Here is an 81880-nt window from a genome sequence, read left to right as displayed (position 1 = left end):
CGATCGCGATGGAAGAAGGCCTGCGCTTCGCCATCCGCGAAGGCGGCCGCACCGTGGGTTCGGGCGTCGTGGCAAAGATCCTCGACATCTAAGCCGGACGCAAAGGAATCATCATGGCTACCAAGCAAAAAATCCGCATCCGCCTGAAGGCGTTCGACTACAAGCTGATCGACCAGTCGGCAGCTGAAATCGTTGATACCGCCAAGCGCACCGGCGCGATCGTCAAGGGCCCCGTGCCCCTGCCGACCCGCATGAAGCGTTTCGACATCCTGCGTTCGCCGCACGTCAACAAGACGTCGCGCGACCAGCTCGAGATCCGCACGCACCAGCGCCTGATGGACATCGTCGACCCGACCGACAAGACCGTGGACGCGCTGATGAAGCTCGACCTGCCGGCCGGCGTGGACGTCGAAATCAAGCTGCAATAAGCATTGCGGCCTCGCGCCGCATCTTGTGACAAAGCCCGCTGCAGAAATGCAGGCGGGCTTTGTTTTTTGTCGCACGGATGTGGCATCCTCGCCGAGGCGGCCGCCTTCATCGGTCGAGGCATTGGTCGGCTGAAACGGGGCAGCGCAGCATGAGACACGGCAACTCTTTTGTATCGGGCGTGATGGCGTGTATCGCAGCGGCAGCCTTGCTGGTTGGCTGCGGCGGTGGTGGAGGCGGAGGCGGAGGCGGAGGCGGCGGCGGCGGCGGTGGCCTTCCTTTCTTGCCTGTAACTCCTCCGTCGGGGAGTTCGGTGACGCTGAGCGGCACGGCCACCTATGAATCGGTGCCGAATCCGAACGGCACCCTGGTTTATGCCAGCTCCGCATCGAAGCCTGTGCGCGGCGCCGTGGTGGAAGTGATCGATGGGTCGACTTCCGCGCAACTGGCGACGGCGACCACCGACGACAACGGCGCCTATTCGGTGTCCGTTCCCGCCAACACGGCGATTGCGGTGCGCGTCAAGGCTCAGTTGGCGCGCAGCGGCCAGGGCGCGAGCTGGGATGTGACGGTGCGTGACAACACCCGTTCCAGCGCGCTTTATGCCATGCAAAGCGCTGCGTTCTCGTCGGGCGCGGTTGCGCTGGTGCGCGATCTCCATGCGCCTTCGGGTTGGGGCGGCTCGAGCTACACCGAGGATCGGGTGGCGGCGCCTTTCGCCATTCTGGATACGGTCTATACCGCCATCCAGAAGGTGGTGTCGGTGGCGCCGGCCACGGCGTTTCCGGCATTGCGCGTATTCTGGAGCCCCAACAATGCGCCGTCCGTCGGCAGCATTGCGGCTGGGCAGATCGGCACCACGTTCTTCGTCAGCAGAAGCAGCGGCCGTGAAATCTATGTGCTGGGCAAGGAAGACGTGGACACCGACGAATACGACGCCTCGGTTGTTGCGCACGAATGGGGCCACTACTACCAGTCCGCCTTCAGCCGCGACGATTCGACGGGCGGTGAGCACAGGCAGAGCCAGCTTGTCGATCGCCGGCTTGCCTTCTCCGAAGGCTGGGGCAACGCCTGGTCGGGCATCGCGCTCGGGCGTCGGAACTATGTCGATTCGGGTGGCGCGCAGCAGTCGTCCGCGCAGTTCAGCATCAATATCGATCTTTCCGTGGGCCCGGCAACCACGCCCGGCTGGTACCGCGAGGCTTCGATCCAGTCGATCTTCTGGAATCTCAACCAGCAAATCGGTTTCAAGCCCATACATGACGCTCTGACCAGTCCTCAGTTCAGGGGCGGCGCTGCGGTCACGTCGATTCATCCGTTCTCAGCCGCTTTCAATGCCGCCGCGCCGGGCAGCGCTCCTGCTCTGGCGACCTTGCTCGCCGGGCAAACCATCAATGCAACGGACAACGATCCGTTCGGCGGAGCAGAAGCGAACGACGGCGGAATTCCGATCACGATTCCGATGTACAGGCCCGCGACGGTGGGCGGTGGGCCGATCCAGGCTTGCGTCTCCAATTCCGCCGGTGCTGACAACAAGCACGGCAGCTTTTCTTACCTTCGCTTCACCGCGCCCGCCAGCCGCAGTTACCAGATCGTCGTAGACGGCGGACCGGCAGGAGCAAGCCCAGACTTCGATATCTATAGAGGCGGATTGATTGCCCGAACAGGCAACGCGGTCGGCCTGTCGGCCGGCGAGCACGTTCTTGCGATGACAGACCTCAACAACTCCGGGGCGCAGACATGCTTCAACGTCTCCATCCAGTAGAAGGAAAGGCCGCCATGAACATCCGCTCGAATTCGCTGATGGCCGTTGCCTGCCTCGCGCTGGCGACGTTGTCGGCACCGGCTGCGGCAGACGGCGAGCCCGCTTCGCGCAATGCCAGGCAACCGGCATCGCAGCGCCATGCCGCCGCGCCTGCACCCATGACGACGGCTCCGCAGAAGCCCGGTGGCGCCGGCGTCAAGCTTCAATACCGCCTGGACGCCACACCGCAGTTGGGTCGGGCCACACCCATCGTGCTGCAATTCGAAGGCGTATCCGAGGCCGACGGCGCCACGGTCCGCCTGAGTGCCGACAGCGGGCTGACCCTCCAGGGCAGCAATACGCTGACGCTGCCCGCGGGCAAGCGAACCACGGCCACGGTTGTCGTGGTGAGCGAGACCGAGGGCCTGGCTTACCTCAATGTGTTCATCAACCAGGGGGGCGCCTCGAGTGCGATTTCGATCCCCGTCCAGACCGGCACGGCCGCGCCGGCCCTGAAATCCACCGGCGAAATGAAATCCACGCCGGGCGGCGACAGCATCATCACGATGCCCGTCAAATAGGCGAAAAGCGGGCAAAAAGGGGCGGAAACAGCCCTCGGAGCCCGCCCGCAATGCTGCTTGCACAGCGCCCGCATAGCGGGCTATAATCGCTGGCTCTGCCCTAGTTGCGTCTATATGGCGCTGCGAGTGCGGAGATTTATCAACCTTCTTTCGCGAGCCGGGAAGCCTTCGGGCGATCGGCTAAACGCTGTTGCCAATTGAAGTGACAGCGGCGAAAGAGGATCCATTTTTGGAGAAAACAAATGAGTCTGAGCAACTCCCTCGGGTTGCTGGGCCGCAAGGTGGGGATGATGCGTCTCTTCACCGATGACGGGGACGCAGTTCCTGTCACGGTGGTGGATGTGTCCAACAACCGTGTGACCCAGATCAAGTCGCAAGAGACCGACGGCTACGTCGCGCTGCAAGTGACGTTCGGTTCGCGCAAGGCATCGCGCGTGACCAAGCCCCAAGCCGGCCACCTCGCCAAGGCGGGTGTCGAAGCTGGTGAAATCATCCGCGAATTCCGCGTGACCGCCGATACCGCAGGTCAGCACAAGGCTGGCGGCGTCATCGCCGCGAGCAGCGTGTTCTCGGTGGGCCAGAAGGTCGACGTGCAAGGCACCTCGATCGGCAAGGGCTTCGCCGGCACCATCAAGCGCCACAACATGAGCTCGCAACGCGCGTCGCACGGTAACAGCCGTTCGCACAACGTTCCCGGCTCGATCGGCATGGCACAAGACCCCGGTCGCGTGTTCCCCGGCAAGCGCATGACGGGCCACCTCGGCGACGTCACCAAGACCACGCAGAACCTCGATGTGTATCGCATCGACGAAGCGCGTCAACTGTTGCTCATCAAGGGCGCGATCCCGGGCGCAAAGGGTGGCTTCGTCACCGTGCGTCCCGCCATCAAGGCCAAGCCGCAAGCGGCTGAAGGAGCGAAGTAATGCAACTCGAACTCCTGAATGAACAAGGCCAGGCCGCGTCGAAGTACGACGCCCCCGAGACCGTGTTCGGCCGTGACTACAACGAAGACCTGGTTCACCAGATCGTCGTTGCATTCCAGGCCAACGCCCGCCAAGGCACGCGCGCCCAGAAGGACCGCGAGCAGGTCAAGCACTCGACCAAGAAGCCTTTCAAGCAAAAGGGAACGGGCCGCGCCCGTGCCGGTATGACGTCCTCGCCGCTGTGGCGCGGGGGTGGCCGGATTTTCCCGAACATGCCTGACGAAAACTTCTCGCAGAAGATCAACAAGAAGATGTACCGCGCCGGCATGGCCGCCATCTTCTCGCAGCTCGCTCGCGAAGGCCGTCTGGCCGTGGTGGATTCGCTGACCGTGGATTCGCCCAAGACGAAGCCGCTGGCAGCCCGTTTCAAGGCAATGAATCTCGAGTCCGTGCTCGTGATCGCCGAAGAAGTCGACGAAAACCTGTACCTTGCCTCGCGCAATCTGGTCAACATCCTCGTGGTCGAACCCCGTTACGCCGATCCGGTGTCGCTGGTTCACTACAAGAAGGTGCTGGTCACCAAGGGTGCCGTCGACAAGCTCAAGGAGATGTTCGCATGAGCCGCGTGAACCCTACCGCCGCTGAACGTACGTTCGAAGAAGGCCGCCTGATGGCGGTGCTGGTCGCCCCGATCGTGTCCGAAAAGGCCACGATGGTCGGCGAGAAGTCGAACGCTGTCACTTTCAAGGTGCTGCAAGATGCCACCAAGCCCGAGATCAAGGCCGCTGTCGAACTGATGTTCAAGGTCGAAGTCCAGGGCGTGTCGGTGCTCAACACCAAGGGCAAGACCAAGCGCTTTGGCAAGTCCATCGGCCGCCGCGACAACGTTCGCAAGGCCTATGTGACCCTGAAGCCCGGTCAAGAGCTCAACCTCGTCGGGGAAGGCGCTTAATCATGGCCGTCATCAAGATGAAACCCACTTCGCCGGGCCAACGCGGCGCGGTGAAGATTTCGCGGGACCACCTGTTCAAGGGTGCTCCTCATGCGCCTTTGCTGGAACCCCAGTTCCAGAAGGCCGGCCGCAACAACAACGGCCACATCACGATCCGTCATCGTGGCGGCGGTGCCAAGCACCACTACCGCGTTGTCGACTTCGTGCGCAACAAGGACGGCATCCCGGCCAAGGTCGAACGCATCGAATACGACCCGAACCGCACCGCCCACATTGCCCTGGTCTGCTACGCCGACGGCGAGCGCCGCTACATCATCGCCCCGCGCGGTCTTGAAGCCGGTGCAACGCTGCTGAGCGGTTCGGAAGCCCCGATCCGCGCTGGCAACACGCTGCCGATCCGCAACATTCCGGTCGGCTCGACGATCCACTGCATCGAACTGCAACCCGGCAAGGGCGCGCAGATCGCGCGTTCGGCCGGCACGTCGGCCACGCTGCTGGCTCGCGAAGGCGTCTACGCCCAGGTCCGCATGCGTTCGGGTGAGGTGCGCCGCATCCACATCGAATGCCGCGCAACCATCGGTGAAGTCGCGAACGAAGAACACAGCCTGCGCCAACTCGGCAAGGCCGGTGTGAAGCGTCACATGGGTATTCGCCCGACCGTTCGCGGTGTGGTGATGAACCCGGTCGACCACCCGCACGGTGGTGGCGAAGGCAAGACCGGCGAAGGCCGCCATCCTGTCGACCCGTGGGGCAACCTGACCAAGGGCTACCGTACCCGTAACAACAAGCGCACGCAGGTCTTCATCGTGTCGCGCCGCAAGAAGTAAGGGATAGCAAATGACTCGCTCTCTCAAAAAGGGTCCGTTTGTTGACCATCACCTCGTGGCCAAGGCCGACAAGGCTGTGACGACGAAGGACAAGAAGCCGATCAAGACCTGGTCGCGCCGCTCGATGGTTCTGCCCGAGTTCATCGGTCTGACCATTGCCGTGCACAACGGCAAGCAGCACGTGCCTGTCTACATTACCGACCAGATGGTCGGCCACAAGCTCGGCGAATTTGCGCTCACGCGCACGTTCAAGGGGCACCCCGCGGACAAGAAAGTCCAGAAGAAGTAAGGAACGACCATGTCTGAAACACGTGCAGTCCTCCGCGGTGTCCGCCTCTCGGTCGACAAGGGCCGTCTGGTCGCTGACCTGATCCGCGGCAAGAAGGTTGATCAAGCGCTCAACGTTCTGCAATTCACGCAGAAAAAGGCCGCTGTGATCATCAAGAAGGTGCTCGAGTCGGCAATTGCCAACGCCGAGCACAACGATGGCGCCGATATCGACGAACTGAAGGTCAAGACCATCTACGTCGAACAGGGCGCAACGCTCAAGCGCTTCACGGCGCGAGCCAAGGGTCGCGGTAACCGCATCAGCAAGCCCACGTGCCATGTGTACGTGACGGTTGGCAACTAAGAACGCCTGGAAGAAATATGGGACAGAAAATCCATCCGACCGGCTTCCGCCTTGCGGTTACCCGTAACTGGTCCAGCCGCTGGTACGCAAGCGACCGCGATTTCGCGGGCATGCTGGCCGAAGACATCAAGGTCCGCGAATACCTGAAGAAGAAGCTGAAGAACGCTTCGGTTTCGCGCGTCATGATCGAGCGTCCCGCCAAGAACGCACGCATCACGATCTACTCGGCTCGTCCGGGCGTCGTGATCGGCAAGAAGGGCGAAGACATCGAGAACCTCAAGCGCGAACTGGGCAAGCAGCTCGGCGTGCCGGTGGCAGTGAACATCGAAGAAGTGCGCAAGCCTGAAATCGATGCCCAGCTGATCGCCGACAGCATCACGCAGCAGCTCGAAAAGCGGATCATGTTCCGCCGCGCCATGAAGCGCGCCATGCAAAACGCCATGCGTCTGGGTGCCCAAGGCATCAAGATCATGTCGGCTGGCCGCCTGAACGGTATCGAAATCGCTCGTACCGAGTGGTATCGCGAAGGTCGCGTGCCCCTCCACACGCTGCGCGCCGACATCGACTACGGCACCTCGGAAGCCAAGACCACCTACGGCGTCATCGGCGTCAAGGTCTGGGTCTACAAGGGCGACACGCTGGGTCGTAACGACCTGCCGGCCGTCGAAACGCCGCGTCCCGACGAAGAGCGTCGTCCGCGTGGTCCGCGCCGTGATGGCCGCCCAGGTGGCGACCGTCCGGGTTCGGACCGTCGTGGTCCCGGCCCGCGCGCCGGTGCCCGTGGCCCGATCGGTGGCAACACCGCCCCGGCCGATGGCAGCGACAAGCCCGCAGAAGCTACTGGTGCCGCTCCCGCAGCACCGGGTGCAGACTCGAAACCCGCCGTTAAGCGCGTCCGCAAAGCCGCGCCAGCTGCAGCAGCTGACGGTGCCAAGACCGAATAATCGGTCTTAGAACTACGGAGTATTAAAAATGCTGCAACCTGCACGCAGAAAGTTCCGCAAGGAACAAAAGGGCCGCAACACCGGCATCGCAACCCGGGGTAGCTCGGTTGCCTTCGGTGACTTCGGTCTCAAATGCACCGATCGCGGCCGCCTCACGGCGCGCCAGATCGAAGCCGCTCGCCGCGCGATTTCGCGTCACGTGAAGCGCGGTGGCCGTATCTGGATCCGCGTGTTCCCGGACAAGCCAATCTCTACCAAGCCCGCCGAAGTGCGGATGGGTAACGGTAAGGGCAACCCCGAGTACTACGTCGCTGAAATCCAGCCTGGCAAGATCGTGTTCGAGATCGTCGGCGTGCCCGAAGAACTCGCCCGCGAAGCGTTCCGCCTGGCCGCCGCCAAGCTTCCGCTGCGTACGACGTTCGTCGCTCGCCAGCTCGGCGCCTGAGAGGAGAACATCCATGGCAACACGTAAGAAAAAAGAAACCGTGGCTCCGGCCAAGGTAACCAAGGCTGCAACCCTGCGCACGAAGGACGTCGCAGGCCTGCAAGCCGAAGTCAAGGACCTGCAAAAGGCCCATTTCGGTCTGCGCATGCAGAAAGCCACGCAACAGCTGTCGAACACCTCGACGCTGCGCGTGACGCGCCGCGACATCGCGCGCGCCAAGACCATTCTTGCTCAGAAGCAGCAAGAAACCCAAGCCGCCAAGTAAGGAGTGAACATGACGGAAGCTAAAAAATCCCTCAAGCGCACCTTGATCGGCAAGGTGGTCAGCGACAAGCGTGCCAAGACCGTGACCGTGCTGGTCGAGCGCCGTGTGAAGCACGAGCTCTACGGCAAGATCGTGGCCAAGACGAGCAAGTACCACGCCCATGACGAAAAGGGCGAGTACAAGCTGGGCGACACCATCGAGATCACGGAAAGCCGTCCGATTTCGAAGACCAAGAACTGGGTCGTGACCCGTCTGGTCGAGAAGGCCGTGCTGGTCTGATCACTGGTCGATCGACCTTGGGAGGCCTCTCGAAGGCAACCCATCCGGAAACGGCCCACAATGTGGGCCGTTTTTCTTTTTCAGGAGCACTTACATGATCAAAGTCGGCGACACCCTTCCTTCGGCAACCCTGCAGGAATATTCCGAGGTCGAAGGCGAAGGTTGCAGCATCGGCCCGAACCCGGTGGACGTGAGCAAGGCCACGGCCGGCAAGACCATTGCGCTGTTCGCGCTGCCGGGCGCCTTCACGCCCACCTGCTCGGCCAAGCACGTGCCCGGCTATGTGCAGCACTTCGACGACTTCAAGGCTGCCGGCGTGGACGAGATCTGGTGCGTGAGCGTGAACGACGCCTTCGTGATGGGCGCCTGGGCGCGCGACCAGAAGACCGGCACCAAGGTGCGCATGCTGGCCGACGGCAGCGCCGATTTCGCCAAGGCCACGGGCCTCACGCTCGACCTGACCGGCCGCGGCATGGGCCTGCGCAGCAACCGCTATTCGATGCTCGTGAAAGACGGCAAGGTGGCAACGCTCAACGTCGAGGCACCGGGCAAGTTCGAAGTCAGCAACGCCGAAACGCTGCTGGCGCAAGCCCGCGGTTAAGGGCCGGCTAAAGATCCGCCTTGAGGTAGTGCGCGCCCGCAATCGGGTTGTGATAGTAGGGCGGCACTTCCTCGAAGCCCAGGTCTTCATAGAGAGCGCGCGCCGATTCCATGTCGTCCAGCGTGTCGAGTAGCACGCAGGCATAGCCCGCGCCGCGCGCGGCATCGAGAATGGCTTCGGCGAGTTGCCGGCCGACGCCCAGCCCGCGAAAGCCGGGCCGTACGAACAGGCGCTTCATCTCCGCGGCATTGGCGTAGTCGGTGTTGTCGAGTGGGCGCAGGGCGCAGCAGCCCGCCACATGCGCCAGCGTTCCATCGGAACGCAAGAGAGTCGGCGCCTGTTGTCCGGCGGCCTCCTTGATATGGGCCGGATTGACCAGGGCGAGCAGCAGTGCGCCGCGCGGTTCCGCGTAGTCGCCCGGAAGCGTGGCAACTTCGTCTTCGAAGTTCTGGAAGCACAGGTCGATGTTCAGCGAGGCGGCATAGTCGCGAAAAATCGCGCCTGCCGCATCGAGTTCATGGGCTTCATCCGGCGTCAGAAGCACGACGGCCGGCGTGTCGGCCAGCGGCAAGGGGCGTGAAACGGAAAAGCTCATACGCGCAACGATGCAATCCAGTACGCCGCGCCCGCGCACACCGCGAACAGGACCAGCGCGAGCCCCCGCGAGGCGGCGTCGTCGCGGCTCGGGGCGACCTGGCTGCGGGCCGAGGCGATCAGCTTGTCGCCCGAAACCATGGGCCGCACCAGGCGATGCCGCTTGACCAGCACATAGAAGAGCACCGCCAGCACGTGCAGGCTCACCAGGGCGATGACGATCGTTTTCCCTTGCGCCTTGTGCCAGCCCGTGGCCAGGCTCACCACCTCGCCGGAAACGAAACGCGTGAGCGGCCCCGCAGCGGAAATTTCGTCGTCCGCCACCAAGCCCGTTGCAACCTGCACTGCCAGTACCGTGAGCACGGCGAATACCGACAGGGCGCCCAGCGGCGTGTGGCCGATCACATGATCGGGATGGGCCCGCCCGCGCAGATACGCAACGACGGAGCCCGGGCCATAGAAGAACGAGGCAAAGCGCGACCAGCGTCCGCCCACGAAGCCCCACAGCAGGCGGAACAGCAGCAGGGCGAGCACCGTGTAGCCCAGACGGAAGTGCCACTCCATGATGCCGGCGAGGCCGGTGGCGATCAGGCCCACGACGGTGGCGCTCAATGCCCAGTGGAAAACGCGCGTCGGCAGATCCCAGATGCGCGCTCGGACAGGGGCGTCGGACGCTGCGGCCTGCAAGGCGGCCACGGAGGTGTCGGTCATCGAAGAGGCAAAGTGCGCAAAAAATTGCGGAAGGCGCAGATTAGCAAAGTCCGGGCTGCCGCATGCATCGGGTTGTTGCTATGCCGGCTGCCATGCTGCCCCTACACTCGGCGCGGCGCCGCTTTCGACGGTGCCGAACCAACAATAAGGACCCCCGATGATTCGACTTGCTTCGTTCGCCCTGGCCGCTGCCTGCGCTGCGGTTTCCCTGCCGGCTGCGGCCCAGTTTGCCAAGCCCGATGACGCCATCAAGTATCGCCAGAGCGCGCTGTTCGTGATGGGCCAGCATTTCAGCCGCATCGGCGCCATGGCCAACGGACGCGTTCCCTACGACGCCGCAGTTGCTGCCGCCAATGCCGACATCGTGGCCGAAATGGCCAAACTGCCCTGGGCCGGTTTCGGCGCCGGCGCCGAGGGCGGCAAGAGCAAGCCCGAGGTCTGGAAAGAAACCGCCAAGTTCAAGGAGCACCAGGACAAGATGGTGGCCGAGACCGGAAAGCTGGCGGTTGCCGCCAAGGCGGGCAGCATCGATGCGCTCAAGGCCCAGTTCGGCACCACAGCCGGAAGCTGCAAGGCTTGCCACGACAGCTTCCGCAACCAGTAAATCGTCGCGGAAAAGCAAAAGGCGCTCCATCGAGCGTCTTTTCTTCCTTCGGGATACCAGCCCCCGGGGGCGCGCCAGGGTTCAAGCCTCGGCGAGCAGTTTCTCGATCAGCTTGTGAAGTTCTGCGAAATCGGGTTCGCCCACATAGCGCTTCACAATCTCGCCCTTCTTGTTGACCAGGTAGGTGGTGGGCGTGAGCTTCACGTCGCCCCAGGCCTGCGCCACGCTGCCGGTGTTGTCGATGGCCACCTTGAACGGCAGTTTGCGCGTTTCGGCAAAGTTGACGACGTAGCTCGGCGGGTCGTAGCTCATGGCCACCGCCAGCGTGTCGTAGCCCTTCGACTTGTACTTGTCGTAGGTCGCGATGACCTTCGGCATTTCGGCCACGCAGGTCACGCAGCTCGTGGCCCAGAAGTTGACCAGGGTGACCTTGCCTTTCAGGTCGTCGGTGCTCTTCTTGCTGCCGTCGAGCAGCACGAAGGTCGATGCCGGTGCCGCCGTGGCGCCGGAGCCGAAGTACACGCCCACGCCGGCGGCCAGAACAAGGGCGGCTGCGGCGACGGCGATGTATTTTTTCATGGCAACTGAAAGAGAGGGGCGGCGCGATTTTAGTTCCGCCAGCCAGATCGCGCTGGGCATGCCCTCGAGCGGCTCGATAATCCCTTTCTGATGCTGTCGTCCGTTTCCCGCTCCAGGCCTGCGCTGTTCGCAGCCACCGCCGCCGTTGCGCTTGCCGCCTGCAGCCCGACCTTCAACTGGCGCGAGGCACCGATTGCCGATGCCGGCCTGATCGCCTTGCTTCCCTGCAAGCCCGATCGTGCCAACCGCGCTCTGCCGCTCGGAGCCGAGTCCGTGCAAGTCGACATGGCCGGCTGCGAGGCCGGCGGCGCAACCTTCGCCATCGCCCATGCGTCCGCCGCCAGCCCCGAACAGGCCGAGACCTGGCTCAACGCGTGGCGTGCTGCCACGCGCAGCCAACTGGGCAATGCGCAAATGACGGAAGCCCCTGCAACGCTGAAACGTGCCACCGCGGCGCCCGCGCCGGTGCGGCTCGATGCGCAGCCACCGCAACAGGGCGCCGCGCCCGTCCAGGTCCTCTGGTTTGCCCAGTCGCAAAAAGACGGACGTGTCTCGCTCTACCAGGCCACGGTGCTCGGCCGGCCCTCGGCCCCCGAGGCGGCGAAAACCTTCTTCGACGGCCTGCGTCTTCCGTGAACGCCGCGAATCCCATGAGCGGCGGCTTGCTCGCCGGGCGGCGGCGGATTGCCACCGTTTTCCTGGCCTTTGCCGTCGCCTACTTTTTCTCGACGCTGGTGCGAGCCATCACGGCCACGCTCTCGCCAACGCTCACGGCCGAGTTCGAACTCGAGTCGCGCGACCTCGGCTTGCTGGCCGGCGGCTACTTCCTGGGTTTCGCGTTCACGCAGTTGCCCATGGGCACCTGGCTCGACCGCCACGGGCCGAAGCGCGTGATCGTCTGCTTTCTGTCCGTCGCAGTCATCGGCTGCCTGCTGTTTTCCGTGGCAACGAATTTCCCGGTGTTGCTGGCCGCGCGCGTGTTGACCGGTGTCGGCGTGAGCGCCTGCCTGATGGCGCCGCTCACCGGCTACCGGCGCTGGTTGACGCCGCCGATGCAGCTGCGCAGCAACTCGTGGATGCTGATGGTGGGCTCCTTCGGCCTCGTCGGCGCCACCCTGCCGGTGCAGTGGCTGATGCCGCTCCTGGGCTGGCGGCCGCTGTTCTGGCTGTTGGCCGCGGGGGTGCTGGTGTCGATGGCGCTGATCGCCTGGGCGGCGCCTGCGTGGCGTGACGGCAGCGCGGCGGATACCAGGGAAGAGATGCACAGAGAGCGCGATCGGGAAGGGCGTGATCAAGATGAGCGCGGCTACGCTGCCGTATGGCGCGACCCCTTCTTTCGCAAGCTTGCGCCCGTCGGATTCTTCAACTACGGCGGCTTCGTCGCCATGCAGACGCTCTGGGTCGTGCCGTGGCTCACGCGCGTGGCGGGCTACACGCCGCAGGAAGCAGCCGGCGCCTTGTTCTGGATCAGCATCGCGCTGCTTGCGACCTACTGGCTCTGGGGCGTGACCAATCCGAAGCTCGCGCATCGCGGCATTCGAGCGACCCTGCTTCTGAGCTGGGGCATGCCTCTGGCGATGCTCGTGCTTGCTCTTATTTTGATAGCTGGCCCCGCGGCGGGAACCGTCGCCTGGATTTGTTTTCTGTGTGCTTCCACGGTGGTCACACTGGCCCAGCCCGCCGTGGCCCTGGCCTTGCCGCCCGCCCTCGCGGGTCGCGCGCTGTCGGCTTACAACCTCGTGGTTTTTGCAGGTGTATTCGTCGTGCAGTGGGGCATCGGCTTGCTGATCGACCTGTTCGCCCGCGCCGGGCTCGACACCGTGGCGTCGTTCCGCGCGGCATTGGCCGTTTTCCTGGCCTGCTGCGTTATGTCGTATACCTACTTCCTTTGGGCGCCCCCGCATAATCGGCGCGTAGTCCCCCGACCCGCATGAACAGCATTCTCATCATCGCCCATTCACCGTTCGCGCAGGCGCTGCGGCGATGCGCGCTGCATGTGTTCCCCGATTGCGAGCAGGCCGTGGTCGCACTCGACGTGCTGCCCAACGTGTCGCCCGAAGAAACGCTGGCCGCCGCCCGCATCACGCTTGCGCAGCAGCTCAATGCGCCGCGCTCGCAGGTGCTGGTGCTGGCCGACGTGTTCGGCGCAACCCCCTGCAACGTGGCCCAGAAGCTGGTGGACGGCGTCCGCTCGCGGCTGGTGGCGGGCGTCAACCTGCCGATGCTGCTGCGGGCGGTGACCTACCGCCACGAGCCGCTCGAAACGCTGGTGCAGCGCGCCATCGCGGGCGGCACGGCCGGTGTCATGCAGGTGGCTGTGGCCGCACCCCAGAATCAGGCGAAGAGAAAGCACAGTGATCAAGAAATCCGTGACCATCAGCAATAAGCTGGGCTTGCATGCGCGCGCATCGGCCAAGCTCACCAAACTCGCAGGCAGCTTTCCTTGCGAGGTGTGGCTCTCGCGCGGCGACCGCCGCATCAATGCCAAGAGCATCATGGGCGTCATGATGCTTGCCGCCGGGCTCGGCTCCACCGTCGAGCTCGAAACCAACGGCCAGCAGGAGGAAGAGGCGATGGACGCCATCGTCCAGTTGATGAACGACAAGTTCGGCGAAGGCGAATGAATGTGGCCCCCACGCTCCGCACTGCGTGTCGTCGCTGCCCCCCCGGGGGGCTCGGCCGCCTTGGGGCTGCCCGGCGGCGGCCGGTAACCTTCGGCCAGCTCCCATGACCTTCGCAGTCCACGGCCTTCCCGTCGCCCGTGGCATTGCCATTGGCCGCGCGGTGCTGGTGGTGTCAAGCCGCATCGACGTGGCCCACTACTTCATCAAGCCCGAAGAGATCGAGACCGAGATCGATCGTGTTCGCACGGCGCGCAATGCCGTGGCCGATGAACTCGCCAAGCTGCAGACCAGCGTCGCGCAGATGGGCCCCAACGATGCGCCGCACGAGCTCGCTGCACTGCTCGAAGTGCACCAGATGCTGCTGCAGGACGAGGCGCTCACCGGCGGCGTGAAGCACTGGATCACCGATCGGCTCTACAACGCCGAGTGGGCGCTGACCACGCAACTCGAAATCATCGCGCGCCAGTTCGACGAGATGGAGGACGAGTACCTGCGCGAGCGCAAGGCCGACCTCGAGCAGGTGGTCGAGCGGTTGCTGCATCGCATGAAGGGCACGGCCGCGGTGCTTGCGCCGAGCCCGCCGCGCCGCAAGCGCCATGCCACCGAGGACGATGACGACCTCACCGCGGGCGACGCCATCGACGCGCCGCTGGTGCTGATTGCGCACGACCTTTCACCGGCCGACATGCTCCAGTTCAAGAAGAGCGTGTTCGCCGGCTTCGTGACCGATGTGGGCGGGCGCACCTCGCACACCGCCATCGTCGCGCGCAGCATGGACATTCCGGCCGTGGTGGGCGCGCGCACGGCGAGCCAGCTGGTGCGCCAGGACGACTGGGTGATCATCGACGGCGATGCCGGCGTGGTCATCGTCGACCCTTCGCCCATCATCCTGGCCGAGTACGGCTTCAAGCAGCGCCAGGGCGACCTCGAGCGCGGCCGGCTTGCGCGCCTGCGTCACAAGCCCGCGGTCACGCTCGACGGCCAGCGCGTCGAACTGCTCGCCAACATCGAGATGCCCGAAGACACCGTCGGTGCCGTCAAGGCCGGCGCCGTGGGTGTGGGCCTGTTCCGCAGCGAATTCCTCTTCATGGGCCGCGAATCGTCCGCGCGCCAGACGCGCCTGCCCGACGAAGAAGAGCAGTACCAGGCCTACAAGCGCGCGGTCGAGGGCATGCAGGGCATGCCGGTCACCATTCGCACCATCGATGTGGGCGCAGACAAGCCCATCGACGGCAAGGCGGCCAGCAAGCAGGAGCACCTGAACCCCGCGCTCGGCCTGCGTGCCATTCGATGGAGCCTGGCCGATCCGGCGATGTTCCTCACGCAATTGCGCGCCATTCTGCGAGCGGCGGCACACGGCGAAATCCACCTGCTGATTCCCATGCTCGCGCACGCCAGCGAGATTCGCCAGACGCTCTCGCTGATCGACTTTGCACGCACGGAACTCGACAACCGCGGCGCCGTGTACGGCCCGGTGAAGCTGGGCGCGATGATCGAAATTCCAGCCGCCGCGCTCACGCTCAAGACCTTCCTGAAGTACTTCGACTTCCTGTCGATCGGCACCAACGACCTGATCCAGTACACGCTGGCCATCGACCGCGCCGACGAGGCCGTGGCCCATCTTTACGACCCCGCCCACCCCGCGGTGTTGAAGCTCGTGGCCGACACGATTGCCGAATGCCGCCGCCAGGGCAAGGGCGTGGCCGTGTGCGGCGAAATGGCCGGCGACGTGGCCTTCACGCGGCTGCTGCTCGGCCTTGGGTTGCGCAGCTTCTCGATGCATCCCTCGCGCATCCTCGCCGTCAAGCAGGAAGTGCTGCGCGCCGACACCGGCAAGCTCGAAGCCTGGGCGAAGAGCGTGCTCGAGTCGGACGACCCGGCCGCCGCCCTGGCCGGCTAAAAGAGCTCGCGGTTCTTTTCCAGAAACACCGAGGAACCGGCTTTGCCGGGCCTCTGGTGTTGCCCCCGGTAGGGGGAGGGAGGAGCGACACGAAGTGCGCGGAGCCTGGGGGCGAGCGAAACATAACGAAACACGCCGAAACCAGGGCGAAAGGACTTGTCGCGCCGCGGCAAGCACCATCAGGTCTCCTCTTCCACAACTGAAAGGCCTGAACATGAACTCTCTCTCCCTGACCCAAATCGTCGCCGTCGGCTCCTTCGCCCTGCTCGCCGCAGCCGGCGCCAAGGCTGAAACCTACGAAGGCGTCCAGCCGCTCTCCTCGGCAAAAAGCCGTGCCGAAGTCAACGCCGAAGCCGTGCGCACGGCTTCCGCACCGGACCAGAACGTCGTGCGCGGCTCGCGCGGCGCCGAGACCATGGCCGTGTCGAGAGACCGCGCCGGCGTCGTCTTCGAAGCCATGCGCACCGCCGCCGCACCCGATCAGAACGTGACCTCGGGCTCCCGCGTGAACAGCAAGGTTATCTCGACCCTGCAGAACCCTGTCGATGCACGTGCCTCAGCGGCCGGCAACAGCAACAAGCTTTAAGACTCTCGCCCGCAGGGCATCCCTGGGGCCGTAAGGAACATCATGAAACACTGGATCAAACGCACTCTCTTCGGTTTCGCCGGCCTTGCGGTGGTGGCGGGCAGCATTGCCGGCTGCGGCGGCCATCGGCACGGCTGGGGCGGCGGTGACAGCGCCGAGTTCCGCACCAAGATGGTCGAGCGTGTCGGCAGCAAGCTGGAACTCGACGCTTCGCAAAAGCAGAAGCTCACCGTGCTGGCGGAGAAACTGCAGGCACAGCGCGAAGCCATGCGCGGCGCAGGCGGCGCGGGCGATCCACGTTCGCAGTTCAAGGCGCTGTTCGCGGGCAACAAGCTCGACCAGGCCGGCGCCACGCGGCTCGTCGACGAGAAGACCACCGCCGTGCGCAACGGCAGCCCGGAAATCATCGCAGCCGCCGCCGATTTCTTCGACAGCCTGAACGTCGCGCAGCAGCAGAAGGTGCGCGACTTCATGGATCGCGGCGGCCGGCGCTGGGGCCATCGTGGCTGAACTCGACTCGCCTCCAGGCTTCGCGCACTTCGTGTCGCTTCGTCGGCCCTCTTTGAGAGGGCAGCACCTGTGGGCCGGCGAAGCCGGTTCCACGGAGTCTCGCGACCAGGCCGTCGCCGGCGGTGTGCGCTTGCTGCTGCGCGCGGAAGGCGTCGTGGTGCTTGCCGCGGCGCTGGCGGCCTATGCGCAGTTCGGCGCGGGTTGGGGCGTGTTCGCACTGTGGCTGCTCGCGCCCGATCTCGCGCTGCTCGGCTACCTCGCGGGCGCGCGCGTGGGCGCGGCGCTCTACAACGCGGCGCATTCGTACGCCGGTGCCGTTGCACTGCTTGTGCTCGGCGTGCTCGCTGCGATGCCATGGGCGGTGGCTGGCGGCTTGATCTGGTGCGCGCACATCGGTCTCGATCGGGCGCTCGGCTACGGGCTCAAGTACGGCACGGGCTTCGGCGCCACGCACCTGGGCCGCATCGGCCGGGCCGATCCGTGGTGAGGGACGCACGATGGCGCGCACCACCGCGGCAGGCAATGAAAACCACGATGGCGGTGCAATGCCGGCAGGCCTGATCGTCAGCCAACTGTTCGCCAGGAGGCACAATCCCGCCATGCCGCGCATCCTGCTGATCGACGACGACGAACACCTCGCCGCGCCGCTGACCACCTATTTCGCCCGCTTCGGCTGCACGCTCGAGAGCGCTGTGCGCCCGAGCGAAGGGCTCGCCATGCTGCGCGCCGGCCAGTACGACGCGGCCATTCTCGACGTGATGCTGCCCGAGATGGACGGCTTTGCGCTGTGCCGCGAGATCCGCAAGGAGAGCGATATTCCCATCGTGATGCTTACCGCGCGCGGCGAGGTGATGGACCGCGTGGTCGGCTTGGAGCTCGGCGCCGACGACTACGTGCCCAAGCCCTTCGAGCCGCGCGAACTGGTGGCGCGCGTGCAGACCATCCTGCGGCGCCAGCGCAGCACGCCGGTTGCCGCGAACGGCAACGGTACGCAGCTGCGCGTGTTCGACGGCCTGTCGATCGACCTCGACCGGCGCCAGGTGCTGCGCCACGGCGAGCGCGTGGAGCTCACCGGCACCGAATTCGAATTGCTCGCGCTGCTCGCGGCCGAGCCCGGCAAGGTCTTCAGCCGCGACGACATCCTGAACCGCCTGCGCGGCCACGAAGCCGAGCTCTACACCCGCGCAGTCGACATCGTGGTGAGCCGCTTGCGCAAGAAGCTCGAGCCGCTGGACTGCATCAAGACGCTGCGCAACGCCGGTTACGCGCTGGCCGTTGCGCGCAGCGAGCCCGCATGAAATTTCGCCGGGGGGGCTACCGCAAGGCGTGGCGCGAAATGGCCTGCCGCCGCGCGGAACTGCGCAGGCAGTGGCATGAACAGTGGCACGAGAAGGTGCAGGGCAAGCGCCGCTGGCGCCGCTCGCTGCGCATCCGGCTGGTGATGATGTTCGTGTTGCTGGCGGTGGTCATGGCCGTGGTGTTCATGGGCGGCATGAAGAAGTCTTTTTCCACCGGCTGGGCCGAGGCCGCGAAGCCGATGCTGGTGGACTACGCCGACCGGCTCGTCGCCGAGATCGGCACGCCGCCCGACATTGCACGCGCGCAGGCGCTGGTGGCCCGGCTGCCCATCACCATCCGTATCGTGGGCCCCCAAGTCAACTGGGACTCCAACCCCGGTGGCATCAACGGCCGCGGCGGTTGGATGCACGACCGCGACGAGGAGCCGTGGAACGACAAGTGGTTCATTCGCCCCACGGCCGACGGCCACCGCGTGATCTTCGGCTGGGCGCCCAAGCTCTGGAAGCTCGCGCCGCGTGCCGCGGGTTGGGCCACGCTCGGCGCGCTTCTGCTGCTCGTGGTGCTGGGATATGCCTATGTGAGCCGCCTGCTGCGGCCGCTGATCGACATCCGCGAAGGCGCGCAGCGCTTCGGCCGCGGCGAGTTCACGCAGCCCATTCCCGTTCGCCGCAACGACGACCTCGGCGATCTTGCGGAGCGGATCAACACCATGGCCGACGACATCCAGGCCATGCTCGATGCCAAGCGCGGCCTCTTGCTCGCGCTGAGCCACGAGCTGCGCTCGCCGCTCACGCGTGCCCGGCTCAACGCCGAGCTGCTGCCCGCCACGCCCGAGGGCGCAACCGAACGCGAGGCGCTGCTGCGCGACCTGAACGAGATGCGCGACCTGATCAGCGACCTGCTCGAAAGCGAGCGCCTCGCAAGCCCGCATGTGGCACTGCAGCGCGAGCCGGTCGACCTGGCCGTGCTGGTGCGCGATATCGTGGCCGAAATGCAAGGCGCGCAGAACGTGCACCTCGATCTGGCGGAGGGTCTGCCGCCGCATGCGATCGACCGCATGCGCTTTCGCCTGCTGGTGCGCAACCTGCTGGACAACGCCTTGCGCTACAGCACCGGGGCGCCCCGGCCGCCGTCTGTGTCGCTGCGGGCCGTGGTGGACGGCAAGGTCCAGGGCATCGAGTTCGAGGTGCGGGACTACGGGCCCGGCGTCGACGAGGCGCAGGTCGACCGGCTGACCGAACCCTTCTACCGCACCGACGGCGCGCGGGCGCGCGCCACGGGCGGCGTCGGCCTCGGCATGTACCTGTGCCGGCTGATTGCCGAGGCGCACGGCGGCACGTTGACGGTGCGCAACGCGAATCCCGGCCTGCAGATCGTCGTCCGGATCTAGGCTCGCTCGCGGTACTTTTCGCTGTCGCCTGCGCTACCAGCAGGTGCGAGGTGCGGAGCTACGATTCGCCTCCGTGCCAGCGCCCGTCAATCAAGGAGACACCATGAGCAGTTCACTCGCCAACCACCAGGTCCGCCTCGCCAAACGCCCCGAAGGCACGGCCACCCGCGAGAACTGGAAGTTCACCACCGAACCCGTCGGCGAGCCGGCCGAGGGCGGCGTGCTGGTCAAGACGCTGTCGCTTTCGCTCGACCCCGCCATGCGCGGCTGGCTCAACGATGCCAAGAGCTACATTGCGCCCGTGGCCATCGACGAGGTGATGCGCGCCGGCGGCGTCGGCCGCGTCATTGCCTCGAAGAACCCGCAGTTCGCGGTGGGCGACGCGGTCTACGGCACGCTCGGCGTGCAGGAATACATCCTGATTCCGCAGGACCAGATCAAGCGCAACGGCCTCGTGAAGATCGATCTGAATGTCGGCACCATCGGCCAGTGGCTCAACGTGCTCGGCATGCCCGGCATGACCGGTTATTTCGGCCTGATGGACGTGGGCCAGCCCCAGCCCGGCGAAACCGTGGTCGTCTCCGGCGCGGCCGGCGCCGTGGGGCAGACGGTGGGCCAGTTGGCCAAGCTCAAGGGTTGCCGGGTCGTCGGCATTGCCGGCGGCGCTGCCAAGTGCGACTGGGTGGTGAAGGAGCTGGGCTTCGACGCCTGCATCGACTACAAGGCCGGTGCCGGAGCCGTGCGCGACGGGCTCAAGGCGCATTGCCCGAAGGGCGTGGACATCTACTTCGACAACGTCGGCGGCGAAATTCTCGACGCGGTGCTGGCGCGGCTCGCGCGCAAGGCCCGCGTGATCATCTGCGGCGCCATCAGCCAGTACAACAACGCCAACAGCATGCCGGGCGCCGGCCCCAGGAACTACCTGAGCCTGCTGGTGAACCGGGCGCGCATGGAAGGCATCGTGGTGTTCGACTACGCAGACCGGTACCACATCGCCATTGCCGAGATGGCTGGCTACCTGAAGGACGGGCGCATGAAGAGCAAGGAGGACGTCGTGAAGGGCCTCGACACCTTCCCCGAGTCTCTCAACAAGCTGTTCGCCGGGGAGAACTTCGGCAAGCTGATCCTGCAGGTGGTCGAAGACTGACGCCGGCTCAGGGCTCGCTCGGGCGCATCGGGATGTCGCCCATTGCGTCGTCCTCGCGCAGGCCGCGGGCGGCCTTCAGGGTTTCGATCGACAGGCCGTCGCCGTGGCCTGCGAAGCCCTTGGCGACGCCCTCCAGCACCGTCGACAGGTCCGCTTCGCCGTCGGCGCGGGCGTCCAGGCTGATGTTCAGCACCCGCGCGGCCATCTGCCGGTAAGTGATGGCGCCGGCGCCCTCGAGCGCGGCCACCAGGTCGAGGTACAGCGCCAGGTTCAGGTCGAACACCAGCTTGGGCGTGATCTCGAAGTCCTCGCTTTTGTTCTTGTTATCCATGGGTTGGCTCCTTTTTTCCGAAGCCTCCACTCTAGCCAGAAAAAAAGCGCCGGTGTCGTCGGACACGGACGCGATTCAGCGGGCGCGTGTGCCCATGACGGCGGCCGAGATGATCAGCCCCGCGGCGAGCGCGATGCTCCAGGTGAGCGGACGGCCGGTCACGGCCAGCAGCAGTGCGGTGGAACCCAGCGGCGTGATGTAGCTCAGGATGCCGATCTGCCGCGCATCTCCGCGCTTGAGCGCCATGTCCCAGACGAAGAAGGCCGCGCCGAGAGGCCCCAGGCCGCACAGCGCGACCAGCAGCCAATCTTTCGCGGACAGTAACGCCGAGGGCTCGATCAGCGCATGGCAGGCCAGCGACAACACGCCCGAAACCAGGCCGAACAAGCCGATGGCCGAGGTCGGAAACGCCGCCACGCGCTTCGTCCAGAGCGAATAGCTCGCCCAGATGAACGCCGAGCCCAGCGCCGGCAGGAAGCCCCAGTACCCGGCCGAGGTGCCCAGTGTGGGAGCGGCGCCTTCACGGGCGCCGAGAATCGCGATGGCGGCACCTGCGAAGCCCAGCAATGCGGCAACCAGATGCAGCGGCCGCAATGACACGCCCGGCAGCAGCGCCGGCGCCAGCACCACCATGAAGAGCGGCCACAGGTAATTGACCAGGTTGGCCTCGATCGGCGGGGCATGCCGCAGCGCGATGAACAGCAGGAAGTGAAAGCCGAACAGGCCGTAGATGCCCAGCGCCAGCGTGCGCGGCGGTACTTTCCATGCACCACGGTCGCGCAGCACGAGCGGCCAGCTCGGAATGCTGCCGATGATCAGAGCAAGGCCTGTCAACAGGAAGGGCGGCAGGTGCGAAAGCGCCGTGCCCAGCGAGGCGAGCGTGGCCCATAGCGCGATGGCGGCCAGGGCGAGAAGCGTGGGAGACATCGCTGCGAGCTTAAGCGGCGCAGTCGTCGCGCAGCGCCGGTGAATCGTCGCGCGGCGACGATCTTCGGTGCGGCTTAGCGTCCGCCGAGCCTGCGCAACGCCGCGGTGAGCGCGGAGGGCGAGCGGTAGCCTGTGCGGCGCGCCGTTTCCGCCACGCCCACGCCCGCCAGGCGCAGTTCGCGCGCATGCGCGAGCCGCAGCGCGCGCAGCCAGTGCATTGCGCTCACGCCCTGCTCGTCGCGGCAGCGCTGCGCGAACTGGCTCGGGCTCAGGCAGGCCACGCCTGCGAGATCGGCAACGCTCAGCGGCTCGTGCCAGCGTGCCCTGGCCCACGCAGCGAGTGAAGTCCACTCGATGCGGCGGCTTCGCGTGGGGGCCGGTGCGGCCGCGCCCCAGGCTTCGAGCAGCAGGGCAGGGCCATGTTGCAGGGCCAGGGCGGAGGCTTGCGGATGCTGCGCGCAGTGCGCGAGGTACTGCGCCAGCGCCTGCAGTCGTGCAACGTCCGCGGGCGGTCGCCCGGCGCAGCGCGCCCACAGGGGGTGGGCGGTGTCGAGCACGAGGCACCGGCTGCCGCTGCGCGATTCGAAATCGTGCCGGTCGCCGGGCACCACCACCTGCGCCTCGCCGGCGCCGACGCGCGCGCCGCGGCCTTCCACTTCGAGCTCGAGCACGCCGGCCAGACCGATCAGTACCTGGAAATGGTCATGTGCATGGCTGCCGCGCGAAGCACCGTAGTCGCGCAGCGAAAGGCTGTGCGGCTCTGCGCGGAGGGGTGTTGCCGAGATTCGCATGGACACGGATGGATTCTCCTCCCGGGCCCTGCGGCTGTCATCCCAGCCGCAGCAGCAGCGCGGAGGCCGCGCACACCAGCAGGAACGGGATGCTGATGCGGTGGAACTCGCGCAGGCCGTGCGGCAATTTGGCGAGCCGCAATGCGATCAGGTTGGCCAGCGAGCCCAGCACGCAGCCGAAGCCTCCCACGCTCACGCCGGCGGCCAGCGCGGGCAGATCGCGTACGTGGCCGTCGAGCAGGATCGCGGCCGGCACGTTGCTGATGAACTGCGAGGCGACGATGGCGGCAAGGTAGGCTTGCCATCCCTCGGTAATCGGCCAATGGTTCAGCAGCGCCACGACGGCCGGCAGTTCGGCCAGTTGCCGCAGGTCCACGAACATCAGCGCAATGATCGCGAGCAGAGCCCAGTCGATGTCGCGCAGCACGCGCGGATACGACACCAGGAACACGGCGAACACCACGCCCAGGCCCGCGAGCAGCCAGCGCCGGTCGAGCGCGACAACGAAGCCGACGAACAGAACCCCCGCCAATGCCAGCAGCCGGGGCTGCACTGGCGTGGCCTCGGCCTCGGGCTTCAGAGCGATAGGCGTGCGCGGCACCAGCAGCCACACCGCCGCGAAAAGCCAGAACAGCATCACCGCCACCGTCGGCAGCATCATTCCCATGAAAGCGCCGAAGCCCTCGCCCGAGCGGTGCCACAGGTACAGGTTCTGCGGATTGCCGATGGGCGTGAGGGCAGAGCCTGCATTGACCGCCAGCGCCTCGAGCACCACGAGCCGCGCGAGCGGCAGGTGCGCCTGGTTGGCGAGCACGCGCGTCAGCGGCACCAGCAGGAACAGGCTCACGTCATTGGTCACCAGGGCCGAAAGAAACGCCGCACTGGCGGTCAGCAGCAGCGCCAGGCTGCGCTGGTTGTGCGTGCGTGCGAGCAGGCGCTGCGCGGCGGCCTGCAGCATGCCGCTTTTTTCCACGCCCTGCGTGATGGCCAGCAGCCCCGCGAGCGCGCCCACGGTCTCCCAATCGACCAGTCGCAGCCAGTCCATCGGCGCGCGCGGACGCAGGAAAGCGAACAAGACCGCAACGGCGACCAGCACCCACAGCAGGCCGTTGCCGCCGCCCTGTTCGCTTGGCGGCGTTGCCTTGGCTTCAGCGGCCGACGAGGTCACGCAACTCGCGCTTGAGCACCTTGCCGATCGCGCTGCGCGGGAGCTCGTCGATGAAATGCAGGCGCGCCAAGCGCTGCGTCTTGCCGAGCTGGTCGTTGGTCCATTGCAGCAGCGCGTCTTCGGCAGTGCCGTCGCCCTCGCGGCGCACCACGAAGGCCACCGGCGTCTCGCCCCATTGCTCGGAGGGCACGCCCACCACGGCCACGTCGGCCACCGCTGCGTGGCCGCGCACCACGGTTTCGAGATCGCTCGGGTAAATGTTGAAGCCGCCGCTGATGATCATGTCCTTCTTGCGGTCGAACAGCGTCAGGAAGCCGTCGGCATCGAAGCGCCCGACGTCGCCGGTGCGGATGAAGCGCTTGCCGGCGGCGTCGAACCATTCGGCCTCGCGTGTCTTGGCGGGCTGGCGGTGGTAGCCGGTCATCATGCCGGCCGAATGCCCCACCACCTCGCCGGCCAGCGCGATGTTGCCGCGCGGAATCTCGTTGCCCTCTTCGTCGATGAGCCGGATGTCGCTGCCCTCGGCCGGGCGGCCTACCGTGTGCAGCTTGTCGGGGTGCAGGTGGGCTTCCAGGATGCACGTGCCGCCGCCCTCGGTCATGCCGTAGAACTCGATCAGCCCGCCCGGCCAGCGCTTGAGCACGTCGGCCTTGAGTGCGGCGGTGAAGGGTGCGCTGGTGCTGAACTTGAAGCGGAACGACGAAAGATCGTGCGCATCGAAGCGCTGATGCGCCATCAGGCGCTGGTACTGCACCGGCACCAGCATGGTGTGCGTTACGCGGCGCTCCTCGGCCAGTTGCAGGTAGCCGAGCGCATCGAACTTCGGCATCAGCACCACGCAGCCGCCGAAGGCGATGGTGGGGAAGAACACCACCAGCGTGGTGTTCGAATAAAGCGGCGTCGACAGCAGCGTGACCGTGTCGGCGCCGTACTCGTACTTGGCGCCGCGCTGCACATGGGCCCAGCGCATGCCGTGGCCCTGCACGATGCCCTTGGGTTCGCCGGTGGTGCCCGAGGAATAGATGATGTTGAAGGGCGACGAGGGCTGTACATCAACCGCTTCGGGCTGCGCGCCGGCGGGTGCCAGCCATTCGTCGAGGCTGCGGCCTGCGCTGGAGCCGTCCAGTGCGATGCACGGGATGGTGCCTTGGCCGGCGGGGCCGATGACCTCCGCCGCGGCCGCGTCGGTGAAAAGAATGCGCGCCTCGGCGTCGTCGATCATCCGCGCCAGGCTGGCGGGCGTGGAGCCGGGCGCAAGCGGCGCGACAGCGACGCCCGCGCGCAATGCGCCGAAAAACACCGCCGCATAGTTCACCGAAGAAGCCGCGCAGACCGCGATGGCGTCGCCGGCCCTGAGGCCGTCGCGCCGCATGCTGGCGGCAACGCGGTCCATCAGGGCATCGAGCTCGCCGTAGTTCAGGCTTTGCTCGCCGTCGGTCAGCGCGATGCGCCGGGGTGCTTGCGTTGCGTGCTCGCGAACCAGTTGGGCGATAGTGCCGAACTCCTGCATCGTGTTCATGTCTGGCTGTGCCTGTCTACGTCGCCGACGGCTTGCCGTACGGCGTGAATGATGTATTCGATTTCCTCGTCACTGAGCATCGGGTAGAGCGGCAGTGCCAGCGAACAGCGGGCCAGGCGCTCGCTGTGCGGCAGCGCGCTCGCGCCTCGCCAGTGCCGCAGTGCCTCGTGCAAGTGCAGCGGCTGCTCATAGTAAACGCGCGTGGCGATTCCCCTTGTCGCCAGGTGGACCGCCAGCGCCTTGCGTTCTTGCGGGCCGCCCAGCACGACGACGAAATAATTCCAGGCGTGCCCCGCTGCATCGCGCGGCAGCTGCATGGCGCATCCGGCCCATGCCTCCAGATAGCGCGCGGCAATTGCGCGGCGCCGGGCGATGGCGGCCGGGAAATCGTCCAGTGCCACCTGAAGGAGGCACGCCTGCAATTCGTCCATGCGGCTGTTCTGGCCCAGACAAATGTGCACGCCGTCCTGGTACCCGTGGTTGCGGAGCAGTCGCGCCTTCTCGGCATGGCGCGGGTCCTTGAAGGCCAAGGCCCCCGCGTCGCCGGCGGCGCCCAGCGTCTTGGTCGGGTAGAAGCTCATCGCCGTTGCGTCGCCCCAGCTGCCGGAGGGTTGCGCACGTCCGTCGGCGTCGCAAGCGCTGGCGCCCAGGCACTGGGCCACGTCTTCGATCAGGTGCAACTGCTCGTCGCGGCAATAGGCGGCCAACTCGGGCAGGCCCGTGGGATCGCCGAAGAGCCCGACCGCGAGAATGGCGCGGGTGCGCGGCGTCCGTGCGTTCCGGAAATGCGCGAGCGGCGCCAGAAAATCATCGGCGGCACTGTCGACGAACACCGGCCGCGCACCAGCAGCGATGACCGCCTCGGCACAGGCGGCGAAGGTATAGGAAGGAAGCAGAACTTCGTCTTCCGGGCGCCCGCCGGCCGCACTGCCGACACCCAGGCTCTTGAGGGCCAGCAGCAGGGCGTCGGAACCCGATTTCACCGCCACCACCTCGCGCTGTTGCAGCAGGTCCGACAACCGGGCCTCGAGTGCACGGGCCTGGGGGCCGAGTACGTAGACACCGCTGCGCAACACCGTGGCGCATGCCTGGGCCAGGCGTTCGGCCATGGGCTCGACACATGCCGCCGACCGGAACAACGGGATCTTCATGCGTGCAGCACCTGGGAGGCGCGCGTGACCGCGGCAAGGCCGTCGGCGCCGGAGGCAATGCGCGTGCGGTTGCCTTGTACGGCGCGTCGGAAATCCTGGTACTGGCGTGCCAGCGCATCGCCGCCGCCGCCCGCCACTGCGCGGTGGGGCTTGCGCAAGTCAAGTACGTGCTGCCGCCCGCTGTTGCACACCTGCAGCCGCGCGGCGGGAGGCATGCTGCCGTAGCCACTCTCCAGTTCCGCGACAAGGCCACCCAGGCGCACCCGGACGCGGGCACTGCGAGCGTCGATCTGCCGGCTGATCACTTGCAACGGTGCGTCCACCGGAATGGCGCAGAGCCACGCGAGCAGATCGAGATCGTGCACCATCAGATCCAGCACGCTGTCCAGGGCGCTCGATTCGCGGCAGGAAAAGCGACGGAATCGCAGGAAAGGGTGGGCACTGTGTTGATGGCGCCGCGCCGCGTGGCGTATCCATGCCAGTTCAGCCGCGTTGAATGCCGGATTGAAGCGTTCGATGTGTCCTGTGCTCAGGATGACGCCACATTCCTGGGCCGTCCGAAGCATCAGCGCGCCATCTTGCCGGTCGATGCAGAGCGGTTTCTCAACCAATACATGGCAACCGCGCCGCATGAGCGCCATCGCCAATTCGGCGTGCGTTCCGTCGCTGGTAGCCACCGTGGCCGACTCGATGTCCGGCGGCAGCTCGCCGATGCCGGACAACAGCGGCAGCGCGGCGAGGTCGGCCACGGGCCTGGCCGCGGGAGAGCTGTCCACCACGGCGCAGAGGCGAAAGCCCGGCAGGCTGCCGAGCTTGCGCGCGTGGGTGCTGCCGAAACGTCCCAGGCCCACGACGGCATGAGCCAGGGCGGCGGAGGGGAGGGCGGCCTCTGCTTCGACCTCATCGCCGCAGTAGGCCGCCAGGCCGTTGTCGGTTGCAGAGGTTGTGAAGCTCATTGGCGACGCGTCCGGTGCCGCAAGTGCGCAGATGTCTCTCGATGGATCATCCGTTGCCTTGCAATTCATAGCCGAGCTGGACCAGAAGGCTGCCCGCGACGCCTTCGAAGCGCTGCACTTCTTCGCCGCTCATCGTTTCACGCCAGGAACCGATGCGCCCGGTGCCGGGTCGCTCCATCGTCCTGTGTTGCTGGTGCAGGCGCTGCGCATGGGTGACGATGAAGCTGCCATCGAGCGAGACGCGCGCCCGATGCTCTTCCAGCCGCTTGGGGGCGCGCTCGTGGTGGTTCAGCAACTGATCCGACCATGGGAGTTCCAGGAACTCGCACAGGCGCCGCAGCATCGGTTCGGGCCGCGTCACCAGATCTTCGTAGAAGACCTCGGTGTAGTGGGCGCAAGCGGCGCCGGCGTTGCGGGCTGCTTCAACGCGGGTAGCCCAGGCACGCGCCAGCACTTCGGGTTCGTGGCCCGGGGAGAACCACTGCTGGCGCCACGACGCCGCCACATCGCGGCCGTCGCGGACGAGGTGGACAAACCGGGCTTCCGGCAACAGTGCGGCGATGGCCCCCATGTGAAGCGAATAGTCCGGCGTCTTGTCGCCCCAGCGCGACTTGTCGAAGCGCTGTGCGTAAAGCCGATAAAAGGCCCGCAGTCCGTCGGCCAGGGTGAAGGGTTCGAGTGCCTGCACGGCTTCGGCGAGTGCCTCGCGCGCAAGGCCGAAGTCCTGCCAGTTGGGTGCGCCCGGCGGGTAGGCGGTGATCGTTTCGAGAAAGCGGGTACGAAGATCGCCGTGCGATTCGGTCAATGCCGAAACCGCGGCGACGAAGGTGGTTTCGGGCGGGATCGCGAGGTCCGGGTGAGCATCGAGCATCAGCCGCAGCAAGGTCGTGCCCGAGCGCGGTGCGCCCACGATGACCGGCATCGGCTGATGTCGGCTCATGTCGTTGCGTTCCCGATCAGGTCAAGCAGCTTGCTCACGGCGGGTTGCAGGCCTGTTCGCATGGGATCGATTGCCAGCCTGGGAGCCTCCGGAGGCTCGTAAGGCGCGCTGACACCGGTGAACTGGGCAAGCTCGCCCCGCCGCGCTTTGCGATAAAGGCCTTTGGCATCCACCGTCTCGCACACCTCGAGCGGGGTGCTGACATAGACCTCCAGGAACCGCTGGGTGCCGATGATGAGGCTCGCGTGCGCCCGGTCCACCCGCAGGGGCGAGATCAGTGCCGCAACGACGATCAGGCCGGCATCGTTCATCAGCCGGGCGACCTCGGCGGTCCGGCGGATGTTCTCGCTGCGGTCGTCCGGACTGAAACCCAGGTCGCGGTTCAGCCCGCTGCGCAACGCGTCGCCGTCGAGCACGACGCAGCGCCGGTTGCTGTCGTTCAGCGCCTGCGCGAGCGTCCGGGCCAGGGTGGTCTTGCCTGCTCCGCTCAGGCCGGTGAGCCACAAGGTAGGAGGCGAATCAGTGGGCATCGATGCTTCAGCGAACCTGGCCGCGCAGACGGTCGGCCACCACCTGCAGGTGGGCCCCCCGGATGACATGCTTGTAGACGCCGGCCGCGACGCGCTCTTCACCGGCGATTTCGAAGAAAGGCTTGGCGACAGGGGCTTCGGCCTGCTCGTAGCGCGTGGGCCGGGCGGCAAAGAGGCATTCCCTGCCATAGGCTTGCGCGCCGAATTCCGCGATGAAGCCATCGAGCTCCCGCTGCAGCTGTCCGCCGAAGCGCTGGGCGTAGCCGTGCATGTCGGCCAGCTTGGCCTGCAGGTCCTGGGTACCGAGTTCGACCACGAGGTGGTCTTCGGCCGCAAGGCGCGCCGTTGGACTGGGATGGCCGACGGTCGGGTAGCCGAAGCTCACAACCGGATGGCCGCGCGCCGTTGCGTGGGCGGCGACCTGGTTGGCCAGCAGACGGCACAGATCGTGAGAAGGGTTGTAGTCCTCCGCTTCGTCTGCGACGATGCAATCGATTCCTTGTGCAATCACGTGCGCTGTCAGTCGGTCGAGCCATTGCGCGAACATGTGCGCGTTGCCGTCCAGCAGGGCCTGATAGATCTCGGCATCGGCCACGGGCTCCACGACATGGGGAGCCCAGTTCGCGCCCGCCTGCGCAAGGTTGTCGATCGTGGGCGCGAGCCGCGGCGCGTCGTTCGATCCTGCGCCGTTGGTGAGCACCACCACATCGGGCCGTTCATTCCGAAGCCACTTCCACAGCAGCAGCTCGTGGCCCGGATGAGCGGCGATCAGCAGGTGCTTCATGTGCGGTGAATTCGGGCCTGGATGAAGGTGGAGATTTGCCGCAGCGGCGCGGTGATGCGCCAGGAGCGGCTAGCATAAACCTCGCGCAGCCGCGCGTCCATGCCGGCGGCGGCGTCGACCGCCTGCCGCTCGGCGTCCGCGAGGCGCGAAGCGGCTTCGTCCATCCGCGCGCTGAGCGCGGCGTGCGCCGCCGCTGCAGTCGCCAGTGCGAGTTCGGTATCCCGCTGCTGCGCGGCCAGCGCGGCTTCGGCCGACTGCAATCGCTCGGCCAGCGCCGCGGCATGCTCCGAATGCCGCAGCGCCTCGGCGCGCGAGCCCTCGAGCTGAGCCTGATGCGCGCGCTGCTGATCGTTGAAGGCCTGCTGCAGTCCCGTGACGTGCTGATTGAGCGACGCAAGGCCGAGATGCGCGGTGGTGGAGCTTCCGCGCCGGATCCAGTCGTCCATGTAGTGCGCGATCTCGCGCGCACGCTGTTCGGCGGGCACCAAGATGATCGCCTGGGCGTCCCTCATGCGCCGCGCGCAGTCCTCGAGCGCGGACAGCGTCGTATCCAGGCCGCCGTTCGCGCGCATCCAGGCTGCGGCTTCATGCGCATCCCCTGCATCGAACTTGTCGAGCTCGGCCATCACGTTCTGCCGAGTGATCGGCCGCGTCATCAGTGCCCGGCCGAAGTTCCAGCGGCGTGCATGGGCCACCGTGGCGGCCGTGACCATTTCACCCATGCCCGAGCTGGGATCGAGCACCACCACGGCGTTGCCGGTGACCAGCGCCTCGGTGGCACAGCGTCCCTTGCCGAACACGACGTCGTAGCGGCCCAGCGCGGCAGCCGGGTCGGGCATGTGGTTGCCGGTGCCGCTGCCGATCACGTCGAGGGTGAGAGCGCGCTCCGCGCACGCGGCGCGAATCTCCTCGAGCTGCGCGTCGTGCAATGCATAGTTGCTGAAGACCAGTGCCGAGCGGGGCGCGGCCGAGAGAGGTGCGCGCGGCACGAAGCGTGAAAGATCGACTCCGTTCTGGATCAGCTCGATGTGCTCGCGCTCGATGCCGAACTCGTGCACCAGCCGCTCTGCGCAGTTCTCGTCGACAGCGAGATGGCGCACCACCTGCGAGAACTGCGGCGGACGGCCATGCTCCGCACTGCGGTCGTGGCAGATCGTGAGAACGGGCACGTCATGAAAATGAAGCAGGGCGCGCACCGTCTCGTGGTGGGTGTTGCCGATGATCACATCGGGCCGGGCGGCCATGTCGCCCACATCGGTGATGCACGCGATCGAGGCATGGCGCAATTCGTCGGCCATGTCGCCGAAGGCTGTCGCAAAGATGGTGACGGCGTGGCCGCGCCGCCGCAGCCACAGCGCAAGATCGCGGGTGAACATCTCCGCGCCCGTGCGGTGCACGAGGTAGCACATCGCGAGCAGGATGCGCAACGGGGGCCCGGTCATGGGGGCGTCTGCCTCCACTGCGGGCGCGGACGTGTTCAATCGTTGGCTGGCGTGCCCGCCAGAACGTGTCCGGCCTGCTGATCCGCGTGGTAGCTCGAACGCACCATCGCGCCCACCGCCGCATGGCTGAAGCCCATCTTGTAGGCTTCTTCCTCGAACATCTTGAAGGTGTCGGGGTGCACGTAGCGGCGCACCGGCAGGTGCGAGCCCGACGGCGACAGGTACTGGCCGATGGTCAGCATGTCGATGCCATGGGCGCGCATGTCGCGCATCACCTGCAGGATCTCTTCGTCGGTTTCGCCCAGGCCCACCATGATGCCGCTCTTGGTCGGCACGTTGGGGTGCAGCGCCTTGAACTTCTTGAGCAGGTTCAGGCTGAACTGGTAGTCGCTGCCGGGGCGCGCTTCTTTATAAAGGCGCGGCGCGGTCTCGAGGTTGTGGTTCATCACGTCCGGCGGCGCGGCCTTGAGGATTTCCAAGGCGCGGTCGTCGCGGCCGCGGAAGTCGGGCACGAGAATCTCGATCTGCGTCATCGGCGAGAGTTCGCGGATGTGGGTGATGCAATCGACGAAATGCTGGCTGCCGCCGTCGCGCAGGTCGTCGCGGTCGACGCTGGTGATCACCACGTACTTCAGGCGCAGCTTGGCGATGGTCTTGGCCAAGTTGAGCGGTTCGTCCTTGTCGAGCGGATCGGGGCGGCCGTGGCCCACGTCGCAGAACGGACAGCGGCGCGTGCACTTGTCGCCCATGATCATGAAAGTGGCCGTGCCGTTGCCGAAGCATTCGCCGATGTTCGGGCACGAAGCCTCTTCGCAGACCGTGTGCAGATTGCTCTCGCGCAGGATCTGCTTGATTTCGTAGAAGCGGGTGGTGGGGCTCCCGGCCTTCACGCGGATCCACTCGGGTTTCTTGAGCACCTCGCCCTGCACCACCTTGACCGGGATGCGCGAGAGCTTGGCCGCAGCCTTCTGCTTGGCCAGCGGGTTGTAGTTTTCGGCGCTCTGGGCGTCGCGGACGACTTCGGTAGTGCTCATTGGATTGCTAGGGCGCCAGATAGGTGGTGAGCTTCTGGCTCAGGACCCGGGCAGCTTCTTCCCATGTGGTTTGAACCCCGATTGTAGAAAGATCGACCGTTTGCAGCCCCGCGTAGCCGCAAGGGTTGATTCGCGAGAAGGGTTCGAGGTCCATTTCGACGTTGAGCGCCACGCCGTGGTAGGTGGCATGGCGGCTCACCTTGATGCCCAGTGCGGCGATCTTGCCCAGGCCCCGAAACGGGTCGCCGGCGGGCAGCGGACCGGTCAGCGCTGCATGGGAGAACGGGTCGTCCAGCCGCACGTAGATGCCCGGCGCGCCCGCCACGCGGTGTCCGGTCACGCCGAAGTGCGCTAGCGTGCGCAGCACCGATTCCTCGATGCGGTAGACGTATTCCTTCACGAAGTAGCCGGCGCGGCGCAGGTCGATGAGCGGATAACCCACCACCTGGCCCGGGCCGTGGAAAGTGACCTGCCCGCCGCGATCGGTCTGCACCACGGGGATGCTGCCGGGGTTCAGGATATGGTCCTGCTTGCCGGCAATGCCTTGCGTGAACACGGGCGCGTGCTCGCACATCCATAGCGCGTCGGGCGTTTCAGGCTGGCGCTCCAGCGTGAACTGCTTCATTGCCGCGAAGGTCTCGGCATAGTCGACGCGGCCCAGCCATCGCGGCGCGATGGCGGTGCCTATCGGGTGCTCTGCGACCGTCATCGAAGCCTTTGATAGTTAAAGGACGACCTTGACCGACGGATGCGCCGACAGCGCGCGATAGAGATCGTCGAGTTGCTCGCGGCTGGTGGCGGTCACGGTGATCGTCACGCCCAGGTAGTTGCCCGCCTTGCTGTCGCGCAACTCGACCGTGGTGGCATCGAAGGCCGGGTCGAAGCGTTCGGCAATCTGGGTGATGGCGTGCACGAACCCGTCGGTCTTGGCGCCCATGACCTTGATCGGGAACTGCGAGGGGTACTCGATCAGCGATTCCTTGCGCGGATCGGGAATCGGGGTGCTGGTGTCGGTAATGTCGGTGGTGCTGCTGCTCATGCGGTGGTCACTCCTTGCTTCTGTGGCTGCTGGGCATTGCGCTGCTTGGCCTCTTGGTAAGCCGCGTACAAGGCTTGATAGATGGGGCCTGGGCGGCCATTTCCAATCGCCTGGCCATCGAGCGTCACCACCGGCAGCACTTCCTTGCTGGCCGAGGAGAGCAGCAGCTCGTCGGCGCCGAACACTTCGTCGCGCGAGATGCGGCGCAGGGCGAACGGAATGCCGGATTCGGCGCACAGGCGTTCGAGCAGGCCGTAGCGGATGCCGGTCAGCACCAGGTTGTCCTTGGGCGGGCCGATGAGTTGGCCGTCCTTGGCGATCCACACGTTGCTGGAGGAGGCTTCGCTCAGCCATTCGCCCCTGAACATGACGGTTTCGGCCGCGCCGGCCTCGACGCTGATCTGCCGCGCCAGCACCGCGCCCAGCAGGCTGGTGCTCTTGATGTGCGCCTTCTCCCAGCGGAAGTCGGCCGCGGTCACGCAGGCCACGCCCTTGGCGCGCACGGCGTCGGCCACCGGCGGCAGCGGATTCACCATCACGAACACCGTCGGGCGCACGCCTTTGGTCATGGCATGATCGCGCGGCGCAACGCCACGGGTAATCTGAAAGTACACGGCTTGGGGTGCATCGCCGCCCGGTTCGATCAGCCGCATCACGATGTCGCGCCACTGGGCGAGCGTGAGCGGGTTGGCAATCTGCAACTCGGCCAGCGAACGATCGAGCCGTGCCATGTGCTCTTCGAAGCAGAAAGGCTGGCCGCCGTAGACGGGGACGACTTCGTAGATGCCGTCGCCGAAAATGAAGCCACGGTCGAGCACGCTGATCTTCGCGTCGCGCAGGGCGGTGTACTCGCCGTCGAGGTAGCAGAGCGTAGTGGGGAGTGCGGCAGTAAGAGGGTGCATGCGGGAATTATGGTTGTGTGCGCCAGGTCGGGTTCCGGTCAGCCAACGAAGCCGTGTTTTGCAAACGCGACAGTTCAGGTGGCCGGGCAGGCTGGGTTTCTACTTATAATCAATGGCTTTGTTAAATTCACGGCTGACAACGCGAGCGGCATTCCAATGACAACCAGCGCTCCTGTCTCCGAGATCGATGCTGAAGTCTCCGACTTCAAGCCGCTGACTGCCGAGGAGGCTCAGAGGCTTCGCGAGAAAAATCCCGAAATGTCGCCCTGGTGGGTGATTGGGGCCCAGGTGGCCATGGGATTGCTTGTGGCCGGAGTGGCATGGATGTGGACGCAGCGGCCAGGTGCCGCGGTGTCGGCGTTTTACGGAGCCATGGCGGTAGCGATCCCGGCGGCATTGTTCGTGCGGGGTGTGCGGCGGGCACGGGGTGCCTTGTCGCAATCTGCTGTCATGCTGCGGTTTTTTGTGTGGGAGTTGATCAAGATCGGGTTGACCGTTGCCTTGCTGGCGGCGGCACCGTGGCTGATCGAGGGCATCAGTTGGCTGGCCTTGCTGGCCGGCGTGGTGGTCGCCATGAAGATGTACTGGGTGGCCCTGCTGGTGCGGCCCGGATTGTTGAACCGGATTTGACTGTTTAAAAAAGAGACGCTGAAAGATGGCCGCCGAAGGACACGCCCCGACCGCGAGTGAATACATCGTTCACCACCTCCAGCACTGGCAAGTTGACTGGAGCCTCAATCCCGTGGTCCAGAAGGCCATCGTCGACTTCAATGTCATCAACCTCGACTCCGTGCTCTACGCGCTGGTCGTGGGTGCACTGGGCTGTTTCGTGCTGTGGCTCGCCGCGCGCAAGGCGACGCCCGGCGTGCCGGGCCGTTTCCAGGCTGCCGTCGAAATGCTGGTCGAAATGGTCGACAACCAGGCCAAATCGAACATCCACAACGCGAAGAGCCGCAAGTTCATTGCGCCTCTGGCGCTCACCGTGTTCGTCTGGATCTTCCTGCTGAACGCCATGGACATGCTGCCGGTCGACCTGCTGCCGTCGATCTGGGCCAAGGTCTTCGAGGCGGGCGGACACGATCCGCACCACGCCTACATGCGCGTCGTTCCCACGGCGGACCTGTCCACCACGCTCGGTCTGTCGACCTCGGTGCTGCTGCTGTGCCTGTTCTACAGCATCAAGATCAAGGGCCTGGGCGGCTGGGGCCACGAACTCATCACAGCGCCGTTCGGCGCGCACCCCGTACTCTGGCCGATCAACCTGCTGATGCAGGTCATCGAATACCTGGCCAAGACTGTTTCGCATGGCATGCGGTTGTTCGGCAACATGTATGCGGGCGAACTCGTTTTCATGCTGATCGCGCTCATGGGTGGTGCGATGGCGGCCTCGTTCTCGGGAGTGCTGCTGCCTATCGGGCACATCATTGCCGGTACCGTCTGGGCGATCTTCCACATCCTGGTGATCACGCTTCAGGCATTCATTTTCATGATGCTGACCCTGATCTATCTCGGCCAGGCTCATGAAGCGCATTGAGTTTTCTTTTTTCTTTTCGTTTGCTTTCAATCTGTATTAAGGAGTCATCATGGAAAACGTTCTCGGTCTCGTCGCTCTGGCTTGTGGTTTGATCGTCGGTCTCGGCGCGATCGGTGCTTCCATCGGTATTGCACTGATGGGTGGCAAGTTCCTCGAGTCGTCGGCTCGTCAACCTGAACTCATGAACGAACTGCAAACCAAGATGTTCATCTTGGCCGGTCTGATCGACGCTGCGTTCCTGATCGGCGTGGCTATTGCCCTGCTGTTCGCTTTCGCCAACCCGTTCATCGCCGCTCTGCCGAAGTAATTTCCGTTCAACGCCACTCCAGAAAGGTGTTGCCGTGAGTATCAACGCGACCCTGTTCGTTCAGGCCATCGTCTTCCTGCTGCTTGTGCTGTTCACGATGAAATTCGTGTGGCCGCCGATCGCGAAGGCATTGGACGAACGAGCACAAAAGATCGCTGCGGGCCTGGCGGCCGCCGAGAAGGCCAAGGCCGAACTGGCTTCCGCCAACCAACGCGTCGAGCAGGAACTGGTGGCATCTCGTAACGAGACCACCAGCCGCCTGGCCGATGCCGAGCGCCGTGCCCAGCAGATCATCGAAGAGGCCAAAAGCCGCGCAACCGAGGAGGCCAACAAGATCGTGGCCGCCGCGCGCGAAGAGGCCAACCAGCAATCCGTGCGTGCGCGTGAAGCGCTGCGCGAGCAGGTGGCCGCATTGGCCGTCAAGGGTGCCGAGCAGATTCTCCGCAAGGAAGTCAATGCCGGCGTTCATGCCGACTTGCTCAGCCGCCTGAAGACCGAGCTCTGAGGACGACATGGCCGAACTTGCGACCATTGCCCGTCCCTACGCCGAAGCGCTGTTCAAGGCGTGCCCCGGCGACCTCGAAGGCACGGCCGGCTGGCTCGACCAGCTGGCGTCCGTCGCCGGCAGCCCGCAGCTCCTGGAGTTCGCGGCCAACCCGAAGGTGCCGCCCGAGCAGGTGTTCGAGCTGATCGCCGGGCTTTCGAAGCAGCCGTTGCCCGATGCGGGCAAGAACTTTCTGCGCGCTGTCATCGACAACGGCCGGCTGGTTGCATTGCCCGAAGTGGCAATCCAGTTCCGCGCCTTGTGCAATGCGCGCAGCGGGGCTGCCGATGCCGTGATCTACAGCGCGTTTCCGATTGACGACGCGGCGCTGAAGGACGTGGGCGCGGCGCTGGAGCGGCGCTTTGCGCGCAAGCTCACGACGCGGGTCGAACTCGACCCCTCGCTGATCGGCGGCATCCGCGCCGTGGTCGGCGACGAAGTGCTCGACACCTCGGTCAAGGCTCGCCTCGAACAAATGAAAGCGGCGCTGACCGCCTGACGGCGGCCGGCAGCCAGTTGGCCCCATTTACAGAAAGAAGGAAAGAGTCATGCAACTCAATCCCGCAGAAATTTCCGAACTGATCAAGAGCCGCATCGAGGGTCTCGGCGTCAGTGCCAACATCCGCAACGAAGGCACCGTGGTTTCGGTGACCGACGGCATCGTGCGCGTGCACGGCCTGTCCGATGCGATGCAAGGCGAAATGCTGGAATTCCCGCCGAGCGCCGACGGCACGCCGTCGTTCGGCCTGGCGCTGAACCTCGAGCGCGACTCGGTCGGCGCCGTGATTCTGGGCGAATACGAGCACATCTCCGAAGGCGACACGGTCAAGTGCACCGGCCGTATTCTGGAAGTGCCGGTCGGTCCCGAGCTCATCGGCCGCGTGGTGAACGCACTGGGCCAGCCGATCGACGGCAAGGGTCCGATCAACGCCAAGATGACCGACGTGATCGAAAAGGTCGCCCCGGGCGTGATCGCCCGTAAATCGGTCGACCAGCCGCTGCAAACCGGCCTGAAGTCCATCGACTCGATGGTGCCGATCGGCCGTGGCCAGCGCGAGCTGATCATCGGCGACCGCCAGACCGGCAAGACGGCCGTGGCCATCGACGCGATCATTGCCCAGAAGGGCCAGGGCGTGACCTGCATCTACGTCGCGATCGGCCAGAAGGCTTCGTCGATCAAGAACGTGGTGCGCGCGCTCGAGCAAGTGGGCGCCATGGACTACACCATCGTGGTGGCCGCATCGGCCTCCGAATCGGCTGCCATGCAGTACGTGTCGGCCTACTCGGGCTGCACGATGGGCGAGTACTTCCGCGATCGCGGCCAGGACGCGCTGATCGTGTACGACGACCTCTCCAAGCAGGCCGTTGCGTACCGCCAGGTGTCGCTGCTGCTGCGCCGCCCGCCAGGCCGCGAAGCCTATCCCGGCGACGTGTTCTATCTCCACAGCCGTCTGCTCGAGCGCGCCGCGCGCGTCAACGCCGACTACGTGGAAGCCTTCACCAAGGGTGAAGTCAAGGGCAAGACCGGCTCGCTGACCGCGCTGCCGATCATCGAAACGCAAGCCGGCGACGTGTCCGCTTTCGTGCCGACCAACGTGATCTCGATCACCGACGGCCAGATCTTCCTGGAAACCAACCTGTTCAACGCAGGTATCCGCCCCGCCATCAACGCCGGTATCTCGGTGTCGCGCGTGGGTTCGGCGGCCCAGACCAAGATCATCAAGGGCCTGTCGGGCGGTATCCGTACCGACCTCGCGCAGTACCGTGAGCTGGCTGCGTTTGCGCAGTTCGCCTCCGACCTGGACGAAGCCACCCGCAAGCAGCTCGACCGCGGTGCCCGCGTGACCGAACTGCTGAAGCAGGCCCAGTACAGCCCGCTGCCGATCTCGCTGATGGGCGCCACGCTGTTCGCCGTGAACAAGGGTTTCATGGACGACCTGGACATCAAGAAGGTTCTGCCCTTCGAGCATGGCCTGCACCAGTTCCTGAAGACCAGCCATGGTCCCCTGCTCGACAAGATCGAGCAAGCCAAGGCGCTCGACAAGGACGCCGAGGCCGAACTGACGGGCGCGATCACCGCGTTCAAGAAGTCGTTCGCCTGATCGACCTGACAAGGAATCCCCATGGCAGCTGGTAAGGAAATCCGCGGCAAGATCAAATCGGTGGAGAACACCAAGAAGATCACCAAGGCCATGGAAATGGTCTCGGTCTCCAAGATGCGCAAGGCGCAGGAGCGCATGCGCGCCGCTCGCCCCTACAGCGAGAAGATTCGCAACATCGCGGCCAACCTGGGCCGGGCGAACCCGGAGTACGTTCACACCTTCATGAAGACGAACGAGGCCAAGGCCATCGGCTTCATCATCGTGACGAGCGACAAGGGTTTGTGCGGCGGCTTGAACACCAACCTGCTGCGCGCCGTGACGACCAAGCTGCGCGAAGCGCAGGCGGCCGGCACGGCCATCGAGTCGGTGGCAATCGGCAGCAAGGGCCTCGGCTTCCTGAACCGCATCGGTGCCCGCGTGGTCGCGCACGTTACCCACCTGGGTGACACGCCCCACCTGGACAAGCTCATCGGCCCGGTCAAGACGCTGCTCGACGCCTATGCCGAAGGCAAGCTGTCCGCGGTGTACCTGTGCTACACGAAGTTCATCAACACCATCAAGCAGGAGCCGCTGGTCGAACAGCTGCTTCCGCTGGCGGCGGAATCGCTGCAGGTCGAAGAGGGACAGCATTCGTGGGACTACATCTACGAGCCCGATCCTGAAAGCGTGATCGATGAGCTGCTGGTGCGCTATGTGGAGTCGCTGGTCTATCAGGCCGTGGCCGAGAACATGGCGTCCGAGCACTCGGCCCGCATGGTTGCAATGAAGGCGGCAACCGACAACGCCGGCAACGTGATCAGCGAACTCAAGCTCGTCTACAACAAGACTCGCCAGGCAGGCATCACCAAAGAACTTTCGGAAATCGTGTCCGGCGCCGCAGCGGCCGCCGGTGTTTGATCGAGGCGATGTATCGGGCCACATCGCCGTTCGGGGCACGCAACGCGGCCCGATAACCGAAGGCCTTTTTTAGGGGATTCTGAATAATGAAAAAACTTCTCGTTCTGGTGGCCATGGCCGCTGCTCTGACTGCCTGTTCCAAGAAGGAAGAGGCGCCTGTCGCACCGGCACCTGCCGCTGCTCCGGCGCCCGCTCCCGCGGCGCCTGCTGCTCCCGCCGCTGCCGCTCCGACGGCATCGGCCGCGGACCTGCCGAAAGAGTGCAACGACTACCTGGCCAAGGTTCAGGCCTGCGCGGCTTCGCAAAGCGGCGCCGCCGCCGATGCGATGAAGTCGGGCCTCGATCAGACCAGGGCCGCCTGGGCGTCGATGGGCACCGACAAGGCTGCGCTGGGCCAGGCCTGCAAGGCCGCTTCGGACGCCTTCGCTGCACAAGCGACGGCCATGAAGTGCTGATCGGAAGAAGTATCTGAGTTCAAGGGTGCCGGCCTGTCCGGCATTCTTGCAAAAGCGGCCCGCGATGGCACAAGGACGCTTCTGCAAGAACCTGTCGCAACATTATTGAGATCCAGAAGGAAACGCCATGGCTGAAGGAAAAATTGTCCAATGTATCGGCGCCGTGGTCGACGTGGAGTTCCCGCGTGACCAGATGCCCAAGGTCTATGACGCCTTGAAATTCGAAGGCGGCGGACTGACCCTCGAAGTCCAGCAGCAGCTCGGCGACGGCGTGGTGCGCACCATTGCGCTCGGTTCGTCCGACGGCCTGCGCCGCGGCCTCATCGTCACCAACACCGGCGCACCCATCACGGTGCCGGTCGGCAAGGCCACGCTCGGCCGCATCATGGACGTGCTTGGCCGTCCGATCGACGAGCGCGGCGAAGTGAGCCAGGACCTCACCGCTTCGATCCACCGCAAGGCCCCCGCGTACGACGAACTGTCGCCTTCGCAAGACCTGCTGGAAACCGGCATCAAGGTGATCGACCTGGTGTGCCCGTTCGCCAAGGGCGGCAAGGTGGGCCTGTTCGGCGGTGCCGGCGTGGGCAAGACCGTGAACATGATGGAACTCATCAACAACATCGCCAAGGCTCACTCGGGTCTGTCGGTGTTCGCCGGTGTGGGTGAACGTACCCGCGAAGGCAACGACTTCTATCACGAGATGGCCGACTCCGGCGTCGTGAACCTCGAGAAGCTCGAAGACTCGAAGGTGGCCATGGTCTACGGCCAGATGAACGAACCCCCGGGCAACCGTCTGCGCGTGGCGCTGACCGGCCTGACCATCGCCGAGTCGTTCCGCGACGAAGGCCGCGACGTGCTGTTCTTCGTGGACAACATCTACCGCTACACGCTGGCCGGTACCGAAGTGTCGGCTCTGCTGGGCCGCATGCCTTCCGCCGTGGGCTACCAGCCGACGCTGGCCGAGGAAATGGGCCGCCTGCAAGAGCGGATCACGTCGACCAAGGTCGGCTCGATCACCTCGATCCAGGCCGTTTACGTGCCAGCCGACGACTTGACCGACCCGTCGCCCGCCACCACCTTCGCCCACCTGGACTCGACCGTGGTGCTGTCGCGCGACATCGCTTCGCTCGGTATCTACCCCGCCGTGGACCCGCTCGATTCGACCTCGCGCCAGCTCGACCCGAACGTGGTCGGCGAAGAGCACTACAACGTGGCCCGCGCCGTGCAAGGCACGCTGCAGCGCTACAAGGAACTGCGCGACATCATCGCGATTCTGGGCATGGACGAACTGGCTCCCGACGACAAGCTCGCCGTGGCCCGCGCCCGCAAGATCCAGCGCTTCCTGTCGCAGCCGTTCCACGTGGCCGAAGTGTTCACGGGCTCGCCGGGCAAGTACGTGCCGCTGTCGGAAACCATCCGCGGCTTCAAGATGATCGTGAACGGCGAATGCGACCACCTGCCGGAACAGTCGTTCTACATGGTGGGTACCATCGACGAGGCTTTCGAGAAAGCCAAGAAGGTCGCGTAAAGCGGCGCAGGAACGCACATGGCAAACACCATTCACGTCGACGTAGTCTCCGCGGAAGAGTCGATCTTCTCGGGCGAGGCCACGTTCGTCGCGCTGCCCGGTGAAGCCGGCGAGCTCGGCATCTATCCGCGCCACACGCCGCTGATCACGCGCATCCGCCCGGGTGCGGTGCGCATCGAAACGGCCGACGGCGGCGAAGAGTTCGTCTTCGTGGCGGGCGGCATTCTCGAAGTGCAGCCCGACACCGTCACCGTGCTGTCCGACACCGCCATTCGCGGCAAGGACCTCGACGACGAAAAGGCCAACCAGGCCAAGGCTGCCGCCGAAGAAGCGCTCAAGAACGCCAAGAGCGACATCGACATTGCCATGGCGCAATCGGAGTTGGCCGTCATGGCCGCCCAGATCGCGGCACTGCGCAAGTACCGCCAGAAGAAGTAATTCGACAGGAAGAAGCGGCGGCCCGCCTTGGGGGCTCGCGCCAGAAGAAGCCGCCTCCGGGCGGCTTTTTTGCGTCCGGAGGAGCAGCTTTGCATTTATCTTTGATCTGAAATTGGTCGAAGTTCAGCCTTGTATGGCTGAAGAGCTGCCTCTAGTATTCGCCTTCACTCGCTCGGCGGCATCCGCCCCGGGCCACAGCAAAAAAGACGGAGACAACAACGCGTGACACGCTGGAGCGGCATCACTGCGGACGAAATGCGCTTGCTGGAGACCACGTTCTGGTCGGCCGGCGGCTCGCGCCATGCCATGGCCGAACAGCTCGGCTTTTCCAAGAGCAAGGCGAATTCGCTGATTGCGGGCCTTGTCGAACAAGGCCTGCTGGCCGAAGCCGGTCTCCAGCGTTCCTCGGGCGGCCGCCGCGCCGAAAACCTGCAGCTGCATGCCGGCCTTGGCGTGCTGGTCGGCATCGACATCGGTGCCACCAGCCTCGACGTTGCAGTGCTGCGCCCCGACCTCACCGTGCTTGCCCAGCACGACGAACCCGCCGACGTGCGCGAAGGCCCGGCTGTCGTGCTGGCGCGGGTGCGTGTGCTGATGCGCGAATTGCTCGCGCGTTGCAACAGCGGCGCAAAGAACGTGCTTGGCATCGGCATCGGCGTGCCCGGCCCCGTCAACTTCGAGATCGGCCAGCTCGTGAACCCGCCGCTGATGCCCGCGTGGGACAGCTTCTCGATCCGCGACTACCTGCGCGAGGACTACGCGGCGCCCGTCTTCGTCGACAACGACGTGAACCTGATGGCGCTCGGCGAGCTCTGGCGGCTGAAGCGCTCGCTCAACAATTTTCTCGTGATCAAGATCGGAACCGGCATCGGCTGCGGCATCGTCTGCCACGGCGAGGTCTATCGCGGCGCCGCCGGTTCGGCCGGCGACGTGGGCCACATCTGCGTCGACCAGGAAGGCCCGCGCTGCCATTGCGGCAATGTGGGCTGCGTCGAAGCCATGGCGGCGGGGCCGGCCATCACACGCATGGCCGTGCAGGCGGCCGAAGCCGGCGAGAGCGCCATGCTCGCCGAATGCCTGCGAGTGCACGGGCGCATCGACGCCGTCGACGTGGGCCAGGCGAGCCGCGCCGGTGACACGGCGGCCAACGGCATCATCCAGCGCGCCGGCAACCTCATCGGCCAGATGCTGGCGTCGGTCGTGAATTTCTTCAATCCGTCGCACGTGTTCATCGGCGGCGGCATCACGCGCATCGGGCCACTGTTCCTGGCGGCCGTGCGGCAAAGCGTTTACCAGCGTTCGCTCGCGCTCTCCACGCGGCACCTGGAAATCCAGTACACGCCGCTGGGTGTGCAGGGCGGCCTGGTCGGCGCCGGCGTGCTCGCGATGCACGAGACCCTGAAAGTCCGCGGAGTGGCGCCATGAGTGAAGAAAACATCAAGGGCAGCGTCGCGGTCGAGTTCGACGGCGTGGTGAAGGCCTTCGGCCCGGTGCAAGTGCTGCACGGCGTGAGCTTTTCGCTCGCACCCGGACGCGTCTATGGATTGCTCGGCGAGAACGGCGCGGGCAAGTCCACGTTGATGAAAATTCTTGCGGGGTATGAGCAGCTGAGCGGCGGCACGTTGCGCGTCAACGGCGAGCCCCGGCACTTCGCGAGCTCGCGCGATGCGGAAGCGTTGGGCATCGTGCTGATCCACCAGGAATTCAACCTCGCTGAAGACCTGAGCGTGGCGCAGAACATCTTCCTCGGCCACGAGAAGAAGAAGGGCTGGCTGCTCGACGATGCGTCGATGGAGCGCGACGCCGCCGCCGCACTGGCCGCGGTGGGCCTGCAGGTCGATCCGCGCACCAAGGTGCGCCGGCTCATCGTCGCGGAGAAGCAGCTGGTAGAGATTGCCAAGGCCATTGCGCGCCGCGCGCGGCTGCTCATCATGGACGAGCCCACCGCCACGCTCACGCCCGGCGAAACCGAGCGGCTCTTCAAGCTCATCGCGCAGCTGCGTGCTGATGGCGTGACCATCGTCTACATCTCGCACAAGCTCGATGAAGTGGAGCAGGTGACCGACGAGGTGATCGTGATGCGTGACGGCCGTTTTGTCGCCCGCGCGCCCACGCCCGAGGTCTCGCGCCAGCAGATGGCCAACCTGATGGTGGGCCGCGAGTTGGCCGACCTGTACCCGCCGCGCGACGTGGTGGTGGCCGCCGATGCGCCCGCCATGCGCGTGCGCAGCTTCAGCGTGCCCGGCTGGGCGCACGATGTCGACTTCGAGGTGCGCCCCGGCGAGATCCTCGGCTTTGCGGGTCTGGTGGGCGCGGGCCGCACCGAACTTTTCGAAGGCCTGCTGGGCCTCAGGCCCGCGAGCGGCCAGGTCGAGATGCTCGGAAAGCCGGTGCCCGACCGGAAGGGCTGGCGCAATCCGCGCGACGCCGCAAAACACGGGCTCACCTACCTGAGCGAGGACCGCAAAGGCAAGGGCCTGCACGTGGACTTCGGGCTGCGCCAGAACCTCACGCTGATGGCACTCGAGCGCTATGCGAAGCCCTGGCTCCAGCCCGACGCCGAACGCGGCGCGCTGGCCGAGGCCGTGAAGGACTACGGCATTCGCACCGGCACGCTCGACGCCCGGGCCTCGTCGCTCTCGGGCGGCAACCAGCAGAAGCTCGCGCTCGCCAAGGTGCTGCAGCCAAGGCCGAAGGTGGTGGTGCTCGATGAGCCCACCCGCGGTGTCGACATCGGCGCCAAGCGCGACATCTATTTCCTGATCCAGCGACTCGCCCGCGAAGGGCTCGCGGTGATCGTCGTTTCGTCGGAGCTGATGGAACTCATCGGCCTGTGCCACCGCGTGGCGGTAATGCGCGCGGGTCGACTCGTCGCCACGCTCAACGCCGACCACTTGACTGAAGAGGAGCTCATCGCTCATGCCACCGGAACAGCGGACACCCATGCCGCAGCCTGAAGCCGCGCAACACCGCAGCGAGAGCAAGCCGCGCTGGACCGAGCGCCTGCACGGCCTCGGGCCGGTCATCGGCCTCGTGCTGCTGTGCATCGGCGGCACGCTGCTGAACAGCGACTTCGCCACCGTCGACAACGCCATGAACGTGCTCACGCGCACGGCTTTCATCGGCATCATCGCGGTGGGCATGTGCTTCGTGATCATCTCGGGCGGCATCGACCTGTCGGTCGGCTCGATGGCGGCGCTCATCGCGGGCAGCGTGATCATGTTCATCAACTGGGCCGGCCCTGCGTCAGGCTCCCCGCTGATGGCGGTGGTGATGGGCGCGGTGCTTGCCGTGGTGCTGGGCGCGCTGTTCGGCCTGGCGCACGGCCTGCTCATCACCAAGGGCCGCATCGAACCCTTCATCGTGACGCTGGGCACGCTCGGCATCTTCCGCGCCTACCTTACCTACTTTGCCGATGGCGGCGCGCTCACGCTCGACAACGACCTGTCGGACCTCTATGCGCCGGTGTACTACGCAAGCCTGGCGGGCATTCCGGTGCCGGTGTGGGTGTTCGTGGTCGTCGCGATCATCGGCGGCGTCATATTGAACCGCACGGCCTACGGGCGCTACGTGCAGGCCATTGGCTCCAACGAACAGGTGGCACGCTATGCGGCGGTGGACGTCGACCGCGTGAAGATCCTCACCTACGTGCTGCTAGGCGTATGCGTGGGCATTGCCACGCTGCTGTACGTGCCGCGCCTCGGCTCGGCATCACCGACCACCGGCCTCTTGTGGGAGCTCGAAGCGATTGCCGCGGTGATCGTCGGCGGCACCGCGCTCAAGGGCGGCGCGGGCAGCATCACGGGCACCGTGGTGGGGGCCATCCTGCTTTCGGTCATCAGCAACATCCTGAACCTCACCAGCATCATCAGCGTGTACCTCAACGCCGCGGTGCAGGGCTTCGTGATCATCATCGTTGCGTTCCTCCAAAGAGGGCGCCGCTAGTTTGTTCCCGTTCCGCTTCATCACTAACCACAAGGAGACATCCAGCATGACAAGCTTCACACGTCGCATCGCACTCACGGCCGTGGCGGCCGCGGCGCTCGCGAGCCTGCCCGCATTCGCTGCCGAGAAAGTGAACCTCGGCGTTTCGATTCCCGCGGCCACGCACAGCTTCATGGGCGGCATCAACTACTGGGCCAACCAGGCGAAGAAGGATCTGGAGAAGGAACACAAGGACCTGAAGATCACGATCAAGACCGCGGCCAATGCACCCGAGCAGGCAAACCAGCTCCAAGACCTCTCGACGGTCACCAAGATCAACGCGCTCGTGGTGTTCCCGTTCGAATCGGCGGCGCTCACCAAGCCGGTGGCGCAGGTCAAGGCCAAGGGCGCCTACGTGACCGTGGTCGACCGCGGCCTGACCGACACCAGCGCGCAAGATGCGTATGTGGCCGGCGACAACACCGCCTTCGGCCGCATTCCGGCCGAGTACATTGCGAAGCAGCTCGGCGGCAAGGGCAACGTGGTCGCCTTGCGCGGCATTGCCACCACGCTCGACAACGAGCGCATGGACGCCTTCAACGCGGTGCTCAAGAACCACCCCGACATCAAGCTGCTCGACGCCAAGTACGCCAACTGGAACCGCGACGACGCCTTCAAGGTCACGCAGGACTACCTCACGCGCTTCAAGCAGATCGACGCCATCTGGGCGGCCGACGACGACATGGCCGTGGGCGTGCTCAAGGCCATCGAACAGGCCAAGCGCGACGACATCAAGATCGTCTTCGGCGGCGCGGGCGCCAAGGGCATGGTCAAGACCATCATGGACGGCAAGGACAAGCGCATCGGCGCCGACGTGAGCTACTCGCCCAAGTTCATCTACGACGCGATCAAGCTCACGGCCGAAGCGCGCCTGAAGGGCGAGAAGCTGCCCGCGACGACGATCATTCCTTCGGTGCTGATCACCAAGGAAAACGCCAAGGACTTCTACCACCCGAACTCGCCGTTCTGAGCGTGCAGGTCTTGCTCCCTCTCCCCTTGGGGAGAGGGAACAGTTACCAGGAATTCCTACCGATGACGGATCAACCTTCTCGCAAGCTCCGCTGCGCCATGGTGGGCGGCGGGCGCGACGCCTTCATCGGCGCCGTGCACCGCAAGGCCATGGCGCTAGACGGGCAGATCGAACTCGTGGCCGGCGCGCTGTCGTCGAGCCCCGAAAAAGCGCGCGCCTCGGGCCGCGACCTCGGGCTGGCGGACGAGCGCAACCACGGCGACTGGCAGTCGCTGCTGGCCGACGAGCTGAAGCGCCCGCCGGAAGAACGCATCGACTTCGTCTCGATCGTCACACCCAACCATGTGCACTTCCCGGTTGCACAGGCCTTTGCCGAAGCGGGCTTTCACGTGGTGTGCGACAAGCCGCTGGTGCACACACGCGCGCAGGCCGATGCGCTGGTGGCCACCGTGGCCAGGCAGGGCACGGTGTTCGGCGTGACCTACAACTACACCGGCTACCCGATGGTGCGGCAGGCGCGCGAGATGGTCCGCTCGGGCCAGCTCGGCGAGCTGCGCAAGGTGGTCGTCGAATACAACCAGGGCTGGCTCGCGAGCCAGCTCGAAGACACCGGCAACAAACAGGCCGACTGGCGCACCGACCCAGCGCGCAGCGGCGCAGCCGGTGCCATCGGCGACATCGGCTCGCATGCCGAGAACCTCGTCGCGAGCGTGACCGGGCTGGAGATCGAGAGCCTCTGCGCGGACCTGAGCGCGCTGGTGCCCGGCCGCATGCTCGACGACGATGGCAGCCTGCTGCTGCGCTTCAAGGGTGTTGCGCGCGGTGTGCTGATCGCATCGCAAATCAACACCGGCCTGGAGAACGATCTGCGCCTGCGAGTCTCCGGTGCGTTGGGCACGCTCGAATGGCGCCAGGAGCGGCCGAGTGAGCTGCTGCACCTGCCGCACGACGGACCCAAGCGCATCCTCACGCGCGGCTCGCCGTGGCTTTGCGAATCGGCGCAACGCGCGAGCCGCCTGCCCGCGGGACATCCCGAGGGCTTCATCGAGGCCTTTGCCAACATCTACGGCGGCGTCGCGGCGGACATCCGCGCACGGAATGCGGGCCAGCAGGCCGACGCCATTGCGGCCGACTATCCGCGCGTGGAAGACGGCGCGCGCGGCGTTCGCTTCATCGAGCGCACGGTGGCTTCGGCAAAAAGCGAATTAAAGTGGACGCCCTGGTAGTGCCGCACGCTCGCACCCGCGAGCACACGGCGCGCCGCAACGGGCGCTCATGACAAGCTCTTCTTTTCGGGATCTGCCGCTTTCGAAACCTCCGCAGCCCTGGCTTCGCGCCCTGGGCCGGCGCTGCCTCGCGCTCTGGCCGCTGAAGCTCGTCGGCAACACGGTGGCCACCGCCGGGTTCTTCCCGCTGTACTTCTGGATCATGAAGAACGCCGGCCAGCCCTGGACGCTGCCGCTCACGGCATTCGACCGGCTGATCGCCTTCTGGCCGGCGCTGCTGCCGGTCTATCTTTCGCTCTGGCTCTACATCGCGCTGCCGGTGTTCCTTGCCAAGGACAAGCGGGAGCTCTCGAGCTTTGCGCTGGGCTGCGCCTTCATGACGTGCATCGCGCTCGTGGTGTTCTGGTTCATGCCCACGGCCATACCCAACTTCACCATCGACACCAGCCCGGGCACTTCGCTTCACTTGCTGAAAACGATCGATGCGGCCGGCAACGCGTTTCCATCGCTGCACGTGTCATTCTCGGTGTTTGCCTGCGTGGTGCTCGCGAGGCAATTGCGCGACGTGGCTGCGCCCATGTGGCTTCGCGCACTCAACATCGCATGGGCAGTCGGCATCGTCTATTCGACGATGGCGGTCCGCCAGCATGTGCTGATCGACGTGCTCGGCGGGCTGGCGCTGGGCATCGGGTTCGGGCTGGCTTCGCGGCCACGCCACGCCGCTGCGGCAGCGGCTGTGCAGGCGGAGCCGGCGTAGGCCGATTGCGCTATTCCGCACGCCCGGCGCGTGCGGTACAACCCGGGCATCGTTCCTTTATCGTCCTTTGATCCGACGCGGAGCCCGCCATGAAGATTCGCCTGCCTGCCATTGCCGTCTTCATGCTGGCCTGCGCGGCCGCCATGCCCGCCATGGCCATCGACTACCCCGCGCGCAAGCCCGGCCTCTGGGAAATCCAGACCGGCGACGGCACCGCCACCAAGGGGGCGAGCCAGACCATTCAGCAGTGCATCGACGCGGCCAGCGACAAGGCCTTGCGCGACATGGGCCAGGGCATGGGCAAGGACACGTGCTCGAAGCAGGAACTCCGCAACGAGGGAGGCAAGCTGGTCGTCGATTCGGTCTGCAAGATCGGCCCGACCACCGCCACCTCGCACGCGGTGATGAGCGGCGACTTCAGTTCGGCCTACCGCATGGAAAGCAAGTCGACCTACAGTCCGCCGCTGATGGGCCGCGCCGAAGGCTCGGCCGTCATCGAAGCCAGATGGGTCGGCCCCTGCAAGGCCGGCCAGAAACCGGGCGACATGATCATGTCCAACGGCATGAAGATGAACGTGCTCGAGATGATGGGCGGGCACAAGGGCAAGAAGTAGGCGCCGGCCCACAGCGCTTCGCGGCCCGCGTTCGGCAACGCGCAAGGCCGCCACCGCCTACGATGCGGCCATGGCCGCGAAGGAAGAAGATCTCGTCGTTGCTCGCCCCGAGGGGCTGTATTGCCCGCCGGGCGATTTCTACATCGACCCCTGGCGGCCGGTGGCGCGCGCCGTCATCACGCACGCCCACTCGGACCACGCGCGCACGGGCCATGCGCACTACCTCGCCCATACCGACAGCGCCGGCACGCTGCGCGCCCGCCTCGGCAGCGACATCGCGCTGCAGACGCTCGGCTACGGCGAAACCATCGAGCACCATGGCGTTCGCGTTTCGCTGCATCCGGCCGGCCACGTGCTGGGCTCGGCCCAGGTTCGCCTCGAACACGGCGGGCGCGTGTGGGTGGCCTCGGGCGACTACAAGACCGAGCCCGACGGCACCTGCACGCCCTTCGAGCCGGTGCCGTGCGACACCTTCATCACCGAATCGACTTTCGGCCTGCCGATCTACCGCTGGCCCTCGCAGGCCGCGCTGTTCGCCGAGATTGACGCGTGGTGGCGCGCCAACGCGGAGGCCGGCCGCGCATCTGTGCTGTTCTGCTATGCCTTCGGCAAGGCGCAGCGCATCCTGCACGGTGTGGATGCCTCCATCGGGCCGATCGTGGTGCACGGCGCGGTCGAGCCGCTCAACGCCGTGTATCGCGCGGCGGGTGTGGCCTTGCCCGAGACATTGCGCGTGACCGACCCGGGCGTGGACGCCGCGCTTTTGAAGCGCGCTCTGGTGCTGGCGCCGCCTTCGGCCCAGGGCACGCCGTGGATGCGCCGCTTCGGTAACTACGCCGACGCCTTCGCAAGCGGCTGGATGCAACTGCGCGGCACGCGCCGGCGGCGCGGTGTGGACCGCGGCTTCGTCATGTCCGACCACGCGGATTGGCCGGGCCTGCAGCAGGCCATCGCGGGCACGGGCGCGAGCCGGGTGTTCGTCACCCATGGCAGCGTGGCGGTCATGGTGCGTTGGCTCACCGAGAACGGGCTGGAGGCGCAGGGCTTCAAGACCGAGTACGGCGATGAGGACGACCAGGAAACTCCCTCCCCTTCCGGGGGAGGGCCGGGGAGGGGGCAAGCGGCGCCCGATGGGGACGCTGGCAGCCCCCATCCCGGCCTTCCCCCAGAGGGGGAAGGAGCAAAGGCATGAAGGACTTCGCCGCGCTCTACCGCGAGCTCGACGCCAGCACTTCGAGCCTCGCCAAGCAGGCCGCGCTGCAGCGCTACCTGCGCGAAGCCGACCCCGCCGATGCGGCATGGGCCGTGTACTTCCTGGCCGGCGGCAAGCCGCGCCAGCTCGTGCCCACCAAGCTGCTGCGCCTGCTCGCGCAAGAGACAGCGGGCCTTCCCGAATGGCTGTTCGACGAAAGCTACGAGGCGGTCGGCGATCTCGCGGAAACCATCGCGCTGCTGTTGCCGCCGCCCACCGAGGCGCACGACCTCGGGTTGGCCCGCTGGGTCGAGGAGCATCTGCTTCCGCTGCGCGAGGCCGGCAAGTCGGCGCCCGACGAAATCCCCGAGCGGCTGCGCGCGCAATGGCGCCAGCTTGCGGCCGAAGAGCGGCTGGTGTACTTCAAGCTCATCACCGGCGCGTTTCGCGTGGGCGTGTCGAAGCTGCAGGTCACGCAGGCGCTCGCAGGCGTGGGCGGCATCGACCCCAAGCGCGTGGCGCAGCGGCTCATGGGCTACACCCACATCGGCGGCCGCCCGCGGGCGGATGACTACCGCGCGTTGATCGCGCCGGAGTCGGGCGCGGAACAAGTCCAGAAGACCAGCGGGCAGCCGTACCCGTTCTTTCTTGCGCATGCGTTCAACCTGCCGCTCGAACAGTTCGATGCCACGCTGGGGCCGCCGGCCGACTGGATCGTCGAATGGAAGTGGGACGGCATCCGCGCGCAACTGGTCAAGCGCGCGGGCATGGTCTGGCTGTGGTCGCGCGGCGAAGAGCTGGTGACCGAGCGCTTTCCCGAACTCGCGGTGTTGGGTGAGGCGCTGCCCGACGGCACGGTGCTCGATGGTGAGATCGCCGTCTGGCGCGAAGACAAGGTGCAGCCCTTCGCAGAACTGCAGAAGCGCATCGGCCGCAAGACCTTGGGCGCGAAACTGCTGCGCGAAATACCGGTGGTGCTGCTGGCCTACGACATTCTCGAATGGGAAGGGCGCGACCTGCGTGCGCTGCCGCAGTCGGAGCGCCGGTTGATGCTTGACGAGCTCGTCACGCGCATGCAGCACCCGTCGCTGCTGCCGAGCCCGATGCTCACGGGCATCGAATGGAGCGACCTGGCGCGCCAGCGCGAAGCGGCGCGCAGCATGGGCGTGGAAGGCATGATGCTCAAGCGCCGCGACGCGCAATACGGCGTGGGCCGTACCAAGGACGTGGGCGTGTGGTGGAAGTGGAAGATCGACCCGCTCAGCATCGATGCCGTGCTCATCTACGCGCAGCGCGGCCATGGCCGGCGCGCCAGCCTCTACAGCGACTACACCTTCGCCGTGTGGGACGGCCCGCCCGGGCAGGAAGACCGCAAGCTCGTACCCTTTGCCAAGGCCTATTCGGGCCTGACCGATGCAGAGATGGCACGCGTGGATGCCATCATCCGCAAGACCACGGTCGAGAGCTTCGGCCCGGTGCGCAGCGTGGAGCCGACGCTGGTGTTCGAGCTCGGCTTCGAGGGCATCGCGCGCAGCACGCGCCACAAGAGCGGCATTGCGGTGCGCTTCCCGCGCATGCTGCGATGGCGCGAAGACAAGCCGGTGGCGGAGGCCGATACCTTGCAAACGCTCGCCGCGCTGCTGCCGTCATGACCGAACCGGTGGACCCCGAATTTCTCCCTCCCCTCCCGGGGGAGGGTAGGGGTGGGGGCAAGCGGCGTATCAAGGATCAGCCGTCTCTCGAAGGCCGCGTGCCCCCATCCCAGCCTTCCCCCGGGAGGGGAAGGAGCAAGACAGCAGTCAAGGCGGCGCTCGATGCGTGGTTCGAGGCCCGCGGCTGGAAGCCCTTCAAGTTCCAGCGCGATGTGTGGAAAGCCATCGCGCAAGGAAAGTCCGGCATGCTGCACGCCACCACCGGCGCGGGCAAGACCTATGCGGTGTGGCTCGGCGCGCTGCAGGCGTTTTCTTCTGCGGCACCGCCGCCTTCGCGCACCGGAAAAACCACGGCACCGCCGCTCACCGTGTTGTGGATCACGCCCATGCGCGCGCTCGCGGCCGACACGCTGCGCGCGCTGAAGCAGCCGCTCGAAGCGCTCGGTGCCGAGGTGCATCCGTGGAGCACCGGCGCGCGCAGCGGCGACACCTCGTCGGCCGAGCGCGCCGCGCAGAACGAGCGCCTGCCCACCGTGCTCGTCACTACGCCGGAGAGCCTTTCACTGCTGCTCGCGCGTGCCGATGCCAGCGAGGTACTGGGTCGCGTGAAGATGGTCGTGGTCGACGAATGGCACGAACTGCTCGGCAACAAGCGCGGCGTGCAGGTCCAGCTGGCGCTTGCGCGGCTCAGGCGCTGGAACGCGGGGCTCGCGGTGTGGGGCATGTCGGCCACGCTGGGCAACCTGCAGGAAGCCATGCACGCGCTGCTCGGTGACGAAGAGGGCGTGCTGGTGCAGGGTGCCGTACCGAAGAAGCTGGTGGTCGATTCGCTGCTGCCCGGCCGCGCCGAGCGCTTTCCGTGGGGCGGCCACCTGGGCCTCACCATGCTGCCGCAGGTGCTCGACGAGATTGCCGCCAGCAGCACCACGCTGGTGTTCACCAACACGCGCTCGCAATCGGAGATCTGGTACCAGGCCATGCTCGAGGCACGGCCCGAATGGGCCGGCACCATCGCGTTGCACCATGGCTCGCTCGACCGGGCGGTGCGCGAGTGGGTGGAGCTTGGACTGAAGAGCGGTGAGCTCAAGGCGGTGGTCTGCACATCGAGTCTTGATCTCGGTGTCGACTTCTTGCCGGTCGAACGCGTGCTGCAGATCGGTTCGCCCAAGGGCGTGGCGCGGCTGCTGCAGCGCGCGGGGCGCTCGGGCCATGCGCCGGGCCGGCCGTCGCGCATCACGCTCGTGCCCACGCACAGCATCGAGATGGTCGAAGGCGCCGCGGCGCGCGCAGCCATCGCGGCCGGCCACATCGAGGCGCGCCACACGCCGGTGCAGCCGCTCGACGTGCTGGTGCAGCACCTCGTCACGGTGGCGCTCGGCGGCGGCTTCGTGCCTGACGACCTGTATGCGGAAGTGCGCAGCACTGCGGCCTATGCGAACCTGTCGCGGGAGAACTGGGAGTGGTGCCTGGCCTTCGTGTCGCAAGGCGGCCCCTCGCTGGCGGCCTACCCCGACTACCGCCGCGCCGTGCCCGATGCGCAAGGCATCTGGCGCGTGCCGGACGCGCGGCTCGCGCGGCGGCACCGCATGAACATCGGCACCATCGTGAGCGACGCGAGCATGGCGGTGCAGTACATGGGCGGCGCAAGAATCGGCAGTGTCGAAGAAGGCTTTGTTGCGCGCATGAAGCCCGGTGATTGCTTCTTGTTCGGCGGCCGGCTGCTCGAGCTCGTGCGCATCCATGACATGACGGCCTGGGTGCGGCGCGCCACCGGCAAGCGCGCTGCGGTGCCGCGCTGGAACGGCGGGCGCATGCCGCTCTCGACCACGCTGGCCGATGCCGTGGTGCAGCAGCTCGCGCTGGCCGGCGAGGGGCGCTATGACTCACCCGAGCTGCAGTGCGTGCGGCCGCTGCTCGAAATCCAGCAGCAATGGTCGGCCCTGCCCACGCCGCAAACCCTGCTCGCCGAAACGCTCACCACGCGCGAAGGCTCGCACCTGTTTCTCTACCCCTTCGCGGGGCGGCACGTGCACCTGGGGCTTGCGAGCCTGTTGGCCTGGCGCGTGGCGCAGCATGATGCGCGCACCTTCTCCATTGCAGTGAACGACTACGGCTTCGAACTGCTGAGCGCCGTGCCGGTCGACTGGCCCGCGCTGCTGCCGCAGGTGCTGCGCCTGCCGCAAGGCGACGATGCGCATGCCGAACTGCTGCACGAGGTACTGGCTTCGCTCAATGCGGGTGAACTGGCGCAGCGCCGTTTTCGCGAAATTGCGCGTGTCTCGGGCCTGATCTTCCAGGGCTACCCCGGCGAGAAGCGCAGCAGCAAGCAACTGCAGGCATCGTCCTCGCTGTTCTGGGAGGTGTTCCGCAAGTACGACCCTTCCAACAGGCTGCTGCTGCAGGCCGAGCAGGAACTGCTCGCGCAGGAACTCGAAATAGGCCGGCTGCGCGCCAGCCTCGCGCGGATGGCGACTCAGCAGCTGGTGCTGAAGCCGCTCGAACGGCCGACGCCGTTTTCGTTTCCGCTCATGGTCGAGCTGTTCCGCGAGAAGCTGTCGAACGAGAACGTGGCCGATCGCATTGCGCGCATGGTCGAGCAGCTCGAAAAAGCCGCGGGCGGCGTGGTCACCGCCGGCGGGGTCGAGCGCGTGAAGAGCACGCTGGCGTTCGGCCAGGAAGGGCCGGGCAAGCCACCCGCGCCGCAGCGCCAGCGCAGGCCGCCCTCACGCCGTTCGCGGCCTTTGCCGCCGCTGTGAGCCGTCCGGCTCAGCCCGCGCCGTGCGCCTTGACCCAGCGCACGATGTCCGCCGCGCCCATGGCGCCGGCCTGCCGCGCCACTTCGCGGCCACCGCGAAACAGCGCCAGCGTCGGAATGCTGCGGATGTTGAAGCGCGCGCCCAGATTGGGCACGGCTTCGGTGTCGACCTTGGCCAGCCGCACCCGCGGCTCCAGCTGCGCAGCGGCCTGTTCGTAGCCGGGCGCCATCTGGCGGCACGGACCGCACCACGGCGCCCAGAAGTCCACCAGCACCGGAATTTCGTTGCGTGCAATGTGGCGGTCGAAGGTCTTTTCGTCCGGCAGTGCGGTCGAATGGCCGGCGAACAGCGGGCGGTGGCAACTGCCGCAATCGGGCGCGCTGCCCAGCTGTGCCGCGCGCACGCGGTTGGTCGTGTGGCAGTGCGGACAGACGATGTGCAGCGAAGGCGATTCGGTCATGCCGAAAAACTGGGGTCCGCGGGGTGAATTGCAAGACGGTCGCCCGCGTGCACGGCTTTTGCGACACTTGTTACCCGTGACTTCCCCGCATCTTTCCGCATCGGCCCTGCCGGTCCAATGGGCCGGCGAGTTGCTGCATTTGCTGCCCGAGCGCGCCATCTGGTGGCCCGGCGGCCGCGTGCTCTTCATCGCCGACCTGCATATCGGCAAGGCCGCGACCTACCGCGCGCTGGGGCAACCGGTGCCGGGCGGCACCACGCAGCAGAACCTGGCCCGGCTCGATGCGCTGATTGCGGCCCATGCGCCGCAGCGTGTCGTGTTTCTCGGCGATTTCCTGCATGCCGCGCAGGCACGCACGCCCCAGGTGCTGGCCGCGCTCGCCGCGTGGCGCGCCACGCACCGGGACATTGGCATGACGCTGGTGCGGGGCAACCACGACAGCCGCGCGGGCGATCCGCCAGCGGTGCTCGGCATCGATGTGGTCGACGAGCCTTACCTGCTCGGCCCTTTCGCCTGCTGCCACCATCCGCAAGCGCACGCCACGCATTTCGTGCTGGCCGGGCACCTGCACCCGGTGTGCAGGCTCCATGGGCCGGGGCGGGACAGCGTGCGGCTGCCGTGTTTCGTGAGCGATGACCAACAGGCTGTGCTGCCGGCCTTCGGCGAGTTCACCGGTGGGTGGTTGATGGAGCGGGCGCCGGGACGGCGTTTCTTTGCGGTGGGCGGCGAGGCGGTGTGGGCGCGGCCGACACCGGATTGATGACTCGCTCCTTCCCCCTCTGGGGGAAGGTTGGGATGGGGGCAGGCAGAGCGTGCCCAATGCCAACGCCGCTTGCCCCCACCCCGGCCCTCCCCCGGAAGGGAGGGAGAAAACAAAGTCAAAGAACGACGGGCGCGTCGGGCAACTCGTTGGTGTCGGGCTCGTTCTCGGCCAGCGGAAAGTGCGCAACCAGCAAGGCCGACATTTCTTCCAGCGCCTGCGTGAGCCCGTCCTCGAAACGGCCCTCGCGGAACGCCGCGCCCATACGCTGCGCCATTGCGGCCCATTCGGCATCGTCGACGCGCGCATCGATGCCGCGGTCGGCCACGATTTCGATCGCATGCTCGGCCAGCAAGAGGTAGACGAGCACGCCGTTGTTGTTCTCGGTGTCCCACACGCGCAGCTTGCCGAACAGCGTGACGGCACGCTCGCGCGCCGAAGCATCCCGCCGCAGGTAAGACCAGGGCAGGCCCGCCTCGACGCAGAGGCGGATTTCGCCGCTGTGGCGCCGCTCGCTGGCGGCAACCCGCGCGGCGAGGCGCTCCATGGCGGCATCGGGCAGCACGCGGCGCACATCGGCCTCGTCCATCCACCGGTGGCGCCAGATGCGGCCGAGCCTGGAGAAAAGCGTCGCCATGCCTACCAATCCCCCGAGGCGCCGCCGCCCCCGAAATCGCCGCCGCCACCGGAACTGAAGCCTCCGCCGCCGCTGCTGTCGCCGCTGCTCCAGCCACCGCCGCCGCCACCACCACCACCCCAGCCTCCGAAACCGCCGCCGCCGCCGCCGCGGCGCCCCGGCGCCGACGCAGCCACGGCCGAGAACAGCGACACCATCAGTGCTGCCATGCCCGCCAGCACCGCGATGACGATGCTGGTCGTGATGAAGAATGCAATCACGCCGATGCCGCCGCCCATGACCACCGAGCCGAGCTTCTTGCCGACGATCGAGCGCACGATGGGCGCCCCGATGAAGACGCCGATGAACAGGAAGATTGCAAGGTTTTCCCAGTCGATGCCTTCGCTGGAATCCTTCTCGCTGCCGCTGGAAGGCGCGGGCAGCGCCTCGCCGTCGACCAGCCCGATGAGCCGCGCCACCGCTGCATTCAGCCCGCCCGCGAAGTCGTTGTTGCGAAAACGCGGCTTCATCTCTTCGTCGATGATGCGGATGGCGGCCAGGTCGGGTACCGCGCCTTCGAGCGTCTTGGCCACTTCGATGCGCATCTTGCGGTCGTTCTTGGCCACGATCACCAGGATGCCGTCGCCGACGTCCTTGCGTCCGATCTTCCAGGCGTTGCCCACGCGGTTGGCGTAGCTTGCAATGTCTTCGGGCTGGGTGGTGGGCACCATCAGCACCACCATCTGCGAGCCCTTGCGCTGCTCGAAGGCGGCCAGCTTGGCCTCGAGATCGGCGCGCTCCGGTTCGGCCAGCGTTTGCGTCTGGTCGATCACCCGCGCCGTGAGCGCGGGCACCGGCAGCAGGTCTTGCGCCCATGCGCTGGCCGCAAGCCCGGTCCACCCGGCTGCCGCCAGCAGGACGGCGGCCAGCGCACGGCGTATCAGGGCAAGGGCCATCGATCGAACGTCTTACTTCTTGGGCGTAGAAAAGTCGACGGTGGGCGGCGTCGAGATCTGTGCTTCGTTCTGCACCGAGAAGTTCGGCTTCGGCTCGTAGCTGAAGATCTTGGCCGTGATGTTCGTCGGGAAGCTGCGCGCCAGCACGTTGTACTCCTGCACCGTCTGGATGTAGCGGTTGCGCGCCACGGTGATGCGGTTCTCGGTGCCTTCGAGCGTCACGCGCAGGTCGCGGAAGGCCTGGTTGGCCTTCAGCTCCGGGTAGCGCTCCGACACCACCATCAGCCGCGACAGCGCCGACGAGAGCTCGCCCTGAGCCTGCTGGAACTTGTTGAAGGCTTCGGGGTTGTTCAGCGTCTCGGGCGTCACCTGGATCGACGTGGCCTTGGCGCGCGCCTCGATCACCTTGGTGAGCGTGTCCTGCTCGAAGCTGGCTTCGCCCTTCACGGTGGCCACGATGTTCGGCACGAGGTCGGCACGCCGCTGGTACTGGTTGAGCACCTCGCTCCAGGCCGATTTGCTCGTCTCGTCGAGAGACTGGAACTCGTTGTAGCCGCATCCGCTCAGGGACAGGACCGCAGCAAGAATCAAGAGCCAGCGTTTCATCATCATTTGCATTACCTCCGCAGAAGAGCCGGAAGTTAGCATAGATGGCTCCATGGCCCTCGATCCCCTTCAAGCCCTGCAGGCTGCCAACCGCGCGGTGCCGCCTGCAACCGCCCTTGCCACCGCAACGGCCGGAACGCTGCTGATTGCCGGCGCGACCGGCGCCCTGGGCCAGGAGCTGCTGCGCCGGCTCGCGGGCGGCCACCGCTTTGCCCATGTGCGGGTGCTGTCGCGCGAACCCATGCGCGACGGCATGCGCGGCGTCGAGACCTGCCTCTGCCCCGACCTGCCGATCGCGCAATGGGGGCTCACCTCGGCCGATACTGCGGTCATCGCCTTCGATCCGCCCCGGCTGTACCACGGCCGCGAGCGCGCGCTGTGGGTGCCGCAACCCTCCGACTTGCCCGAACTCTCGCGCTGGTTGCGCGCTTGCGGCGTGCAGACGCTCGCCATCGTGCAGCCGCACGACCAGGGCCGCCTGCCCGAGGCGCTCAAGCGCGGGCTGGCGAGCCTCGACGAGCAGGCGGTGGTCGCCAGCGGCTTCGAGCGCGTGATCCTCCTGCGTTCGGCGCGCAAGCCGCTGAATGCGAAATTGGCCAACCCCGCCGAAAGGCTTGCCGCATGGATGCTGTCGGTCATGCGCTTCATGGTGCCGACGAGCGAGCAGCCGGTGCGCCCCTCCAAGGTAGCCGAGCTGGTCGATGTGGCCCTGCGCATCGCACCCGCGGGCGTGCACGTGGCCGCGCCGGAACTGGTGTGGCAGGCGGCCCAGGGCGAGATGCAGCCGGTGGTGCGGCGCTGGCTGGGTCTTGAGGGTGCGGGCTAGCTCGCCGCTGTGCCGCGCCACTGGCGCAGCAGTTCGGCCGAGTCGACCACCAGCCCCAGGTGCAGCGACACCATGCTGAGCGCGGCGTTTTCCAGATGCGCATCGGTGCCGCGCACCAGGTCGCGCAGCACGATCACGCGGTAGTTGTGGTTGTTGGCATCGAAGGCTGTATTGAGCACGCAGCAATCGGTAAACCCGCCGTTGAGCACCACCGTTTCGATGCGCTGGTTGCGCAGCAGAAAGTCGAGGTCGGTCGGGTAGAAGGCCGACAAGCGGCGCTTGCTCTCCACGCGCATGTCGCCGGGCTCGACACGCGTCACCCACTCGGTCCAGCGCGAGCCTTCGATGGCGTGCGCGTCGGCATTCGGTATGGCGCCCACATGCAGCGGAAAGGTGCGGCGCCACGCAGCCGGAATGCCGTGGATGTCGTCCTCGCCGCCCGGCCGCAGCACCGATTTGACGTGCACGATGCGCACGCCCAGCGGGCGCGCTTCATCGTGAAAGCTGTCGATGGGGGCTACCACGTCGCGCGCACGCGGCGCGGGGCAGGGGCAGTCGGGGCTGTCGTCGAGGTGGCCGCGGTGCATGTCGATGGAGACCACCGCGGTGGTGGCCGGATCGAGGTAGTCCGCAAACTGCGCTGCGCCGAGTTCGCGCTCTTCGCCATAGACCCAGGCCTTCATCGCCGCTCCTCCCGAACATAGGGTTGGCCCAGAGCACCAGGCTCGTCGTCTCCGCCGCGCCGGGCCACTGCGACCCAGATCATCACGCCGAGCGTGACCGCATAGGGCGTCATCATCACGAAGTACTGCGGCAACTGCACGCCGGCCGCCGCAAGCTGCGGAATGAGCGCCTCGATGCAGCCGAACAGCAGCGCACCCACCAGCGCCTTCCACGGCGACCAGCGCGCGAAGATCACCAGCCCCACGGCGATCCAGCCGCGCCCGCCGGTCATGCCCGCGATCCAGAGCTTGGTGCTGACCACGGAGATGTACGCGCCGGCCAACCCCACCAGCGCCGAGCCTGCGAGCACTGCGGCAAGCCGCCACAGGGTGACGCGGATGCCGGCGGCATCGGCCGCCTGCGGGTTCTCGCCCACCGCGCGCAAGCGCAGCCCGGCCGAGGTGCGCGAGAGAAACCAGGCCACGGCAAGAAAAACAGGCAGCGTGAGCCACACCATCGCGTTCTGCTCGAACAACCGGCCCACGCCGGGCAGCAGCGACAGGGGCCACAACGCCATGGCACCGATGCCTTCGGTGGCATGGTTGGTCCATTCGGCCAGCGAGCCGACGAGCGCGGTGAGGCCCTGGCAGAAGAACACCAGCGCGAGCCCCGCAATCACCTGGTTCACGCGCAGCCAGATCACCATCACCGCGAACAGCAGCGAGACCGCGCTGGCCGCGAGCATCGCAAGCACCAGCGACACGCCCGGCTGCCCCATGGCGATTTGTGCGCCGATGCCCGCGAGCGCGCCCACGAGCATCAGGCCCTCGGCGCCCAGCGACAGCACGCCGGCGCGCTCGCTGATGATCAGCCCCAGCGCCGCAAGCGCGTAAGGCACCGCGAAATCGGGCGTGCTCGCGAGCCAGTTGAGAACGATGCTGCCGCTCATCGCGCGGCCTCCGCGATATCGGTTCCGATGCGCCGCAACCGGTGGCGAATGAAAAAATCGCTCGATGCCACGCTCACCACGATGATGGCCTGGATCAGCTGCACCATCGAGAACGGCACCTGGTAGAACACCTGCAGGCTGCGGCCGGTGACGAACAGCGCCGCCACCAGCAGCGCGACCACGGTGGCCGCGAGCGGGTTGTTGCGCGCGAGAAAGGCGATGAGGATGCCGGAGAAGCCATAGCCCTGGTAGAAGGCCTGCGTGAGTCGCCCTTCCTGCCCCGAGGCCACCGCAAAGCCCGCGAGCCCGGCCATCGCGCCCGACAGCAGCACGGCGCCATAGATGGTGCGGCGCACCGGCACGCCATTGGCATGCGCCACGCGCGGATTGGCATCGACGAAGCGCAGGTACAGCCCGGCCCGGCTCACGCCCACCAGCCACCATGCCAAGAGCGCCACCACCGCCGCGAGCAAGATGGCGCTGCTCACGCCGGCGCCAAGTTCGGGCAGCCGTTCGAAGGCGCGGAACTGCGGCGAATAGGGAAAGTTGTCCTTCGGGTCTTTCCAGCTGCCGTAGACCAGGTGCAGCAGGAAGTTGGCCGCCATGTAGTTGAGCATCAGCGTGGAAATGATTTCGTTCACGCCGAGCCTGATCTTCAGCCATGCGGGGCCGAGCACCCAGAGCAGTCCGCAGCCGATGGCGGCCGCGAACATCAATGGCAGGCGCAGCGGCTCGGGCCCGATCTGCCACATCGAAATGGCGGTCGCGCCGATGGCGCCCCAGATCATCTGGCCCTCGAGTCCCAGGTTCCAGAAGCGTGCCCGAAACGCCAGCGAGCCCGCCAGGCCCACAAGGATCATCGGCGCGGCCTGGAACAGCACGGCGCGAAAGTTCTGGCCGTCGAAAAAGGTCTGCATCACGAACTCGTTGGCGAGCTCGTCCGCGGGAACGCCGGCCGCCACCAGAATCGCGGCGGAAATTGCCAGGCCGAGCAGCAGCGCCGCCGCAAGGATCAGCGCCTGCCGCCGCCATGCCATGTGCTGGCGGATCTCGAGCGCATAGCGCCGCAGCGCCAGCGGCTGGCGCCGCGCCCGGTGAGCAGCATCCGCATCGGTCTGCGCCGGCTGGGCGATGGCTGCGAGCGTTGCGTCAACCATGGTCCACCATCGCCTGTCCAATCGCCTGCCGGTCGGCGGGCTGTGCGAACTCGCCGGCAATGCGCCCGCGCGTCATCACGCCCACGCGGTCGGCCAGCTGCAGCACCTCGTCGAGGTCTTCGCTGATCAGCAGCACAGCGGCGCCGCCGTCGCGCGCGGCGCGCAGGCGCGCATGCACCTCGGCGCTCGCGCGCACGTCGAGCCCGCGGCTCGGGCTGTGCGCGAGCACCAGCGAGGGCGACTTGCCGAACTCGCGCGCGAGCACCAGCTTCTGTGCGTTGCCGCCGGAGAGCAGCGCGGCCTTCTGCGCCACCGAGCGCACCCCCAGCACATCGAAGGCGCGAACCGCCTCCTGCGTATCGGCCTGGATGCGGCCACGCCGCAGATGCCACGCCGGGCCGTAGCGGCCGGTGTGCACGCGGCCGATGGCGTAGTTCTCGGCCACCGAAAGGCCGCCGGCCAGCGCGAGCCCGTAGCGGTCGGCCGGAATCGCGGCAATGCCCATGGCGCGGCGCGCTGGTGCGGCCGTGGTCTTGAGGTCGCCGTGGCCGCTGAGGTGGATCTCTCCTTCGAGCGGTCCGCCGGCATCGGGCAGGCCCATGATCGCGCCGGCCAGTTCGCCCTGTCCATTGCCGCCGACGCCAGCCAGTCCGTAGATTTCTCCCGCATGCAGCTCGAGGTCGACGCCGTCGAGCACGCGGCGTCCTTGCGGCGATGCCGCGGAGCGCAGGCCGCGTACCGTGAGCCGCACCGGGCCGCGCGGCGAGTTCGCCGCCTGAAAGCCCTGTGTCGCAATCGATTCGCCCACTGTGAGCTTCACGAGTTCGGCCACCGGCGTGGCGCCCGGCTCCAGCGTGGCCACCGTGCGGCCCCCGCGCATCACCGTCACGCGATCGGCATAGGTCTTCACGTCGGCCATCTTGTGCGTGACCAGCACCACGGCGGAGCCGGCACGCGCGAGCGCCCGCACCGTCTGCAGCAGGCGCGCGGCTTCCTGGTCGGTCAGCACCGCGGTGGGCTCGTCGAGAATCAGGATGCGCGCGCCGGCGAGCAGAACCTTGAGAATTTCGACGCGCTGCTGCTCGGCGATCGAGAGCGTGTCGATGCGCTTGGCGGGATCGATGTCGAAGCCCAGCTCCGATGCCTTGTTGCGGATGTCGCGCGAGATCTCGCGCAGGCGTTCCCCGTGGCTTTGAAACCCCGCCGGCGGCGGCGCGGTAAGCAGGATGTTCTCTGCCACCGTGAACGGCCGCACCAGCTTGAAATGCTGGTGAACCATGCCGATGCGGTGCCTTGCCGCGTCGGCCGGGCCGGCAAAGCGCACCACGTTGTCGTCGACCAGCAGCTGGCCGGCTTCGGGCGCATAGAGCCCGGCCGCGATGTTCATCAGCGACGACTTGCCCGCGCCGTTCTCGCCCAGCAGCGCATGCACCTCGCCCCAGCGCGCGGCAAAGCTTGCGTCGGTTAGCGCCGCAAAGCCGTCGAAGGTCTTGCGGATGCCGGTGAGTTCGAGCGCGTTGGGCATGCTGGATTGCCTGCTTCTTTTTTACTTCTGCGTGACCACGCCCTTGACGAACCAGTCCATCTTCCAGAGGTCGGCGTCCGACAGCACCGCGCCCTTGGCCACGCGCTCCTTGCCGTCGCGGTCGGCGAGCGGGCCAGCGTAGACGTGCTTGCCTTTCATGATGGCGTCGCGCTCGGCGGTGATCGCCGCGGCCTTGTCCTTGGGCACCGCGGGGCCGAAGCCCGCAATGTCGGTGCCGCCGTCCTTCATCTCGATGAAGGCACCGTATTGGCCGGGCTTCCAGTTGCCGGCCATGATCTTCTTGAGCTCGGGCGTCAGGAAGCGGTCCCACACCCACACTGACGAGCACAGCGTGGCCTTGGGTGCGAACTGGCGCAGGTCGCGGTGGTGGCCGGTGCCGTACACGCCGCGCTCCTGCGCCACGATCTGCGGCGTGGGCGAGTCGACGTGCTGGCCGATCACGTCGGCGCCCTGGTCGATCAGCGCGGCCGCGGCGGCGCGTTCCTTTACCGGGTCGTTCCAGGCGCCGGTGTAGATGACGTTGACGGTGGCATTGGGGTTCATCTTCTGCGCACCGAGCGCGAAGGCGTTGATGGTCCAGTTCACCACGCCGAAGGGGTTGGCTGCAACGAAGCCGAGCTTGCCGGTCTTGGAGGCCGCGCCCGCGGCCATGCCGCAGAGATACTGGCTTTCGTAGGTGCGGCCGTAGAAGGACTCGAGGTTGCTGCCGTTGGTGGTGCCCGAGCCGTTCAGGAACGCTACGCCGGGGTACTTGGCGGCCAGGTCCTTGAAGCTGTCCGAATAGCCGAAGGCGGTGCCGATCACGATGTTGGCGCCGCGCTGGATGAACTTCTCGGCCGCCGGCTTGATGGCCGATGCGTCTTCGGGCACGTTCTCGACGAACTGGATCTTCTGGCCGATTTCCTTCTCGATCTTCACGCGTGCTTCGTCGAAGGCCTGCGTCCAGCCGCCATCGTTCTTCGGGCCGAAGTAGAGCATCGCGATCTTCGGCTTGTCCTTGAGCGTGAAGCCGTCGGCTGCCATGGCGGGCAGCGTGAAGAACGCGCCGCCGGTCGCGAGCGTCAGGGCAAGGCCGAGGAAGCCGGTAGAGGGTGTGCGCAGCATGGAGCAACCTTTCGTGGGAAGCATGGGGAGTGACAGAAGGAAAAGAGGAGGGGTGCCGCGCGCGTCACATCATGAAGTTGATGCGAAACACATTGCCCTCGGGATCGAGCAGTACCGACTGGTACCAGTTGTAGTAAGTGACGTAGGGCGGCTTCACCAGCGTGGCGCCGGCCTCGAGCGCGACGGGCACCATGCGGTCGACGTCGTCCTTGCTGTCGACGTCGATGTTCAGCAGGAACTTCACGCCGCGCGTGTCGGAGAACTCGGCCAGGTGCAGCAGCTCATAGGCATCGAGCGCGTTGAAGCCGAGGCTCGACTTGCCGGTATCGAGTCCGCGGAAGATCGGCGAGCGGATCGCCTCGATCTCGGCGAAGCCGAACACGCGCTGGTAGAAGCCGCTGAGCGCGACCACGTCTTTTGCGAAGACGTTGACGTAGGAGAGATGGGGCATGTCAGTTGCTCATTGCTCTTTGTTCTTGGCGCTGTTGTTCTTGTTCAGGGCTTGTGCAAAGGCCACCGGGTACTCCCCTCCGCGAATGTCCCCCGCCTTCGGCTCCTCCTTTATTTCGCTGCGGGGAGCACCCGGTGCCCTGTGCACACCGGGCGCTGCGCTTGTGCTGGCTGATCAACCACCGCTCTGAATCACGCTCACGTCGATGGGGTGCCTTGCGCAGCGAAATAAAGGAGGAGGCCGCAGGCCGGGGGACATTCGCGGAGCAAGGTACCCCGTCGGCGGGTGCGCGCCCAGAACACGGAACCCAGCAAATCGAAGAGCAGGTTTTCATCGTGCGCCTAAGCCACAGCCTTGGTACCACCAAAGGTCGTCTGCTTCACGAACTTGGAGGTCAGGTGGTCGCCCGATGAAATGGGCGCGTACTTCGGCTGCTCGCCCGGCGCCAGGCAACTTGGCAGGCACTCGACCATCGCGTCGTAGTTGGGCTGGTGAAAGAACACCAGCGACTGGCGGCGGTTGGTGCTGGCCACTTCGAACGGCGGATTGACCACGCGGTGCAGCGTGGACACCCACTGGTCGTTGGTCCACTGCATCATCAGGTCGGCAATGTTGACCACCAGGCCGCCTTCCACCTGCGGCACGTCGACCCACTGGCCCGCCTTGTTGAAGACCTGCAAGCCCTTGTCGTCGGGCAGCACGATGGTGAGGCTGCCGTAGTCGCTGTGCGCGCCTGCGCGCAGTTGGCCGGGCAGCGGCGCTTCTTTCTGCGGCGGATAGCTCAGCACGCGAAACATGCTGATGTGCCTGTCGATCTTGTCGTCGAAGAATGGCTCGGGCAGCGCAAGGCCGAGCGCGAAGATGCGCATCAGCGAACGCGAGAGATCGCTCATGGCATCGAAGTAGCCTTCATAGGCTTCGCGAAACCCGTCGATGGGTGGCCAGCTGTTGGGTTCGAAGTGCGGGCCTGCGGCGGGGCCGCGGTGGTAGTCGTCGTCGGGCACGTTCGAGGGGCCGATCGAGAACGACTCCTTCAGGTCGCCGGGCGCGGCCTCTTCCAGGCTGTAGGAAAGCCCTTCTTCGCCGACCGCGCTGTAGCCGCGTACGGCGTCTTCGCGCGGCCGGTCGACCTTGCGCTTTTCGGCCAGCGGCATGTCGAAGAACTGGCGCGACAGCGATGACACGCGCGCAATCAGCTCGGCCGGAATGCCGTGGTTGGTGATGACGAGAAAGCCGATGCTGCGGCAGGCCTCGTCGACTTTCTTGGCGACCTCCGCCTTGCCTTCGGCCGTGCCGCCGAAGTAGGGCGCGAGATCGATGATGGGTACGGACAGCAGGGTTGTCATGTGTCGGTCCTCGTGCTTGGCATGCCTTTCGCCATGCAACGTCTGTGCCAGTTGGACCAAATGGACAAAACGCATTTGTCGCGTCAGCATGGTGCGCGCCACGCGTGCCGGAAGGCCTGCCCGGCGCAACGCGATGCACCGCGGCCTTACAGTGGTGCGCGTTGAAAAAAGAGTTCGTAATCGAGAAGCGAGGGAAGATGCCGAAGACCAAGGCGCTGGCCGCAGCCAGCAGCACAAAGAAGACCCCGGCCAAGAGCGCTGTGAAAGGCCTGGTGCGCAAGTCCGCGAAGCCCGCGGTGCGCAGCGCCTCGGCGGTGAGCCGCAGGCTGCGCCAGATCGAGGACAAGCGCAGCGCCATCCTCGGCGCTGCGCTGGGCCTGTTCTCGCGCTTCGGATTGCATGGCACCTCGATCGACCAGGTGGCGGCGCGCGCCGATGTGTCCAAGAGCAACCTGCTCTATTACTTCGCGAACAAGGAGGAGCTGTATGTGAACGTGCTGCGCGACCTGCTCGCGCTGTGGCTCGAGCCGCTGCGCGGCTTCAGCGCCGAGCAAGACCCGCGAACGGCCATCGGCGACTACATTCGCCGCAAGCTCGTGATCTCGCGCGACCGGCCGGATGCATCGCGCCTTTTCTGCCTCGAAATGATCCAGGGCGCGCCTCTGCTGCGCGACGAGCTGGACCGGGAACTGCGCACGCTGGTGGAGCGCAAGTCGGAGGTCATCCGTTCATGGGTCGCGTCCGGCAAGCTCGCGCCGGTCGATCCGCACCACCTGATCTTCGCGCTGTGGGCGGTCACGCAGCACTACGCGGATTTCGGCGTGCAGGTGCAGGCGCTGACGGGGCATACGCTGGAAGATGCGGCCTTCTTCGAGCAGACGGTGGAGAACGTGCAGCGGATCGTGCTGCAGGGGATTGCACCGCGTTAGGGAGTTGCTCCCTCTCCCGGAGGGAGAGGGGAGAAGAGGGTTCAGTGCGGCGGCGCCGCGATCTCGTGATAGCGGCGGTCGAAGTAGATCAGGCTCTGCGCCGCGCCACCGATCGCAATCGCCAGCGCTTCACAGAACAGCACGTCATGCGTGCCCGCGCTGGTCGCGCGCACCACGCGGCAGTCGAACGACGCAGCCGCATCGTCGAGCACCGGCGAGCCGGTCGCCTTGCGGCTCCAGCGGCCGGCGGCAAAGCGTTCGTCCATCGGCGTCTTGCCGCCGAACAGGCCCGAGAGCGTTTGATGTCCCGCGGCCAACACGTTCACGCAGAGCACGCCGTTGGCGGTGAATGCGGGGTACACCGAAGCCGATCGGTTCAGGCACACCAGCAGCATCGGCGGTTCGTCGGTCACGCTGCACACGGCCGAAGCGGTGAAACCGGCGCGGCCCGCGGGGCCGTCGGTGGTGATGATGTTGACCGCCGCGCCCAGCCGCGCCATGGCGTTGCGGTAATCGGCCTTGGGCAGTGCCGGCGGCAGGCTGCTCGATTCGGCGTGGGAGGCTATGGCGTTCAGCATGTCGGAGCTCCGGAATCGTGATGTGCGCGCTCTGGCTTCAGGCCAGAAGGCAGGCTTCTTCGAAGGCGAGCCGCGGCAGGCGGCCGAACACCTTGGCCGCATCGCCGTGGCCGAGGTTGATCAGAAAGTTGGTGCTCCAATCGGTGCCCTCGAAGAACGCGGCATCGACTTTCGCCTTGTCGAAGCCCGACATCGGCCCTGCATCGAGTCCCACCGCACGCGCGGCGAGCAGCAGGTAGCCTGCCTGCAGGCTGGCGTTGCGAAACGCGGTTTCATGCGCGGCTTCGGCGCTGCCGGTAAACCAGCTGCGCGCGTCGGCATGCGGAAACAGCGCGGGCAGCCTGTCGTAGAACTTGCGATCCCAAGCCGCGATCACCGTGACCGGTGCGGCCATCGTCTTGTCCAGGTTGCCCTTGGAAAGCGCAGGCGCAAGGCGCTGCTTGCCCTCCGGTGTGCGAACGAACGCGAAGCGTGCGGGCGAGCAGTTGGCCGAGGTCGGGCCCATGCGGGCGAGGGCATAGACCTGTCGGAGCTGCGCATCCGTCACGGGCTCCGCGGTCCAGCCGTTGTGGCTGCGTGCTTCGGTAAAGAGAAGTGCCAGTGCGGCGTCGTCGAGGGCTGGGGTGGTGGTCATGCGGGAACGCCGGGTGCGCTGACCCGGGAAAGAAAGTCGAGCAGGCTGCGGTTGAAGGCGTCGGCCTCGGTCACGCTGTGCGCATGGCCGCCGTGCGGCATGAAGTGGAGCGTCACGTCGTGCAGGCCGTCGGCCAGGTGCTGGGAGCAGGTCCACGGCACCAGCGCGTCGTCCATGGCGGCGGCCACCAGCGTGGGCGCGGTGATGTCGCCAAGGTGCGCGTCGATGTCGAAGGCACGCAGCGCGCCGATGCGCGCACGCATGTTGGCCTCGCCGGGGAAGTGCGCGAAGGCATGGTCGACCTCGTCGGCCACGCGCTGCGCATGTTCCGCGCACCAGGCCGCGGGATACAAGAAGATCGGCTGCGCTTCCACGTACGCGCGCGGTCCGCAGGCATCAAGCAGCGCGAGCCGTGCATCGAAGCAGCGAGCCGAATGCGGGTTGGGCTTCGACCATGCATTGACGAGCACCAGGCTGGCCACGCGCGAGGGGTCGTCGAGCGCGAGTTGCAGCCCGACGAGCCCGCCGAGCGCGTGGCCCACCAAGTGGCAGCGCGGCGTGGACGTGGCATCGAGAATTTGCACCACGTCGCGCGCCATGTCGGCAATGGCGTAACCCGCGTCCAGCGCCGCGGGGCTTCGGCCCGTGCCGCGCTGGTCGTACGCAATCACGCGATGGCCCGCTGCGACAAGCGCGCCGATCTGCGGTTGCCAGAAGGCGGCCGAGCCGCCCAGGCCCGACGACAGCAGCACCGCCTCGCCGTCGGCCGGCCCATGCACTTCGTAGTGCAGCGGCATGCTCAGGCCTTGTTGCCCACGTGGGCGATCGACGCGATCTCGACCAGCGCGTCGGGCTTCACGAGGCCGCACTGGATGCAGTAGCGCGCGGGCTTGGTGCCCGGAAAGAACTCGGCGTACACCGCGTTCACCTTCGCGTAGTCGGCCCAGTCCTTGATCATGATCATGTTGAAGGTCACGTCGTCCATGGTGCCGCCGGCCGTTTTGATCACGTTCTGGATCGTCTCGAGCACGTGGCGCGTCTGCGCGGAGGCGTCGCCCACGTGGACCACGTTGTTGTCCTTGTCGAAGGGCAGCGTGCCCGACACGTAGACGATGCCGTCGGCCATGGTGCCGGGCACGAACGGGGCGATCGGCGTGGTGGTTCCGGCCGGGATGATGGCTTGCTTGGGCATGAGGGTGGGCTCCTTAGAAAGATCAGGCAATGGCCGCTTCGGCCGGAACGGATTGGGCGGCGGCGAGCTTCGGCGCAAACGTGGCGCAGAACTGATCCACTGTCGAGACCCAGCCGAAGAAGGTCTCGACGTTGTAGACGGAGGCCTTCTGTATGGCCGCACCACCCAGTTCGTGCGTGGCGTCTTCGAGCATCACGGCGAAGTACTCGAGATGGAACGCATCGCGCAGCGTCGACTCCACGCACACATTGGTCGCGATGCCGGTGAACACCAGGTGGCGGATGCCGCGCGCGCGCAGCGTGCTGTCGAGCGTGCTGTTGAAGAAGCCGCTGTAGCGCGTCTTCGGCACCACGATGTCGCCGGGCTGCGGCTTCATCTCTGCGATGAGCTCGTAGTCCCAGCCGCCCTTGGCGAGGAACTTGCCCGCGAGCTCGGGCTTGGCGCGCATGGTCTTGAGTGCGTTCGACTTGTGCCAGTTGGGCGAGCCCGGCCCGCCGGCCTCGACGTAGGCGGCGTCCCAGCCGTTCTGCAGAAACACCACCAGCATGCCGGCGGCGTGTGCTGCGGCAATGGCGCGTGCGATGTTGGCGATGGTGCCTTGCGCGCCTGAAATGTCGAAGCCCGCCGAGTCGACATAGCCGCCAATCGATGCATAGGCGTTCTGCATGTCGACCACGATCAGGGCCGAGTCGGTGGCATGCAGCGCCAGCGGCTCGGGCCGGGCGGGCAGCACCAGCGGCGCGGGTGCGCCGGGCAGGCGCGGCACGCCGACGGGCGTGGTCGAGGTGAGCGTGGTGTTGCGTGCGGGCGTGGCCATGCGCTTCTCCTTCAGGCCGCAAGGCGCTCGGGTTCGGCCTGCGAGGCCACCGGGCTCTGCACATGCGCGCGGCTCTTCATCAGCGGCTGGATGCGTTCGCCGAAGGCCGCAACACCCTGCAGGAAGTCGTCGAAAGTGAGCAGCACGCCTTCGGTGCCCGGCACCTCGGCCATCTCGTCGAGCAGGCGCGCAACGGTGGCGTAGGAGCCCACCAGCGTGCCCATGTTGATGTTGACGGCCGAGGTCGGGTCGGCCATCTGGCGCACGTTGGTGTCGGCGCCCGACTTGGTGTCTGCCGCGCCCTGCTGGCCCAGCCACGCAATCGCTTCGTGGTCGGCGCCCGCCTTGTAGTGCTCCCACTTGGCGCGCGCGGCCTCGTCGGTTTCGTCGGCAATCACCATCATCAGCACGTAGGTGGTGACGTGGCGGCCGGTCTTGCGCGTGGCTTCGATGAGCTTCTCGGCCGCGGGCGCAAAGGCCTTGGGCGTGTTCACGCCCTTGCCGAAGCAGAAGTTGTAGTCGGCGTACTTGGCGGAAAAGTCCATGCCCGCATCGCTCTGGCCCGCGCAGATCACCTTCATGTCCGCTTGCGGGCGGGGGCTCAGGCGGCAGTCGTCCATCTGGAAGTGCGCGCCCTTGAAGTCCGACTGGCCGGTGCCCCAGAGATCGCGCAGCACCTGGATGTATTCCGAGAGGTACTGGTAGCGCGTGCCGAAGAACTGGTCGCCGGGCCACATGCCCATTTGCGAATATTCGGGCCGCTGCCAGCCGGTGACAAGGTTCAGGCCGAAGCGGCCGCCGGAGATCGAATCGATGGTCGACGCCATGCGCGCGACGATGGCCGGCGGCATCACCAGCGAGGCCGCGGTGGCGAAGAGCTTGATCTTCGTGGTGACAGCCGCGAGCCCGGCCATGAGCGTGAACGACTCGAGGTTGTGGTCCCAGAACTCGGTCTTGCCGCCGAAGCCGCGCAGCTTGATCATCGACAGCACGAAGTCGACACCGTAGCGCTCGGCCGTGAGCGTGATTTGCTTGTTGAGCTCGAAACTGGGCTTGTACTGCGGCGCGTTTTCGGAGAGCAGCCAGCCGTTGTTGCCGATGGGAATGAAGATGCCAACGTTCATGCAGAAGCTCCTGTTGCGTGGTCGCAAAGCCCTATGCATGGCCCGTGCCAGTTAAAAAAGTCCTTTCAAATCAATGGCTTGAATGTTTTTTAATGTTTCGTTTTGACCATTTGGTCCAAAATGGAGCAGGTGAACCGCCCGGCTTGCGGCAGCACGGTGCGCCGGAAGGCCAAAGCGGTGCAGCGCCCGCGTCATGGATCGCGCGGCAAAATCACCCCATGCCCAAGACCCCACTCCGTGCCGCCGCGGCCATCGGCGGTACTGCCGACGACATCGAGGCGGCTTTCTATGAAGCGCTGCAGCGCGGCGACATCGACGCCCTGATGGCGTGCTGGGCCGACGAGGACGAGGTGTTCTGCGTGCATCCCGGCGGCCCCCGCCTGGTCGGCGCCACGGCGATCCGCGCGGCTTTCGAGCAGATGTTCGGCAACGGCGCCATCCACGCGATGCCCGCGCGCGTACGCAAGATCGAGTCGCTCGCGAGTGCGGTGCACAACGTGCTGGAGCGCATCGAAGTGCTCACGCCCGAAGGGCCGAAGCATGCCTTCGTGCTGGCCACCAACGTCTATCACAAGACCGCCGAAGGCTGGCGCATGGTGGCGCACCATGCAAGCCCCGGCAGCGCGCGGGAGCCCGTCGATGCGAACGACCCGCCCCAGATCCTGCACTGATCGATGCCTGGCGACGTTCCCTCTCCACATTCATCGATGGGCTACGCGGCACCGCGCTGGCTGCCCGGTGGCAACCTGCAGACCATCTGGGCGGCGCTCTACGCGCGCCGTTTCGATGGAGCGGCGCCGGTGTACCGCCGCGAGCGCTGGAACGCGCCCGACGGCGACTTCATCGATGTCGATTTCGTCGATGCGCCCTTGCCGGGCCCGCGGCCGCTGCTGGTGCTGTTCCACGGGCTGGAGGGCTCCTCCCGCAGCCACTATGCAGAAGCTTTCGCGGCATTTGCAGCCGCGCAGGGCATGGCCTTTGCAGTGCCGCATTTCAGGGGCTGCAGCGGCGAGCTGAACCTGGCGCCGCGCGCCTACCACTCGGGCGACTACGAAGAAATCGACTGGATCCTGCGGCGCATGCGCGAGCAACAGGCGCGCCGCGGCGGCGGCCCGGTGCTGGCCGCGGGCGTTTCGCTGGGCGGAAATGCGTTGCTGCGCTGGGCCTGCGAGGCCGGCAATACGGCCCTCGATTCGGTGAATGCGGTGGCTTCGGTGTCTGCGCCGCTCGATCTCGCGGCGGGCGGCGAGGCCATCGGCCGCGGCTTCAACCGGCTGGTCTATACGCGCATGTTCCTCGCCACCATGAAGCCCAAGGCGCTGGCCAAGCTGGCGCAGTTTCCCGGGCTGTTCGACCGCGAGCGCCTGCTTGCGGCGCAGGATCTCTATACCTTCGACGACGTGTTCACGGCGCCGCTGCACGGCTTTCGCAACACCGACGACTACTGGGCGCGGGGCTCGTCCAAGCCGCACCTGAGCGCGATTCGCGTGCCCACGCTGGTGGTGAACGCACTCAACGACCCGTTCATTCCGGCCCGCAGCCTGCCCGGGCCGGGCGAGGTCGGGCCGCACGTCACGCTGTGGCAGCCCGCGCACGGCGGGCATGTGGGTTTTCCGCTCGGTCCGCCGCCCGGGCATGTGTACGGCATGCCCGAGCGTGTGGGGGGCTGGCTCAGCCAGTTCGCGCCACCCATTCCGCTGCGCGGACGCGCAGAATAGCTTTCATGGACGACATCGTTAAACAGGCGCTCGCCAAGTGGCCCAACGTGCCGCACTGCTACGGCTGGCTCGGCCTCGACGCCCGCGGCAACTGGTACATGCGCGACGACCGCACGCAGGCCCAGGGCCCGTTCCCGGCCGCGAAGGGCTCGATGCTGCGGCACGACAAGCTGATCGATTTCATCCACCGCAACTACGACCACGACGACGAAGGCCAGTGGTTCTTCCAGAACGGGCCCCAGCGCGTCTATGTCGAACTCGAGGTGGCGCCTTTCGTCTGGCGCGTTGCCGACGACAAGGGCTTTGCCGTCACGGCCCATACAGGGCAGGCGGCCGACGTGTCGGGGTGCCTGCTCGACGAGGAGGGCCGCCTCTATCTGGTGGCTCCCATCGGGCTCGGGCTGGTTCATACGCAGGACGTAGGCCTGGCGTCCGAAGCCATCGAGCAGGGCTTGTGGACGCCCGAGCCGGTGCGCTCCAGCGAGCTGCCGCAGCGCTTCGGCCATGTGCTGAGCCCGGCGGCACGCCAGCCGGCGGGGGCTGCCAAACCCTGATGGGGCGCGGTGCGGACATGAAAAAGCCGGCGCGAGGCCGGCTTTCTTTTTTGGGGGCAGAGCCCCGGTTTACTTGCTCGCGCTGGCCGGTGCGGCGGCCGAAGCGGCGCCATCGGCGGGTGCAGCTGCCGCGGCAGGACGCTCGGGCACCGGGAACTTGGCGCCGCCGGCATTGGCCAGGTAGACCACGGCACGGCCGATTTCGAGGTCTTCGAAGTCGCCGCCGCCCTGGGCCGGCATTGCACCCTTGCCATGCAGCGCATGGTCGAGCAGCGTTGCGTAGCCCTGGCCGATGCGCGGGCCCCAGGCTGCGGCGTCGTTCAGGTGGGGCGCGCCGGGAATGCCGGGCGGGGCGTGGCAGGCGGCGCACTGCGCCTTGAAGACGGCGTCGCCGGCCGCGAGCGGACGGTTGGCGTCGCGGATCTCGATGGTGCCGACCTTCTTGAGCCGTTCGGCCACTTCGCGAGCACGCGCCTCCTGCGACACGCCGTAGAGGGCCATGTTGTCGCCCTGGGCGGTGCCTGCGGGCTTGTTATCCGAAACCACATAGGCCACAAGGCCCACGATGATGAGGATGGGGGCAAGAAAAGAGAAAAATACCGCCAGCAGCAGTTGCTTCGGGTTCTTGATCGGGCCGGTGTGGGCGTCTTCTGTGGCCTGGTAGTGCGGGTCTGCGCTCATTGGCGTCCTCAATAACGGGGGCTCGTCGGGGGGCTTTTTCGAATCAACCGGCGATTATAGAGAGGCCCTCCGCCCAAAGGACGGAAGGCCTGCCCGGAGCCGTCGCGCGAAAGCCTCAGCCCTTGTTGGCCGGCGTGGCCCAACCGCCGCCCAGCGTCTTGTAGAGCGTGACCTGGTTTTGCAGCTGCAAGAGCCGCGTGGTCACGGCCGATTGCTGGGCCGTGTACAACGAACGTTGTGCGTCCAGCAGGTCGAGCGCGCTGGCAATGCCGTTGCGGTAGCGCATGTCGGAAAGCTTGAAGCGCACCGCTTCGGCGTCGGCCTGCGCGCGTTGCGCCCGCACCTGCTCGCCCAAGGTGGCGCGGCCGGCCAGGGCGTCCGCCACTTCGCGGAAGGCCGTCTGGATCGACTTTTCGTACTGCGCCACGGCAATCTCGCGCCCCGCCTTGGCCGAGTCGAGCCCCGCGATGTTGCGCCCCGCATCGAAAATGGGCAGCGTGATCTGCGGCGAGAAGGCCCAGGCCTTCGATCCGCTGTCGAACAGGCCCGAGAACTCGCTGCTCGCGGTGCCGATCGAGGTGGTCAGCGACACGCGCGGGAAGAACGCCGCGCGCGCAGCGCCGATGTTGGCGTTGGCCGCAATCAGCTGCTGCTCGGCCGAGCGGATGTCGGGCCGTTCGGTCAACAGGTCGGAGGGCAGGCCCGCGGGCACGTCCGGCATCGGCTTGATGCTTTCCAGGCCCTTGGCGCCGCCGGCCGTGGCTTCCGCCGGCACCGGCGCACCGAGCAGCAGGGCGAGCGCGTTCTCGTCTTGCTGGCGCGTGCGCAGCTGCTGCGCATAAGAAGCACGCGCGGTTTCGGCGAGCGAATTCGCGGCCTGGAAGTCGAGCTCCGACGACACGCCGTTGTCGAAGCGCATCTTGGTCAGGCGCACCGATTCTTCGCGCGTGACCATCGTCTGGCGCGTGAGCTCGAGCAGTTCGTCGTCGGCAATCAGCGTGAGCCAGCCCGTGGCGACGGACGCGATCAGGCTGATTTGCGCGGCCTTGCGCGTTTCCTCGGTGGCAAGGTATTGCGCCAGCGCCTGGTCCTTCAGGCTGCGGATGCGGCCGAAGAAGTCGATTTCCCAGGCGGTGATGCCCAGGTTCACGCTGTACTGCGAAGACACGCTGCCCGCGCTGCTGTCGAAGGCCTGGAACTGATTGGGGCTCGAGCGCGACCCGCTGCCGGTAAGGCCCAGCGCCGGGAACAGGGCCGAGCGCTCGATCTGGAATTGCGCGCGCGCCTGCTCGATGTTGAGCACCGACACCCGCAGGTCGCGGTTGTTGGCAAGCGCGGTCTGGATCAGCCCGGTCAGCCGGGGGTCGGTGAAGAAGTCCTGCCAGGGCAGGGCGGCCGCGGCCTGGCCCGCCGGCTGCGCCGGGTCGCCCGGGAAGGTGGTGGGCACCGGCGCCGCGGGGCGCTCGTAAGTCGGAATCAGCGAGCAGCCGGCCAGCAGCAAGGCTGCGGCCAGGGCCGTGGGAATCAGTTTCTTAGTCATGTGTCTTTTCCTCCGAGATGCCGGCGGCCTCCGCATGCCGCTTGTCGGCTTCATGCTGGCGCGCGCTCCCCTTGAACAAGGTGCGCACCACCACGAAGAACACCGGCACGAAGATCACGGCCAGCACCGTGCCCGTGACCATGCCGCCGAGCACGCCGGTGCCGATGGCGCGTTGGCTCGCCGAGCCCGCGCCCGAGGCGATGGCCAGCGGCACCACGCCCAGGCCGAAGGCCAGCGAGGTCATGATGATCGGGCGGAACCGCAGGTGGGCGGCGGCCAGCGCCGATTCGATGATGCCCTTGCCCTGCGCCTGCAGGTCCTTCGCAAACTCGATGATCAGAATCGCGTTTTTCGCGGAGAGGCCGATGATGGTGATCAGCCCCACCTGGAAGTACACGTCGTTCGAGTAGGCGCGCAGCATCGTCGCCAGCAGCACGCCCAGCACGCCGAGCGGCACCACCAGAATCACCGACAGCGGGATCGACCAGCTCTCGTACAGCGCGGCCAGGCAAAGGAACACCGCAAGAATGGCGAAGCCGTACAGCACGATGGCCTGCGAACCCGCGAGCTTTTCTTCGCGCGACTGGCCCGTCCACTCGAAGCCGAAGCCTTGCGGCAACTGCGCGGCGAGCTTTTCCATCTCGGCCATGGCGGCACCCGTGCTCTGCCCCGGCGCCGCGTCGCCGCTGATGCGGATGGCGGGGTAGCCGTTGTAGCGCACCGTTTGCGTGGCGCCCGTGACCCACTTCGTGGTGGCAAAGGCCGACAGCGGCACCGGCTGGCCCTGCGTGTTGCTGGCATTGAGCTTCAGCAGGTCGTCCGGCTGCATGCGGGCGGGCGCATCGGCCTGCACCACCACGCGCTGCAGGCGGCCGCGGTTCGGAAAGTCGTTGATGTAGCTCGAACCCAGGCCGGTCGACAGCGTGGCGTTGATCGCATCGAAGCTCACGCCCAGCGCGCTGGCCTTGTCGCGGTCGATGTCGATCTGCAGCTGCGGCGCATCTTCCAGGCCATCAGGGCGAACCTGCGCCAGGATCTTGCTCTGCCCGGCCATGCCCAGGAGCTGGTTGCGTGCGTTGATCAGCGCGTCGTGGCCGGCGCCCGAACGGTCTTGCAAGCGGAAGCTGAAGCCGCTGGCATTGCCCAGTTCAGGAATGGGCGGCGGGCTCAGCGGGTAGATGAACGCATCGCGAATGCCCGAAAGCGCACCGAAGGCGCGGCCCGCAAGGGCGCTGGCCGAATGGGCCGGGTCCTTGCGTTCTTCCCAGTCCTTCAGCGTCACGAAGGCAAGGCCCGCGTTCTGCCCCTGGCCCGAGAAGCTGAAGCCCATCACGCCCACCATGCTCTGCACTTCGGGCTGCTTCAGGATGAAGCCTTCGACCTGCTGCATGACCGACAGCGCACGCTCTTGCGTGGCACCCGGGGGCAGCTGCACGTTCACGATGATGTTGCCCTGGTCTTCCGCCGGCAGGAACGAGCTCGGCAGGCGCATGTAGGTGAACACCACCGCGCCGATGATCACGGCGTAGATGATCAGGTAGCGCGCAGCGCGGCGCAGAATGCGCGCGACCAGGCTTTCATAGCCCTTGGCCGTGCGCGTGAAGCCGCGGTTGAACCAGCCGAAGAAGCCGCGCTTCTCGTGATGGTGGCCAGCTTCGACCGGCTTGAGCAGCGTGGCGCACAGCGCCGGCGTGAGCGACAGCGCCATGAAGGCCGAGAAGGCGATCGACGTCACCATCACCGCCGAGAACTGGCGGTAGATGTTGCCCGTGGACCCCGCGAAGAACGCCAGCGGCACAAACACCGAAATCAGCACCACGGTCACGCCGATGATGGCGCCCGAGATCTGCTTCATGGCCTTGCGGGTGGCTTCGAGCGGCGAAAGCCCCTCTTCGCTCATGATGCGCTCGACGTTTTCGACCACCACAATGGCGTCGTCCACCACGATACCGATCACCAGCACCATGCCGAACATGGTCAACACGTTGATCGAGAAGCCGAGTGCGAGCAGGGCCGCGAACGTACCCAGCAGCGCGATCGGCACCACAATGGTCGGGATGATCGTGTAGCGCCAGTTCTGCAAGAACAGGAACATCACCAGGAACACCAGCGCAATGGCTTCCAGCAGCGTCTTGACCACTTCGGTGATGGAGATCTGCACGAAGCGCGAGCTGTCGTACGGAATGTTCCACTTCACGCCTTGCGGGAAGAAGCGCTCGAGTTCCGCCATCTTGGCGCGGATCGCCTTGGCCGACTCCAGCGCGTTGCCGTTGGGCGAGGGCTGCACGCCAATGCCGACCGCCGGCACGCCGTTCAGGCGCGCCGAGGTGGCATACGACTGGCCGCCGAGCTCGACGCGGGCCACGTCCTGCAACCGCACGGTCGAGCCGTCGGTGTTGGCGCGCAGCACAATTTTCTTGAACTGGTCGACGTTGGCCAGCTGGCCGTTTACCACCACAGTGGCCGCAATGGCCTGGCCGGGAATGTTGGGCAGGTCGCCAAGGGTGCCCGAAGACACCTGCGCGTTCTGCGCGCGGATGGCGTTGTTGACGTCGGTCGCCGACAGGTTGAAGCCCTGCAGCTTGGCCGGGTCGACCCAGATGCGCATCGCGTTTTCTGAGCCGAACAGCTGGGCCTGGCCCACGCCGACCACGCGCTGCAGTTCCGGCACGACGTTGCGCGCGGCATAGTCGCCGAGTGCAATGGGGTCGAACGCGGGATTGTCCGAGGACAGCATCACGAACATCAGGAAGTTGTTGCGCGACTTGTCCACGCGCACGCCCTGCTGCGTTACCGCCGCCGGCAGGCGCGGCGTTGCGCGCGAGAGCCGGTTCTGCACGTCCACCTGCGCGAGGTCGTCGTTGGTGCCGGCCTCGAAGCTGATCGTGATGGTGCCGGTGCCGTCGGCCTGGGCCACCGATTCCATGTAGATCAGGCCCGGCGAGCCGTTCATTTCGCGCTCGATCACGGACAGCACGCTGTCCTCGAGCGTCTGGGCCGAGGCGCCGGGGTAGGCGACGTTGATCACGATGGCAGGCGGTGCCACCGGCGGGTATTGCGAGATCGGCAGCTGGGTAATTGCCACACCGCCCATCACCAGGACGAACAGTGCGATCACCCAGGCGAAGATCGGGCGGTCGATAAAGAATTTGGCCATGCGGGCGCGCTCCTGATTACTTCTTCTCGGCCGGCGCAGCCGCCGCACCGCTGGCTGGCGCCGCTGCGGCAGACGCCGCCGGCGCTGCCGGTTGTGCCGCGCCGTTCGGCGCCGGCTTCTTCCAGGGAACGGCCTTCACGGGCGTGCCGGGCGGCATCATCTGCAGCTTCTGGAAGCCGTCGACCATCACCTGTTCGCCCGCCTTCAGGCCGTCGAGCACCACCCACTGGTTGTCCTTGGCGGCGCTGATCTTCACGGTGCGCTGGCTGATCTTGCCGTCGGCGCTCACCACCGACACCGTGTCGCCCTGCTGGGTGCGCGTCACGGCCTGCTGGGGAATCGTGATCGCGTTGGTGGCCTGGGCCTGCTCGAGTTTCACACGCACATACAGGCCGGGCAGCAACTCGCCCTTCGGGTTGGGCACCTCGGCGCGCAGCGTGACCTGGCCGGTGGTCGGATCCACCGTCAGGTCGGAGAACAGCAGCTTGCCGGGCAGCGCGTAATCGGTGCCGTCTTCCAGCACCACCGTGACGCTGGCGGCCTCTTCGCCGTTGGCGCGCTTGTACTGGCCGGCAGCCAGTGCGCGGCGCAGCTTCAGCACGTCGGAAGCCGACTGCGTGAAGTTCACATACACCGGGTTGATCTGCTGCACCACGGCCAGCTCGGTGGCGTCGCCCTGGCCCACCAGTGCGCCTTCGGTCACCAGCGCGCGGCCGATGCGGCCCGCGATGGGCGAGGTCACGTCGGCGTAGCCGAGATTGATCTTGGCCGTTTGCACTGCGGCGCGGCCCGCGGCCACATCGGCCTCGGCCGTCTTTTGCGAGGCCACGGCCGTCGAGTATTCCTGCTTGCTGACGGCATTGGCCTCGACCAGCGGCTTGTAGCGGTCGGCCAATGCCTTGGCCTGCACGGCATTGGCTTCGGCGCGGGCCAGCGTGGCTTGTGCGTTCTGCGAGGCGGCCACCAGCGGCGCCGGATCGATGCGGAACAGCAGCTGGCCCGCCTTCACGTCGCTGCCTTCGCGGAATTCGCGCTTCAGCAGGATGCCCGAGGCGCGGGCGCGAACCTGCGCCATGCGCGAGGCCTCGAGCCGGCCCGGCAGTTCGGTGACCAAGCCCACGTCGGTTGGCGCGGCAACCACCACGCCCACTTCGGGCGCCGGCGGGGCACCGCCGCCGGCTGCACCTCCCTTGCCGGCTGGCGCATCGCCCTTGGAACAGGCCGCGAGCGCCAACACCACAGCAACGGCCACGATCGCGAGGCGCGGCGAGAACGAAGATTGACGCGAAACATGCAGGAGAGGCATGCGAATCCTTTGAAGCAAAGACGGGAGATGGCGCGTTCGCGAAGCGAACAGAAAACCAGCATAAACAGCCGGGCCATCGGGGAAGCCCGCTAGTTTACATACATTCATGGATGTATAGTGACAGCATTGAATGGCCCCACGATACGGAAAGGGCTTGGCTTTACAAATCAGGAGACTTGGTGGCACGTCGTACGAAGGAAGAAGCATTGGCTACGCGGAATCGGTTGCTCGATGCCGCGGAGCTGCTGTTTCAGGCGCAAGGCGTCTCGCAGACCTCGCTGCAGCAAATTGCGCAACAGGCCGGCGCGACCCGTGGCGCCATTTATTGGCACTTCAAGGACAAGGCCGACCTGTTCAACGCCATGATGGAACGCGTCATCCTGCCGCTGGAGGCCGGCCCCCGGGCCGCCGCGGCGGCCGGCAACGACGACCCCCTGGCCGAAATAGAAGAGGGCATGGTGCATGCGCTCACCCTCATGACCACCGACCCCCAGGTGCGCCGCGTGTTCGACGTGGCCACCCACAAGGTCGAATACACGCACGACATGGCATCGGTGCAGCAGCGGCACCTGGACGCGCGCAACGCCTGCGTCACCGATTTTGAAAAAGCCCTGCGCCTGGCGGCCCGCCGCAGCAACATCAAGCTGCCGGTGCCTGGCCATGTGGCCGCGCAGGGGCTGCATGCGCTCATCAGCGGACTTATTCAGAACTGGCTGCTCGACCCGACCGCCTTCGACCTGGTGCTCAGCGGCCGGCGCACGTTCCGCGTTTACCTGGCCGGACTGGGCTTTGGCCGGAACTCGACCGCGGGCGTCGGGAACGAAGCTGAAGAAGTCGCCGCCTGATAGGCGATAATGCGTGGCTCCGGTTCTGCCGGAACCCAGATTCCTCGCTGTATTTCAACGGATAGAATTCGGCCCTCCGAAGGCTGAGATCCAGGTTCGATTCCTGGCGGCGGGACCAAATAGCAAAGCCGGACACTTTTAAAGGTGTCCGGCTTTTTGTTTTCTTGGTTGGGGATGATTTCTAACGACCCTCTGCATTTTTGGTGCGGTGTCGATAACTGTGGCACCCAGCTCTAGTTGTGAAGCGTCAAGAGGTTGTTTCTTGACGAGTTGAGTCTGGCCATGGGCGCGATGCCGCCGATACCGCTGTGCGGGCGATGCCAGTTGTAGTGG

General features: G+C 66.4%; 93 protein-coding genes, 1 tRNA gene and 2 pseudogenes. 55 read left to right on the top strand and 41 right to left on the bottom strand.

Annotated features, from left to right (window positions below; all coding sequences use genetic code 11):
• The 15 genes and pseudogenes from ABIC94_RS26480 to ABIC94_RS26410 form a co-directional block, all read left to right on the top strand.
• Nucleotides 1-92 (top strand): annotated as a pseudogene (locus tag ABIC94_RS26480) (elongation factor Tu); the annotation flags it as partial.
• Nucleotides 93-113: 21 nt separating this feature from the next.
• Nucleotides 114-428 carry a 30S ribosomal protein S10 gene (gene rpsJ / locus ABIC94_RS26475; protein ID WP_007838118.1) on the top strand — a complete coding sequence of 105 codons (315 nt, stop codon included), beginning with the start codon at nucleotides 114-116 and terminating at the stop codon, nucleotides 426-428.
• A 311-nt stretch (nucleotides 429-739) separates the two neighbouring features.
• Entirely contained in the window at nucleotides 740-2191 is a 1452-nt protein-coding gene (locus ABIC94_RS26470) for a hypothetical protein (protein ID WP_354376010.1), read from the top strand.
• A gap of 14 nt (nucleotides 2192-2205) precedes the next feature.
• Entirely contained in the window at nucleotides 2206-2751 is a 546-nt protein-coding gene (locus ABIC94_RS26465; RefSeq protein ID WP_354376009.1) for a hypothetical protein, read from the top strand.
• Between the two features lie 242 nt (nucleotides 2752-2993).
• Nucleotides 2994-3674, top strand: a complete 681-nt coding sequence (gene rplC, locus ABIC94_RS26460) for a 50S ribosomal protein L3 (protein ID WP_354376008.1) — start codon at nucleotides 2994-2996, stop codon at nucleotides 3672-3674.
• A complete protein-coding gene (gene rplD, locus ABIC94_RS26455) occupies nucleotides 3674-4294 on the top strand; it encodes a 50S ribosomal protein L4 (RefSeq protein ID WP_013543942.1) in 621 nt (206 codons plus the stop codon). The genes rplC and rplD overlap by 1 nt, the downstream gene beginning before the upstream one ends.
• Nucleotides 4291-4626 (top strand): 50S ribosomal protein L23, encoded by a 336-nt coding sequence (rplW, locus tag ABIC94_RS26450; protein WP_007838129.1) that lies wholly within the window; start codon nucleotides 4291-4293, stop codon nucleotides 4624-4626. The genes rplD and rplW overlap by 4 nt, the downstream gene beginning before the upstream one ends.
• A gap of 2 nt (nucleotides 4627-4628) precedes the next feature.
• Nucleotides 4629-5453, top strand: a complete 825-nt coding sequence (rplB, locus tag ABIC94_RS26445; protein WP_015867666.1) for a 50S ribosomal protein L2 — start codon at nucleotides 4629-4631, stop codon at nucleotides 5451-5453.
• A 10-nt stretch (nucleotides 5454-5463) separates the two neighbouring features.
• On the top strand, nucleotides 5464-5742 hold the full coding sequence (rpsS, locus tag ABIC94_RS26440) for a 30S ribosomal protein S19 (protein ID WP_007838132.1): 279 nt from the start codon (nucleotides 5464-5466) through the stop codon (nucleotides 5740-5742).
• 9 nt (nucleotides 5743-5751) lie between these two features.
• On the top strand, nucleotides 5752-6084 hold the full coding sequence (gene rplV, locus ABIC94_RS26435; RefSeq protein WP_007838134.1) for a 50S ribosomal protein L22: 333 nt from the start codon (nucleotides 5752-5754) through the stop codon (nucleotides 6082-6084).
• Nucleotides 6085-6101: 17 nt separating this feature from the next.
• Nucleotides 6102-7028 (top strand): 30S ribosomal protein S3, encoded by a 927-nt coding sequence (gene rpsC, locus ABIC94_RS26430; RefSeq protein WP_028259872.1) that lies wholly within the window; start codon nucleotides 6102-6104, stop codon nucleotides 7026-7028.
• A 28-nt stretch (nucleotides 7029-7056) separates the two neighbouring features.
• Nucleotides 7057-7473 (top strand): 50S ribosomal protein L16, encoded by a 417-nt coding sequence (gene rplP / locus ABIC94_RS26425; protein WP_093017293.1) that lies wholly within the window; start codon nucleotides 7057-7059, stop codon nucleotides 7471-7473.
• A gap of 13 nt (nucleotides 7474-7486) precedes the next feature.
• A complete protein-coding gene (gene rpmC, locus ABIC94_RS26420) occupies nucleotides 7487-7738 on the top strand; it encodes a 50S ribosomal protein L29 (protein WP_354376007.1) in 252 nt (83 codons plus the stop codon).
• A gap of 9 nt (nucleotides 7739-7747) precedes the next feature.
• The gene (rpsQ, locus tag ABIC94_RS26415) at nucleotides 7748-8017 is read left to right on the top strand and encodes a 30S ribosomal protein S17 (RefSeq protein WP_015867662.1); all 270 of its coding nucleotides are present in this window, start codon (nucleotides 7748-7750) and stop codon (nucleotides 8015-8017) included.
• A gap of 94 nt (nucleotides 8018-8111) precedes the next feature.
• The gene (locus ABIC94_RS26410; protein ID WP_319439815.1) at nucleotides 8112-8618 is read left to right on the top strand and encodes a peroxiredoxin; all 507 of its coding nucleotides are present in this window, start codon (nucleotides 8112-8114) and stop codon (nucleotides 8616-8618) included.
• A gap of 7 nt (nucleotides 8619-8625) precedes the next feature.
• On the opposite strand, the gene ABIC94_RS26405 is transcribed toward ABIC94_RS26410, so the two are convergent.
• Nucleotides 8626-9213 carry a GNAT family N-acetyltransferase gene (locus ABIC94_RS26405; RefSeq protein ID WP_354376006.1) on the bottom strand — a complete coding sequence of 196 codons (588 nt, stop codon included), beginning with the start codon at nucleotides 9211-9213 and terminating at the stop codon, nucleotides 8626-8628.
• Nucleotides 9210-9923 (bottom strand): cytochrome b/b6 domain-containing protein, encoded by a 714-nt coding sequence (locus tag ABIC94_RS26400; protein WP_354376005.1) that lies wholly within the window; start codon nucleotides 9921-9923, stop codon nucleotides 9210-9212. Before ABIC94_RS26400 ends, ABIC94_RS26405 begins: the two co-directional genes overlap by 4 nt.
• Before the next feature lie 157 nt (nucleotides 9924-10080).
• Between ABIC94_RS26400 and ABIC94_RS26395 the strand changes: the two genes are divergently transcribed.
• The gene (locus tag ABIC94_RS26395; RefSeq protein ID WP_354376004.1) at nucleotides 10081-10527 is read left to right on the top strand and encodes a c-type cytochrome; all 447 of its coding nucleotides are present in this window, start codon (nucleotides 10081-10083) and stop codon (nucleotides 10525-10527) included.
• Nucleotides 10528-10608: 81 nt separating this feature from the next.
• On the opposite strand, the gene ABIC94_RS26390 is transcribed toward ABIC94_RS26395, so the two are convergent.
• The gene (locus tag ABIC94_RS26390; RefSeq protein ID WP_354376003.1) at nucleotides 10609-11106 is read right to left on the bottom strand and encodes a TlpA disulfide reductase family protein; all 498 of its coding nucleotides are present in this window, start codon (nucleotides 11104-11106) and stop codon (nucleotides 10609-10611) included.
• A gap of 90 nt (nucleotides 11107-11196) precedes the next feature.
• On the opposite strand from ABIC94_RS26390, the gene ABIC94_RS26385 reads away from it, so the two are divergent.
• From ABIC94_RS26385 to ABIC94_RS26335, 11 genes are all read left to right on the top strand, one after another.
• Complete coding sequence (locus tag ABIC94_RS26385; RefSeq protein WP_354376002.1) at nucleotides 11197-11742, top strand: hypothetical protein; 546 nt, start codon at nucleotides 11197-11199, stop codon at nucleotides 11740-11742.
• A 14-nt stretch (nucleotides 11743-11756) separates the two neighbouring features.
• Nucleotides 11757-13040 carry an MFS transporter gene (locus ABIC94_RS26380; RefSeq protein WP_354376015.1) on the top strand — a complete coding sequence of 428 codons (1284 nt, stop codon included), beginning with the start codon at nucleotides 11757-11759 and terminating at the stop codon, nucleotides 13038-13040.
• Nucleotides 13037-13492: a PTS sugar transporter subunit IIA gene (locus tag ABIC94_RS26375; protein ID WP_021012782.1), complete on the top strand. Its 456-nt coding sequence runs from the start codon at nucleotides 13037-13039 to the stop codon at nucleotides 13490-13492. Before ABIC94_RS26380 ends, ABIC94_RS26375 begins: the two co-directional genes overlap by 4 nt.
• Nucleotides 13461-13730: an HPr family phosphocarrier protein gene (locus ABIC94_RS26370; protein WP_258502687.1), complete on the top strand. Its 270-nt coding sequence runs from the start codon at nucleotides 13461-13463 to the stop codon at nucleotides 13728-13730. The genes ABIC94_RS26375 and ABIC94_RS26370 overlap by 32 nt, the downstream gene beginning before the upstream one ends.
• Nucleotides 13731-13833: 103 nt before the next feature.
• Nucleotides 13834-15630, top strand: a complete 1797-nt coding sequence (gene ptsP / locus ABIC94_RS26365) for a phosphoenolpyruvate--protein phosphotransferase (RefSeq protein WP_354376001.1) — start codon at nucleotides 13834-13836, stop codon at nucleotides 15628-15630.
• A gap of 214 nt (nucleotides 15631-15844) precedes the next feature.
• Nucleotides 15845-16216 (top strand): DUF4148 domain-containing protein, encoded by a 372-nt coding sequence (locus ABIC94_RS26360; protein WP_354376000.1) that lies wholly within the window; start codon nucleotides 15845-15847, stop codon nucleotides 16214-16216.
• A 42-nt stretch (nucleotides 16217-16258) separates the two neighbouring features.
• Nucleotides 16259-16726 carry a Spy/CpxP family protein refolding chaperone gene (locus ABIC94_RS26355; RefSeq protein ID WP_354375999.1) on the top strand — a complete coding sequence of 156 codons (468 nt, stop codon included), beginning with the start codon at nucleotides 16259-16261 and terminating at the stop codon, nucleotides 16724-16726.
• Nucleotides 16719-17213, top strand: coding sequence for a DUF4260 domain-containing protein (locus ABIC94_RS26350; RefSeq protein ID WP_354375998.1), 495 nt, complete (start codon nucleotides 16719-16721; stop codon nucleotides 17211-17213). Before ABIC94_RS26355 ends, ABIC94_RS26350 begins: the two co-directional genes overlap by 8 nt.
• A gap of 112 nt (nucleotides 17214-17325) precedes the next feature.
• The gene (locus ABIC94_RS26345) at nucleotides 17326-18024 is read left to right on the top strand and encodes a response regulator transcription factor (protein WP_354376014.1); all 699 of its coding nucleotides are present in this window, start codon (nucleotides 17326-17328) and stop codon (nucleotides 18022-18024) included.
• A 38-nt stretch (nucleotides 18025-18062) separates the two neighbouring features.
• Nucleotides 18063-19415 carry a HAMP domain-containing sensor histidine kinase gene (locus ABIC94_RS26340; RefSeq protein WP_436318107.1) on the top strand — a complete coding sequence of 451 codons (1353 nt, stop codon included), beginning with the start codon at nucleotides 18063-18065 and terminating at the stop codon, nucleotides 19413-19415.
• A 103-nt stretch (nucleotides 19416-19518) separates the two neighbouring features.
• A complete protein-coding gene (locus ABIC94_RS26335; RefSeq protein ID WP_354375996.1) occupies nucleotides 19519-20562 on the top strand; it encodes an NADP-dependent oxidoreductase in 1044 nt (347 codons plus the stop codon).
• Nucleotides 20563-20569: 7 nt separating this feature from the next.
• On the opposite strand, the gene ABIC94_RS26330 is transcribed toward ABIC94_RS26335, so the two are convergent.
• From ABIC94_RS26330 to ABIC94_RS26260, 15 genes are all read right to left on the bottom strand, one after another.
• On the bottom strand, nucleotides 20570-20893 hold the full coding sequence (locus ABIC94_RS26330) for a hypothetical protein (RefSeq protein WP_354375995.1): 324 nt from the start codon (nucleotides 20891-20893) through the stop codon (nucleotides 20570-20572).
• Nucleotides 20894-20968: 75 nt separating this feature from the next.
• Nucleotides 20969-21820 (bottom strand): DMT family transporter, encoded by an 852-nt coding sequence (locus tag ABIC94_RS26325; protein ID WP_354375994.1) that lies wholly within the window; start codon nucleotides 21818-21820, stop codon nucleotides 20969-20971.
• Nucleotides 21821-21894: 74 nt separating this feature from the next.
• Nucleotides 21895-22611 (bottom strand): AraC family transcriptional regulator, encoded by a 717-nt coding sequence (locus ABIC94_RS26320; RefSeq protein WP_354376013.1) that lies wholly within the window; start codon nucleotides 22609-22611, stop codon nucleotides 21895-21897.
• Nucleotides 22612-22648: 37 nt separating this feature from the next.
• Nucleotides 22649-23779, bottom strand: coding sequence for an SLC13 family permease (locus ABIC94_RS26315; RefSeq protein ID WP_354375993.1), 1131 nt, complete (start codon nucleotides 23777-23779; stop codon nucleotides 22649-22651).
• The gene (locus ABIC94_RS26310; protein ID WP_354375992.1) at nucleotides 23760-25298 is read right to left on the bottom strand and encodes a class I adenylate-forming enzyme family protein; all 1539 of its coding nucleotides are present in this window, start codon (nucleotides 25296-25298) and stop codon (nucleotides 23760-23762) included. The genes ABIC94_RS26315 and ABIC94_RS26310 overlap by 20 nt, the downstream gene beginning before the upstream one ends.
• The gene (locus ABIC94_RS26305) at nucleotides 25295-26407 is read right to left on the bottom strand and encodes a DegT/DnrJ/EryC1/StrS family aminotransferase (protein ID WP_354375990.1); all 1113 of its coding nucleotides are present in this window, start codon (nucleotides 26405-26407) and stop codon (nucleotides 25295-25297) included. The genes ABIC94_RS26310 and ABIC94_RS26305 overlap by 4 nt, the downstream gene beginning before the upstream one ends.
• Nucleotides 26408-26445: 38 nt before the next feature.
• Nucleotides 26446-27405: a Gfo/Idh/MocA family protein gene (locus ABIC94_RS26300; RefSeq protein ID WP_354375988.1), complete on the bottom strand. Its 960-nt coding sequence runs from the start codon at nucleotides 27403-27405 to the stop codon at nucleotides 26446-26448.
• 46 nt (nucleotides 27406-27451) lie between these two features.
• A complete protein-coding gene (locus ABIC94_RS26295) occupies nucleotides 27452-28345 on the bottom strand; it encodes a sulfotransferase family protein (protein ID WP_354375986.1) in 894 nt (297 codons plus the stop codon).
• Nucleotides 28342-28875, bottom strand: coding sequence for an adenylyl-sulfate kinase (gene cysC, locus ABIC94_RS26290; protein WP_436318106.1), 534 nt, complete (start codon nucleotides 28873-28875; stop codon nucleotides 28342-28344). The genes ABIC94_RS26295 and cysC overlap by 4 nt, the downstream gene beginning before the upstream one ends.
• Nucleotides 28876-28882: 7 nt before the next feature.
• Nucleotides 28883-29659, bottom strand: coding sequence for a hypothetical protein (locus tag ABIC94_RS26285; RefSeq protein ID WP_354375984.1), 777 nt, complete (start codon nucleotides 29657-29659; stop codon nucleotides 28883-28885).
• Nucleotides 29656-31101 (bottom strand): glycosyltransferase family 4 protein, encoded by a 1446-nt coding sequence (locus ABIC94_RS26280; protein ID WP_354375982.1) that lies wholly within the window; start codon nucleotides 31099-31101, stop codon nucleotides 29656-29658. The genes ABIC94_RS26285 and ABIC94_RS26280 overlap by 4 nt, the downstream gene beginning before the upstream one ends.
• 35 nt (nucleotides 31102-31136) lie before the next feature.
• The gene (gene lipA, locus ABIC94_RS26275) at nucleotides 31137-32135 is read right to left on the bottom strand and encodes a lipoyl synthase (RefSeq protein ID WP_354375980.1); all 999 of its coding nucleotides are present in this window, start codon (nucleotides 32133-32135) and stop codon (nucleotides 31137-31139) included.
• 7 nt (nucleotides 32136-32142) lie between these two features.
• Nucleotides 32143-32844: a lipoyl(octanoyl) transferase LipB gene (gene lipB / locus ABIC94_RS26270; protein WP_354375978.1), complete on the bottom strand. Its 702-nt coding sequence runs from the start codon at nucleotides 32842-32844 to the stop codon at nucleotides 32143-32145.
• A 15-nt stretch (nucleotides 32845-32859) separates the two neighbouring features.
• A complete protein-coding gene (locus ABIC94_RS26265) occupies nucleotides 32860-33174 on the bottom strand; it encodes a YbeD family protein (protein WP_354375976.1) in 315 nt (104 codons plus the stop codon).
• Nucleotides 33171-34076, bottom strand: coding sequence for a D-amino acid aminotransferase (locus ABIC94_RS26260; RefSeq protein ID WP_354375974.1), 906 nt, complete (start codon nucleotides 34074-34076; stop codon nucleotides 33171-33173). The genes ABIC94_RS26265 and ABIC94_RS26260 overlap by 4 nt, the downstream gene beginning before the upstream one ends.
• A 156-nt stretch (nucleotides 34077-34232) precedes the next feature.
• Between ABIC94_RS26260 and ABIC94_RS26255 the strand changes: the two genes are divergently transcribed.
• From ABIC94_RS26255 to ABIC94_RS26160, 20 genes are all read left to right on the top strand, one after another.
• Nucleotides 34233-34706, top strand: coding sequence for an ATP synthase subunit I (locus ABIC94_RS26255; protein ID WP_354375972.1), 474 nt, complete (start codon nucleotides 34233-34235; stop codon nucleotides 34704-34706).
• A gap of 25 nt (nucleotides 34707-34731) precedes the next feature.
• A complete protein-coding gene (atpB, locus tag ABIC94_RS26250) occupies nucleotides 34732-35610 on the top strand; it encodes a F0F1 ATP synthase subunit A (protein ID WP_354375970.1) in 879 nt (292 codons plus the stop codon).
• Nucleotides 35611-35659: 49 nt separating this feature from the next.
• A complete protein-coding gene (gene atpE, locus ABIC94_RS26245; RefSeq protein WP_124958928.1) occupies nucleotides 35660-35917 on the top strand; it encodes a F0F1 ATP synthase subunit C in 258 nt (85 codons plus the stop codon).
• 34 nt (nucleotides 35918-35951) lie between these two features.
• A complete protein-coding gene (locus ABIC94_RS26240) occupies nucleotides 35952-36422 on the top strand; it encodes a F0F1 ATP synthase subunit B (protein ID WP_126749119.1) in 471 nt (156 codons plus the stop codon).
• Between the two features lie 7 nt (nucleotides 36423-36429).
• Nucleotides 36430-36960: a F0F1 ATP synthase subunit delta gene (locus tag ABIC94_RS26235; RefSeq protein WP_354375967.1), complete on the top strand. Its 531-nt coding sequence runs from the start codon at nucleotides 36430-36432 to the stop codon at nucleotides 36958-36960.
• Between the two features lie 49 nt (nucleotides 36961-37009).
• Complete coding sequence (gene atpA, locus ABIC94_RS26230) at nucleotides 37010-38563, top strand: F0F1 ATP synthase subunit alpha (protein ID WP_307704038.1); 1554 nt, start codon at nucleotides 37010-37012, stop codon at nucleotides 38561-38563.
• A gap of 21 nt (nucleotides 38564-38584) precedes the next feature.
• On the top strand, nucleotides 38585-39460 hold the full coding sequence (atpG, locus tag ABIC94_RS26225; RefSeq protein WP_354375964.1) for a F0F1 ATP synthase subunit gamma: 876 nt from the start codon (nucleotides 38585-38587) through the stop codon (nucleotides 39458-39460).
• A gap of 86 nt (nucleotides 39461-39546) precedes the next feature.
• Complete coding sequence (locus ABIC94_RS26220) at nucleotides 39547-39915, top strand: hypothetical protein (protein WP_354375962.1); 369 nt, start codon at nucleotides 39547-39549, stop codon at nucleotides 39913-39915.
• Nucleotides 39916-40042: 127 nt separating this feature from the next.
• The gene (gene atpD, locus ABIC94_RS26215) at nucleotides 40043-41443 is read left to right on the top strand and encodes a F0F1 ATP synthase subunit beta (protein WP_307704041.1); all 1401 of its coding nucleotides are present in this window, start codon (nucleotides 40043-40045) and stop codon (nucleotides 41441-41443) included.
• Between the two features lie 18 nt (nucleotides 41444-41461).
• Entirely contained in the window at nucleotides 41462-41881 is a 420-nt protein-coding gene (locus ABIC94_RS26210) for a F0F1 ATP synthase subunit epsilon (RefSeq protein WP_307704042.1), read from the top strand.
• Nucleotides 41882-42136: 255 nt separating this feature from the next.
• Nucleotides 42137-43306 (top strand): ROK family protein, encoded by a 1170-nt coding sequence (locus ABIC94_RS26205; RefSeq protein WP_354376012.1) that lies wholly within the window; start codon nucleotides 42137-42139, stop codon nucleotides 43304-43306.
• On the top strand, nucleotides 43303-44838 hold the full coding sequence (locus ABIC94_RS26200) for a sugar ABC transporter ATP-binding protein (RefSeq protein WP_354375959.1): 1536 nt from the start codon (nucleotides 43303-43305) through the stop codon (nucleotides 44836-44838). Before ABIC94_RS26205 ends, ABIC94_RS26200 begins: the two co-directional genes overlap by 4 nt.
• Nucleotides 44825-45826: an ABC transporter permease gene (locus ABIC94_RS26195; RefSeq protein WP_354375957.1), complete on the top strand. Its 1002-nt coding sequence runs from the start codon at nucleotides 44825-44827 to the stop codon at nucleotides 45824-45826. The genes ABIC94_RS26200 and ABIC94_RS26195 overlap by 14 nt, the downstream gene beginning before the upstream one ends.
• A gap of 46 nt (nucleotides 45827-45872) precedes the next feature.
• Nucleotides 45873-46835, top strand: a complete 963-nt coding sequence (locus ABIC94_RS26190) for a substrate-binding domain-containing protein (RefSeq protein ID WP_309950931.1) — start codon at nucleotides 45873-45875, stop codon at nucleotides 46833-46835.
• 62 nt (nucleotides 46836-46897) lie between these two features.
• Nucleotides 46898-48061 (top strand): Gfo/Idh/MocA family protein, encoded by a 1164-nt coding sequence (locus ABIC94_RS26185; RefSeq protein ID WP_354375955.1) that lies wholly within the window; start codon nucleotides 46898-46900, stop codon nucleotides 48059-48061.
• 49 nt (nucleotides 48062-48110) lie between these two features.
• Entirely contained in the window at nucleotides 48111-48818 is a 708-nt protein-coding gene (locus ABIC94_RS26180) for a phosphatase PAP2 family protein (RefSeq protein ID WP_354375953.1), read from the top strand.
• Nucleotides 48819-48907: 89 nt separating this feature from the next.
• A complete protein-coding gene (locus tag ABIC94_RS26175; protein WP_354375951.1) occupies nucleotides 48908-49432 on the top strand; it encodes a DUF3617 domain-containing protein in 525 nt (174 codons plus the stop codon).
• A 70-nt stretch (nucleotides 49433-49502) separates the two neighbouring features.
• On the top strand, nucleotides 49503-50624 hold the full coding sequence (locus ABIC94_RS26170) for a ligase-associated DNA damage response exonuclease (protein WP_354375949.1): 1122 nt from the start codon (nucleotides 49503-49505) through the stop codon (nucleotides 50622-50624).
• The gene (locus ABIC94_RS26165; protein ID WP_354375947.1) at nucleotides 50621-52276 is read left to right on the top strand and encodes an ATP-dependent DNA ligase; all 1656 of its coding nucleotides are present in this window, start codon (nucleotides 50621-50623) and stop codon (nucleotides 52274-52276) included. The genes ABIC94_RS26170 and ABIC94_RS26165 overlap by 4 nt, the downstream gene beginning before the upstream one ends.
• The gene (locus ABIC94_RS26160) at nucleotides 52273-55032 is read left to right on the top strand and encodes a ligase-associated DNA damage response DEXH box helicase (protein ID WP_354375945.1); all 2760 of its coding nucleotides are present in this window, start codon (nucleotides 52273-52275) and stop codon (nucleotides 55030-55032) included. The genes ABIC94_RS26165 and ABIC94_RS26160 overlap by 4 nt, the downstream gene beginning before the upstream one ends.
• Nucleotides 55033-55042: 10 nt before the next feature.
• Here ABIC94_RS26160 and trxC read toward each other — a convergent pair whose 3' ends face one another.
• Complete coding sequence (gene trxC, locus ABIC94_RS26155; RefSeq protein ID WP_354375943.1) at nucleotides 55043-55492, bottom strand: thioredoxin TrxC; 450 nt, start codon at nucleotides 55490-55492, stop codon at nucleotides 55043-55045.
• 76 nt (nucleotides 55493-55568) lie between these two features.
• Here trxC and pdeM point away from each other — a divergent pair, with 76 nt between their 5' ends.
• Complete coding sequence (pdeM, locus tag ABIC94_RS26150; protein WP_354375941.1) at nucleotides 55569-56252, top strand: ligase-associated DNA damage response endonuclease PdeM; 684 nt, start codon at nucleotides 55569-55571, stop codon at nucleotides 56250-56252.
• Between the two features lie 118 nt (nucleotides 56253-56370).
• Here the strand turns inward: pdeM and ABIC94_RS26145 are convergent, their stop codons facing one another.
• Genes ABIC94_RS26145 through ABIC94_RS26135 form a run of 3 tightly spaced genes read right to left on the bottom strand, consistent with a single transcriptional unit; the run spans nucleotide 56371 to nucleotide 58436 of the window.
• Nucleotides 56371-56889: a TPM domain-containing protein gene (locus ABIC94_RS26145; protein ID WP_354375939.1), complete on the bottom strand. Its 519-nt coding sequence runs from the start codon at nucleotides 56887-56889 to the stop codon at nucleotides 56371-56373.
• Nucleotides 56890-56891: 2 nt separating this feature from the next.
• Entirely contained in the window at nucleotides 56892-57824 is a 933-nt protein-coding gene (locus ABIC94_RS26140; RefSeq protein WP_354375937.1) for a TPM domain-containing protein, read from the bottom strand.
• Between the two features lie 12 nt (nucleotides 57825-57836).
• The gene (locus tag ABIC94_RS26135) at nucleotides 57837-58436 is read right to left on the bottom strand and encodes a LemA family protein (RefSeq protein WP_436318105.1); all 600 of its coding nucleotides are present in this window, start codon (nucleotides 58434-58436) and stop codon (nucleotides 57837-57839) included.
• A gap of 46 nt (nucleotides 58437-58482) precedes the next feature.
• Here ABIC94_RS26135 and ABIC94_RS26130 point away from each other — a divergent pair, with 46 nt between their 5' ends.
• Entirely contained in the window at nucleotides 58483-59256 is a 774-nt protein-coding gene (locus ABIC94_RS26130) for a hypothetical protein (RefSeq protein ID WP_354375935.1), read from the top strand.
• Here ABIC94_RS26130 and ABIC94_RS26125 read toward each other — a convergent pair.
• The 7 genes from ABIC94_RS26125 to ABIC94_RS26095 all read right to left on the bottom strand — a co-directional run bounded on the left by ABIC94_RS26125 (nucleotide 59253) and on the right by ABIC94_RS26095 (nucleotide 66472).
• Nucleotides 59253-59939 (bottom strand): cysteine hydrolase family protein, encoded by a 687-nt coding sequence (locus ABIC94_RS26125; protein ID WP_354375933.1) that lies wholly within the window; start codon nucleotides 59937-59939, stop codon nucleotides 59253-59255. The two genes, ABIC94_RS26130 and ABIC94_RS26125, sit on opposite strands and share 4 nt — an antisense overlap.
• Nucleotides 59936-60868, bottom strand: a complete 933-nt coding sequence (locus ABIC94_RS26120; RefSeq protein WP_354375931.1) for an ABC transporter permease — start codon at nucleotides 60866-60868, stop codon at nucleotides 59936-59938. The genes ABIC94_RS26125 and ABIC94_RS26120 overlap by 4 nt, the downstream gene beginning before the upstream one ends.
• On the bottom strand, nucleotides 60865-62025 hold the full coding sequence (locus tag ABIC94_RS26115) for an ABC transporter permease (RefSeq protein WP_354375929.1): 1161 nt from the start codon (nucleotides 62023-62025) through the stop codon (nucleotides 60865-60867). Before ABIC94_RS26115 ends, ABIC94_RS26120 begins: the two co-directional genes overlap by 4 nt.
• Nucleotides 62018-63550 carry an ABC transporter ATP-binding protein gene (locus ABIC94_RS26110; RefSeq protein WP_354375927.1) on the bottom strand — a complete coding sequence of 511 codons (1533 nt, stop codon included), beginning with the start codon at nucleotides 63548-63550 and terminating at the stop codon, nucleotides 62018-62020. The genes ABIC94_RS26115 and ABIC94_RS26110 overlap by 8 nt, the downstream gene beginning before the upstream one ends.
• A 21-nt stretch (nucleotides 63551-63571) precedes the next feature.
• Entirely contained in the window at nucleotides 63572-64675 is a 1104-nt protein-coding gene (locus ABIC94_RS26105; RefSeq protein ID WP_354375925.1) for a BMP family ABC transporter substrate-binding protein, read from the bottom strand.
• 64 nt (nucleotides 64676-64739) lie between these two features.
• The gene (locus tag ABIC94_RS26100; protein WP_354375923.1) at nucleotides 64740-65126 is read right to left on the bottom strand and encodes a VOC family protein; all 387 of its coding nucleotides are present in this window, start codon (nucleotides 65124-65126) and stop codon (nucleotides 64740-64742) included.
• A gap of 341 nt (nucleotides 65127-65467) precedes the next feature.
• Nucleotides 65468-66472 carry an isopenicillin N synthase family dioxygenase gene (locus ABIC94_RS26095; protein ID WP_354375921.1) on the bottom strand — a complete coding sequence of 335 codons (1005 nt, stop codon included), beginning with the start codon at nucleotides 66470-66472 and terminating at the stop codon, nucleotides 65468-65470.
• Nucleotides 66473-66669: 197 nt separating this feature from the next.
• Here ABIC94_RS26095 and rutR point away from each other — a divergent pair, with 197 nt between their 5' ends.
• Entirely contained in the window at nucleotides 66670-67401 is a 732-nt protein-coding gene (gene rutR, locus ABIC94_RS26090) for an HTH-type transcriptional regulator RutR (protein WP_354375919.1), read from the top strand.
• A gap of 41 nt (nucleotides 67402-67442) precedes the next feature.
• Here rutR and rutF read toward each other — a convergent pair whose 3' ends face one another.
• Genes rutF through ABIC94_RS26055 form a run of 7 tightly spaced genes read right to left on the bottom strand, consistent with a single transcriptional unit; the run spans nucleotide 67443 to nucleotide 71941 of the window.
• Nucleotides 67443-67979: an NADH-dependent FMN reductase RutF gene (gene rutF, locus ABIC94_RS26085; protein ID WP_354375917.1), complete on the bottom strand. Its 537-nt coding sequence runs from the start codon at nucleotides 67977-67979 to the stop codon at nucleotides 67443-67445.
• Nucleotides 67980-68016: 37 nt separating this feature from the next.
• Nucleotides 68017-68613 (bottom strand): malonic semialdehyde reductase, encoded by a 597-nt coding sequence (locus tag ABIC94_RS26080; protein ID WP_354375915.1) that lies wholly within the window; start codon nucleotides 68611-68613, stop codon nucleotides 68017-68019.
• A complete protein-coding gene (rutD, locus tag ABIC94_RS26075) occupies nucleotides 68610-69410 on the bottom strand; it encodes a pyrimidine utilization protein D (protein WP_354375913.1) in 801 nt (266 codons plus the stop codon). The genes ABIC94_RS26080 and rutD overlap by 4 nt, the downstream gene beginning before the upstream one ends.
• A gap of 2 nt (nucleotides 69411-69412) precedes the next feature.
• Nucleotides 69413-69805 (bottom strand): pyrimidine utilization protein C, encoded by a 393-nt coding sequence (rutC, locus tag ABIC94_RS26070; protein ID WP_354375911.1) that lies wholly within the window; start codon nucleotides 69803-69805, stop codon nucleotides 69413-69415.
• A 22-nt stretch (nucleotides 69806-69827) separates the two neighbouring features.
• Entirely contained in the window at nucleotides 69828-70622 is a 795-nt protein-coding gene (gene rutB, locus ABIC94_RS26065) for a pyrimidine utilization protein B (RefSeq protein WP_354375909.1), read from the bottom strand.
• Nucleotides 70623-70633: 11 nt separating this feature from the next.
• The gene (rutA, locus tag ABIC94_RS26060) at nucleotides 70634-71746 is read right to left on the bottom strand and encodes a pyrimidine utilization protein A (protein ID WP_354375907.1); all 1113 of its coding nucleotides are present in this window, start codon (nucleotides 71744-71746) and stop codon (nucleotides 70634-70636) included.
• A 51-nt stretch (nucleotides 71747-71797) separates the two neighbouring features.
• Nucleotides 71798-71941: a hypothetical protein gene (locus ABIC94_RS26055; protein WP_354375905.1), complete on the bottom strand. Its 144-nt coding sequence runs from the start codon at nucleotides 71939-71941 to the stop codon at nucleotides 71798-71800.
• Nucleotides 71942-71964: 23 nt separating this feature from the next.
• Between ABIC94_RS26055 and ABIC94_RS26050 the strand changes: the two genes are divergently transcribed.
• Genes ABIC94_RS26050 through ABIC94_RS26040 form a run of 3 tightly spaced genes read left to right on the top strand, consistent with a single transcriptional unit; the run spans nucleotide 71965 to nucleotide 74018 of the window.
• Nucleotides 71965-72417, top strand: coding sequence for a YybH family protein (locus ABIC94_RS26050; protein WP_354375903.1), 453 nt, complete (start codon nucleotides 71965-71967; stop codon nucleotides 72415-72417).
• 36 nt (nucleotides 72418-72453) lie between these two features.
• Complete coding sequence (locus ABIC94_RS26045; RefSeq protein WP_354375901.1) at nucleotides 72454-73464, top strand: YheT family hydrolase; 1011 nt, start codon at nucleotides 72454-72456, stop codon at nucleotides 73462-73464.
• A gap of 5 nt (nucleotides 73465-73469) precedes the next feature.
• On the top strand, nucleotides 73470-74018 hold the full coding sequence (locus tag ABIC94_RS26040; protein ID WP_354375899.1) for a DUF2946 family protein: 549 nt from the start codon (nucleotides 73470-73472) through the stop codon (nucleotides 74016-74018).
• Between the two features lie 69 nt (nucleotides 74019-74087).
• Here ABIC94_RS26040 and ABIC94_RS26035 read toward each other — a convergent pair whose 3' ends face one another.
• The 4 genes from ABIC94_RS26035 to ABIC94_RS26020 all read right to left on the bottom strand — a co-directional run bounded on the left by ABIC94_RS26035 (nucleotide 74088) and on the right by ABIC94_RS26020 (nucleotide 80702).
• A complete protein-coding gene (locus tag ABIC94_RS26035) occupies nucleotides 74088-74699 on the bottom strand; it encodes a c-type cytochrome (RefSeq protein ID WP_354375897.1) in 612 nt (203 codons plus the stop codon).
• Between the two features lie 115 nt (nucleotides 74700-74814).
• The gene (locus tag ABIC94_RS26030) at nucleotides 74815-76239 is read right to left on the bottom strand and encodes an efflux transporter outer membrane subunit (RefSeq protein ID WP_354375895.1); all 1425 of its coding nucleotides are present in this window, start codon (nucleotides 76237-76239) and stop codon (nucleotides 74815-74817) included.
• Nucleotides 76232-79396, bottom strand: a complete 3165-nt coding sequence (locus ABIC94_RS26025; RefSeq protein WP_354375893.1) for an efflux RND transporter permease subunit — start codon at nucleotides 79394-79396, stop codon at nucleotides 76232-76234. Before ABIC94_RS26025 ends, ABIC94_RS26030 begins: the two co-directional genes overlap by 8 nt.
• A 16-nt stretch (nucleotides 79397-79412) precedes the next feature.
• On the bottom strand, nucleotides 79413-80702 hold the full coding sequence (locus ABIC94_RS26020; RefSeq protein WP_354375891.1) for an efflux RND transporter periplasmic adaptor subunit: 1290 nt from the start codon (nucleotides 80700-80702) through the stop codon (nucleotides 79413-79415).
• A 176-nt stretch (nucleotides 80703-80878) separates the two neighbouring features.
• Here ABIC94_RS26020 and ABIC94_RS26015 point away from each other — a divergent pair, with 176 nt between their 5' ends.
• Together ABIC94_RS26015 and ABIC94_RS26010 are read left to right on the top strand one after the other, a co-directional pair.
• A complete protein-coding gene (locus ABIC94_RS26015) occupies nucleotides 80879-81547 on the top strand; it encodes a TetR family transcriptional regulator (protein ID WP_354375889.1) in 669 nt (222 codons plus the stop codon).
• Nucleotides 81548-81590: 43 nt separating this feature from the next.
• Nucleotides 81591-81665 (top strand) — tRNA-Arg (locus tag ABIC94_RS26010).
• Nucleotides 81666-81780: 115 nt separating this feature from the next.
• Here the strand turns inward: ABIC94_RS26010 and ABIC94_RS26005 are convergent.
• Nucleotides 81781-81880: pseudogene (locus ABIC94_RS26005) on the bottom strand (IS481 family transposase); the annotation flags it as partial.

It is taken from the genome of Variovorax paradoxus (assembly GCF_040544635.1).
Lineage (GTDB): Bacteria > Pseudomonadota > Gammaproteobacteria > Burkholderiales > Burkholderiaceae_C > Variovorax > Variovorax paradoxus_R.
The sequence above is the reverse complement of the archived record's forward strand: the minus strand, read 5'-3'. Positions and strand labels throughout refer to the sequence as shown.

Excerpts from the sequence above, each read along its gene's own strand:
- ABIC94_RS26140 (WP_354375937.1), bottom strand. The coding sequence starts at position 57,824 with ATGGCCCTTGCCCTGATACGCCGTGCGCTGGCCGCCGTCCTGCTGGCG.
- ABIC94_RS26170 (WP_354375949.1), top strand. The coding sequence starts at position 49,503 with ATGGCCGCGAAGGAAGAAGATCTCGTCGTTGCTCGCCCCGAGGGGCTG.
- atpB (WP_354375970.1), top strand. The coding sequence starts at position 34,732 with ATGGCCGCCGAAGGACACGCCCCGACCGCGAGTGAATACATCGTTCAC.
- ABIC94_RS26395 (WP_354376004.1), top strand. The coding sequence starts at position 10,081 with ATGATTCGACTTGCTTCGTTCGCCCTGGCCGCTGCCTGCGCTGCGGTT.
- ABIC94_RS26095 (WP_354375921.1), bottom strand. The coding sequence starts at position 66,472 with ATGACAACCCTGCTGTCCGTACCCATCATCGATCTCGCGCCCTACTTC.
- rplB (WP_015867666.1), top strand. The coding sequence starts at position 4,629 with ATGGCCGTCATCAAGATGAAACCCACTTCGCCGGGCCAACGCGGCGCG.
- ABIC94_RS26360 (WP_354376000.1), top strand. The coding sequence starts at position 15,845 with ATGAACTCTCTCTCCCTGACCCAAATCGTCGCCGTCGGCTCCTTCGCC.
- ABIC94_RS26400 (WP_354376005.1), bottom strand. The coding sequence starts at position 9,923 with ATGACCGACACCTCCGTGGCCGCCTTGCAGGCCGCAGCGTCCGACGCC.
- ABIC94_RS26325 (WP_354375994.1), bottom strand. The coding sequence starts at position 21,820 with ATGTCTCCCACGCTTCTCGCCCTGGCCGCCATCGCGCTATGGGCCACG.
- ABIC94_RS26130 (WP_354375935.1), top strand. The coding sequence starts at position 58,483 with ATGGCCCTCGATCCCCTTCAAGCCCTGCAGGCTGCCAACCGCGCGGTG.
- ABIC94_RS26125 (WP_354375933.1), bottom strand. The coding sequence starts at position 59,939 with ATGAAGGCCTGGGTCTATGGCGAAGAGCGCGAACTCGGCGCAGCGCAG.
- ABIC94_RS26340 (WP_436318107.1), top strand. The coding sequence starts at position 18,063 with ATGGCCTGCCGCCGCGCGGAACTGCGCAGGCAGTGGCATGAACAGTGG.
- ABIC94_RS26120 (WP_354375931.1), bottom strand. The coding sequence starts at position 60,868 with ATGAGCGGCAGCATCGTTCTCAACTGGCTCGCGAGCACGCCCGATTTC.
- ABIC94_RS26190 (WP_309950931.1), top strand. The coding sequence starts at position 45,873 with ATGACAAGCTTCACACGTCGCATCGCACTCACGGCCGTGGCGGCCGCG.
- rutB (WP_354375909.1), bottom strand. The coding sequence starts at position 70,622 with ATGGCCACGCCCGCACGCAACACCACGCTCACCTCGACCACGCCCGTC.
- ABIC94_RS26185 (WP_354375955.1), top strand. The coding sequence starts at position 46,898 with ATGACGGATCAACCTTCTCGCAAGCTCCGCTGCGCCATGGTGGGCGGC.
- ABIC94_RS26025 (WP_354375893.1), bottom strand. The coding sequence starts at position 79,396 with ATGGCCAAATTCTTTATCGACCGCCCGATCTTCGCCTGGGTGATCGCA.
- cysC (WP_436318106.1), bottom strand. The coding sequence starts at position 28,875 with ATGCCCACTGATTCGCCTCCTACCTTGTGGCTCACCGGCCTGAGCGGA.
- ABIC94_RS26305 (WP_354375990.1), bottom strand. The coding sequence starts at position 26,407 with ATGGCCGAACGCCTGGCCCAGGCATGCGCCACGGTGTTGCGCAGCGGT.
- rplV (WP_007838134.1), top strand. The coding sequence starts at position 5,752 with ATGTCTGAAACACGTGCAGTCCTCCGCGGTGTCCGCCTCTCGGTCGAC.
- trxC (WP_354375943.1), bottom strand. The coding sequence starts at position 55,492 with ATGACCGAATCGCCTTCGCTGCACATCGTCTGTCCGCACTGCCACACG.
- ABIC94_RS26105 (WP_354375925.1), bottom strand. The coding sequence starts at position 64,675 with ATGCTGCGCACACCCTCTACCGGCTTCCTCGGCCTTGCCCTGACGCTC.
- lipA (WP_354375980.1), bottom strand. The coding sequence starts at position 32,135 with ATGAGCACTACCGAAGTCGTCCGCGACGCCCAGAGCGCCGAAAACTAC.
- atpD (WP_307704041.1), top strand. The coding sequence starts at position 40,043 with ATGGCTGAAGGAAAAATTGTCCAATGTATCGGCGCCGTGGTCGACGTG.
- rpmC (WP_354376007.1), top strand. The coding sequence starts at position 7,487 with ATGGCAACACGTAAGAAAAAAGAAACCGTGGCTCCGGCCAAGGTAACC.
- ABIC94_RS26020 (WP_354375891.1), bottom strand. The coding sequence starts at position 80,702 with ATGCCTCTCCTGCATGTTTCGCGTCAATCTTCGTTCTCGCCGCGCCTC.
- ABIC94_RS26375 (WP_021012782.1), top strand. The coding sequence starts at position 13,037 with ATGAACAGCATTCTCATCATCGCCCATTCACCGTTCGCGCAGGCGCTG.
- rpsJ (WP_007838118.1), top strand. The coding sequence starts at position 114 with ATGGCTACCAAGCAAAAAATCCGCATCCGCCTGAAGGCGTTCGACTAC.
- ABIC94_RS26030 (WP_354375895.1), bottom strand. The coding sequence starts at position 76,239 with ATGACTAAGAAACTGATTCCCACGGCCCTGGCCGCAGCCTTGCTGCTG.
- rutC (WP_354375911.1), bottom strand. The coding sequence starts at position 69,805 with ATGCCCAAGCAAGCCATCATCCCGGCCGGAACCACCACGCCGATCGCC.
- ABIC94_RS26100 (WP_354375923.1), bottom strand. The coding sequence starts at position 65,126 with ATGCCCCATCTCTCCTACGTCAACGTCTTCGCAAAAGACGTGGTCGCG.
- ABIC94_RS26265 (WP_354375976.1), bottom strand. The coding sequence starts at position 33,174 with ATGAGCAGCAGCACCACCGACATTACCGACACCAGCACCCCGATTCCC.
- atpE (WP_124958928.1), top strand. The coding sequence starts at position 35,660 with ATGGAAAACGTTCTCGGTCTCGTCGCTCTGGCTTGTGGTTTGATCGTC.
- ABIC94_RS26045 (WP_354375901.1), top strand. The coding sequence starts at position 72,454 with ATGGGCTACGCGGCACCGCGCTGGCTGCCCGGTGGCAACCTGCAGACC.
- lipB (WP_354375978.1), bottom strand. The coding sequence starts at position 32,844 with ATGACGGTCGCAGAGCACCCGATAGGCACCGCCATCGCGCCGCGATGG.
- ABIC94_RS26410 (WP_319439815.1), top strand. The coding sequence starts at position 8,112 with ATGATCAAAGTCGGCGACACCCTTCCTTCGGCAACCCTGCAGGAATAT.
- ABIC94_RS26300 (WP_354375988.1), bottom strand. The coding sequence starts at position 27,405 with ATGAGCTTCACAACCTCTGCAACCGACAACGGCCTGGCGGCCTACTGC.
- atpA (WP_307704038.1), top strand. The coding sequence starts at position 37,010 with ATGCAACTCAATCCCGCAGAAATTTCCGAACTGATCAAGAGCCGCATC.
- rutR (WP_354375919.1), top strand. The coding sequence starts at position 66,670 with ATGCCGAAGACCAAGGCGCTGGCCGCAGCCAGCAGCACAAAGAAGACC.
- ABIC94_RS26040 (WP_354375899.1), top strand. The coding sequence starts at position 73,470 with ATGGACGACATCGTTAAACAGGCGCTCGCCAAGTGGCCCAACGTGCCG.
- rpsQ (WP_015867662.1), top strand. The coding sequence starts at position 7,748 with ATGACGGAAGCTAAAAAATCCCTCAAGCGCACCTTGATCGGCAAGGTG.
- ABIC94_RS26160 (WP_354375945.1), top strand. The coding sequence starts at position 52,273 with ATGACCGAACCGGTGGACCCCGAATTTCTCCCTCCCCTCCCGGGGGAG.
- ABIC94_RS26200 (WP_354375959.1), top strand. The coding sequence starts at position 43,303 with ATGAGTGAAGAAAACATCAAGGGCAGCGTCGCGGTCGAGTTCGACGGC.
- ABIC94_RS26205 (WP_354376012.1), top strand. The coding sequence starts at position 42,137 with ATGCGCTTGCTGGAGACCACGTTCTGGTCGGCCGGCGGCTCGCGCCAT.
- ABIC94_RS26345 (WP_354376014.1), top strand. The coding sequence starts at position 17,326 with ATGCCGCGCATCCTGCTGATCGACGACGACGAACACCTCGCCGCGCCG.
- ABIC94_RS26260 (WP_354375974.1), bottom strand. The coding sequence starts at position 34,076 with ATGCACCCTCTTACTGCCGCACTCCCCACTACGCTCTGCTACCTCGAC.
- rpsC (WP_028259872.1), top strand. The coding sequence starts at position 6,102 with ATGGGACAGAAAATCCATCCGACCGGCTTCCGCCTTGCGGTTACCCGT.
- ABIC94_RS26380 (WP_354376015.1), top strand. The coding sequence starts at position 11,757 with ATGAGCGGCGGCTTGCTCGCCGGGCGGCGGCGGATTGCCACCGTTTTC.
- rpsS (WP_007838132.1), top strand. The coding sequence starts at position 5,464 with ATGACTCGCTCTCTCAAAAAGGGTCCGTTTGTTGACCATCACCTCGTG.
- ABIC94_RS26035 (WP_354375897.1), bottom strand. The coding sequence starts at position 74,699 with ATGAGCGCAGACCCGCACTACCAGGCCACAGAAGACGCCCACACCGGC.
- ABIC94_RS26115 (WP_354375929.1), bottom strand. The coding sequence starts at position 62,025 with ATGGTTGACGCAACGCTCGCAGCCATCGCCCAGCCGGCGCAGACCGAT.
- ABIC94_RS26335 (WP_354375996.1), top strand. The coding sequence starts at position 19,519 with ATGAGCAGTTCACTCGCCAACCACCAGGTCCGCCTCGCCAAACGCCCC.
- rplC (WP_354376008.1), top strand. The coding sequence starts at position 2,994 with ATGAGTCTGAGCAACTCCCTCGGGTTGCTGGGCCGCAAGGTGGGGATG.
- rutD (WP_354375913.1), bottom strand. The coding sequence starts at position 69,410 with ATGCCGCTGCACTACGAAGTGCATGGGCCGGCCGACGGCGAGGCGGTG.
- ABIC94_RS26385 (WP_354376002.1), top strand. The coding sequence starts at position 11,197 with ATGCTGTCGTCCGTTTCCCGCTCCAGGCCTGCGCTGTTCGCAGCCACC.
- ABIC94_RS26280 (WP_354375982.1), bottom strand. The coding sequence starts at position 31,101 with ATGACCGGGCCCCCGTTGCGCATCCTGCTCGCGATGTGCTACCTCGTG.
- ABIC94_RS26110 (WP_354375927.1), bottom strand. The coding sequence starts at position 63,550 with ATGCCCAACGCGCTCGAACTCACCGGCATCCGCAAGACCTTCGACGGC.
- ABIC94_RS26165 (WP_354375947.1), top strand. The coding sequence starts at position 50,621 with ATGAAGGACTTCGCCGCGCTCTACCGCGAGCTCGACGCCAGCACTTCG.
- ABIC94_RS26050 (WP_354375903.1), top strand. The coding sequence starts at position 71,965 with ATGCCCAAGACCCCACTCCGTGCCGCCGCGGCCATCGGCGGTACTGCC.
- atpG (WP_354375964.1), top strand. The coding sequence starts at position 38,585 with ATGGCAGCTGGTAAGGAAATCCGCGGCAAGATCAAATCGGTGGAGAAC.
- ABIC94_RS26465 (WP_354376009.1), top strand. The coding sequence starts at position 2,206 with ATGAACATCCGCTCGAATTCGCTGATGGCCGTTGCCTGCCTCGCGCTG.
- ABIC94_RS26405 (WP_354376006.1), bottom strand. The coding sequence starts at position 9,213 with ATGAGCTTTTCCGTTTCACGCCCCTTGCCGCTGGCCGACACGCCGGCC.
- ABIC94_RS26220 (WP_354375962.1), top strand. The coding sequence starts at position 39,547 with ATGAAAAAACTTCTCGTTCTGGTGGCCATGGCCGCTGCTCTGACTGCC.
- rplD (WP_013543942.1), top strand. The coding sequence starts at position 3,674 with ATGCAACTCGAACTCCTGAATGAACAAGGCCAGGCCGCGTCGAAGTAC.
- rutF (WP_354375917.1), bottom strand. The coding sequence starts at position 67,979 with ATGCTGAACGCCATAGCCTCCCACGCCGAATCGAGCAGCCTGCCGCCG.
- ABIC94_RS26180 (WP_354375953.1), top strand. The coding sequence starts at position 48,111 with ATGACAAGCTCTTCTTTTCGGGATCTGCCGCTTTCGAAACCTCCGCAG.
- ABIC94_RS26355 (WP_354375999.1), top strand. The coding sequence starts at position 16,259 with ATGAAACACTGGATCAAACGCACTCTCTTCGGTTTCGCCGGCCTTGCG.
- ABIC94_RS26295 (WP_354375986.1), bottom strand. The coding sequence starts at position 28,345 with ATGAGCCGACATCAGCCGATGCCGGTCATCGTGGGCGCACCGCGCTCG.
- ABIC94_RS26320 (WP_354376013.1), bottom strand. The coding sequence starts at position 22,611 with ATGCGAATCTCGGCAACACCCCTCCGCGCAGAGCCGCACAGCCTTTCG.
- ABIC94_RS26055 (WP_354375905.1), bottom strand. The coding sequence starts at position 71,941 with ATGACGCGGGCGCTGCACCGCTTTGGCCTTCCGGCGCACCGTGCTGCC.
- ABIC94_RS26255 (WP_354375972.1), top strand. The coding sequence starts at position 34,233 with ATGACAACCAGCGCTCCTGTCTCCGAGATCGATGCTGAAGTCTCCGAC.
- rplW (WP_007838129.1), top strand. The coding sequence starts at position 4,291 with ATGAGCCGCGTGAACCCTACCGCCGCTGAACGTACGTTCGAAGAAGGC.
- rplP (WP_093017293.1), top strand. The coding sequence starts at position 7,057 with ATGCTGCAACCTGCACGCAGAAAGTTCCGCAAGGAACAAAAGGGCCGC.
- ABIC94_RS26390 (WP_354376003.1), bottom strand. The coding sequence starts at position 11,106 with ATGAAAAAATACATCGCCGTCGCCGCAGCCGCCCTTGTTCTGGCCGCC.
- ABIC94_RS26195 (WP_354375957.1), top strand. The coding sequence starts at position 44,825 with ATGCCGCAGCCTGAAGCCGCGCAACACCGCAGCGAGAGCAAGCCGCGC.
- ABIC94_RS26080 (WP_354375915.1), bottom strand. The coding sequence starts at position 68,613 with ATGACCACCACCCCAGCCCTCGACGACGCCGCACTGGCACTTCTCTTT.
- ABIC94_RS26235 (WP_354375967.1), top strand. The coding sequence starts at position 36,430 with ATGGCCGAACTTGCGACCATTGCCCGTCCCTACGCCGAAGCGCTGTTC.
- ABIC94_RS26145 (WP_354375939.1), bottom strand. The coding sequence starts at position 56,889 with ATGGCGACGCTTTTCTCCAGGCTCGGCCGCATCTGGCGCCACCGGTGG.
- ABIC94_RS26285 (WP_354375984.1), bottom strand. The coding sequence starts at position 29,659 with ATGAAGCACCTGCTGATCGCCGCTCATCCGGGCCACGAGCTGCTGCTG.
- ABIC94_RS26310 (WP_354375992.1), bottom strand. The coding sequence starts at position 25,298 with ATGAACACGATGCAGGAGTTCGGCACTATCGCCCAACTGGTTCGCGAG.
- ABIC94_RS26175 (WP_354375951.1), top strand. The coding sequence starts at position 48,908 with ATGAAGATTCGCCTGCCTGCCATTGCCGTCTTCATGCTGGCCTGCGCG.
- ABIC94_RS26210 (WP_307704042.1), top strand. The coding sequence starts at position 41,462 with ATGGCAAACACCATTCACGTCGACGTAGTCTCCGCGGAAGAGTCGATC.
- ABIC94_RS26135 (WP_436318105.1), bottom strand. The coding sequence starts at position 58,436 with ATGATGATGAAACGCTGGCTCTTGATTCTTGCTGCGGTCCTGTCCCTG.
- ptsP (WP_354376001.1), top strand. The coding sequence starts at position 13,834 with ATGACCTTCGCAGTCCACGGCCTTCCCGTCGCCCGTGGCATTGCCATT.
- ABIC94_RS26330 (WP_354375995.1), bottom strand. The coding sequence starts at position 20,893 with ATGGATAACAAGAACAAAAGCGAGGACTTCGAGATCACGCCCAAGCTG.
- rutA (WP_354375907.1), bottom strand. The coding sequence starts at position 71,746 with ATGAACGTTGGCATCTTCATTCCCATCGGCAACAACGGCTGGCTGCTC.